The organism is Bacilliculturomica massiliensis, from assembly GCF_900605495.1.
GTDB classification, from domain to species: domain Bacteria; phylum Bacillota; class Clostridia; order Peptostreptococcales; family Anaerovoracaceae; genus Bacilliculturomica; species Bacilliculturomica massiliensis.
The window spans coordinates 57043-172385 of the sequence record NZ_LR027601.1; the positions used below are offsets into that span (position 1 = coordinate 57043).

The following is a 115343-nucleotide window of genomic DNA, read 5'->3' on the forward strand; positions in this document are numbered from 1 at the left end:
GTGGGTACGATTTCGGAGGAAGCGCAGAGGCTGATCACCGTTACGGAGGAGAGCTTCTTCGCAGGGCTGAAATTCTGCAGACCGGGATACCGTCTCACAGACGTGTCCCACGCCATTCAGGCTCACGCCGAGGCGGCAGGATTTTCTGTTGTACGGGACTTTGTCGGACACGGCATCGGGCGGAATATGCATGAGGACCCCCAGATACCCAATTACGGAAGACCGGGTAGAGGGCCGAAGCTGACGCCGGGCATGGTGCTCGCCATCGAACCCATGATCAATGCCGGAGGATACGACGTGGAGGTCATGCTGAACAACTGGACAGTAGAGACCGTTGACGGCTCCCTCTCGGCGCACTACGAAAACACCGTGGTGATTACAGAAGATGAACCGGAGCTGCTGACTCTGTGAGGCTGACGCGGACATCCGCGCCGGCTTTTGAGCGGCATAGCATCCGTCAGGCGGAAAACGATATTTGGAATTTTGAGGAGGTGCGCCATACATGGCAAAAAAAGATGTCATAGAAGTATTTGGTACCGTGCTGGAGGCACAGCCAAACGCCATGTTCAAGGTACAGCTTGAAAATGGATATGAAGTGCTCGCGCACATTTCCGGTAAGATAAGAATGAACTTCATACGGATTCTTCCCGGCGACAGAGTAAAGGTAGAGCTTTCTCCCTACGACCTGTCCAGAGGCAGAATCACTTGGAGAGATAAATAAGGCGCGCCTGTCCCGATTTGCGCGGCAAACGGATACAGGTGTCCCCGTCAGGACTGCCCGGGAGAGCTGGCCGGCGACGGCGCCCGACCCACAGGCAGGCTACGACGTACAGCGAGGAGGTTTTATGTCATGAAAGTTAGAGCATCAGTAAAACCCATCTGCGAAAAGTGCAAGGTCATTAAGAGAAACGGAAAAGTAATGGTTATCTGTGAAAATCCGAAGCACAAGCAGACACAGGGCTAAAACGCATGAAAAGGACCGGAGGGGAGCGGCTGGTTTTTCCCATGTCTCACTCAGGAAAAACTTCCTGAAGGTTATCTTATCATCATAAACAAAAAAGACAATCCAGGTAAAAAAGGAGGTAGAAGTATGGCTCGTATAGCCGGTGTCGATTTACCCAGAGACAAAAGAGCAGAAATTGGACTCACCTATATATACGGTATCGGAAAGCCGACCGCGGCCAAGATCTTGGCCCAGGCCGGAGTCAACCCGGACACGAGGATCAAGGATCTGACTGAGGATGAAGTTGGTGCCATCAGAAAGATCATTGATTCGGAATACGATGTGGAGGGAGATCTCAGAAGAGAAGTTTCCCTGAACATCAAGAGACTGATGGAAATCGGCTGCTACAGAGGAATCAGACATAGAAGAGGACTGCCCGTCAGAGGTCAGAAGACCAAGACGAACGCCAGAACCCGGAAGGGTCCGAAGAAGACTGTAGGAAGAAAGAAAAAGAAGTAAGGAGGTAGGTTAAAATGGCAAAAGCTGTAAAGAAAACAGTCCGCAAAAAGAGAAGAGAACGCAAAAATATTGAACGCGGTCAGGCTCATATTCAATCGACCTTCAACAATACTCTTGTTACTCTTACAGATCTGAACGGAAACGCTCTGTCCTGGTCCAGTGCCGGTTCTCTGGGATTCAAGGGTTCCAGAAAATCCACTCCCTTCGCTGCTCAGATGGCCGCTGAGGAAGCTGCCAAGGGCGCGATGGAGCACGGACTGAAGACCGTGGAAGTATACGTAAAGGGACCCGGGTCCGGCCGTGAGGCGGCGATCAGAGCGCTGCAGACCGCCGGTCTTGAGATCAACATGATCAAAGACATCACCCCGATCCCTCACAACGGCTGCAGACCGCCGAAGAGAAGAAGAGTATAGTGAGAGGGAGGTGTAGTTAATATGGCAAGATATACAGGTCCTTCCTGCAGACTGTGCAGGAGAGAAGGCCAGAAAATGTTCCTGAAGGGCGAGAGATGCTATAGCAGCAAATGCGCTGTGGAGAAGAGAAACTACGCTCCGGGACAGCATGGACAGGGCAGAAAGAAGGTATCCGACTACGGACTTCAGCTGAGAGAAAAGCAGAAGGCGAAGCGGTTCTACGGCCTGCTGGAGACCCAGTTCAAAAACTACTTTGTGAAGGCTGAGAAGAGAAAAGGCCAGACTGGTGAAAATCTGCTGATCATGCTGGAGACCAGACTGGACAACGTCGTGTTCAGAATGGGCTTCGCTTCCTCCAGAAAGGAAGCCAGACAGCTGGTACGCCACGGCCACTTCACGCTGAACGGCAAAAAAGTAGACATTCCGTCTCTGGAAGTCAAAGCAGGGGACGTCATTAAAGTAAAAGAAAAGAGCACATCTTCTCCGAAGTTCAAGGAAGTAAGAGAAATGTCCATCAGCACCCCGTCCTGGATCACCGTTGATCCCGACAAGCTGGAAGGCAAAGTTCTCGCGCTCCCGACCAGAGGAGACATCGATACACCGGTTGCAGAACATTTGATCGTCGAGTTGTACTCGAAGTAGGGAGACCTATCCCGATTTGCGGAGCAAATCGTCGGAAGGTCCCCCGTCAGGCCTGCCCATACGAAGGAGCCGAAGGCGACGTTCGGATGGCAGCAGGCTACGACGCAGGATCTGGCGGCGAACATGGAGCTTTGCAGAGAGCGGAGCAAATCGTCGGAAGGTCCCCCGTCAGGCCTGCCCATACGAAGGAGCCGAAGGCGATGTTCGGATGGCAAGCAGGCTACGACGCAGGATCTGGCGGCGAGCGTGGAGCTTTGCAGAGAGCAGAACTCTGCAGAGAGCGGTATGTCCGGGACTTCGGGGCACCCAGGCTTTGCCTGCGGCGCCGCGCCGCTTTTCCGGACAGCCGTGTGATCCGCAGATCGGCAGGACCCCTGCATTACCCCTTAACATATTTTTAAAAGGAGGGATTTTGAGTGATCGAAATTGAAAAACCTACAATCGAGTGTATCTACTCTGATGAGGACAAGAACTACGGCAAATTTGTGGTGGAGCCCCTGGAAAGAGGCTATGGCACCACATTGGGAAACAGCCTGAGAAGGATCCTTCTCTCGTCGCTCCCCGGCGCCGCAGTTACCTCCGTCAAGATCGATGGCATTCTTCACGAGTTTTCCACCATTCCAGGTGTGAAAGAGGACGTTACGGAGATCATCCTGAATCTCAAGAAGCTCGCCGTACGCCTGAATAATGAGAACACGAAGCGCGTCATCATCAACGCCGTGGGCCCGAAAGAGGTCACTGCCGCGGACATCATCGCGGACAGCGAACTGGAGATATTCAATCCGGAGCTGCACATTGCAACCCTGGAAGAGAACTCCACTCTCGTGATGGAAATCAACATCGCCAGGGGCAGAGGCTACGTGTCTGCGGATCAGAACAAGACAGAGAATACTCCGATCGCAGTGATTCCTGTAGACTCCATCTATACACCTGTCAGAAAGGTGAACTTTACGGTGGAGAATACGAGAGTCGGACAGGTAACGGACTACGACAGGCTGATCCTGGAGATCTGGACTGACGGAAGCATCAAGCCCGACGAGGGCGTTTCCATCGGCGCAAAGATCATGCAGGAACATCTGAAGCTGTTCATAGATCTGACCGACAGCATGGATTCCGTTGAGATCATGGTGGAAAAGGAAGAAGATCAGAAGGAGAAGGCTCTTGAGATGACCATCGAGGAGCTGGAGCTCTCTGTTCGTTCCTTCAACTGTCTGAAGCGCGCTGCGATCAATACAGTTGAAGAACTGACCCACCGGACCGAGGACGATATGATGAAGGTGCGGAACCTGGGCAAGAAATCTCTGGATGAAGTTAAGCATAAACTGGAAGAATTAGGTCTTGGACTGAAGCCAAGCGACGAATAGACGGGAAGGAGGAGAAACATGCCAGGCTATAGAAAATTAGGCAGACCCACAGCTCACAGAAAGCTGATGCTGAGAAATCTCGTAACCGACCTCCTGAGAGAGGGTCGTATCACTACCACCGATACGAGAGCGAAGGAAACGAGAAGAGAAGCGGAAAAGATGATCACATTGGCAAAGCGCGGCGATTTGCACGCAAGAAGACAGGCGTTGGCCTACATCTTCGATGAGGACGTTGTGACAAAGCTGTTCGACGAGATCGCGCCCAAGTACGCCGACAGAAACGGCGGCTATACCAGGATCCTGAAGCTGGGACCCCGCAGAGGGGACTGCGCCGAGATGGTATTCCTCGAATTGGTGTAGATAAAAAATATGATCCGCAGCGGATGGGCGCGTCCCGCCGCCGCGGGCAAAAAGAACGAAGAGAAGACCCGGGCAATGGGATTGCCGGGGTCTTTTTAACATAGTAAATACCGTCCGTTGATATTTCCGCATGTTTCAAAAAAGTTTATTTTGTGAAAGTGAGCCCGCAGGGCGAATAAGCATCTGCAGGCAGGGGGGAGCAATTTGCTTTGTGGATGGGTCCGCTCATTTATGCGTATATTTGAGCAATTATGCCCGCATTCCATTTTTTGTTTTCCCTTTTTGACATACTTTATGATATGCTTAGTATTAACTGGCATTCGACCTTCTCCCGGAGAAGATCAGACTCCGAAAACAGCGGGCGCACCGGCCGGGGGGAAGACCTCTGGGGTCAGACCGCAAAACGGAGCGGAGAGGGACGAGGCGTGGGAAGGCGCGGCCCGCGACGGGCGTACGCCGGAATGGAGGGGATGTATCATGAAGATGCTGAATCGTTATGTAGAGCAGACACTGAAGATCTTCAGCAACGCGGACAGCATCATGATTGTAGACGAGAATGCGATCATTCGTTATTATTATACGAAATATCCTGATGTAAGCGCTTTGAAGGGAACCGATGTGCTGGGCAAAAAACTGCTGGACGCCTATCCCTATCTGACGGAGGAAAGCAGCTACATCATGCAGTGTCTGAGGACAGGAAAGTCCTTCATGAACTGCGAGCAGACCTTCACTTCCTTTCTGGGAACCACGATCCACACGATCAGTTCTGAAATTCCCATACACGACGGCGGAAAGATGGTAGGGGTGGCGGATATCGCCATCTATCTCGACAAGCCCATCGAGAAGAAGAATCTGAGCATCGAGTTTAACACGGATCAATATCTGAATCAAAACAACGGCTACGATCTGGAGGATATCATCACCCAGGATCCCAATTTGAATGATATAAAGGAAAAGATCCGTCTCAGCAGCGACAGCGACGCGCCGGTGCTGGTCTACGGAAAGACGGGGACGGGAAAAGAGCTGATCGTGAACGCTGTCCACAAATGCAGTTCAAGGCACGACGGCCCTCTGATCGTGCAGAATTGCGCGGCCATACCGGCCACGCTGCTTGAAAGCATACTCTTTGGAACGGTGCGGGGCAGCTTTACCGGAGCCAGCGACACCATGGGTCTGTTTGAGATGGCGGACAACGGAACCCTCTTTCTTGACGAGATCAACTCCATGGAGCTGGAAGCCCAGGCGAAGATCCTGCGGGCCATTGAAGAACAGAAAATACGCAGGATCGGCGATAAGAGAGTGCGCGATGTAAACGTGCGGATCATCGCAGCCATGAATGAAGACCCTCTGGAGTGCGTGAAGCAGCGGAAGATACGGGAAGACCTGTACTACAGGCTCAGCGTCATACGCTATGATCTGCCGGAGCTGAAAGAAAGGCGGCAGGATATTCCGCTTCTCATGGAGTATTTCCGAAAAGAGCTGAATCAGAAACTGAATAAAAACATCATCGAGTATTCTGATCAGGTCAAACGGGTCTTTATGAACTACGACTGGCCCGGAAACGTCCGGGAGCTGAAAAACGTCATCGAAGGCGCTTACCATCTGAATTACGGCGCGACCATCGACGTTGAAAATATACCGAAGTATATGCTCGACAACATTGATATAGGGAAGATCGTTATAGAAGATACTTCGGATAAGTCGCTGGAGGAACTGGTGTCGGAATTTGAGAAGAAGCTCATCGAAACAAAGTACGTGGAGAATGACAGAAGATTATCAAGGACAGCCAAGGCGCTGCAGATATCCAAGCAGGGGCTCTGGTACAAGATCCGCAAATATAATATCGATCAGAAATATTAAAAGCTATCAATATTAAAAACAATCTTTCAGGAACCGTCAATCGCACAGGCGATTGGCGGTATTATATTATGTGGATCGAATCATCCGTTGATCGAAAACACGAAAGGACCTGTTTTTTCTTTTTGCCTGCTATCAACACTCAAAAAAGAAAAAAACAGAGGACGCAGCAGGAACTTGAACGGTTTGCCTTGTCGATCTATGTCGCTTTTTTCTTTTTGTAAGCAATTCTGTGTTTAAAACGAAAAATATTTTCCATATTTTTAATATTAGATATGTATTATCCATTTTATTTTCGTTTTTGGAGCTTTTGTGAGGGCAAAAAGAAAAAATCAAGAAAAGGACCCGCATTTTCCTTGGCTGGCCGGCTTTCGGTATTCAGGAACTGTTCCACCAGGCATCTGAAGGGTTCCCGGCATTGATCCCGGAGCTTTTGGGTACAGGAAGGAGGCACGAGACTTCATAATCTGCCCCCTCAGCGGGGAGACAGCGATACAGGCAGATGAGGAAAGTGTAAAGAGGAGGAGCGGAAAGGCTCCTCTTTTTATGCGGTCAGAGATCCCGCCCCCCTCTTTTTATAACATAGGAAAAACTTTTTCACAGCAGGGAGACGAAGCTGAGGAAAGGAAGGAGATGGGGAATGGCGGGGCGAAATTTGTCGAAATAGAAGGAATTAAGTGGAAAACGTCAAAACATTTTTACGTTAATTGACGCTTTTTTAACGAGATTTTGAAAGGATAAAAGAAATTAAGGTGAAAAATGTAAGAGAAACAAGGGTAAAACGTAAAAAAATTTAGACGGAAAAGAAGAAAAGATCAAAATAGTAAAAAAACTTTGACAAGCCGATCCTTATTATTGAAAAAGAGAGATAAAATCCACAGAAAAATGCGATATGATAGGGGAAATCGACGCAAATATGCTGTTTTTTTAAATTGGCACACTATTTGCAATTATATATAGATATCCTAGGATGAAATAGTTACAGAAAGAGGTGGCTGTCTGAAAATTGTCGATGTAAGGTACGGCGGGTGGAAGTTCTTCTGAAGAAATCCTTTCCATCCTGCTGGAACTCGGGGAATCCCGAAAGGAACGTTTCGTTACTATTGCGGAAGTTATCACCGATGAGGGTATCCACGGCTATGGAGCCGTCTGTGATTCAAGCCGGCTGTCCGCCGGCGTGTGGGATTCGCAGATGGGCCCGCCGCTGATCGGGAAAGAGATCGAACAGCTGGAGGATATATTCACCAGCCTGGTCAACACATCCTTGTACGCATATGGTCCGTGGTGTGTTGAGGTCTTCCTGTGGGATGCTCTTGGAAAAGATGCGAATCGATCCGCCGCGCTGGGAAAACACGTGGGGAACATCATGACACGTGGGGAATATCATGCTGACCGGGTCTCTGGCGGTGGAATAAGACGGATACATAGACATACCGCAGAAGTCGGAGCTTAGCGCAGAGCTGTATCACGAACTGATGAATAAGTATACTGTCCTGAGAAGATAACAGGGAAGTAGCATTTACAGATTCGCTTTTATCAAAATGAATTATTTTATAACTTCAGTTAGACCGCATAAGCGGCAGAAAATGAAACAGGAGGAATAACATGGAGACTGTAGGTGTATTAAGTTTATTGCCCCCTATACTCGCTATTGTTTTAGCTATTTTAACGAAACAGGTACTGATCTCACTGTTTGCAGGAATTTGGATCGGAGCAACGCTTCTCTGCGGCTTTAATCCTATCGACGGATTGATGGCTACCTTTGGAGATTATATCTTCCCGTCCATGGGAGATCCCTCCAACGCGGCCGTTATCTTCATGGCCATGTTCTGCGGGTCCTTCGCCCTCCTTCTCGAAAAGGGCGGCGGCGCTCACGCATTTGCTGAGAGACTTACAAAGAAAGTAAAGACCAGCAAGCAGGCTCAGGTACTGGCGGCTGCCGGCGGAACCGCGATCTTCTTCAGCGACTCTTCCAACCCGGTACTCGTAGGACCGATCTTCAAGCCTATCACGGACGCTCTGAAGGTGTCCAGAGAAAAGCTGGCTTACATCTGCGACGCTACCACGGCGACCATGCCCAGCATGTTCCCCTTTACCGCCTGGGGCGCCTATATCATTTCGATCATCGCCCAGCAGTTTGAGCAGAACAATGTACAGGCCAACCCCATGGGCGAGTTTGTAAAGGCTGTTCCCTTCAGCTTCTACACCATCGGCGCCGTCATCATGGTATACATGATCGCGATCTCCGGATTCGACTTCGGACCCATGAAGAAAGCGGAAGACAGAGCCAGACTGACAGGCAAGCTGGTAGACGACGGCGACGCGTCCCCGGCCCTGATCCGTCAGGTGATCCTGCCTGAGGGATCGAAGCCGACAATGTCCAGCATGATCGTACCTCTGCTGGTACTGGTAGGCGTGATCTTTGCAGGATTCCTGTGGACCGGCGATTTCCCCAACGTGGGAGTTATGACGGCTCTGGCCAACGCCAGCACCACAAAGTGCCTGGTGGTCGGATTCTTCGTAGCCAGCATCGTAGCCGCAGTCTACACCGTAAGAAACAAAGTAATGACCCCGAAGGAAGCGGTAGATACCTTCTTCGAAGGAATCAGAATGATGATGGACGCCGTACTGATCCTGACTCTGTCCTGGGCTATCGGTTCTGTGTGTAAGGCAGTGGGAACCACCGCGTTTGTTATCGCACACACCGAGAATTTCCTGACGCCCACCGTCATGTACATCGCTGTTTTCGTGATCGCCGCGTTCACCGCGTTTACCACAGGAACCTCCTGGGGTACCTTCGCGATCTTCCTGCCCATTTCCATTCCGCTGGCCTTGGCCATCAACGCTCCTCTGGGAGCCGCCATCGGTACTGTAATCTCCGGCGGGATCTTCGGCGACCACTGCTCGCCGATCTCCGATACCACCGTACTGTCCTCCATGGGAGCAAGCTGTAATCACATCGCTCACGTGAAGACGCAGCTGCCATACGCCCTGTGCGTGGCGGCGGCCGCAGCCGTGGCTTATCTGGCTACGGGCCTGATGTACAATACGCTGGGAGCTACGGGAAGCGCCATTCTGGGAATCGCTATCACCGTGGGACTTTCCTTCGTGATCGCAGTTACGCTCTGCAAGATGGAAGGTGGAAGGATCAAAGACCAAAAGGCATCGGCTTAACGGAGGATGCCGGCACTTCAAGGCGTCAAACGTTATTTCAATGAATAAATAAAATATTTCAATTCAATCATTCATGGAGGGATTATCATCATGGAAGACAGAAAATTCGTCATCGACAATGCCAAAGGACCGGAATTAAAGGAAATGAGACTTCGCTATAAGACCAACTGCGAAAACAACCATTATTCCGATTATATGCTGTCCGGCCCTCAGATTCTGCAGTATGCTATCGACGCGCTGACAGACTTCACAGTAAGACGCGATGACGGAGACGGTTCTCTGCTGGCCAATGTTAACGCCAACTTCCGCGCCGGACTGTTCGGCGGCGACACCATCGAAGTCATCATCTGGCTTGAAAGTGAAGGCAGCCGTTCCAGAACTTACGGCTATAGAATCTACAAGATCATCGAGAACCACAGAGAGCAGGATGTGTTCGAAGTACTCGACGAGCCTCAGCTGATCCTCGACGGCACAGGAGTTGCCGTGGTCAAGAAGCCGAGAGCATAAACAAGCGTACAAGTGCCCTTAATGCGATGAGGGTGAATTCCGTAATAGTCCAATTCCACAAGGGTGAACCCGTTTTCGGGTTCACTCTTGTGGCAATAGGGAAAGGATAGGATGAATACAGCATGAAGCCACTGGAAGGAATCAAAGTGTTGGATTTTTCACAGCTGCACGGGGCGGCCTACGCCACCATGCTGCTGGCTGACTTCGGAGCGGAGATCGTCAAGATCGAAAATGTAAAGGGAGGAGACAAACTCCGTGAGCTGGCGCCGAAGAACGGGAACTACAGTGTTTACCACGGATATCTCAACAGAGGGAAAAAAAGCGTGGCCGTGGATCTGAAGACGGACGAAGGGAAAGCCATTGTAAAAGAACTGGTCAAAGACGCCGACGTGGTGTGCGAGAATTTCAAGTACGGCGCCATGGAAAAGCTGGGACTGGGATACGAGGAACTGCGCAGGATCAATCCGAAGCTGGTGTACGCTTCGTTGACCGGGTACGGACGCAAGGGAGAAAATAAAAGCAAAGCCTGCTTTGACAATACAGCTCAGGCATACAGCGGCATGCTGGATATGTCGGGATATTTTAACGGTCCGCCCATCACCATGGGGGCTCAGTTGGGCAATCTCTACGGAGGGATGCACCTGGCGCTGGGGATCGTGCTGGCGGTGATCCATGTGAGAAAAGGCGGAGAAGGGCAGTTCGTGGACGTAGCGGCATCAGACTCTCTGTTCGCGGTGCTGGAGGACGGCATGGTGGACTGTTCTGTTCTGGGGCACAAGCATACCAGAAACGGCAACATGTCTCAGGCCATCGCGCCCTACGATACATACGAGACACTGGACGGATTTGTGTCCATCGGCGTATCCAGCGATTTTCAGTGGGAAAAATTCTGCCGTGTGATGGGTATGGAGGATCTGCTGGAGGATCCCAGATTTTCAAGCAACGCCAAGCGGGGCGAACATTATCTGGACGGCGGTCTCCGAGACCGGATCGAGAGTATCACAAGTACCATGAAGAAGTTCGAGATAGAGGCCATGCTGGAAAAGGAAAACATCCCCTGCGGGTCGGTGTGCACTGTTCTGGAGGCCATGCAGAGCGAACAGATCAGCCACAGGGAAATGGTCCTTACGGTGGAAGATCCGCAGGTGGGATCTGTCAGCATGCCGGGTATACCGGCAAAATTGGGAAAGACGCCGGGAAGCGTGGACCGGGGCGCGCCGCTGCTGGGAGAAGATACCGGCCGGTACCTGAAGAAGCTGGGATACGAAGATGAGGAGATCCGTCGGCTGACCGCACAGGGGATCGTGACAGACGGGGAGCCGAAACAGCGTTGTGAAGAGGAGGCGAGAGGATGAAACCACTTTCGGGCGTGACAGTCCTGGATTTTACACAGGCATTCAGCGGGCCCTACTGCACCTTGAACCTGGCCGACTACGGCGCGCGGGTCATCAAGGTAGAACGGACGGGGACGGGCGACCAGACCCGTGAATGGATGCCCCTGGCGGAAAACGGCGGCAGCGCCTATTTCGCTCTGTACAATAGAAATAAAGAAGGGATCGCTGTAGACCTGTCGAAGGAGGAGGGCAAGGAGCTGATCCGGCGGCTGGTGAAGAAGGCGGATATTGTGGTGAACAACTTCAAGGTGGGCACCATGGATAAGCTGGGAATCGGCTATGAGGAACTGAAAAAGATCAAGCCGGACCTGGTGTTTGCTTCCGTCACGGGCTACGGTCAGACCGGCCCGCTGGCGAAACTGGCGGCTTACGACAATATTATCGAGGCGACCTGCGGGCTCATGGGGCAGTCAGGGTTTCCCGACCGTCAGCCGGTCCGTTCAGGCTGTTCCATCGGGGACAGCTACACTGGACTGATGGCGGCCTTCGGGATCGCGGCGGCCTATTATCACAAACTGATGACCGGCGAGGGTCAGACGGTGGATGTGGCTATGCAGGACTCTCTGTTTGCCAGCATTGAAGACGCGATCCTGGAATACGGCGTCAGCGGGACTGTCATGGAGCGCAGCGGCAACAGCCGCAGCCACATGGTGGCGCCATACGATGTGATCCAGTGCAAAGACGGGTGGTATACGGTGGCCGCTGTCACGGAAAAAGGCTGGGCCGAATTCTGCCGGGAGGCGGATATGCCGGAGCTTTTGGAAGACCCCCGGTTTCAGGACAACGAGCTGCGGTGCAGGCACAACGCTGAGCTGATCGGCGCCATGGAGCCCTTTTTCAGAGACAAGACCATGGAAGAGCTGAAGGCCATATTCAGCTGTGAGAATTTTGCGGCGGCTCCGGTCATCGACGCGGGGCAGACCATGCGGGAGCCGCACATGCTGCAGAGGGATATGGTGGTGGAGATCGACGATCCCAACGTAGGCAAATACAAGGCCGTGGGAATCCCCATCAAATTTGAAAAGACGCCGGCGGAGGTGGTGAAAGCATCGCCCCTGCTGGGAGAAGATACGATGGGTATTCTCATGGAGATCGGCTATACGGAAGAAGAGGTGAGAACGCTTGCGGCTGCAGGCGTAGTGGAACTGGCAGAGGGGGGCGACTGTGGAAGATAGAGAGCGCGAAAAGAAAGAAAACGTTTACGCAGGATTTGACCGGCAGATCGACCGGCGGGAGACCGGAGCGTACAAGTGGAGCGGCGGCAGATACGGGCTGGAAGAAGACCGGATCATTCCCATGTGGGTGGCGGATATGGACTTCGCCTGTCCGGAGCCGGTGGCAACGGCGGTAAAGGAGAGAGCGGCGCATCCGCTGTACGGCTATACCGTCAGGGATCAGGGCTACGAAGCAGTCATCGCCGGCTGGATGAAACGCAGGTACGGTTTTGAGCCCAGGGAGGAATGGCTGGCTTTCGCCCCTCCGGGCGTGCTTTACGCGATCTATACCATGCTGCGCATATTGACGGAAAAGGGCGACGGGGTAATTGTGCTGATGCCCAACTACGATCCCCTGCACGAGGTAGTCACAAAGAGCGGGCGCAGACTGGCGGAATCTCAGCTTTTGATCAAAGACGGGAAGATCGAAATTGATTTTGACGATCTGGAATCAAAACTGGCCGGGGACGTAAAAGTCATGATCATTTCCAACCCCCACAATCCTTCCGGACGGGTGTGGCGGCGGGAAGAACTGCAGCGGGCGGCGGAGCTCTGCAGAAGATACGGCGTCTTTGTGATCTCCGACGAGATCCACGCTGATTTTGTGTCTCAAAAGTATGGCCACACAGCCTTTCCCTCCCTGGGAGAGGAGGAGGCGTTAAACTGCATGGCCTGTTATTCCGCAAACAAAGGGTTCAATCTGGGCGGTCTGCAGACCTCGACTCTGGTCATCGCCGATCCGGAAAAGCGCCGTGCCTTCGATGAAGAAATGGGCATCGGCCAGACCAGACTGGACAATATCTTCGGCATTACCGCCACCAGGGCCGCTTACAGCGATCCCCTGTGCGAGAAGTGGCTGGACGAAGCCATCGAGTATGTGGACGGAAACAAGGAGCTGGTGTACGACTATCTGAGACGGTATGTGCCGGAGATCAGGGCGGTCCGGTCTGAGGGGACCTATCTGATGTGGCTGGACTGCAGCGCTCTGGGGATGGACGGAAAAGAGCTGGAGCAATTTTTCCTGGAGTCCGCCAGGGTACAGCCCTGCATGGGCTACGAGTTCGGCGGCCAGGGAGGGTCCGGCGATCGATTTGTGCGGCTCAACGCGGCCTGTCCGCGGACCATCGTCATGGCTGCGCTTGACCGGATCAAAAACGCGGTGTCCGGTCTGCGGGGCGGCAGGTAAACGCGGTCGGTGTACGAGAATAAAATATCGGTGCACGAGAGTGAGGAAAAGGAGGAGCTAAAATGCTGAGACTGAAGAAATTGCTTGTTCTGGGCGGAGGCGGCCTGATCGGTTCGGAGGTGGTGAAAGATCTGTCGGCCACCAGCGAGTTCGACAGCGTCACGGTGGCGGACGGGAATCTGGAAAAGATCACGAAACTGGTGGAGTCCCTTTCAGATCCCAGGTTTTCAGCGGTACAGATCGAGATCGAGAACATGGACGAGGTAGTTGAACTGATGAAGCCCTTTGATCTGGTGTGCAACTGTCTGCCGTTTCAGTACGATACTTACATCAACCGCTGCTGCGTGGAAGCCGGCGTGACGGGAACGGATCTGGGGGCCACCAAGGATCAGCTGGCCATGAACGATCTGCTGGAGGAAAAAGGCCTGCTGTTCGTGGTCTGCGACGGTATCTCGCCCGGGACCTCCAACATGATCGCCTCTTTCGCCAACAGGAAGCTGGACCGACTGGACGAAGTACATATCGCCTTCGCTTCCTTCCGGGCTATCCAGACGGCGCCGGGGCTGGTGCGCACCACCCTGTGGGAGCTGGACCCCAACGAGACCATGCGCAGCTATTATGCCGACGGGGAGCAGCACTATGTGGGGCCCTTTACCGGCGAGAAGATCGTGAACTTCCCCGAGCCCTTCGGCCCTCAGCCGGCGTACTATGTGCCCCACAATGAGGTCTACACCATACCGGCCACTATGCCCACGGTGAAGACCTGTACCATCCGCGGAGCGTGGACGCCGAGACAGCACCGGTTCTTGAAGTTCATGAATGATTACGGGTTCTTTACCACGCCCCCCGTCAAGGTGGGCGACACGGAGATCGCTCCCATCGAATTTATAGAGAAATTCATCTTCGCGAATCCTGATCTGGCCAAGGAAGATGTGTGGGGATTCTGCCTGACCGTCGACTGCAAAGGCATTCTCGACGGCGAGGAGGTAGAACTGTCATTCTACACCACCACGCCCGGTCAGGACGAGTGGGGGATCCCCGCCTGTTACGCCAAGAGCACCGCCTGCTCCATGTCTGTGGGCGTCCAGCTGCTGGCCAGGGGCATCGACCAGGTGGGCATCCGCACTCCGGATCAGGTCTATGATCCGGAAGAATATCTGGAAGAATTGCGCAAGAGGAAAGTGATCCTTCACGAACGCAGCGGACGGTTTGGGCTGCCACAATAATCGATCTCTTCTCATAAAAACCATATAACGCGAAAACAGCCGGAGAAACTCTCTCCGGCTGTTTTTGCAGGGATCGGTCTAGGCAGGACTGAGGGACGGCTGAACCAGCATGGGGCTGCGGGCCTGAGCTTGCGGGTCTGTGAGCTTGCGGGTTTGTGAGCTTGCGGGTTTGTGAGCTTGCGGGCGGGTCTGCAGAGGGAGCCTGCGCAGCCGCGGCCGCCGTCTAAGCAGCTTCTTCCACAAGCCCCTTTGATCTCCATTTTCCGCTCTGGATGCGGAAGAAGGAGAAGAGGGAGCCGATCCCCCAGCCGATGGGTATGGACCACCAGATGGCGCTGGCGCCAATGAAATAGGCCAGAACGTAGGCGATGACTACCCGGCAGATCAGGTTGGAGAAGGAGCTGAGCATGAAAGCGCCCATATCGCCGGCGCCCCGCAGAAGACCGTTGCCCACGAACATGAAGCCCATGAGCACGTAGAAGAGGGAGACGGTCTTCATGTATTTCAGTCCATAGTTCATGGCGTGGCTGCCGGAACCGTTGTTCAGGAACCAGCCCAGCAGATGGGGCCCGAAGAGGTAGATGATCAGCGTGATGAGGGCGGAAAAGATAAGCACCATGAGAAGGCTGGCCCGGTATCCTTCTTTTACGCGATCGGCTTTTTTAGCCCCGATGTTCTGCGCCGTGTAGCTGGACATGGCGTTGGAGAAATTCATATTGGGCATCATGGCCAGCGTGTCGATCTTCGTGGCGGCCGTGTATCCGGCGACGAATACTTTTCCGTAGGAGTTGACCAGTCCCTGCATGAACATCATGCTCAGGGAAACGATGGATTGCTGAAGCATGGAAGGAACGCCCACTTTTGCAATGCGCCGGGCGGCCCGAAATTCGAAATAGCGGAACCGCTGGGAGGCGTCGGAGGGATCGAAGCCTTCCTCGTTAGGCATTTTTCTAAGACGCCTGATCAGCACGTAAAAGGAGATCACGGCGCACAGGCCCTGAGCTGCCAGGGTGGCCCAGGCCACGCCTGCCACGCCCATGTGGAAGTGGATCACGAAGAGCAGGTCCAGAACGATATTGGTCAGGGCCGATATCATTAAAAATTTCAGAGGAGTCTTGCTGTCTCCCAGGGCGTTGTAGATGCCGTTCAGGGAATTGTAAAGGAACAGGAAGATGGCTCCGCCGAAATAGATCCGCAGATAAGAAAGAGCGTCCAGTATGATGTCGGGGTCGGTTCCCAGCAGCCGAAGGAGGGGCAGGGCGGCCACCTCGCCCAGGGCCATGATCACCAGGCCCACCACGCCCAGAGCGACCAGAGCGGTGGACACGGTCACCTTCATCTCACGGATGTGGCCGGCGCCAAAGAGCTGTGAGATGACTACGGTGCAGCCCATGGACAGGCCGGCGGCGATGGCGATAGAGAGGAAGACCACGGGGAAGGAAGAACCCACGGCCGCCAGCGCGTCCTCGCCCACAAACTGGCCGACGACCACAGAATCCACCATATTATAGAGCTGTTGAAATAAGTTTCCCACCACCATGGGCAGTGCGAAAAAGAAGAGCAATCGCAGAGGATTTCCCTCTGTCAGATTTTTAATCATGTTTTACCTCCGTTTCAGCCGGCTGGGAAGTACTTGAACCTCCGCAGGGGCCGGTGTATTTTTCCGCGTGACTGCGTCTGTATTCCACGGCGTTTTCCGCAATCCTGCTCAGAAATTCCTGATGCAGCCGTTTTTCTTCTTCTGTAAAACCAGAATAGCAGATATCGTCCCAGTCTTTGTAAACTTTACTGATCTGGGTGAGCATTTCCCGGCCTTTGTCTGAGAGAGAGACGAATTTCTGCCGCTTGTCTCTGGCGTTGGTCTCGCGCTGGATCAGTCCTTTATCTTCCAGCAGGGAGACGGATCTGGCGATGCGTCCCTTATCCAGATTCATCTGACAGCCCAGTTCATCCTGATGATACCGTTTCTCTTTCAGCAGCATGAGCAGCTTGCTCTCCAGCGGGGAGAGACCGTACTTCTCCATTTTTGTGCGGATATAAAATGCTTCACAGCGGCGGAATATCCCGATATTGGGGTTCATGGTCAGGCTCCTTTTTCTCTTCATCATAGATCCCGGAAATACACCGATATAGTTGCACAGATCAACGGTTGGACAAAACAACTGTTGAATTTCACAACTAATATCATATGACGGAGGAGTACCGTTTGTCAACTGTTATTTCCGTATGTTATTAAAAAGCCGGGGGCCGGATATTTAAATCCGGCCCCCGGCCAGTGGTTCATGCCGCGACTATCGGAGGCGCTGTGCAGCGCTATACTGTCCGCAGCATAGGCAGGTCGTTGTTGACGCCCTTGGACATCAGGATCTGGTGCAGATCGATGATACCGTTTTTAAAGGTGGCTGCGCAGGCTGCCAGGTAGAGATCCCACATGCGTACAAACTCTTCGCCTCTGGCGGCGCGGATCTCGTCCACATGCTCCGTGAAGTTTTTCCGCCAGCACAGAAGGGTCCTGCTGTAGTGGCGGCGAAGGCTCTCCACGTCGAGAGTGTAGAAGTTATAGTCCGCCATGAGGGCGATGATCTCCCGCAGGCTGGGGATGGTGCCGCCGGGGAAGATGTATTTTTTCATCCACGCGTCGCCGGGGTGTTCCTTCAGAGCGCTGATATAGTGGAGGAGGAACAGACCGCCGGGGGCGAGGACGGAATTTACGCAGTCCAGAAATTCGCCGTAGTTTCCGCGCCCCACGTGCTCCAGCATACCTACGCTGACGGCCCGGTCGAAGGCGAGTCCCGTCTTTTTCAGATCTCGGTAATCCATGATCTCACAGGTAAGCCGGCCGCCCAGGCCTGCCGCCGCGATATCGGCGGCAAATTTATCGTGCTGTTCTTTGCTGAGCGTGATGCCAAAACCCTTCACACCTCTGGTCTCTGCGGCGCGGCGAAGGAGAAATCCCCAGCCGCAGCCGATGTCCAGCAGGGTCATCCCGGCCTTCAGCTGCAGTTTGTCCAGAATGTGATCCACCTTGTCGATCTGCGCCTGATCCAGGCTTTCGCCCTCTTCCTTAAAATAGGCGCAGGAGTAGCTCATGCTCTTGTCAAGCCACAGCGAATAAAAATCGTTGCCGATGTCGTAGTGGGAGGAGACCTCCACTTTTTGATTCTTCTTTGACAGAGATGAATGGATCAGCTTTTTCAGGGCGTTTTCGTCTGTAGTGAATTTGCCCATGTTCCCCAGAAAGAGATCCAGTACTTCATACAGATCTCTGTCCACTTGGATGTGGCCGCGCATGTAAGCCTCGCCCAGGGCGAGGGATGTGCTGGTCATCAGTTCTTTTTTGTCCAGATCTCCTTTCAGCGTGACCGTGAATTCCGGATGGCCGGAACCGATCTGCCGCTGGCCGTTTTCTGTTTTGATCAGAAAAGGTACGTCGATGATCTTTGAAAGGTAATCTGCCAGAAAATTGTTCATGTTGTTTCATCTCCTTTCCGCGGATTCAGGTCAGGACAGGCACAATGCGGCAGGATCAGAATGAAGAGTGAAACGAAAAAGAAAAAGGCAGTTGATTTGACAGAATCAGTCAATCAACTGCGTTGCCGGGCGTACTCATATTGGGTGCGTACTCGACTTCCGTGGCGTTCTCCATCACTGACAGCCAGCCGGTCTGCGGCGAGCCGTATGCCTGGCGCCGAACATCCGCCGATGGGGGGATCTGGGGGCGCCGCGGACTGCAAAAGGCTGGGGCAGCGGTCGTTGTGACACTGAATTCTACGCGTTATGAATCATTTCTATAGTATACCTGTCGTTCTTTCTTAATAGAATATTCTTTTTGCGACAAATGTCAATAAGAAAGATTCCCTTTTCGACAAAATTCGAGGTGGGGGAAGGAAACGCCGGCGCGGGAGGAGATCTGGAAGAATGCCTTTCGCCCGTTGATTTTCCTTGCCTGCAGAGGAATTCTTACTTATAATGAAGGTACAGAGATAAAAACACAGTCCGGTTGGTAGTCCGGACGCAGTCCACTGCAGAACCTGGACTGTCAGTAACCTGCCTCCTTTGGTTGTCCGTTCTCTGGGAATCATGAAAAGGAGGAACGGATATGGAAAAAGTGGTTTCGAGTTTTACCGTATTTTTTGAAGATCCCTTCTGGGTGGGCGTGTATGAGAGGGAGTGCGGCGGGAAGATCACCGCCTGCAAGATCACCTTCGGCCCGGAGCCGAAGGATTACACGGTCAGCGAGTATTTTCAGAAACACGGTGACGAACTGCGGTTCAGCCCCGCTGTGGATGCGCGCGGAGGCGGGAGACCGAGGGGAACCGCCGTCAATCCGAAGCGGCTGCAAAGACAGATACGCAGGCAGCTTCAAGCATCGGGGACCGGTACGAAAGCTCAGCAGGCGCTTGCTCTCCAGCGGGAAGAAGGAAAGCTGGAGGGGAAGAAGACCGCCCGGAAGAATCGGGAACAGGAGCAGGAGCGGCGGTTTCAGATGAAGCAGGAGAAGAAGAAGCAGAAACACAAGGGAAGGTAAAAGGCGAGAGGAGGGAGCATGCTGTGAAAAAGAAATTGGCGCTGCTGCTGGCGGCACTGCTGCTGACGGGAACGCTGGCCGGCTGCACATCGGCCGAGTTGGGTTATCTGGAGCTGGCCCGCAGAGCTAATGGGGTGAGCGAAGGTGAAATTTCGGGTACGGCCCAGGTGGAGATCGACATGACCGCGCTGACAGGGTTGTTTTCCGGAGAGGAAGACCTGGCTGCCGCACCGCCGGATGGAGGCTGGAAAAAGAAATTGTCCGTCTCCTGGCAGGGATCCTATTCCACAGTGAACGGACTCTGGGAAGAATTGAGTATTCAATGCGGCGCGGACGGAAAAGAGTGGGACCTGGGCACTGTGTTTTTTGACGGGATCTCCGGGGAAGTGACCATTTCCAGACAGACGCTGCTGGGGGCTATGGAGCTGATGCAGGCGCTGGATCCCGACCTGTCGCAGTGCTACGCCTATACGGAGGAGTACCGGAGAGATCTGAGCCTGGCTCTTGGGGACGCCGGCTATCTGTCGGTCAGCCTTTACGAAGATGAGCATACCGGAGCCCTCATGAGACAGTTCATGAAGGGGATGGCCGGATCAGACGGGGCCCAGGCCCGGATCCTGGACGCCGCGTTGACATTTCTCAGAGACGCTCACGCCGGATATGAGACGGGATTGGTAAAAAAGATCAGCGGGTCCTATCAGATGAAGATCACCCTGGCCCAGATACCACGTCTGCTGCGCGGGTACCTGACCTATATCGAGACGAATCCGGAGGAATACAGAGAAGCGCTGAACGTTTATCTGCGCGCCTGTGCGGATGAGTCCGGAGCCCTGCTGGGAGGCATGTTGGCGGATGAAGAGGAAAGCGGCGGCTCCGGGGCGGGTCTGGGAACGGATCTGTTTTCTGATGCCGTCCAGATCGGCGAAGAAGATATGTCTGCCGTCACCGGTTGGTTTGACACGGCCAGATCTTTCATCGATCAGGCGGAAAAGAGCGAACCTTTCCGTGCGCTGAAGGATTCCTATTATGCGGTGGAGCTGTCTCAGCCGTCTGCAGGCGTCTTTGAGTATAAGGTGCGCATGGGACTGACAGCGGACGGCGCGGATCTGGCCGCGGTCACCGCCGAGGTGCGGACCAGAGAGACCGCGGCGTCGTTTGCTGCTCCCCAGGCTGCCATGACAGAGGAGCAGCTGGATGATACGCTTCTGGAACTGGCGAAGAAATACAATTCCGTCAGCACGGTATCCCTGCACTGGTACGATCCTGACGGCAGCGACGATTTGAGTTCCGACTGGGATCTCGGACTGAGACGGCGGGCCATGTCTTACTCCGAAACGGAGCTGCGGGAACCTCTGTGGGCGCAGCTGGGCGGCTACGGACGAGTGGAGTTCGAGATGCGCGGCGGCAGACTCTTTGTGAAACTTGAGGACATCTGTTCCGCCCTGGGACTTTCGCCCCAGTGGAACAGCAACGTTCAGAGAGCGTACGTGCCGTGGGAGGGGACCTTTGTCTACCTGGACGGATACCAGAAGGATCAGCGCACCTGGATCCCAGTGCGGGAGCTGGAAAAGCTGGGATACGTGGTCTTCTACGAGGGGGACGAGTGGAGAGGCAATACGGTGACCATTCACCTAATATAGAGGAAAAGCGGGATAGGGCGCGGCCCCTCTGACAGCCTTGGCGGCTGCAGAGGGGCCGCGTTCTGCGTAAATACCTCGGTGACGCCGGTCGTAATCTGTCAAAAAAAATGAATTGACAAACCACAGACACAGCCATATAATTAGTTAGACAATCTAACTAAAGTTTGGCGCGGGATTTTCAGTACCGGCGCCATGGGGGTACAGAATGGATCGCTTTGCAGAGGAATTGAATGAACTGATAGTTGAGACGTTCCGCTCTATCAACAAGATGGAGGAACAGACGATCCGCAGATTTACGAAGATCAATCTTTCGATCAGCGAGCTGCATCTCATCGAGGCGGTGGCCAGAGGAGGAGAGCGGGGACGGACCATCAGCGACCTGGCCGTGGATCAGGAGATCACGCTGCCTTCTGTGACGGTGGCGATCAACAAGCTGGTGCGGAAAGGTTACGTGGAAAAGGTGCGGTCGGAGTCCGATGGACGGGTGGTTTATGTCAAACTGACCCGACAGGGCAGGAAAGTGAATTCAGGGCACCAGTATTTTCACAAGAATCTGGCCCGCGGAGTGGCGTCGGAGCTCTCAGACGAAGAGAAGCAGATCCTGATCAAGGGAGTGACGAAGATCAACGGGTACTTCGTGGACAGAAACGAAGCATTGGAAAAGAAGCTGGAGGAAAAAGGAATTCGATGAGTTTTACTATATTGGGAACAGGAAGCGCGGAGCCCTCTCTGTGCAAAACGAACGACGATCTGGCAAAAGTCATGGACACCAGTGACGAGTGGATCAGAAGCAGGACCGGCATCGAAAAGCGCCGGCTCTGCGGGGAGGAAACGGTGACGGATCTGGCCTGTGAAGCGGCGGAGCACGCAATGGAAGACGCAGGCGTTACGGCCAGAGATCTGGATCTGATCCTCTGCGCCACGGTGACGGGAGATTATATCACGCCGTCCATGGCCTGCCTGGTGCAGGAGCGGCTGGGAGCCAGCTGTCCGGCCTTCGATGTGAACGCGGCCTGCGCCGGATTTCTCTACGCGCTGGACGTGGCCGACGGCTACTTCGCAAGAGACCGCGTCAAACGGGTGCTGGTGATCGGCGCGGAGGCCATCTCCAAGATCGCGGACTGGGAAGACAGGAGTACGGCGGTCATTTTCGCCGACGGAGCGGGGGCCGTGGTCCTCGGCGAGGGGGGGGACCTTCTCGCAGCCAGATTGACTACCAGAGGCAATCACGGCGCTCTCTACGCCGAGAATGTGAAGGGGAACTGCCCGTTCCGTTCCAACGGCACAAAGGCGGAGAACGTTTCGGAAACTTCGGACAGCGATGGCAGAGAGATAAAAAAGGCGAGGGAAAATTATCTCTACATGGATGGGCAGGAGGTATTCCGCTTTGCGGTGGCTTCCATGATCCGGGATCTGAAGCAGATCATGAAAGAAGCGGGACTGAGCTGCGGGGATGTGACCTACGTCATGCCTCATCAGGCCAACCGCAGGATCATCGACTTCGCCGCCAGCAAGCTGGACATCGCCGATGAAAAGTTTCTGGTAAACATCGATCAGCGGGGCAATACATCGGCGGCAGCGATTCCGATCCTGCTGGACGAGACCAGGAGAAAGGGAATGCTGAAAAAAGGCGACGTTCTGCTGTTCACGTCCTTCGGGGCAGGGCTGACCACGGCGGCCTGCGCAGTGCGCTGGGGCCGGGAATGATCAGGTTTAAAAATGAGGGCGGAGGATCTCATCAGAAGAAGACCGCCGCGTTCATTTCAAATAATATAAATAAAATCTAAGAAAAAGAGAGTCCGCGTGATCCGTGAGGAAACGCGGGAAATGGAGGAAACGAAAATGAGCACATTTGAGAAAGTGGTAGAGTTACTGGTAGAGGCGAAAGACTGCGAGGCCGACAAGATCAAGATGGAGAGCACCTGGGCGGATCTGGAGCTGGATTCTCTGGACACCGTTGAGCTGGTGATGAACCTGGAGGACGAGTTCGGGATCCAGATGGAGATGAATGAGAGCCTGAAGACCGTGGGCGACGTGGTAAACGCCATCGACGAGAAGCTGGCTGCAAAATAGAAACGGACCGGAACGAACGGAACGCAGGCGCGCCGGAAGACGGGGCCGAAGGCGGTCCGGCAGCAGATCTGAAGGTGTGCAGATATAACAGTGCAGTAACATACACGACAACCGCGCTGTAAAAGAGGGCGGCGGAGACGCCGCCCGCAATCATATTTATATTTTATCCCGCAGGAAATATTGCCAATATGTTTCCAAAGGAGACTTTTTAATTGCAGCGTGAGATGCAGGGGGTTAGTGAGAAAATGATAAAGACACCGATATGTGAACTTTTAGGGATCGAATATCCGATTTTTCAGGGAGGCATGGCGTGGATCGCGGATGCGAATCTGGCGGCGGCTGTGTCAAACGGCGGCGGCCTGGGGATCATTTCCGCCATGAACGCCGACGGAGAGTGGCTGAGAGCTGAGATCAAGAAGGCAAAGTCCATGACCGACAAGCCGTTCGGCGTGAATATCATGCTTATGAGCCCTCACGTAGAAGAAGTAGCAAAGATCGTGGCGGAGGAAAAGGTAGCGGTGGTCGCCACCGGAGCCGGCAATCCCACGAAATATATGAAGGACTGGATCGCCGCGGGGATCAAGGTGGTCCCGGTGGTGGCCTCAACGGCCATGGCCAAATTGGTGGCGAGAAACGGCGCTGCCGCGGTGATCGCCGAGGGCGGCGAGTCCGGCGGTCACGTAGGCGAGGTCACGACGATGGCTCTGGTGCCGCAGGTGTGCGACGCGGTGCAGATCCCGGTGATCGGAGCGGGAGGGATCGCAGACGGCAGAGGCGTGGCTGCGGTGTTCATGCTGGGAGCCTGCGGCGTTCAGCTGGGCACCCGGTTTCTGGTGGCGGAGGAATGCGGCGTGAGCCGTACCTATAAGGACAAGATCCTCAAGGCAAAGGATATCGATACCATGACCACGGGAAAGCGTCTGGGACACCCCGTGAGAACACTGAAGACTCCTTTCGCCAAGGAATTTCTGAAAAAAGAATTTGACAGCAGCGTCAGCGACGAGGAGCTGGAAGCCTTCGGGGCCGGTTCCCTGTATGCCGCGGCGGTGCTTGGAGACGAAAAGAAGGGCAGCTTCATGTCCGGTCAGATCGCGGCTATGGTCAAGAAAGAGCAGCCGGCGGCGGACATTATCAGAGAGATATTTGAAGAGGCGGAGCAGGTGCTCGCCGGAGGGATGAAATGGGTAAAATAGCGTTTGTCTTCGCCGGCCAGGGAGCGCAGTACTCCGGAATGGGAAAAGATCTGTGCGGGGCCAGTCCGGCCGCGAAAGCTGTCTTTGAGGCGGCGGATGCGGTCAGGCCCAATACGTCGGAGCAGTGCTTCGGCGCGTCTAAAGAAGAACTTTCTATCACGGTGAACACGCAGCCCTGCCTGTTCGCGGCGGATCTGGCCGCGGCCTGCGCGCTGGCGGAGAAGCTGGCGGAAAAGGGTCTGCGCCCTGAGGGCGTGGCGGGCTTTTCGCTGGGAGAGATCCCGGCGCTGACTTTCGCAGGGGCATTCGACGGAACCTCCGGGGACGGCCCGGCGGACAGAAAAGCAGGGCAGGAAGCGGGTTTTCGTCTGGTAGTCAAGCGGGGCGAGGCGATGAATCAGGCGGCCGAAGAACATCAGGGCGGCATGGTGGCGGTGGTTAAGCTGCCGCCGGAAAAAGTGGAGGAGCTCTGTGCGGGACAGGAAGGCGTCTGGCCCGTAAACTACAACAGCCCGGCCCAGACAGTGGTCGCCGGAGAGAAGGACGTTTTGCCTGAGTTTTCGAAAAAAGTGAAGGAGGCCCGGGGGCTGGCTATGCCTCTGGCGGTGAGCGGGGCGTTTCACAGCCCGCATATGGCCGGGGCTTCAGAGGCGCTGACAGAAGCGCTGAACCATGTAAACTACAGAAAACCGGACATTGATGTGTACGCCAACATCAGCGCGGCGCCCTATCCCGAGGATGCGGCGGAAGGAAAGGCGCTGATCGCCGCACAGGTAAAGACCCCTGTGCAGTGGCAGAAGACCGTGGAGCGCATGACGGCGGACGGCTTCGACACCTTTGTGGAGGTGGGACCCGGAAAAACCCTTTCCGGACTCATTAAGAAGATCGCGCCCCAGGCGGCGGTCTACAATGTAGACAATGCGGAGGATCTGCAGAAGACTGCGGAGGCTCTTTTAAAATAGAATCCCCCGCCGGCGCTGCGGGCGGAATGGGGCCGACAGGATGCATGTGAAATGCCGACGGACAGACCGGCATAGGGTCCGAACAACGCAGCGAAGGTATTTGCCGTCTGAAACGCGGCGGAATAATATGCGAGGATAGAAAAATGAACGAGATGCTGAAAAATAAAACTGCGCTGATCACCGGCGGGTCCAGAGGGATCGGCAAAGCCATCGCTTTGGCCATGGCGGCGCAGGGCGCGGATATCGCGCTGCTGTACGCCGGAAATACCGCGGCGGCGGAGGAGACCTGTTCCGAGATCAGGGCGCTGGGCGTGAAGGCGGAAAGCCGCCGCTGCGACATCGCGGATCCCGCAGATGCGGAAGCGGCGGTAAAGGAGATACTGGCCGCTTTCGGATCGGTGGATATTCTTGTAAACAATGCGGGTATCACCAGAGACGGCCTTCTCATGGCCATGAAAGAAGAAGATTTTACACAGGTCCTCAACACCAATCTGACAGGAGCCTTCCACATGATAAAGCTTCTGTGCAGATCCTTTATGAAGCAGAAAAGCGGAACGATCATCAATATCACCTCCGTGTCCGGCATGATGGGAAATCCCGGGCAGGCCAACTATTCTGCGGCCAAAGCCGGACTCATCGGGCTGACCAAAACGGTGGCAAAAGAACTGGCTCCCAGAGGGATCACCTGCAATGCCATCGCGCCGGGCTTCGTGGCCACGGCGATGACCGATCAGTTGCCCGAAGGGGCAAGGGAGGCCGCCGTTTCGGCGATCCCGCTGAAGCGGATGGGACGTCCGGAGGATATTGCCAACGCAGCGGTGTTTCTGGCCAGCGATATGGCAGCGTACATCACCGGTGAGATCATAAAGGTAGACGGGGGCCTGTATATTTAGATATTGTGACAATGAATGGCCGGGGAGACGAGGCCGCAGTTCATCTGTTGTCACGAAGGAGGAACAAAAAGTATGTTTGACTGGCATGGAAAAGGTCTGAAATTGGGAGATTTGAAGTTGCCGACGCCCATTGTACAGGGCGGCATGGGGATCGGAGTTTCCGGAAAAAGACTGGCCGCTGCGGTGGCCGATCAGGGAGGGATCGGCGTGATCTCAGCTGTTGGACTGGGCTTCATGGGAACCCCTCTCACTGATACGGATGTGATCGCACAGGCGGAGAAAAACGGAGAGACCAGAAATATTTCCGTTCTGCGCCAGGAGATCCGCAAGGCGAAGCAGATGACGACAGGTGTGCTGGGCGTGAATATCATGGTGGCCATCTCCGAATTTGCCCAGACGGCGAAAGCCGCTGTGGAAGAGGGGATCGACGTCATTTTCGCGGGAGCGGGGCTTCCGCTGGATCTGCCGGAATGCCTGAAAGAGGGCGGGCGGACGAAGCTGGTGCCCATCATCTCGTCGGCTAAAGGGGCCAAACTCATCGCAAAGCGATGGATCAGCCGCCACAACTACGTGCCTGACGCCTTCGTGGTAGAGGGACCTATGGCGGGCGGCCATCTGGGCTTTTCCAAAGAACAGATCGAGGATCCGGCATACCGGCTGGAGGCGCTGGTGCCCCAGGTGGTGGAGGAGGTCGGAAAGATCGAAGAGCAGACGGGGAAAACCATTCCGGTCATAGCCGGCGGCGGCGTTTACACCGGAGCGGATATTTACAGGATCCTGAGTCTGGGCGCCTCGGGCGTTCAGATGGCCACCCGGTTTGTGGCCACGGAAGAGTGCGACGCGGATATCGCCTTCAAGCAGGCTTATGTGAACTGTACGAAGGAGGATATTGGAATCATCGAAAGCCCCGTGGGGCTTCCGGGGCGGGCGCTGATGAACGGTTTTCTCAGCGAAGCGAAACAGGGGCTGAGACATCCCAAGGTCTGCCCGCGCCACTGCATCATCACCTGCGGGGAAGAAAATGCGCCCTACTGCATTTCCTCGGCGCTGATCAGCGCATATTACGGGAAGCTGGATAACGGTTTCGCGTTTATCGGGGCAAACGGTTACAGGATAAAGGAGATCACCACCGTGGAGAAGCTGTTTTCAGAGCTTGCGGCGGAGTTTGACGAGGAATTTGCACAGAACGAACGAGTGAGGTAAAAAGCCATGAAAAGAGTAGTAGTAACGGGCCTTGGAGCGGTCTCGCCGGTGGGGAACAGCGTCCCCGCCTTCTGGGACAGCCTTCTGGCAGGGAAAAACGGCATCGGGTTTATCACTAAATTTGACACCACAGATTATAAAGTAAAGATCGCAGCGGAGGTAAAGGATTTTAATCCGCTGGATTTCATGGATAAGGGCGAGTCCCGGCGGGAGGACGCATTCTCTCAGTACGCCATCGCCGCGGCGCTGGAAGCCGTGGCCGACAGCGGGATCTCCGCTTCCGGTGAAACGCCCAACGTGGATCCGGAACGGCTGGGCGTTTACGTGGGTTCCGGCACGGGCGGCATGACCACTTTTATGGACGAGGCGAAAAAGATCATCGCCTCCGGACCGAGAAAGACTTCGCCTTTCTTCATTCCCATGATGATCGGCAACATGGCGGCGGGAAACATCGCCATCCGGTTCAACGCCCAGGGGCCGTCCCTGCCGGTGGTCACAGCCTGCGCCACTTCGACCAACGCCGTGGGAGAGGCCTTCCGGGCTATCCGCTACGGATTTGCCGACGCGATTATCGCCGGAGGCAGCGAGGCCACAGTAGTGGAGCTGGCTGTAGCCGGTTTTACAAACTGCATGGCGCTGACCACAAGAAACGAGCCCGAGGCGTGTTCGGTGCCCTTCGACAAGAGAAGGGACGGATTTGTCATGGGAGAGGGCGCTGGGATCCTTGTTCTGGAAGAATATGAGCACGCCGTAAAGCGCGGCGCAAAGATCTACGCGGAGGTCACCGGGTATGGAAATACTTGCGACGCTCACCACGTGACCGCTCCGCGGCCCGACGCGCTGGGAGGCGCCCGGGCCATCTGTCAGGCTATGGCGGAATCCGGTTTTGCCGCCGCCAGACCGGCGGAAGCTCCCTTTAACGAAAACGCGCTGACGGAGATCGACGGAAGTTCGATCTACCTGAACGCTCACGGCACCAGCACCCCGATGAACGATAAGACGGAAACGCTGGCGATCAAGACGGCTCTTGGCGAGGAGAAGGCGCGGAAGATCCATATGAGCTCCACCAAGTCCATGACGGGCCATATGCTGGGAGCGGCCGGCGCAATTGAAGCCATCGCAACGGTCCTGGCTCTGCGGGATGGGAAGATCCCGCCGACGATCGGCTATGCCGAGCCGGATCCCGAATGCGATCTGGACTGCACGCCCAACAAGAGCGTGGACGCAGACGTAAAACTGGGACTTTCCGTGTCGCTGGGTTTTGGCGGCCACAACGGATGTCTGGCTTTTAAAAAGTATGAAGGCTGATAAATTCACTTTCGGCCGCGGTTTTTCGAAGCCGCGGCCGCAGGTATGGAGGCGAAGATGAAAATAGATGAAATCAGAGAGCTGGTCTCTCTCCTGGAACAGTCGCTGTCTCTTATACACATAACAGTGCAGTAACATACACGACAACCGCGCTGTAAAAGAGGGCGGCGGAGACGCCGCCCGCAATCATATTTATATTTTATCCCGCAGGAAATATTGCCAATATGTTTCCAAAGGAGACTTTTTACGGGGGCTGAAGGCGCTGGAGCCACATGCGGCGCAGAGCCTGCGGGCAAGGCTGTGAGATCGCCTATGGTGGGCGTGTTTTACGGCAGACCCAGCCCTGGGGAGGAACCGTTTATCTCTGTGGGCAGCCGGGTGGAAAAGGGCGACGTGGTCTGCATTGTGGAAGCCATGAAGCTGATGAATGAGATCACGGCGGAAGTCGGCGGTGTGGTGACGGAGATCTGCGCAGCCGACGGCGACGTGGTAGAATACGGACAGCCGCTGTTTTATTTAAAATAAAGCTGGACCGCAAAAGGATGCCGGGACCGCGCGGCGGCACGGCCGCGTCGCGGCCTTTGGGTCGGCAAGCAGCCTTTGGGTCGGCAAGCAGCCTTTGGGCCGGCAAGCGGCCTCTGGGCCTGAAAGCGGAACTGACGGCGGACGAAGGAGAGCGAAGGATATGAATAAAGAGGAGATCAAGAAGATCCTGCCCCACAGGGAACCCATGCTTCTGGTGGAAGAGGCGGAGCTGGCGGACATTCCCGAGGCGGAGGGCCAGGGGAAAAAAGCCGTGGGCAGATATACGGTCAAAGGGGACGAGTGGTTCCTGCAGGGCCACTTTCCGGGAAACCCTGTGGTCCCCGGCGTAATACTGTGCGAGATGATGGCGCAGACCTGCTGCGTGCTGCTGTCGGAGAGCCCCATGGGGGACGGCGCAGACAGCGCGGCTCTGCCCATGTTTACGGGACTGACCAACGTAAAATTCAAGCGGCCCGTAAAGCCGGGAGACGTTCTGACGCTGGAATGCACCATCGAGCGGGTGAAAGAGCCTTTTTACTTTGCGAAGGGAAAAGGAAGCGTGGACGGAAAGCTCTGTGTCAGCGGAGAGTTCTCTTTCGCGCTGGTGAAATAAGACCGGAGAGCGGAGGCGCAGCCGGCTCGTCAGGTATTTACTGTAAACTTAGGGTAAGAAAGACCGGGGTAACGTAATGTTTTCAAAAATATTGATCGCGAACAGGGGAGAGATCGCCGTGCGGATCATCCGGGCCTGTAAGGAGATGGGGATCGCAACGGTCGCCGTCTTTTCCGAGGCCGACAGGGACGCGCTGCACGTGAGTCTGGCGGACGAGAGCGTCTGCATCGGAGGACCTTCTCCCAAGGACAGCTATCTGAATATGAACGCGGTTCTGTCCGCGGCGGTGGTGACGGGAGCGGAAGCGATCCATCCCGGCTACGGTCTGCTGTCGGAAAATCCGAAGTTTGCCAGGCTATGCGAGGAATGCAGGATCGCGTTTATCGGGCCAAAGTCGGAAGTCATCGAACTGCTGGGCGATAAGGATCAGGCCAGAAAGACCATGCAGAAGGCCGGGGTAACGGTAATTCCCGGCTGCGACGTGGTAGCCAGCCTGGAGGAGGCAAAGCGTGAGGCGGAACGCATCGGCTTTCCGCTGCTGGTGAAAGCCAGAGCCGGCGGCGGCGGACGGGGGATCCGTCTGGTCAGGGAGGCGTCCGAACTGGAGATGGCCTATCAGACCGCCACGGCGGAGGCCCAGGGCGCTTTTGGAGACGGAGCCGTCTACATGGAGCGTTTTCTGTCGCCTTCCAAGCACATCGAAATGCAGATCCTGTGCGACAGGGCGGGAAATGTAGTCTGCCTGGGAGAACGGGAGTGTTCCATCCAGCGGAAGAATCAGAAGCTGCTGGAGGAGAGTCCTTCCCCTTCTATGGACGAGGAGACGCGGAGAAAGATGATGGATCAGGCGGTGAGAGCCGCTAAGGCTTCTCATTATGAGAATGCGGGGACCATCGAGTTTCTCATGGACGAGGACCGCAATTTTTATTTTATGGAGATGAATACCCGACTGCAGGTGGAACACACGGTCACGGAGATGGTGACCGGCGTGGACCTGGTGAAATGGCAGATCCGCGTGGCCTCCGGGCTGGAGCTGGATTTCACCCAGGAGGATGTACAGATCTCGGGGAGCGCCATCGAGTGCCGGATCAACGCGGAGGATCCCCGACAGGATTTCCGCCCTCAGGCAGGCCGCATCACGCTGCTCCACGTGCCGGGAGGACCCTGGGTACGCTTCGATACCGCCATCTATCAGGACTATACGGTGCCGCCCTTCTACGATTCCATGATCGGGAAGCTGGTGGTCTACGCCAAGACCAGGGAAGAAGCGATCAGAAAGATGAAGGCGGCCCTCTGCGAACTGGTCATCGAAGGGATCACCGTGAACAGCGAACTGCAGCTGGCGATCTTGTCCGACGAGCGGTTCGAAGTGGGAAATTACAATACGGATTTTATCAAAAGTCTGGATATGAATTTTTAGAGACGGGACGCAGGCAGCGGCTGCACCAGAGGGCCGGGCCGTACCGCCGGCCTGCATACAGACAAGGCGGCGGTCAAATGAAGTTTGCAAGAGGTTATTGATATGTTAAAAAAAGGGTTGTTTCGGAAACCGAAAAATCAGCTGGAGGATTACGGAAAGACGTCAGTCAGAGAGATGCGCGAGCAGCATCCGGAGGTCCCCGACGATATGTTCCTCAGCTGTCCCGCCTGCAAGGGCACAATGCTTGCGGAGGATGTGAATCAGAACTGCGGAGTATGTCCCAAGTGCGGGCACCATTTTAAGATCAAGGTCAGAGAGCGTATGGAGATCCTGTTGGATCCGGGCTCCTTTGCCGAACTGGACGCGGAAATGACCTCGCGCAATCTCATCGAATTTCCGGGGTATGACAAAAAGCTGCAGAGCGCCAGAAATGTCAGCGGCGAGAAAGAAGGCGTGGTCTGCGGCACCGCTGCCATAGGCGGATTTCCCTGCGCCGTATTTTTCATGAACGGAGATTTCATGATGGGGAGCATGGGGACCGTGGTAGGCGAAAAGATCGCGCGTATCTTTGAATACGCGGCGGAGCGCCAACTTCCTGTGATCGGCTGGACCGTGTCCGGCGGCGCGCGGATGCAGGAGGGGATCCTCTCCCTGATGCAGATGGCAAAGACCAGCGGAGCCGTCAAACGGCACAGCGACAGAGGACTGCTGTACGTTACGGTGCTCACCGATCCCACTACCGGGGGCGTGACCGCCAGCTTCGCCATGGAGGGGGACGTGATCCTGGCGGAACCGGGAGCCCTCATCGGCTTTGCGGGACCGCGGGTCATAGAGCAGACTATAAGGCAGAAGCTGCCGGAGGGCTTTCAGAGAGCGGAGTTCCTGCTGGAAAAGGGCTTTGTGGACGCCATCGTAAAGCGGCAGGACCAGCGGGAATATCTCAGGTCTCTGCTGGCTCTTCACAGTAAGGAGGTGCTGGTCTGATGGAATTGATCAAAAATCTGCCGGAGATGGACGAGGGGGACGATGCGCGCAGAATGGACGCGTATAAGCGGGTGGCGGCATCCAGAGCCAAGGGCCGTCCCACGGGCATGGATTTTATTGAAAATCTGATCATCGATTTTATGGAATTTCACGGGGACCGGCGCTACGGAGACGATCCGGCGTTGGTGGCCGGCGTGGGAAAGCTGAAGAACATGCCGGTGACGGTCATCGCTATGGAAAAAGGCCATTCCACCAAGGAGAAAGTGAAGCGCAATTTCGGCTCCATGCATCCGGAGGGCTATCGAAAAGCGCTGAGGCAGATGAAGCTGGCGGAGAAATTCGGCCGGCCGGTCATCTGCATCGTGGACACTTCGGGAGCTTACTGCGGGATCCAGGCAGAGGAGAGGGGACAGGGCCAGGCCATCGCTGAAAACCTGATGGAGATGATGACGCTGCGCACGCCGATCATCACGCTGTTTATCGGAGAAGGCGGCAGCGGCGGCGCGCTGGGCATGGCTGTGGCGGATCAGGTCTGGATGCTGGAAAACTCCTTTTATTCCGTGATCTCTCCGGAGGGCTGCGCCAGCATTCTGTGGAAGGACGCTTCTAAAATGAAAGAGGCTGCGGAGAGTCTGCGGCTGACAGCCCGGGATCTGAAAGAACTGGGCGTGGCCGAAAAGGTCATCCGCGAGCCGGAGATGGAAAAAGATTTTAAGAAGGTCTACTATCTTCTCGAAGATCTGCTGTACGACGCCTTTCAGAAGAGCAAAAAGCTTCCGGTGGAGGAACTGCTGGAACAGCGGTATGAGAAGTTCAGAAAAATCGGCAGACAGCAGGCAGACGGGCGGTAAAGAGCCGGTGTGAGACGGGAAAAAGAGAGATATGCTTCCTGTGAAGAATAACAATAGATGGAGCGCCGCGGCGGGGAACGCTGGGGGCGCTCCTTTTTTACGTCTTTGACGCCGTCTGCAGTTTTTTTGGAATCCGGGAATTCCGTCAGGATCTCGGGGCGGACCGAAGGTCTCATCCTGGAGCTATGGGCGGCCGGAAATTTCGCTGTGCCGGGCGGGCCGACGGCGCTTTCGGAAGCTGTCTGCCCCGCTGGCGCGTCACCCTGCGGGGAGGGGGCGGTGGCGGGTCCGTCGGATTTTGATGTTTGGAATGGGCGAGGGGACTGAGTACGGCCTGGATTATTTAATATTGACAATATTTTGCGGCGGGACTACAATTAAATTATAAATAATCGGAATATTTTATTCCGCAATGTGGAATCGAGGTAGATCGAAAAAGATCTTTGGCTGGCGCGGAAACGCTGCGGGCGGAGCAGGTAACGGAGGAGGAATGACTTTGTTTAAGAAATTAGTAGCCATCGAGCCGGTGAATATCACCCCCGAATGCAAGAGCGAACTGGCAGATTATGCGGAAGAACTGACATTTTACGACGATATGCCCAAGGACAACGGGGAGATCATCCGGCGCATCGGCGATGCGGATGCGGTGCTGGTGAGCTACACCAGCCGCATTGACGGGGAAGTCCTGAAGGCCTGTCCCGGCGTTCGCTATGTGGGCATGTGCTGCAGCCTTTACGCCCCGGAGGCCGCTAATGTGGACATACGCACGGCGGACAGTCTGGGGATCGTGGTGAAGGGCGTCAGGGACTACGGCGACGAGGGCGTGCCGGAGTATGTGGTCAGCGAACTGGTACGGCTGCTCCACGGATTCGGCGGCGTCATGTGGAAAGACGCGCCCATGGAACTGACCGGCGTCAATATCGGCGTGATGGGGCTGGGGACCAGCGGGACCTTCGTGGCCAGAGCGCTGCGGTTCTTCGGCGCCAACGTCTATTATTATACGCGGACGAGAAAGGAAGATCTGGAGAAGGAGCTGGGGCTGGTCTACCTGTCTAAGGAAGAGCTGCTGAAGAAGGTGGATATTCTCTGCACCTGTCTCAACAAGAACGTGATCCTGCTGGACGAGGAGGCGTTCAAAACGTTCGGAGACGGAAAGATCCTCGTAAACACGTCCATCGCTCCGTCCCACGAGATCGGCGCGCTGAAGAAGTGGCTGAAGAACCCGGGCAATTTCGCGCTCTGCGATACGGTGGGCGGTCTGGGGGATCCGGAACTGGCTTCCTTCCCCAACGTCTTCTGCGGCGGCGGTCCGGCGGCGGGCACCACCTCGCTGGCCAAAGTACGGCTCAGCCGGAAGGTGATCGACAATATAAAGAACTTCCTGGAAAACAGATAGCCCCCGGCTGTAACATGCGGATCATAAAAAAACCCCTGCCAACTCATTGGATGGCAGGGGTTTTATCTTTACGCTTATTCTGTGGTCCACGTCACGGAGCTCGTGGGGATGGTGTGCTCGCCGGATCTGGTCCGGAAGCGTTTGTTCCTCACCGTGATGGTGTATTTGGTATCGGAGGACAGTCTCTCCGTGGGCTTGAGAGTGATCTCGTAGTTGCTGGTGTCGTAGTACGCTTTGAATTCCACATCGTCGCCGTCCTCGTCCTCGAAGGTGATGCAGTCTTCGACGTCGCGGTTTCTCCCGCTGGAGATGGAGTCGCCGTTATAGAATTCCACCCGCTGGGAGAAGGTGATGACCGGTTCTTCATAGCGGTCTACATTCTTCTTTCCATCCCGGGGATAGAAGCTTACGTAATCGCTGGATTCCTTCTTGTCGCCGGTGGTCCAGGTGACGGACACGCCGGGGACCTTGTCGCCTTTTTTCGCTGTGCGGATCGACTTGGAGGCGATGCCCAGATAGTACACGGTCTCCTCCTTCAGATCGTCTTCCGGAGTGACGGTGATGACCTTTTTGGCGCTGTCGATGGAGGCGCTGAAGTCCACGTCCTTGCCGCTGGAGCTTTTCAGGCGCAGGATGACGATATCCTGCAGGTCCTTGTTAGTGATCTCGGAACCGTCGTAGCATTCCATCTTCTCGGAGAATGTGATCTGCGGCTGGATATCCAGCGCGATGCTCTTCTTGTTGTTCTTCGGCGAGAAGGAGACGTAATCGCTGGCGTCTACATCGTCGTCGCCGTTGCCGGTGGTCCAGGTGACGGAGGCCGCCGGGACCACGGTGCCCTTGGAGGCGGTCTTCAGAGCTTTGGAATCCACTGCCAGATAATACTTGGTGTCCTCATCCAGCTTTTCGTCGGGCACGATGGTGACGGTCTCTTTATCGCTGCTGATGGTGGCCTCAAATTTTACGTTGGCGCCGCCGGAGCTGCCTTCCCGGAAGATGATGATGTCCTCCAGGTCCCGGTCTTTGACCGAGGTGCCGTCATAGCACAGCATGGCTTCGGTGAACTCGATCTTCGGTTCCACGCTGGTGGAAACGTTTTTCGCCCCGTCCTTGGGGGTGAAGATCATATAATCGCTGACGCTGCTGCTTCCGCCGCTGGCGTCGCCGGTGGTGAACCAGGAAGTAAACGCGTTGTTGGCGTTGCCGTTTGCGTCGGCCAGTTCCGCCTTGTCGATGGAGATATAGTATTTGGTATCGTCGTCCAATTCTTCATCCGGCGTGATGGTGATGACTTTCTTGTCGGAATCGATGGTACCGGTAAATTCCACTTTGCCGCCGTTGGAACTGTTTTTGCGCAGCTCTACAAAATCCTGAATGTCGGACCGGGAAATGGTGCTGCCGCTGTACAGCTTCATGGGGCTGCTGAAAGTGAGCGTAATGATCGCGTCCACTTTTACTTCCGTCTTGCCGTTGGTGGGGCTCACCTTGATGGTAGTGCGGGCGTCGGACTTCGTGGGAGCCGTTACATTAGCGCCCAGCGTGATGGTGCCGGGTTTTGTCTCGTAGGTAATGCCGCTGGCGTTGGCCGTCAGCTTGGAGATCTTGCCGGTTCCGTAGAAGGAGACTGCCGAGGCCGCTGTGGCCTGAGAGACCGTGGTCCCGCTTTCCGCAGTGAAGGCGGAGCCGGCCGCGCTGCTCCCCGCCGTCAGCGCTGTCACAGTGCCGGAAGCCAGGGTGACGTCGGAGGAGGACCCGTCAAGGGAGACCTTGGGGAAGGTTCCGTTCAAAGTCACCTGCGCATTTTTGACGATGCTCACATTGGCGAAGCCGGAGCCGTAGGTGGCGTCTCCTGAAAGCGAGGAGGTCTGCAGCGCCGTTGTGTTGGCAACGGAAGCGTTTTTCACGTACGTTTCTCCCTTGGCTACCACGGATACGTTCTCGTCGTTGTTTTGTATGGTGGCCTGAGAGACGCGGCTGTTGGTCAGGGTGATGGTGTCGCCGCCGTTTACGGACAGCGTGCCCAGGACCACGCATTTATTGAGCTCCAGTTTTCCTGAACCGGAGGATTTGGTCACTGTGACCCCGTTGGAATAGATCGTGTTGGAGAGAGAACTGCCGTTGGCCAGGGAATTGGTGGGCGATTTTACGATGTTCTCCTTTTCCAGCAGATTTACAATGACGGTGGCCGCCTGGGCCCGTGTCATATTGTCCTTCGGGTGAAGTTTCTTATCGTTGGTATACACGTTGATATAGCCTTTGCTCACCATGCGGCTCATGGCCGATCTGGCCCAGGTGGATATATTGTTGTAATCCGGATAGCCGGTGAGCGTGGCGCTGTTGCCGTAGGTGGGCACTACCAGAGAAAGCATGATGGCCGCTTCCTGGCGGGTGATCTTCCGGTTGGGCCCGAAGGTTCCGTCGTCATAGCCGTTGGTGTAGCCTGCAGCAACCGCTTTGGATACGTCGCTGTAATACCAGCCGTCCTTGGCCACGTCTTTGAAGCTCACCGAAGCGGTGGCGGTATTGCCCAGAGCCTCGTTGAGCATGTGGCAGAACTCTGCTCTGGTAACGGGATTTTCGGGGCGAAACTCCCCGTTGGAATAGCCGTTTACAATGCCGGCTGCGATGGCTTTTTCTATGTACTTCTGAGCCCAGTGGCCCTTCACGTCTTTTGGCGTGTCCGCCGCGTAAGACGCGGAACTCGGCGGCAGCGCCGCGGCAAACACCATAACTGCAGCCAGCAGCCCGGTGCACGCTCTTCTGATAAACTGTTTCCTCATATCTGTCCGTCCCCCTTGCAATGAAAGTCTGAGTCAACTTAACAGGTTTTCACTTTTATTTGACATCTCAAACCATACGTCAGCGCCCGCGTCCGTAGTCAGAGGACGCAGGATATCATCAAACGTATTATTTTTTACTATATCATTTAGGTGGTGCAAATACAACGAATGTAATGGGAATGTAATGTTACAATTGTTGGACAGGATTCGACGAAAAAACTGTGGGAAGCGAGGAAAAAGCGAGGAAAAAAGGGCGGAAAAAACGGCGGAAGATCCGGCCGCCGCGCCGCATTTCCGCCGTCTTTGTTTTGTTTATTTCTGTCTTTCGATCCGGTGCCGCTGCCGCCCGCCCGGGGAAGGGTCTTCGGACCTCAGGCCCGCCGGACCGCCCGCATCCAGAACCGGGATCATACCATAGAAGGATCGATGGCGCCGCCGGATGGAACGCCGGGATCGGGCACATCGGGATCGGTCACGCCGGGATCCGGCGGAGTCTCCGCTTTGGTAATTTTAAGGGTATAGGTCTTCGAGTCGCCGTTTGAGGTGACCGTGAAGGGAATGTCGCCGGCCTGAGTGATCTTGAGCGGCAGGGAACCGCTTCCGTGGAGCGGTCCGGCCGCCAGATCGGCGCTTGGATCCACAGATTCGATGTAGACGTCCACATCTCCCGCGTCGGCGGGTATCTCGTAGCTGTAGCTGGAACTGCCCTTGAGGATCGTTCCGCCGGCGACCACGGATTTCAGATCCGTGTTGCCCGCGACTTTGATCGTCAGCTTGTAGGTGGTGTCCAGAGCGCCGCTTTTGCTGGAGACGATGGTGCAGGTAGTCTCCGATCTGCTAAGTCTGACGGTATTCTGAGCCGTGCCGTCGCTGAGAACGCCGTTTACCGTAGTGCGTCCGCCGGAGGTGGAGGCGGAGACCACCGCTTCCTCCGATCCGAAGGGTACGGTCAGAGTGTAGGAGGTATCGCCGGTCTTGAGAGGCACCGGATAGTTTTTGCCGCCGCTGAACACTGTCAGATCGGAAAGGGCGGAGGCCGGAGTGCCGGAGTTGGTGGAGGCGGTCTTCACTGCCACAGCCGAATTATTGTAGGCGGAGGAAGAAGGCGCCAAAACTGCGCATACCTTGTAAGACGTATTCACGCTGAGCCCCGTAAATCTGCCGATCTCCTTGGCGGTGTTGGCCGACACGGCGGCGCTGATCTTGCTGATGGCCGGATTGCCCGAGGAATCCTTGCCGCTGATGATCTGAGCCGCTGTGGGCGTGCCCGCGCCGGAGGAGAGGAGCACTGCGTGGATGGTGCCGGCTACGCTTCCGGAAGCCGACACGGTGATGCTGTTGTCTCCGCCGCTGGCCGTCAGGCTGATGGAAGGCGTGTTGGAGAGCGAAGCGGTGGTAAAGGTCACGGAGGAAGCAGGCACCGCCGTCTCGTTGCTGCCGGTCCGCAGCGACTTGGAATTCACCCCCAGGTAATACTTCGTGCCGGGATCCAGGTTAGAGGATGGATCGATAGTAATGACCTTCTTTGCGCTGTCGATGCTGCCGGAGAAGGCCACCTTCGTGCCGGAGCTGTTGTTTTTGCGCAGCGTGATAATGTCGGAGATGTCGCTGTTTTTGATGGTCGTCCGGTCGTAGGTGATCATCTTTTCGGAAAAACGGACGGTCAGATTGCTGCCGACGGCCACATTGGTAGCCCCGTTCTTGGGCGTGTAGCTGGCGTATCCCTCGTAACTGTCCCCGGTGGTGAAGTAGGTGGAAAACGCGTCGTTTCCGTCGCCGTCCTCATCCTTGAATTCATTTTTATCTATGACCACGTAGTACTTGGTGTCCGTGTCAAGATCGCTGTCCGGCGTTATGGTGATGACTTTTTTCGCCGAATTGATAGAGGCGGTAAAAGCTACGCTGGAGCCGGATTCCGTCTTCCTGCGCAGTTCAATGATGTTTTTTAGATCGCTGCTGCCGATGGCGCCGCCTTTATAGAGCTTCAGCGCGCTGTTGAAGGTGAGGGTGATCTTTTTGTCCACCGCTACTCCCGTAGCGCCTTTTTTGGGGTCGGGGGTGACGGAAAGGGTCTCGTCCGCCAGAGCCGGGGATCTGGTAACGCCGGAACTGACGGTGACAGAGCCCGGCTTCTTTTCGTAGGTGACGTCGTTGGCGCTGACATGCATTTTCGTTACGGCGCCGGAACCGTGGAAGCTGGACTGAGCGGCCACGTCGGCCAGGGCGATGGTCGCGCCGCTGTCCACCGTGATATCCGCCTCCCGGGCGGAGGAACTGACGGTGAGCGTGTCGATCCTGCCGGAGGCCAGACGCACGTCGCAGGAGGCGCCGTCCGCCGTGACGGAAGGAAAGCTGCCTTTCAGCGTAATATCGGCGTTCTTTACGACAGTGATATTCTGGAATCCAGCGCCGTAGGTCTCGTCGCCGGAAAGACTGGAAGTCTCCAGCGTAGCGCTGTTGGCGGCGGAGAGAGATTTGACCGAGGTGACGCCTTTGGCCAGAACGCGGACCGCTCCCGACGACTTCTGAACGACGGCCTGCGCCACGCGGCTGTCGGAAAGGGTGACGGTGCTCGTGCCGCCGCCTTCTACGTTGAGCGTGCCCAGCACCACGCAGCCGGAGAGGGACGCGTCGCCGTCGCCAACATTCCTGCTGATGGTCACCCCGTTGGAGTAGATCGCATTGGACAGTTTCGTTCCGCTTTTCGTCACGTCGGGGTCTTTGGTCACGATGTTCTCCTTATCAAGGATCTTTGCGATAAGGGTGGCCGCCATGGCGCGGGTCATGGTGTCCTGCGGATGGAGCGCGCCGTCGGAGTAAGTAGTGATATACCCCTTGCCCACGATGTACTCCATGGCGGATTTCGCCCAGCTGTCCACGGACTTGTAGTCCGGATAACCTGACAGAGATCTGTTGTAACCTGCCACGGGAACGACCAGAGAGAGCATGATGGCCGCCTCCTGTCTGGATATGCTCTTGTCCGGGCCGAAGGTGCCGTTGGAATAACCGGATACGTATCCGGCCGCCACAGCCCGGGTGATGTCCCCGTAGAACCAGTCGTTTCTGTTCACATCGCTGAAGGACACGGAGGCGGTGCCTGTATTTCCGAGAGCCTGATTGAGCATGTGGCTGAATTCTGCCCTGGTAACGGGATTGTCAGGACGGAATTCACCGTTTTCATAACCGCTGACGATGCCGGCGCCAATGGCCTTTTCTATGTAGGACTGGGCCCAGTGTCCCTTGACGTCCCGCGGTGTTCCGGCCGCAAAGACCGCGGAGCCTGAAAGTCCTGCCGCCCCCGCCGACAGAACCAGCGCCGCTGTCAGCAGAGCGCAGCACGAACTTCGGATTCGATTCCTCTTCATATGTGTTTTCCCCCTTCTTACACTGCACGGCCGGCGCCGTGCCTGTCTTAACCGTTATAGATCCACTTTATTTCTGATGCGTTTGCCGCATCCATTTCTCAGATCTGCACAGAATGTACGGTGCAGATCCCATCCCTGTTACCATCAATATAACATCGGCGGCAGGAGAATACAATCGCTGTAACCGGAATGTAATGTTGCAAAGAACGCTGTTTTTAATGTATAATGAGAAAGCAGGTCTGTTGCCGGTGCTGGGGCCTTGTCCCCACAGGGCCTGGACACGGCAGAGGACGGCGCCGGCGGAAAAGGGCCGGAGCCGGAGACAGGCGGGGAGAGACAGGTGAAGGCTGATGGGGCCGATCGACGGAACGAAACTGACTGTACAGTAACGACAGAATAAAATCGAGATAAACAGATAGGGAGGTCTGCGGATGGACAGTCTGAAAAAGACACTGCTGCTGGTGCTGGCGCTTCTCATCGCGGCGGGACTGTTTTATGGATGCGGGAAACGGCCGGAGGCCATTGAAGCTGAATTTGCGGAAATGATCGGCGCGGAAAAGGTAACGCCGGAGGGCATGAGCGAGGCCGCCGAATATATGGAGAAGTATCTGCATAAACTGGATCGGGAAAAGGCCGGTCACATGCTTGTGGCCTACGAAGAATTTGCCACCAGATATATCAACACGGACTCTGATCAGACGCAGGTGCAGTCGCTGCTGCCCTTTGCGGACGGGAAGACGGGACTGATCACCGTGGACAAGATCAAGAAGGACCAGAAAGCGAAGGCGTATTTCGACAGGCTCACCGACTCTTATGTGCGGGTCTGTTCGTACGAGGGGAAAATCGTGCTGCAGGTGGACTATGAGCGTCTGGGCGACGAGTTCGGCGGGGACGTTCTGCCGGCGGTGCGGGATCTTTACGGGATCAAAGCCGTGATCAACAAAAAACCTGCCACGGTCAACGCCACCCTGCAGATTACATACGAGGAACTGCTGCGGCGCGCGGCCGCCGTGGAGGCGCTCATCGTGGACAACAGGGAAGAGGAACTGATCGCGGAGGACGCCCGGTGGCTGTATTCCAGCTATCTGAACATGATATTGGCGGGAACCACCAATTCGCCGGTGTTCAGCTATGAGACGGGAGAATTTTCAGAGAAGGCGCGGACGGCATATTCCAATTTCGTAAAAGAGAATCCCGATCTGACGCTCACCTGGGCCATCAGCGAGTATTTCCGTTATTTAAATCAGATCGATTTTACGATGAATTATAAGGACAGCGAAATGAGCAAGGCGTTTTTCGACAACTGCGCGCGCATTGTGTCCGAAACAGAAAAGAGAGTATATCAAACAGATGGAACCGAAGCGGATGGAACCGATAATTAAGATAGAGGATCTGGTATTTGATTATCAGAGCGACGAGGACGGAGGAACGGTAACGGCGGTAGATCACGTGAGTCTGGATGTGGAGCGGGGAAGCTTCACGGCGGTGATCGGCCGGAACGGTTCGGGAAAGTCCACCCTGGCAAAGAACGTGAACGCGCTGCTGCTGCCCAGCGGCGGGGCGGTGTACGTGAACGGATACAGTACTGCTGATGAAGACAAGCTGTGGGAGATCCGCCGGACGGCGGGTATGGTTTTTCAAAACCCGGATAACCAGCTTGTCTCTTCCATTGTGGAGGACGATGTGGCTTTCGGGCCGGAAAACCTGGGAGTGGAGCCGGCGGAGATCCGTCTGCGGGTGGATGAGGCTCTGCGGGCGGTGAACATGTACCAGTACAGGAAAAAGGCGCCCCACCTTCTCTCAGGCGGACAGAAGCAGCGGGTAGCCATCGCCGGCGTGGCGGCCATGCGGCCGGAATGCATCATTCTGGACGAACCCACGGCCATGCTGGATCCTCTGGGGCGGAAGGAAGTGATGGATATCATCCGGAAGCTGCACGCCGAGGGGATCACGATCCTTCTGATCACGCATTTCATGGAAGAAGCCGCCCAGGCGGACCGGGTGGTCATCATGGACCGGGGAAGGCTGGCGCTTTCCGGCACGCCGGAAGAGGTCTTCTCTCATCGGGAAGAGATCCGGGATATGAGCCTGGACGTTCCGTTTGCCGTGGAGTTGGCGGATCGTCTGAGAAAGAAAGGCGCGGCGCTTCCGGAGGGGATCATCTGTGAGGAAGGGCTGGTAAACTGCTTATGCCGATTGTAATAGAAGTAAAAAATCTGACGCATATCTACGGGGCAGGCATGCCCTTTGAGACCGTGGCGCTGGACGATATCAGCTTTTCTATCGAAACGGGGGAGTTCGTGGCGCTGATCGGCCACACCGGTTCGGGGAAATCGACGCTGATCCAGCATCTGAACGGACTTTTGCCGCCTTCCTCGGGAAAGATCTTTGTGGAGGACAGGGATATTACGGAAAAGGGCGTCCGCATGTGGGATATCCGCAGAAAGATCGGCCTGGTGTTTCAGTATCCGGAGTATCAGCTTTTCGAGGAGACTGTGGCGAAAGACGTAATGTTCGGTCCGAAAAACCTGGGACTTTCGGAGGAAGAGGCGGAGGAACGGGCCCGGGCGGCCGTGGAGCTGGTGGGTCTGCCCTGGGACGAGATCAGGGAACGGTCTCCCTTCGCGCTGTCGGGTGGACAGCGGCGGCGGGTGGCCATCGCCGGCGTCATCGCCATGGAGCCGGCGGTGCTCATTCTGGATGAACCCACGGCGGGGCTGGACCCCAAGGCTCACAGCGATATTCTGCATATGGTGGAGACCATACGGGCGGAGCGGGGGATCACGATCATTCTGGTCTCACATAATATGGAAGATGTGGCCCGCCTGGCAGACAAGGTCCTGGTCATGGACAGCGGACGGCTGGCCATGTGCGGGACGCCTGCGGAGGTCTTCTCCCGGGCGGAAGAACTGTCGGAGCTGGGGCTCTCGCTGCCTGCGCCGGCGGAGTTCATGAACCGGCTGGCCGCGGCGGCGGCAGAACGGGGAATGGAGCCGCCCCAATGCGGCGCGCTCACCGCCGATCAGGCGGAGGAGGCCGTGCTGGCCTGGCTCAGAGAGACTGGCCGCCTGTGAGCAGACGGCGTGACCCATTCATACAGTTGCAACGATTCGTTATAAAGAATAGATTGGAAGTAACATGCTGAGAGATATTACGCTGGGCCAGTACTATCCGGGAGAATCCTGGATCCACAGGCTGGATCCAAGGGTGAAGATTTTAGGGACGTTCGTCTATCTCATCTCCCTGTTTCTGGTGAAAGATTTCTGGGGATTCCTGTTTTCGGTGATCTGTCTGGGAGTCTGTATCAAAGTTTCCCGGGTACCGCTGAAATTTATGCTCCGGGGACTGAAACCCATTTTTTTCATCATACTGTTTACCTTCGTCATCAACATGTTTATGACGCGGGGGACCACGCTGTGGGAACTGGGATTTCTGAAAATTACCAGGGAAGGGCTGTACAACGCCTTTTTCATGGCAGCCAGACTGATCCTGCTGATCATCGGCTCGTCCCTGCTGACGCTGACCACAAAGCCCATCAGTCTCACAGACGGAGTGGAAAAGCTGCTCTCGCCGCTGAGGCGTTTCGGCGTACCTGCCCATGAGCTGGCCATGATGATGACCATCGCGCTGCGGTTCATACCCACGCTGCTTGAAGAGACGGACAAGATCATGAAAGCGCAGATGGCCAGGGGAGCGGATTTTGAGAGCGGAAACCTGTTCCATCGGGCAAAGAGCCTGATCCCTCTGCTGGTGCCGCTGTTTATCAGCGCTTTTCGCATCGCCACCGATCTGGCCATGGCCATGGAGGCCCGGTGTTATCGGGGAGGAGATCAGCGCACGCGCATGCACGGCATGAGACTGGGAGGAAGGGACGCCGCGGCAGGGACGCTGCTGACTCTCTATCTTGCCGCGATCGTCTTTCAGGCGTACGCCTGGCCGCTGATCGCCCCTGTGGTCCGGCAGGCGGTCTGACAGACGGAGACGGCGGCGGCAGGAGCCGCCCTGCAAATTTAATATGAAGCAAACCGGAAAAGTAGAGGTGACATTATACTGATCCTGTTTGGAATAAAGAAAGGAGTGTACCTTAATGAAAGAAAAAGGGACAAATTTTTTAATCCAATCAGCAGTGATCGCCGCCCTCTACGCGGCGCTTACACTGGCGCTGGCGCCGTTCTCTTACGGCGTAATGCAGGTGAGAATATCGGAGGCGCTGACGGTGCTTCCGTTTTTTACACCGGCGGCGGTGCCGGGGCTGTTCGTGGGATGTCTGCTGGCCAATATCATCGGGCCTTACGGATTGGCCGATGTGATCGGGGGCAGCCTGACAACGCTGATCGCGGCGTTCCTGTCCTACAAGCTGCGCGGCAGACCGCTGCTGGTACCCCTGCCGCCCGTGGCCGCAAACGGTCTGATCATGGGCTGCATGCTGCATTATGTCTTCGGCGTTCCAGTGGCTCTGTGGGCCTGTATTCTGGGAGTTGCCCTGGGGGAACTGATCGCCTGCTACGGGATCGGCTATCCCCTTCTGAAATATTTGACCAGGTATCCGAATATATTTAGATAGCGCGCCGCAGACCCGCGGCACAGGACGTAAACGCGTCCGGGGCGCATGGATTTGGCCTGGACCGCCGGCCGGAGCGGCCGGCGGTCCGCGCCGGAAAATGGGGGAATCGAGTATGAAAAACAGGACGCTGTTGACGCTGGTTCTTTTTCTTACGGCAGTGATGCTGTTTTTTGTCATACTGCACGGGGGAAGGGACACTCTGCTTCAGCGGGAAAATGTGCTTACCGCTTCCGCCGGATTTCCCGCTACGGAGATGGGAGAGACGATCGCGGCGGTGGACGACGAGATCATGGACCCGAAGACTCCCATTCAGCTGAAATACAGCCGTTATCCCATCACTTACGTATATTTTGTCGTCGATGAAGAGTCGATCCCTGTCTATTCATCGCCAAATAACGATAAACGTGTCGTGCGGCAGGCCGCTCAAATGGAGAAACTTTCCTATGTAGAGACCGTCACGCTGGAGCAGGACGGCGGTCAGGAAGTCTGGTATCACGTGTTCTGGTATGAGAACGGAGGGGGAGAAGTTCTGCCGGACGGCAGCGCGGAGGCGGCGGAGAAGCGCTTTGGATTTATTCCTGAGGGGAGCGCGGAAAAGCGCCGGCTGCGGGTGGATCTGATGGCGGAATATGTGAAAAAGGCAGAGACCTTCGCCTCCGGGGGCGGGATCACGCACATCTCAAATTATAAAAACGGCCACGGCAGGCCGCCCCAGTACAGGGGCGGGGATCAGGACGCACTGGGAAATCAGCGCAGCCAGAGCGCGCCGGGGTACGCGGATCCCACGGACAAAAGCGAGTTTGTCTATCTGGCCGACGGCACTCTGGTCCGGGTGTTGGAACCGGCGGTGGGGGCGGATGGAAGGCCTGTTTCCGGAGGGGAAGATCCACAGTTTCGCAAGGTGCTCAGCGCCAACGACGGAAAAACGTATTATGTTCCTCTGGCGTATCTGCCGGATACGGAAGCTCTTACAGAGCTGAAGAAAGTGGTGGTCATCGACCGGAACAACCAGAACGAGGCCGCCTTTGAAAAAGTCGGCGGAGCGGGTCCGGCAGACGGGACCGGACTGGAGGGTGAAGCTGCGCCAATGGATGAGAACGGGCCGGCAGACGGGTGGGTCTGCGTGTCCCACACGCTGGCCACCACGGGAAAAAGCAGCCAGTACGCTGTTCCCACGCCGCTGGGCTTCTATATGATGATGGAGAAAAGGCCCCAATTTTACTACTACAAGGACGGCACCACACAGATCCAGGGCTACGCGCCCTATGTGCTGCGTTTCTGCGGCGGGGCCTACATACACGGCGTCCCCGTATCCTACGAATATAAAAACGGAAAGCGGATCACGCCGCCCATAAAGGAATTTTCACCTACCATGGGCACCGTGCCGCTTTCCCACAAGTGCGTGAGGAACTACACGTCTCACGCGGAATTTCTCAGCAGCTGGTATGAGCCGGGGAAGACCGCAGTGATCGTCATCGAATAGACGGCCGCCCGCCGCAGACGGGACGCGGGATCTACGTCTCGATGCTCTCGATCTCCGGTATATCTTCCAGAAGCCCCGTCATATCCGATGTGTCGAAGAGCTTGGGACATTTGACCAACAGCCGGACCTCCAGCACGCCGTCGCTCTGGCGGCTGATGCGCAGGCTGGTCACATCCACTCCGTGTACCGAGGATATTTTGGACACCAGGGCCTCCGCGTGTTTCGGGTCGGACGCGTGCAGCACCACCACGCCGGACACTGGTTCGCGCACCAGTCTGGTGTTTTTGTGCAGCAGGATCTGAAACAGCAGGATCAGCAGCGTGACGCCGATGCCGGTGAGGTACATGCCTGCGCCGATGGCCACGCCGATGCCCACCGTCGCCCAGAGTCCCGCGGCGGTGGTGATGCCGCTGACGCTCTGTTTATTGCGGATAAAGATAACGCCGGCGCCCAGAAAACCGATGGAAGTGACTACGCCCGCCGCGATACGGGAGGGGTCAAGACCCACGCCCGGCATGGACAGCATGTCGGCGAAACCGTATTTTGAGACGATCATCATCAGCGCGGCGCCGATGGCCACGATGAGATGGGTGCGGATCCCCGCCATCTTTAAGCGGTTTTCTCTTTCGTAACCGATGGCTGCACCGCAGATAGCCGCCAGAAACACGCGGCCGAAATATTCAAGCTGCAGCAGAACTGCCACATCGATCAGTTTCATGGTCTGCCTCCCCTCTATAAAGAATGGATTTATTTGAACAATCCGGAAAAATTTTCTCAAAGACGCGGGACAAAAAGCCGCGCCCTCCCGAGCCTTAAAAAATTTGTTGTTATATTATATACCCTAAAACCCCGATATGCAAACGCCGCGGGGAATTTGGGGACGGGCGCCGGGGCCTTAACAGGGGTGTTACGGAGAAATAAACTGTTGCGCAATGTCCCCCTTTCATATACTATATATAGGGAATGATGAAAAGGAAACAACGATAGAGAGTATGAGCGCAATGGATCAGAGGAGCTGGAAAATGAGTATTACAAAGGTTCAGAAACGGAACGGAGAGATCGTGGATTTTGATCTGGGCAAGATCAAAAATGCGATCTTTGCCGCGGCTAAAGCCGTGGGGGGACAGGATGAAGTGGAAGCCCGCAGGCTGGCGGGGCTGGTAGTATCGGTGATCGAGGAGAGTCACGGGGCCAGCATTCCTTCGGTGGAGGATATACAGGACATCGTGGAAAAGATCCTCATCGAAGAGGGACACGCAAAAACTGCGAAGGCGTACATATTGTACCGCCGCGAGCGGGAGGAGCTGCGCACATCCAACAATCTTTTCATGGACGCGGAGCAGATCATCGAGGAATATGTGTCGCTGGACGACTGGCGGGTCAATGAGAATTCCAACATGGGCTATTCGCTGCAGGGTCTGAACAACCATATCGTGGAAGGCATCACAAAGAAATACTGGCTCAATAAAATATACAGCAAAGAGCTGAGAGACGCGCATCTCCGCGGAGATCTGCACATTCACGATCTGGGCCTGCTGGCGCCCTACTGCTGCGGCTGGGATCTGGAAGCGTTTCTGCTGAAGGGATTCAAGGGAGCCAAGGGAAAGATCGAGTCTCTTCCGCCCAGGCATTTTGAATCCGCGCTGATGCAGCTGGTCAATCTGCTTTTCACCCTGCAGGGTGAGGCGGCCGGCGCGCAGGCTGTCTCCAGCATCGATACATACCTTGCGCCTTTCATTTATTATGACGAGCTGAATTACGAGCAGGTGAAGAAGGCCGTACAGCGGTTCGTCTACAATCTGAACGTGCCGACCAGGGTGGGATTCCAGACGCCCTTCACGAATATAACGCTGGATATCGCGCCCCATCCTCTGCTGAAAAACCAGGGAGCGATCATCGGCGGCAAGATGATGGATAAGACCTACGGAGAGTTCCAGAAGGAAATGGATATGTTCAACCGCGCTTACTGCGAGGTGATGATGGAGGGCGACGGAGCGGGCAGAGCGTTCAGCTTCCCCATTCCCACGGTCAACATCACCAAAGACTTCCCCTGGGATTCCCCGGCGGCTAACGCTATCATGGAGATGACGAGAAAATTCGGCACGCCGTATTTCGCCAATTTCCTGAATTCAGATCTGTCTCCGGAGGATATCCGGTCCATGTGCTGCCGGCTGCGGCTGGACAACAGAGAGCTGCGCCACAGGGGAGGCGGTCTGTTCGGAGCCAATCCGCTGACCGGTTCCATCAACGTGGTGACGCTGAACATGGCCCGTATCGGTTACACATCAAAAGATGTGTCTGAATTCAAAAAACAGGTGCGCAAGCTGATGGAATACGCCAGGGAGATCTGCGATCTGAAGCGGGCGGCGCTGGAACGGTATATGGAGATCGGACTTTATCCCTACTCGAAGTTCTATCTGTCCGGTGTGAAGGCCGCCACCGGGGAGTATTTCAAGAATCACTTTTCCACCATCGGACTGAACGGCATGAACGAAGCCTGTCTGAATCTGCTGGGCGTGGATCTGACCACGGAAGAGGGCAACGAGTTCGCCGTGGATATCATGAATTTCATGAACCGGGTCATTCAGCTGTTCCAGGAAGAATCGGGAAGCCTGTGGAACCTGGAAGCGTCCCCGGCGGAGGGGACCAGCTACCGTTTCGCCCGGCTGGATAAGAAGCTGTACCCCAACATTGTGACCCAGGGACATGACGAACCCTATTACACCAATTCGACCCAGCTTCCGGTGGGCGCTACGGACGACATTTTCGAGGCCATCGAGCTGCAGGAGGATCTGCAGACTGCCTATACGGGCGGAACTGTTCTGCACGGCTTCATCGGGGAGCAGATCGACGACGTGGAGACGTGCAAGACCTTTATCCGCAAGATCATGGAGAACACGGCCATCCCCTATGTGACGGTCACGCCAACCTTCTCCATCTGCCCGGATCACGGCTATATCGCCGGCGAGCATTTCGAATGCCCCGACTGCGGCAAAGAGGCTGAAGTCTGGACGCGGGTGGTGGGATTCCACCGTCCGGTACAGGCGTGGAACAAGGGCAAGAAAGAGGAATACAGGGACAGAAAGGAATTCTCCGTTTCCAGCAGCCTGCATTCCAAAACTCTGATGAACGGCAGGACGGCGGCCGCCGGATCTTCCGTCAAAGATCAGACCGAAGGCGAGGGGCTGAAGGTGGTAGGCGGCGTCTCTGCGCGGAACGCCTCCGGCGAAGGATCCGCGGAAAACGCTATGGGCGCCAAATAGCCCGGGACCAGTCCGGGCCGGCGTCGGATCAGGCGCGGTTTTCCGCCGGCTGCAGGACATGCAGCAAAGATAGAACGGGGTAAATAAAACGATGAAACGCAGTGAAAAGCAGGCTCGTTTGAGCGCTGGATTTGCTGCGTTTTCCATGTAAAGAGGGGAGGGGGCAGAACGCAAATGAAGATCGCCGGAATTATAAAATCGTCCTTTATCGACTATCCGGGCAGCGCCGCTGTGGTGATTTTTCTCGGCGGCTGCAATTTCAGCTGCGGCTACTGCCACAATCCGGAGATCGTGCGGGGAAGTGAAGCGGAAATTGAAGTGCCGGATTTTCTTGAATTTCTGAAGAAACGGCGGCGGTTCGTGGACGCGGTCTGCATTTCTGGGGGAGAGCCCACCCTCTATGGGGAAGAGCTTTATGAGCTGATCGCCCGGATCCGGGAACTGGGATATCGGATCAAACTGGATACTAACGGCACGGCCCCAGTGCTTCTTCGGCGGCTTCTGGAAGCGGGAATGGTGGAGCACGCGGCCATGGACGTGAAGGGCCCCTGGGAGAAATACGCGCAGATCGTCCGGGAGGGAGGCGCCATGGTATCCCGTGTACAGGAGAGTCTGGCCCTGCTCATGGAGCAGGCTGAAGCATCGGAGGGAGCCTTCACCTTTGAACTGCGCACTACCGTGTGCAGGGAACTGCTGGACGCGGCGGACATCGAAAACATGGCCCGGCAGCTTTCGGGAGCCTCCTGCTGGTATCTGCAGACTTTTAAGCGGCAGGGAGCGCTGCTTGACGAAGCAGGGGCATACAGCGCCTACAGCCCTGAGGAGATGGAAAGGCTGCGGGCCGCCGCGGAGGCGGCAGGCACAGTAAAATCGGTGAGGGTCCGGTAGCGGGCGGTAATAGAAAAGATGTGCGGAGGGAAAGATGCGGCAGCGCAGAATTAAAAATTTAGAGGAAAAGACGGCGGCTTTCGCCTCTTATATCGCGGAGTCTCCGGCTGAGGCCAAGGGCAGATGGGCGGAAGTGTTTGCAGAGCGGGCTGCGGAGCGCGGGGCTTCCGGCAGCGCCGGCGCCGGGGAGATATATCTGGAGATCGGCAGCGGCAAGGGCCGTTTCATCACCACGCTGGCGGAGCGGTATCCGGACAGGCTGTTCATCGGCGTGGAGGGGGCGGAGAGCGTGGTTCTGCGGGCTCTGGAGAAGGCGGCGGAAAAAGAACTGCAGAACGTGCTGTTCATCACCGATTATATCCACAGCCTGTCGGAGTTTTTTGAGAGAGGAGAGCTGAATGGGCTCTATCTGAATTTCAGCGATCCCTGGCCCAAGGACCGGCACGCAAAGCGGAGGCTGACCCACAGAAGATATCTGGAAAGCTATAAGGAGGTCCTGCCGCCGGGCAGCTTTATCGAATTCAAGACGGACAACGACGGACTGTTTGCTTTCTCGCTGCCGGAGTTCGAGGCCTGCGGCCTGACGGTGGAACAGAAGACCGACGATCTGCACAGATCGGAGTACTCATCCAGGGAGATCGAGACAGAATATGAGCACAAGTTTCGTCTGCTGGGAAATAAGATCCACTACTGCAGAGTGCGGATCTGATCATAAAAGGACTGCGGGATCGGGAAGCCGCCGAAAGGCGGCTGCGATGCGCAGTCCTTTTTCTGTCTGTTCTTATGCCGCTTACTTAGCCTGATCTACCGCGTTCATAGCGGCCACCATCTTCTCCGGTATCATCCGGCACTTTTCCTCCGAGATGGCGCAGATGGCAATTCGGATACCTCCGCCGATGGGAACGGCAAAGATGTCGTACTTCTGCAGCTCCACGCTCACGGCGTCTGCGTCCCGGCAGGGGATGGTGACGAAGAATCCGGAATCATAGGGGCACATGGAAAGGCCGGCTGATCTGGCGGCGTCCATGAACGCGGTCCCCCGGCGGATGAGCACATCCAGATAGTGCTCCCTCTCCCGCGTGACTTTATCGAGAAGCTCCTTGTCGTTGAAGATGCGCGCGATGGTCTCCATGGCGGCGCGGTTTCCGTTGGACCAGGAGGCCCGGCTGGCCACGGAAGACGCCGCCTTGAACTCGTCTGCGATCTCCGGCGTGGGAGCGAGACAGAGCAAAGCGCCGCAGCGCATGCCGTACATGGTAAAGCCTTTGGAGGCGCTGAACGCGATCAGAGGCAGTATATTCTCCGGCAGCCCCGACAGCTTCGGAAGGAAGGCGCGGTACTCCTCCGCGTCGCCGGAGAAATCCAGATAGGCGATGTCCGCCAGAAGGACGATCTTCTTCGTATCTCCTGCAGCCTCCTTCAGGGACGTAATGACCTGATCCCAGTCGGAGAGCGTGAAGGTATATCCGGTGGGGTTGTGGGCCGGAGTGTTGATGATGACTACGGTCTCGTCCTGCCGGCTGAGTATGCTCTTCAGCTTTTCATCAAAGCTTCCGGCGTTGAATCGGTGGTTCTCATCAAAGAGCGTGTAAGTTTCCAGACTGCGGCCCTGCTCGGTCATGATCGTCCGGTAAGGGCTCCAGTGCCAGTCGGATGTGAGGACCGCGTCGCCGGGCCTGGTGTAGCAGGAGACGGCGTTGCGGATGGCTCCGGTCCCGCCCGGTGTAAAGCAGGCCTCCACATAGCCCTGCGGAATATTCTTTCCGAACACGGCGGTCTTCACCGCCTCCAGATAGGAGGGGATGCCCGCGATGGGAGCGTACTCCGCGTAATCGACGGGACTTAGATTTTTCAGAACGTCCACCACAGAAGAAAGGACGATGAGCTCGCCGTCGTCGTCCAGAAGGGCGCCGATGGTGGAATTGACCACGTTCTCCCTGCCGATCTGGGCGATGCGGGCTTTTGCCAGATTGCTCACTCCGAATATTTTATCGGGACCGCCGATGGTCCTGCCGTTTGCCTGTGCCATGATTAATTGTGCCATAATTACATATCACCTCATTTATTCTGCTTCCATATTGTATGCCGCCGCGGCGACGACGTTCCTTTGCCGCATTTCATGCCATTCATTATAGTAGGAAAAAGCGGCGGATGCAAGGAAATTGTTGCGTCTGTACCGGAAGAGGGGCCTGGAAGTCTGTCCCGGCGCGATTTCCCCATTCGTCCTCGATATGCGTGCCGAGCCGTAGACAAAACGGCGGAAACGGCGTATACTTAATAGATCATGGACGGGGCTGTCCGGAAGGATGGACTGTGTGGGGGAGGTCCGATATTGAAGAAAAATATCTTGTTTCGCACGAATGCGCTCATATGCCTGATCATCATAGCGGGTTTTCTGGTCACGGCGGTGCTCAGCTATCGTGCGAATTACAGCGCTTCGCTGGAAAATATCGAGCAGGTATCGGTGCTGACCTCGGAGGGGATCTATCATCAGATGGCGTCTGTCTTTACAAAGCCGGTGAATGTGTCGCTGACCATGGCCAACGACAGCCTGCTGAAGGAGTACCTGATGGAGGAACCGGATCATCTGGAAGATCAGTCCTATACGGATACCATCAGCGGGTATCTGATGGCATACAAGGTGAAATACGGCTATGATTCCGTATTCCTGGTATCCACAGGGTCCCACAGGTATTACAATTTTAACGGCGTGGATCGGATCATCGCCAGGGAGGGCGGCGTAGACGACAACTGGTACTACAATATGCTGGCCGCAGAGGAAGAGTATTTGCTGAATGTGGATACGGACAAGGTGGCCGGAGTAAATAATGAGATCACAGTGTTCGTGGACTGCAAGATCCGGGGGGACGACGGCGCAGTCCTGGGCATTGTGGGCGTGGGTCTTCAGATCGATCATCTGCAGGCGCTGCTCAAAGAATATGTGGATAAGTTTGGCGTAAACGCTTTCCTTGTGGATGAAAGCGGAGATATACAGATCTCGTCGGATCATACCGGATATGAAAAGGAGAATTTCTTTGCGCTCTGTCAGTTTGACGACGAGGTAAAGAACGCGGTCCTTGACTGGAAAGAGGAAGAGAGGACCTTGAATCTGTGGGTGGCCGGGGGATCCATCGCGGCGAAAAAAGATTATGAGGATTACGTGGTGACCCGCTTTATTCCGGAGCTTTCCTGGCACCTGATCGTGGAGCGGGATACGAAAGCGCTGGTGGGTCAGCTCCAAAAACAGCTCTATGAGACCGTGGCGGTGATATTCGGCATCATTGTTCTCATTCTCATCGTCATCACGCACATGATAAAAGGCTTCAACCGCCAGATCACCAGACTGACGGAAGAACAGCAGGAGAGCTTCCGCAGGGTGACCGAGCAGATGTACGACAATATCTATGAGCTGAATATCACGGAAAACCGCGCCGCAGGCCCCAGCACGGAGCGGTATTTTGAGAGCATGGGCGCGCCGAAAGACATGCCCTTTGATCAGGCTCTGAAAGTGATCGCGGAAAAGCAGATACGGGAAGATTTCCGAGAGGGCTATATATCTACCTTCACTCCCGAAAATGTAATGCGGGAATATCAGAACGGAAACAACCATCTCAGCTATGACTTCGTGATGACGGAGAACGGCTCCGACTATTACTGGCTGCGGATCGACGCCTATATCTATTATCTGGAAAGAGACCATTCGGTGCGGATGTTCGTCTACCGCAAAAATGTCGATGCGGAGAAGCGTCAGGAGATCCTGATGAACCAGCGGCTGCAGATCGACGAGATGACGGGAATGTACAACAAGATGGCCACCGAAAGACACATGATGGAAAAGCTGCAGAAAGAAGAGGGCGCCGTTTTCGCCTTTTACATTCTGGACATCGACAGCTTTAAACAGGCCAACGATCTGAACGGCCATGCCTTCGGGGATCAGGTCATCGTATCGTTTACAGAGACCGTCCGGGGACATTTTGGCGCCGGGGACGTTCTGGGCCGCATCGGCGGGGATGAGTTCGCCGTTTTAGCGGAAGTGAGGGACAGGGACGAGGCGGTGAAAAAGGCCGGCGGTCTGTGCCGGGCGCTGGATCAGGACTTTGTCTCTGGAAAGATGAGCTGGCACATGACCGCCAGCATCGGCGTGGCCCTGTATCCGGATGACGCGGAGGATTTTGAACAGCTTTACAGACGGGCGGACGAAGCGCTGTACCAGACGAAGAAGAAGGGAAAGAACGGCTTTACGGTGTACGGTCAGGCTGCCGGCGGGCGGCGATGATAAATCGATCATCGAATGAAACGCAGCAAATGAAAAAACAGACGCGCGCCTGAAGGCGGTCCGTTATGATCGGATCAGCCCCGGGCGCGTTTTTTTTTGTGCGGCAAAGACTCCGGATCCGCGCCTGCGCCGGGCATCTTCTTTAAAGATCTGTGCATAAAGGCGGCGGATCGGGACCATACTAGACGTAAAAGCAGCCTGTACGGGCGCCGTGTGCCGCATACCGCACGGAATCGGCAGAACGGAAGTGTTTCCCATTCGGATCACGGACGAAGGCGGAGGCGCGAAGCAGGATGAGAGAGTATGGAGGAATGGATATGCGTTCAGAAAGATATGAACAGGAACAGACGAAAAAACAGAATTTCCGCTACACAATGATCGCAGTTTTCTGTGCCCTGGTGGTGCTGGCCGGCGCGGTGTATACCGTGAGAGCCAATCCGCAGTGGATCGCCAAATGGGATGGCAGAACACTGGACATCAATAACGAAAATGAAAATCGCCGGACGGAAGATCTGCAGACCACGCCCATCAAGACGCAGGACGTGTCTAAACCGGTGCCCACCGTGGACAGCAAGGACGACAAAGGCACGGGAACTGCCCGGCAGAATACGGCCGGCGGGGCCGTCATGGTCCAGCCGGTAAAAGGGGAGATCAGTAAAAAGTTTTCCCCGGAAGCGCCGGTCTATTCCGCCACGCTGGATCAGTACACCGTTCACAACGGCGTGGACATCGACGCGGAGCTGTCGGCGCAGGTGTGCGCCGCGGCGGAAGGAACCGTTACAAAAGTTTATAACGACGACAAGCTGGGACTCACCATCGAGATCACGCACGCCGACGGCCTGATCACAAAATACAGCAATCTGAGCACCGATAAGATGGTAGGTGAGGGCGATGTGGTGACAAAAGGCCAGGTGATCAGCGGGATCGGCGACACAGCGCTCTTTGAGAGCATCGAACCCACCCATCTCCACTTTGAAGTGTGGAAGGACGGAGCGCCGGTGGATCCGGAAAAGTACTTTAAATAGAAAAGCGAGGGCGAAAAGAATATTCTTGCACTCAACAGGGAGAACGGTGATCAAGCCGTTCTCTTTTTTACGTTGACAGAATAGAAAAAGCCCGCGTATGCATCCGTTTTACATAGAAAACATCAATTGGACAGTCCTGGGATCGATACATTAACATAAAAATATACGTCATTGGTACAGGAAGGAAATTGAGAGGACGATGAAGGATAGGGTGAAAAGCGCCTGCGACTGTTTGAAGGCGGCTCTCGGGCTGGAAAGAAGTCCGGTGGGCGTGAAATTTTTATACACACAGGAAGAATATCTGGCGGCCGGCGCGCCGGTTCTGAAAGCGCGGACGCCATACTGCGTAATGGTTCGTCAGGCTTCCGGGGGTAGGGCTTTTAAGACGGACCTCAGTCATTCAAAGTGCGGCGGAGGGACCAGAGCGCTGGGACTGACAGTTCCCGGAGAACGCTTTCTGACGGGAGAAGAGTTTGACGGCTTCGGATTGTACCGGGACCGGGAGGTATCCCGAGGGGTCGCCGGCGATCTGACATTCTGCAGCAGACCGGCCTGGGGCGTCATGACCAGACCTCTGGAGCAATATGATGAGATGCCGGATGTGGTCATACTCATCGTGAGACCCTATGAGGCCATGCGGATCTTACAAGGCTATACCTACCAGTACGGTGTCTGCGGCAGCTTTAAGCTGGCGGGGAACCAGGCTGTCTGTGCGGAGTGCACAGCCTATCCCTTTGAGACGAAGGGAATCAATTTGTCGCTGTTCTGTTCGGGGACCCGGTATCTGGTGGGGTGGAAAGAAGAGGAGATGGCCGTGGGAATATGCGGGGAACGCTTTGCGGCGGCAGCCGAAGGCGTGTACCGCACTGTCAACGGGGCGGAGACCAACGGGGCAAAGGATATGATACTGGCACGGGCTGCGGAGCTTGGGCTGGAGGATCCAGGAATCAAACGGGACGACGCTTATTTTATGAAGGAATAGGACATGAGAGAAAAGACAGAATTCAGTCTGCTGCTCGTACGGGCCGCGTTGATCGCCGCTGCTCTGGCCTTCTGGCAGTACGCTGCCGTCAGCGGTATGGTCAGCGCGTATTACACAAGTTATCCCACTGAGATCCTGCTGGATCTGATAGACTTCGCACAGAGCGGAGCTCTGTGGAAACACGCTTCCGTGACGCTGTCGGAAGCTCTGATGGGATTGTTCTACGGGACTGTCACAGGAATTTTCACAGGCGTGCTGTTTGGGCAGTTCAAACGTCTTGGAAAGGTGTTCCTCCCTATTGTGACCGCCATTCACGGCGTACCGCAGCTGACGCTGGCTCCCGTTTATATCCTTTGGTTTGGTCTTGGATTTACGTCCAAGGTCTTTCTGGCGTCGTTAATGGTATTTTTTAATGTGTTCTTTGCCACCTTCGGAGCGGTGAACAGCATGGAAAAGAAGCTGGTAGAGTCGGCGACCCTTCTGGGAGCGGGTAAGGTACAGACGCTTTGGCACGTGGTTCTGCCCAGTTGTTCTCCCTGGATCCTGACAGGGATCAGGAACGGGCTGGGATCCAGTCTGGTGGGAGCCATTATCGGGGAATACATGGGAGCTGCGGCCGGCTTTGGCTGGATGATCGCCTACGCTACCAGTTATTTTAATATCAAGCGCGTTATGTCCTGCATCGTCATACTTTTGCTGGTGGGAGTGATCATGAATTTCAGTCTTGACAAGGCGGAGCAGCGGCTTTTCATCTGGAGACCCAAAGGTGCGCTTGACATAGGACCAAAGTCAAATTCGTAGCAATGAAAAAGGAGAAAACAATGAGGAAAGTATGGAGTATTCTATTGATCACCGCAATGATCGCAGGAGTGGCACTGCTGTCCGCCTGCAGCGGGCAGAACGACGGCGACGGCGGAGACGGCGTGTCAGGCGCGGAACTGACTGAGATAACCGTGTCAGAGATCAGGGGGATCAGCTGGGCGTCTGCCTACGTGGCCCAATCCCTCGGTTACTTTGAGGACGAGGGCCTGGACGTGGAGTTCGTGATCTACAAAGACGGACCTGTAGCGTTTCAGGGAATGCATGCGGGAGATTCCCAATTCTGCATGCTTTCCGCAGAGCCGGTCATGAGAGCGTACGACGAGGGAATGGAATCCTATATGATCATGACCAACAGCAACAATCGAATCTACGCATTCGCCGCCCGGCCGGAGATCAAAAGTGCGGCGGATCTGAAGGGCAAGACGGTATTTGCAGGAATGCCGGGGTCGGCGCCTTATTCTTTCGTGTTATCGCTGCTCAGCGAGGCGGGTCTCTCTGAGAATGATGTGAACTTCCTGAACATGGAATACGGAGCGGCCGTCGTGAGTCTGTCGGAAGGCGTAGTGGACGGCACTTTCTTTGACATTTACAATAAGTCTGAACTGCTGGCGGCAGTCCCGGAGGCGAATATCCTGGTGGACACCACGGACCCGGCCACCCACGAAAAGCTGTATGGGTCTCAGTTCTGCGATACCACCATCGTCACCTGCACGAAGAAGTTCGCCGACGAAAATCCGGAGACAGTTCAGGCCTTTGTCAACGCTTCGGTGAAGGGGCTTAAGTGGATCGGGGAGCATTCTTCGGCGGAGATCGCCGAGCTTTTGATACCGATGTTCGAGGGCATGACGGAGCAGCAGCTGGCCGACAAGCTGGAGACGATCAAGAGCTCCTTCTCAGCCACGGGCGCGATCACAGAGGAAGGCTATCAGACCGTAGAAAATTTCTGCCTGGAGCAGGGTCTCATTCAGAAGCCCATCGGCTATGAAAATATCATTCCGGCTCAATTCGTGGAAAACGCTCTGAAATAGATATGACGATGGCATATATTGAATTCAGGGAGATCGATAAATATTACGGGAGTCAGCACGTCCTGAAAAAACTGAGTCTCTCTGTGGAGAAGGGACAGCTGGCAACGCTGCTGGGCGCCTCAGGATGCGGCAAAAGTACGCTGCTTCGGTGCCTGGCCGGCTTTGAGGGAATGCAGAGCGGACGTATTTTTCTGGATGGGGAGGATATCTCGCAGAAAGATCCCCGTGAGAGATGCATCGGAATGATCTTTCAGCAGTACAGCCTGTTTCCCACCATGACTGTGGGGGCCAATGTGGAGTTTGGCCTGAGAATGCGGCGGACCCCGCGGGAGGAACGAAAAAAGCTGACCGGAGAAGCGCTGCGCATGGTAGACCTTCATGGGATGGAGAACAAATATCCTTCCCAGCTTTCCGGGGGCGAACAGCAGAGGGTGGCGCTGGCCCGCAGCCTGGTCACAAAGCCGAAGGTACTGCTGCTGGACGAGCCCTTCAGCGCCATCGACGCCAAGCTGCGCAAAGAATTGCAGTCCAGGGTCAAATCAATTCAGAGAGAGACCGGCGCCACCTGCATATTTGTCACGCACGATCAGGACGAGGCCATGCGCATGTCCGACGTGATCCATCTGATGAAAGACGGTGTGATCGAACAATCGGGAAGGCCGGAGGAATTGTACGCCTCGCCCAGAACCGTTTACGCCGCGGGATTTATCGGCAATTATAACCTGCTGTCTCCGGAGGACTGCGCCAGGCTGGGTCTGTCTCATTCCGAAGGAGCCTGGGCGGCCATACGGCCGGAGACCATTAAGCTTTGCGGCGTCCGGGAGGGAGATGTGACGGGCAAGATCAGGGAAGTACTGCCCCAGGGAAATATCGTTCGTTACTTTGTGGACTGCGGCGGCGTGATACTGGAGGCGGATACCCTGTTTGACAGCGCCGTGGAACTTAGAAAGGGAGATCTGGCGGGGCTTCTGCTGGATCAGTCTCAGATCGTGCACCCGGCATGGGAGTAACAGGAAACAGGAGCGGAAAAGCAAGAGAGCCGGCGCTTCTGCCGGCGCGCCGCTGCGTTCAGAGCGGCGCCTGGCGGAAGCGCTGTTTTTTATGGGCGTACAGCGGCATTCTCTGATCTCTCTGATCGGAAAAAATATAAAAGTTACGGGCGGCGGGTTGATTTTCTCCTGAATATGTGCTACTATAACTTCATTGCTTTATTGCGTTAAAACAATATAGTGAGAAAGCGCGTGACAGCGGCAGGAATTGGGATTATACTAGTAACAGTTAGGATCGCAGCCGGCCGGCGCGGTCCGGAGGATGGAATCTCCTGTACGGAATGAATGGAATGAGTGCTGAAATTGGAAAGAGGAAAAGTATGAAACTGCAGATCAAGACGTTGAGGCCGGAGGAACAGGCAACCTTGCAGCTGCGAGGGCTTTACGAGCAATACGGCTATAAGAAGTACCGCATGGGGCGGTTTGAAGAATACAGTCTATACGCGGCGAACAAACGATTTCTGCCCAGTGAAAACGTGATCACCTTCACGGATCTGGACGGAAAGCTGCTGGCGCTGAAACCTGATGTGACCCTGGGGATCGTGAAAAATACCAAGGCCACCAGAGAGAGCACAGAAAAGCTCTATTACACGGAAAACGTCTATCGCGAGAGCAAGGAGAGCCACACTTACAGAGAGATCAGCCAGATGGGACTGGAATGTATCGGAACGGTGGACCTGTACGCCGTGATCGAGGTCCTGTCCCTGGCGGAACACAGTTTATCGGTGTTCGGTCCTGATTTCGTGCTGGTCGTATCCCATATGGGGCTGGTCGTGGGGCTGCTTGAGAGCCTGGGCGTGGACGAGGACATGGAAAAGCGCATGCTGGCCTGCATCCGAAGCAAAAATGCAGGAGAGCTGAAGCTGGTGGCCGAGGAGGCGAAGCTGTCGCGGATCCAGGTGGAAACGCTGTGCCAGCTGCCCACGCTGTACGGAGATTTTCCGGCCACGATCAAGAAGGCGAGAAAAATCGCCATCAACAAGACCATGGAGGAGGCGGCGGATCAGCTGGAAGCGGTCTACCGCTCCATGCGGGCCGTGGGACTGGCAAAGAAGATGAGGCTGGATTTTTCCATGATCAACGACATCGAGTATTATAATGGAATCATTTTTCAGGGTTACCTGGAGGGCCTGCCCCGCAATGTGCTCTCGGGAGGGCAGTACGACGGCATGATGGCCAAGATGGGCAAGGATCTTGAGGCCATCGGGTTTGCCCTGTATATCAGCGAGCTGCGCCGTCTCCCCGGAACCGGCCCGGCCTGTGATGTGGAAGCGCTGGTGCTCTACGACGGCGGCGCGGATTACGGAAAGCTGGCGGCGGCGGTGAAAAAGCTGGTAAAAGACGGTATGCGGGTGCGCACGGAACGCGCCGTCCCCGCGGGACTGCGCTTTGAGCGTCTCTACCGATTTGAGGACGGAAGCCTGCGGGAAGAGCAGGCGGGATCCCCGGGACGCTGGGCCGGAGAGAAGGAGGCGAAGGGACAATGCTGAATATCGCGCTGCCGAAGGGCAGACTGGGGGATCAGGTCTACGAGCTGCTGGCCTCCATCGGGTACGACTGTAAAAGTATATATGAGGAAAACAGGAAGCTGGTATTTGAAAACCAGGAGAACGGAGTGCGTTATCTTCTGGTCAAGCCCAGCGACGTGGCTATCTATGTGGAACACCACGCGGCGGACGTGGGCATCGTGGGAAAGGACATTCTTCTGGAAAGCAGACCTGACGTTTATGAACTGCTGGACCTGAAGCTGGGCAAATGCCGCATGGCGGTGGCCGCCTGCGAGGATTTTGCCGAAGATACGGACCGTCCTCTCCGGGTAGCTACCAAGTTTGTCAATATCGCCAAGGATTATTATACCGGGCTCAACAGGGAGATCGAGATCATCAAGCTGAACGGCAGCATCGAGCTGGCTCCCATTCTGGGACTTTCCGACGTTATCGTGGACATTGTGGAGTCGGGAAATACGATCCGGGAGAATCACCTGCGGGTGGTGGAGGAATTCCGGCAGATCAGCGCCCGTTTTATAGCCAATAAGAGCAGCTTTGAATTTAAGAACGACGTCATCGGCGAGATGGTCCGGAAGCTGTCCGCGGCAGTGGCGCAGAAGGAACTGGCTGTCTCCGGCGGAAAATAGAAAAGAGCCGGCGTGAAGAGAGGAGAAAAGATGATAAAGATATACGATATGAAGGAGATCACACTGGCGGAGATCCTGGATCGGGAGGAACAGCTGCAGACGGACGTGTCGGAGACGGTGGAAGAGATCATAGCCGCGGTAAAGAGAGACGGCGACCGGGCGCTCCTGCGCTATGAAGAGAAATTTGATCAGGCGAAACTGACGTCGCTGGAGGTGACGGAAGCGGAGGTCCAGGAAGCTCTGGACGAGACGGACCCGGACTTTCTCAGGACGCTGGAAATGGCCAGAGACAACATCGCGGCCTTTCACGAGAAGCAGGTGAGAAAAGACTTCGTCATCACGGAGAAGGAGGGAGTGATCCTGGGACAGAAGATCACCCCCATCGAGAGGGCGGGGATCTACGTGCCCGGAGGTACGGCCAGCTATCCCAGCAGCGTGCTCATGAACGCCATTCCGGCCAGGCTGGCGGGGGTGAAGGAGATCGTCATGGTGACGCCTCCGGACAGAGACGGACGGATCAGCAGCGTGATCCTGGCGGCGGCGAGGACGGCGGGCGTGACGCGGATCTTCAAGATCGGCGGCGCTCAGGCGGTGGCGGCTCTGGCATACGGAACAGAGAGCGTGCCCCGGGTAGATAAGATCACGGGGCCGGGCAACGTTTACGTGGCCACAGCCAAGAGCAAGGTGTACGGCATGGTGGATATCGATATGATCGCCGGTCCCAGCGAGATCCTGGTGCTGGCGGACGGCACCTGCGATCCCCGGTATGTGGCGGCGGATATGCTCTCTCAGGCGGAACACGACCGGCTGGCCAGTCCGGTGCTGGTCACAGACAGCAGAGACCTGGCTCTGGCGGTGCAGAAGGAGCTGGAAGTACAGCTTCCCCAGCTGCCCAGAGAGGAGATCGCCCGGGCCAGCGTGGATGACCGGGGCAAGATCATACTGGCCGAGAGCATGAAGCAGGCGGTGGAAGCAGCCAACGCCATCGCGCCGGAACATCTGGAGGTGTGTGTGGACGATCCCTTCGCCCTTCTGGCGGAGATCAGGAACGCAGGGTCCATCTTCCTGGGCAAAAATACGCCGGAGGCCATGGGAGATTATTTCGCGGGACCCAATCACGTGCTGCCCACCGGCGGCACGGCGCGGTTTTCCAGCCCGCTGTCCGTGGACGACTTCATCAAGAAATCCAGCTTTATCTACTACACGAAGGAAGCGCTGGGCCAGGTGAAGGACAGAGTGGCGGATTTTGCCCGGCGCGAGGGCCTGCACGGCCACGGCAAGAGCGTGACCATCCGTTTTGAATAGGCGGGCGTTTGCTGGTCCGCGCAGGAGACCATTGAAAGGAAGGAAGACAGGATGAGCCGATTTTTGTCCGGAAAGTTCGCGGCCATCGAGCCGTATACGCCTGGGGAGCAGCCTCAGGACCGGAGCTATATTAAACTGAATACCAATGAAAACCCGTATCCGCCCAGCCCGAAGGTATTCGAGGCTATCTTCGGCGGAAACGGCGGGGGGGAAAAGCGCCTGGCGGAGCCTGGGGCGGAGATCGATAAACTGCGTCTCTATTCTGATCCTGAGGTCCGGGAACTGAGCGAGGCCATCGCCGGTTTTTATCATATCAGTCCGGAGCAGGTGCTGGTGGGAAACGGATCCGACGAGATCCTGGCCTTTGCGTTTCTGGCCTTTGGAGACGACACGAAGCCGGTGCGGTTTCCAGCTGTGAGCTACGGCTTTTATCCGGTATTCGCCCGGCTCTTTGGCATATCGGCGGAGCCGGCGGCGCTGAGGGAGGATTTCACCATTGATCCGGCCGATTACATAGGCTGCGGCAGGAACGTGGTCATCGCAAATCCCAACGCGCCCACGGGGATCGCGCTGGAGCCTGCGCAGATCGAGGCCATCGTGAAGAGCAATCCGGATCATCTGGTGATCATCGACGAGGCGTATGTGGATTTCGGCGGAGAGTCGGTCATCCCGCTGATCGACCGGTACGATAATCTCATGGTGGTGCAGACATTTTCCAAGTCCAGAAGTCTGGCGGGCGCGCGGCTGGGGTTTGCCGCCGCCTGCAGAGAAATTATCAGCGACATGAATAAAATGAAGTTCAGCTTCAATCCCTATAATGTGAACCGGCTCTCCATTCTGGCAGGGACCGCCGCCATGAAGGACCGACCGTATTTTGAGCGCTGCACAGCGGCCATACGGGAGACCAGAGAGGAAACGGCGGCGGAACTTCGGCGCATGGGGTTTACGGTGCTGCCGTCCAAGGCCAATTTCCTCTTCGCCAAAAGCGACCGCATCGGAGGGGGAGAATACTTTCGGCAGCTGAAGGAGCGGGGCATTCTGGTGAGACACTGGGACAAACCGGAGATCAGGGATTACGTGCGGATTACCGTGGGTACGCCTCAGGATATGAAGACGCTGTGCCGGGTCACGGAAGAATTGCTGGCGGAACGGATATGAGCGGAGGGTAAAATGAGAAATATTGAGATCACAAGGAATACGGCGGAGACGCAGATCGGGCTGGCGCTGAATCTGGACGGATCGGGCAAATATCAAAACGACACGGGCTGCGGATTTCTCGATCACATGCTGGATCTGTTCAGCCGCCACGGCCGTTTCGATCTGGCCGTCACCTGCAAGGGCGACACGGAGGTGGACTTCCACCACACGGCGGAGGACATCGGCATCGTTTTGGGAGACGCTTTCGCCAGAGCCCTGGGAGATAAAAAGGGGATCAACCGCTACGGCAGCTTTCTGCTTCCCATGGACGAGGCGCTGGTACTGTGCGCCGTGGATATCAGCGGCAGAGCGTGTCTGTCCTATGAGGCTTCCATACCTTCCCAGAAGGTGGGCGATTTTGATACGGAACTGGTGAAGGAATTTTTCCTGGCGTTCACCCGCAGCCTGGGTCTGACGCTTCACATCCGACAGCTGGCGGGAGAGAACAGCCACCACATCATCGAGGCCATGTTCAAGGGGCTGGGTCGGGCCATGGCGCAGGCTGCGGCCATCGATCCGCGCTACGCCGACGAGATACCGTCCACGAAGGGCGTGCTGTAATGCGCGAACGTTAGAAAACAGCGGAATCTGACACAGAGCGTGAAACGGTTCCGCCCAGTCAATTGACTGCAGAGGGAGGACGCCAATGATAGCGATAATTGATTACGGAGTGGGAAATCTCTTTTCCCTCAGCTCATCGCTGAGATATCTGGGATTGGAGAACAAGCTTACCAATAAAAGAGAAGATATTCAGGCCGCGGACCGGATCATTCTGCCCGGGGTGGGCGCGTTCGCCGACGCCGCAGAGAAGCTGAGACAGACCGGTCTTGTGGATACCATAAAGGAGGAGACGGCGGCAGGAAAACCCCTTCTGGGTATCTGCCTGGGCATGCAGCTGCTCTTTGAGAAAAGTCTGGAATACGGCGAGCACCAGGGGCTGGGGCTGATCCCCGGAGAGATCTGCCCCATACAGCCGGATCTGAGACAGCCGCTGAAGGTACCGCATATCGGCTGGAACAGCCTGCGGTTTACGGAAAAAGCATACGATGAAGGCAAAAGGGTCCATCCGCTGCTGAAATACAGCCGGAATGGGGATTACGTCTACTATGTGCACAGCTTCTACGCGAAAAACTGCGGAGAGAATACGCTGGCTGTCTCGGAATACGACGTGGAGATACCTGGCGCGGTGGCAAACGGCAGCGTTTTGGGCACGCAGTTTCATCCGGAGAAAAGCGGTTCCGCAGGTCTGGCTATGCTGAAAGCTTTTTCAGAATTGTAGGCGGCAGGAAAGAAAGCATGGGAAAAGGGAAGAGAGAAAGAATAACAGTCAGAACAACAGACGGAACAACAGACGGAACAACAGACAGAAGCAGGAATGAGCAGGATTGAGAAGGAATGAGCGAGCAGGATTGAAAAGGAATGAGCGAGCAGGAGGAAACAGCGAGATGAAAATATTTCCCGCCATTGATCTGAGAGACGGAAAGGCCGTGCGGCTGTTCCAGGGCGATTATGATCAGATGACAGTTTACAATGACGATCCCGCGTCGGTGGCCCGGGAGTTTCGCGCAAAAGGCGCGGAATATCTGCACGTGGTGGATCTGGACGGCGCCAAAGACGGAAAGCTGGTCAATTTCGCCACGATCCGAACGATCGTGGAGGAAGGCGGCATGTTCGTGGAGGTAGGCGGAGGGATCCGGGACGAAGAGAGGATCCGGCAGTATCTGGATCTGGGGGTAGGCCGGGTGATACTGGGAACGGCTGCCGTCACCAACCTGCCTTTTCTGCAGGATATGGTGGATAAGTACGGAGAAAAGATCGCGGTGGGCGTGGATGCAAAGGACGGTCTGGTGGCCATCAACGGGTGGAAGGAGATCACGCAGACACGGGGTCTGGACTTCTGCGCGCAGCTGCGGGGCATGGGAGTGAACACGGTGATCTACACGGATATTTCCAGAGACGGCGGGCTGCAGGGCACCAATATGGAAGTGTACGAAGAACTGTCCGGGATCGAGGGACTGAATATCGTGGCCTCAGGGGGCATCAGCTTTCTCAGCGAGATCCAGGCGCTGCGGGGCAAGGTGGACGCGGCGATCCTGGGCAAGGCGATCTATACGGGAGCGCTGGATCTGGCGGAAGCTATAAGACTGGCGCGATAGATGTTGGGCGCAGCGGGGCGGAGACGGTTGGTTGAACAGGCTAGGCGCTGCGGGGCGGAGACGGTTGGTTGAACAGGCCGGGCGCAGCGGGGCGGAGGCAGCTGGATGAACAGGCCGGGGCTGGCGGGGCAAAGGTAGCTGGCTGAACAGGCCGGACACAGCGGGGCAGAGACAGCTGGCAGGAATAGGGCGGCGGCCGCCGGCCGGAACTGGTCAAGTCAGGTATGCCGCCGGCGCGGCGGGAAAACAGGAGGTAGTCTATGATAACAAAGAGGATCATTCCCTGTCTGGACGTGAGGAACGGCCGGGTAGTCAAGGGAGTGAATTTTGAAGGGATACAGGACGTGGCCAGTCCGGTGGAGATGGCGCGGTTCTACAACGAGAGCGGCGCGGATGAACTGGTCTTTTACGATATTACCGCCAGCGTGGAAGAACGGAAGCTGTTCACGGATATTCTGACCGAGGTGGCGCAGGAGATATTTATCCCGCTCACAGTGGGAGGAGGGATCAACACGCTGGAGGATTTTGACCGCGTGCTGAAATGCGGTGCGGATAAGGTCAGCGTAAACAGCGGTGCGATCCGCGATCAGGGACTGATCCCGGCGGCGGCGAAAAAATACGGCGATCAGTGCGTGGTGCTCTCCATGGATGTGAAGCGCGTAGACGGACGCTTTATGCTGTTTGCCAGGGGAGGCCGGGAAAACACAGGCATCGACGCGCTGGAATGGGCGGAGAGAGGCGTAAAAAACGGCGCCGGCGAGCTGGTGGTGAACAGCATCGATACCGACGGCGTAAAGAAGGGGTTTGACATCGAGATGCTTAAGGCCGTGGCGGACCGGGTGAACGTGCCGATCATCGCTTCCGGCGGCGCAGGCTGCATGGAGGATTTCAGAGAGCTGTTCCAGGATCCCCGGATCGACGCCGGACTGGCAGCCAGCATATTCCATTTTAAGGAGATCCAGATCGGAGATCTGAAGCGGTATCTCAGAGAAAATGGGATAGAGATGCGGATTTGAGTTGCAGGAAATTTGGAATGGTGTTATAATGAGGGCACAAACAAATATAAAATAGTTTGTTGTGTGCGAACAATAAAGGGAGCCGCTGAGGAATAAAACGCCGGCTGCCGGCGACAGAAGCCGGGAGGACGGCGCGGATCTGTCTCAGCCAAAGCGAGGAGAGAGAAAGATGGAACAACCGACCCTGAAGTTCGACGAAAAAGGTCTGATTCCCGCCATCGTGCAGGACTATTATACAAAACAGGTGCTGACCCTGGCCTACATGAACCGGGAGAGTCTGGAGATCAGCATCCGCGAGCGCAAGACGTGTTTCTTCAGCCGCAGCCGTCAGGAACTGTGGAGAAAGGGAGAGACCAGCGGCAACAGGCAGCACATAGCGAGCATCTATGCGGACTGCGACGGGGATGCGCTGGTGGTGGAGGTCGTCAAGGACGGTCCTGCCTGCCACACGGGCAGCGAGAGCTGTTTTTTCCAGCCGCTGTACATAAGCGAGGAGATCACACCTTTTTCTTATGACGGGTTATACGAGCTGATCAGAGGCAGAAAGACAGAGCCGAAGGAAGGCAGCTACACCACTTACCTCTTTGAGAAGGGTCTTGACAAGATCCTGAAAAAGGTAGGAGAAGAATGTACCGAGGTCATTATCGGAGGCGCAAAGCGGGATAAGGAAGAAACGGTCTACGAGATCGCTGATCTGGCTTATCACGTTATGGTGCTCATGGTAGAGGCCGGGATCGGTATGAAAGACGTCACCGCGGAGCTGGCCAGGCGCCACGTGGTGGATCACAAGGTAAAACAGGAGCGAATGAAATAATGACGATCTTATCGAATGCACATACCCATACAACGTACTGCGACGGCAAAAACAGCGCGGAGGAAATGGTTGAGGCGGCCATTGCCAGGGGGTTTCAGTGCCTGGGCTTCAGCTGCCACGGCTACACTCCCTTTGACGAGAGCTATTGCCTGACTCCCGGGGCTACCGGCCGCTATATCCGGGAGATCCGGGCGCTGCAGGAAAAGTATCGCGGTACCATCGACATCGTTCTGGGAACGGAATGGGATTATTATGGGCAGATCGACAGAGAGGATTACGACTATATTATCGGAAGCGTGCATTACATCCAGAGTCCGCTGACGGGGAAATTCTATACAGTGGACAGCACGCCGGAGGAGCTGGACGAGTGCCTGGAAGTAGGCTTTCACGGAAATGTGATGGCCATGCTCACCACTTACTATAACGCGGTGGCGGATATGGCGGTCAACGGCAGGCCCGACATTCTGGGACATTTTGATCTGATCCGCAAACTCAACAGCGACGGCAGATTCTTTGATGAGGAGTCGCCGGCTTACCTGCACATCGCCGTGACGGCGCTGGAAAAAGCAGTAAAGTCAGGCGTGGTGATCGAAGTCAATACGGGAGGCGTCTACAGGGGCTACAGATCTACGCCCTATCCGGCGGACACGCTGCTGCGGACGATCCGGCGTCTGGGCGGCAGGGTGATCGTTTCCTCCGACGCCCACGACACGGAGAGTCTGGGCTTTCAGTTCGATGAGACGGAAGAACGGCTGCGGCGCATAGGGTTCACGGAGGTCCAGGTCATGACAAAGGACGGTCTGCGGGCGCAGAAGTTGTAGAGTCGGCGGTGACAGCCGGTGCGGCAGCTGGTGCGGTCTGACAGTTGAGACGGCTGTCGGAGAAATTTGACAGTCGGGACGGCAGCTGGGGCGGCTGTCGGGATAGCAGGGAGATCGCCGGACAGACAGAATGGGCAACAGGCCGGAGGGCGACCTGCCGATCGGACAGGCTGGCCGACCGGACAGGCTGGCTGGCTGAGAACCCGGGAGAATTGGATTTTCTTAATATTCATTATAAAAGGCGTAAGTTTTATTTGCATAAGTTTACTATTCATGAAGGGCACTGCCGGCGATCTCGGCGGCGCCTTCTTTTTATGTCATAACATGAAACAGCGGTTGATCGAATACATGAGGAGATGCATTTTTTCTTTTTGCCCTCTATCAACACCCAGAAAAGAAAAAAACAGAGGGTATAACAGGCAATTTGATTGCAAGTCTTGTCGTTTTATGTCGCTTTTTTCTTTTTGAAAGCATATTTACATTAAAAACGAAAAATATTTACCATATTTTTTAAAATGGATATATATTATCCATTTTATTTTCGTTTTTGAGGATTTTTTACCGGCAAAAAGAAAAAATCCAGAAAAACGTCCTCACATTTCCCTTTTTCCACTGGCCGCGGTCACTTGCCGGATTATTTCAGATTTCGGGAGCGTCCGACGATGCAGCCGAGCTGTTTCTGGCAGTGATATCAGTGTTTGCGTTGCAGGGGATCGAAATCAAGTGTGGCGGAACTCCACATGATGGTCCGCCATTGTCAGGATCCGTGGGGGCCTGTGCCGTGAGACTTCACAATATCGATTTTGGGATGCTGATCCATGCACTTGTAATAAGGAGTCGAGCCTCTCTGTCTCATAAAATATAGGGACCGCATAGGGGCGGCGATTCTTGTCCTGTGGAGGACGTTTCGGCTGCAGATATTGTCGAAAAAAATACGCGTTTCGGTTACACGATTCGACAAAAGGTTTGCCTGCAAAGTAGTATCGTATCATCTATTATAAAGCGGATCGACACAGGGCTTGACCAATGCAGGGCCGACCGATACAGGATCGACCGACACAGGATCGACCGGACAGGATCGACCGGACAGGATCGACTGGCGCAGGATCGACTGGTGCAGGGTCGACCGGCGCAAGGCCGACCAATGCAAGGCCGACCGGCGCAGGTCCGATCGACATAGGGCTTGACTAATGCAGGACCGACACAGGATCGACCGACGCAGGGCCCACCGACGCAAGCCACCGCCCGCCTATGCCGGGACTCGTCGACGCAGCGCCGGCCCATGCTGATCCGGCCAGCGGCTAAGGAAGGCCGGGATGCAGGACGGGATGCGGGCTGGGATCCGAAACCGCGGAGAGGTAAGGCCGGGATCCGCAGATCTGCTCCGTGAATGAGGAAATAAAAAGACGGCAATCATCTTTGATAGCCGGATATTCGGCCGGCGGAAGAGGAGCTTCAGCCGGCTTTACGCACGTAAAGAACAGAGAAAGAGGGATTGTGATGGATTATGTGAAAAAACTGGCGCCGGGGAGATTGATCGCCCTGGGCTTTGCGTCGGTCATTGCACTGGGAACCGTGCTTCTCAGCCTGCCGGTCTCGGCCCGCGAAGGGGTGAGGGTACCGCTTCTGGACGCGCTGTTCACATCCACCAGCGCCGTGTGCGTCACGGGACTGGTGGCGGTGGATACGGCGGATACGTTCTCCGTGTTCGGCAGGACTGTGGTCGCTCTGCTGATCCAGATCGGCGGTCTGGGCGTCACATGCGTAGGCGTGGGATTTATTTTGCTGGCGGGTAAACGGATCAGTTTCAAGAGCAGGCTGATGGTGAAGGAAGCCTGGAATGTTTCCACCCTTCAGGGACTGGTCCGCCTGGTACGGGCCGTGCTGATCATGACGCTGATCATCGAGGGCGCGGGAGTGCTGCTCTCCCTTCCGGTGTTTCTGCGGGATCACGCTCCGGCGGACGCTCTAGGGATCAGCGTGTTTCACTCCGTTGCCGCGTTCAATAACGCCGGTTTCGATATTTTGGGAGGCATGCGGAGCCTGATACCGTACCGGGACGACGTGCTGCTGAACCTGACAACCTGCGCGCTGATCATTCTTGGAGGCATCGGATTTCTCGTCATACTGGATGTGCTGGAAAAGCGGCGTTTCAAGACGCTCAGACTTCACTCGAAGGTGGTGATCCTACTGTCTGTGATCCTCATAGGAGCGGGGACGTTGGTCCTGAGGATGACGGACGATCTCACCTGGCTGCAGGCATTTTTTCAGAGCGTATCCACGAGAACGGCGGGCTTCGCCACCTGTTCTATCGGAGATCTGAGCAACGCCGGGCTGCTGGCGATGACGCTGCTCATGTTCGTGGGAGCGTCGCCCGGGTCGACAGGGGGCGGCATCAAGACCACTACGCTGTTCGCTATGTTTCAGGCTATCCGGAGCGTTGCAACCAATCAGGCCCCGGCGGCTTTCCACCGTACGATCCCTCAGGTGGTGATCGTTAAGGCCTTTCACATCATGCTGCTGTCCACACTGTTCGTCTACACGGGAACATTTCTGCTCTGTATTCTGGAACCGGAGTACTCTCTGATCCAGTGCCTTGTGGAGGTGACGTCCGCTTTTGCTACAGTGGGCCTGTCCACGGGGATCACGCCGGAACTTGGCACCGCCGGAAAACTGCTGATCATATTGGTCATGTACGTCGGCCGTCTGGGCCCGCTGACCATCGCGTCGCTCTGGGCTTTCCGGCCAGAGGCGCAGATCCATTATTCGGAAGAGAATATTACCATTGGGTGAGTTGGGTGCGAGAAGGAGGCATAAAAAATGAACAATAATAAAACGCCGGAATCCTACGGGATCATCGGGCTTGGCCGATTCGGCATGTCGCTGGCTCAGGAGCTGGCTCAGGCGGGAAAAGATGTGCTGGTCATCGACGAGGATGAAAGCAAAGTAAAAGAGATGCGGGAGTATACGGAGCAGGCCTTCGTGTGCGGAAAGCTGACGAAGGAGGCGCTGGAGGAGGCGGGGATCCAAAACTGCGATGTAGTGGTGGTCTGTATCGGAGAACGGCTGGACACCAGCATCCTGACCACGCTCAATGTAGTGTCGCTGGGCGTTTCCAAGGTCATCGCCAAAGCTACCAGCACAGAGCAGGGGATCATACTGGAAAAGCTGGGGGCGAAGGTGGTCTACCCGGAGAGGGACATGGCTGTGAGACTGGCGAAGAAACTGCTGTCCAGCAGTCTTTTGGACTATATCTCCCTGAACAATGACATCGATGTGTCGGAGATACAGATCACCGATAAGCTGGTGGGGAAAAGCATCGACGCGGTGAACTTCCGAAAGTCTTTCGGGCTGACGATCATCGCGGTGGAGCAGGGTCAGGAGACGAGGACAGATGTGGATCCCGACTATATCTTCAAGAAGGACGATATCGTGGTGGTGATCGGCGGCAGCCAACAGATCCGCGATTTTGAGAAGCACATGGCAAAGCGTTAGAACGTGCTGCCCCAGACCCGCCGCGGCCAGGGATTATCGGAGACGCGGATTCCAGCCGCCCTCATGAAATGAGCCCCGAAGGCGAATCTCATTTCAGAAGATAACTTTTTTATATGAATTCACGCCGGAGTGACGTATAATAAAAGCAGAGGATGTTGACGCAGCGATATCAAATGAGAATAGGGGTGTGGCAAATGGATGAACTGAAGAGTGGAAAGCTGATAATGGCTGTCATGCAGAAGGATGATTATGAAAATGCGGTGGAGGAGCTGAACCGGCGCAGCATTTTTGTGACGAAGCTGAGTTCCAGCGGCGGTTTTCTGAAGAAGGAAAACATCACGATCCTCATCGGCGTGCCTGATGATAAGCTGGAGGACACGCTGAACGTGCTGAAAACCAGCGCGGGCCGCCGGAAGACCACGGTCTACACCCAGGCCGCCTCGGCGCCAGGGGTATTCGGCTCCGGGGTGAGCACCACCATACCCGTGGAAATGGAGACTGGAGGAGTGACGGTCTTTATTATGAATATGCAGGAATTCCATAAGTTCTAAAGTTCTGACGTCCTGTCGAAAGGCGGATGTCCCGAACAGCCGGCGCGCTGAGGGACATCCGCCTTTTTAACATAGAAAATATCGTCCGTTTATATTTCCGTATGCTTCAAAACAGTCACCTTGCAGACTAAGCCGCAGGGCGAATCCTGTTTTTTAAGGAAACAATTTTATGGCTCAAAAAGAGCCGGGCTGCCCATTGGCGGGAAAGAAGGCGCCAGCTGGAAAAGGAAAAAAGAAAAAGGTGAGAAGCAGGTTGACAAATATGAGATGAATGATATTATATTGATAATATCAAATAGATAATAACATAAAGACGGCAATACCAGATCGACGACCCGTCCGAACGGCCGAACGGCCGGACGGCGGGAATGGCGATGGGATTAAAGGGATTGGAATAAAGGGATTGGAAGGGATCGGCATGTAAGATGCTCATCAGCGGCGCGCCGGGAGACGAGACAGGACCATTCGGCAAATTGAAAAAAATGCCGGCCTTTCCATTGCGGAGAGGGCGAACGTACAGCAAGATTTTTATGCAGCAGAAAAGAGGGTAAAAAATGGGGGAATTACTGAGGAGCGAACTGCGGGGATGGAAGGTCTGGGAGGTCCTGTGGCTGATCACGGCGGCTACTGTGATCACGGCGCTGTCGGTGTATTGGAAAGACGATCTGATGGGTATCATCTGCGCGGCCACCGGCGTTATATGCGTAGTGTGTACGGGGAAGGGCAAGCTGTCCGCCTATCTCTTCGGGGCCGTGAACACGCTGCTCTACGCCATCATCGCCTGGAACGCCCGTTTTTACGGGGAGGTAATGCTGAATGCGCTGTACTATTTTCCGCTCCAGTTTTACGGTTTTTACGTGTGGTCGAAACACATCGACCCGGATACCGGCGAAGTGGAAAAGAAACGCATGACCGCCCGCTGCAGAGGCGCGTTGTTTGCCGGTCTGCTGGCCGCCGCTGCGGCCTACGGTCTGCTCCTGGAACGGCTGGGCGGCAGCCTGCCCTATGTGGACGCCCTGAGCACAACAGCCTCTGTGGCGGCTATGATGATCTCGGTGAAGATGTATGCAGAACAGTGGATCCTCTGGATCGCGGTGGATATTGTGACCGTGTTCATGTGGGCCTTCGCCTTTGCAGGCGGAAACGACAGCATCGCCACGCTGCTGATGTGGATCGTGTATCTGGGCAACGCAGTGATCATGTACGTGAAGTGGAACAGGGAGGCGAAACGGGGATGAGATACAAGACAGGAATGTACGGCGGGTCCTTCGATCCGCTTCACATCGGACATATTCACGATATGATACGGGCAGCATCCGTGTGCGAAGAACTGTACGTCGTTCTCAGCTGGTGCGAGGGACGGGAATCCACGCCGAAGGAGCTGCGTTATCGCTGGATATACAGCAGTGTCAGCCACCTGTCCAATGTGAAGATCCTGCTCATCGAGGATAAGGCCGTTACCAAGGAAGAGTACGATTTCGATTTTTATTGGGAAAAGGGGGCTGCCGATATCAAAGCCGCGGTGGGAAAAACCATCGAAGCAGTATTCTGCGGATCGGATTACCTGGGGACGGAACGCTTTGAAAGGCTGTACGGAGCGGAGAGCGACGTGGTCTACTTCGACAGAAAAGAAGTGCCGATCTCGTCCACGGAACTGAGGAACGGCATCTTTCGCCACTGGGCGTACATACCGCCGGCCTGCAGACCTTATTATGTAAAGAAGGTTCTGATCGTCGGAAGTGAGAGCGCGGGAAAATCCACACTGGCGCAAAATCTTTCTCTGGCGTATAATACCAACTTTGTCAGCGAGGTGGGCCGCGAGACATGTCAGGCAGCCGGAGGAGAGGAGTACATGACGAAGGATGATCTGATAGAAAATCTGGTGCGTCAGAAAGCGGATGAGATCCGCGCGTCGGAACACAGCAACCGCCTGCTTTTTATCGACACCGACGCGGTGACCACCGAATTTTACGCCCGCTTTCTGCTCTCCGATGAGAAAGAGATTCTGGATTGCTGCAGACTGGCGGACGCCATCTGCCAGGTGAACCGTTTTGATCTGATTTTGTTTTTGGAACCGACTGTGGATTTTATACAGGACGGTACCAGAAATGAGACCATCGCTGCTGACCGGGTCAAATACAGCCGGCAGATCAAAGAACTTTTTGACAGCCGGGGTCTGGAGTATGAGACGCTGGACGGAGACTATCTGTACCGCTTTGACCGGGCAAAACAGCTGATCAGCGAACGCTTCGGGATCGAGACCGTGTAGGGGGGCAGGGATGGGCGGCCGGAACAGACAGGGGGGGACGGAAGCCGTGTGCGGCGCAGGCGTACGTAAGCAACAGTTACAGCGGAATCAATGTAACCTTGAAAGATCAGTCCTGTTCAGATAAACTGAAGGCAGTCGATATAAGGGAAGAAACCGGATCGGAGGAAATACAGTGAGCGAGGGCAAAGGGCCGGGAAGATACGGCAGAACAGAGGGCAGGGAGGAAGAGTATTTTCTGTCTGAGTATGAACAGGAGAAATATGAGCGGCCCTCCGTGGCTGCCGATATCGTGACGATCACCATCCGCAAGGGTAAAAGCGCTAACTTCCGGAGAGCGCCAAAGCGGTATCTGTCGCTGCTGCTGGTCAAAAGAGGGCAGCATCCTTTCCGCGGCTGCTGGGCGCTGCCGGGAGGGTTTCTGAGAAAAGGAGAGAGCATCGAGGAATGCGCGCTGCGGGAGCTGCGGGAAGAAACCGGCGTGGACCGCGTTACACTGCTGCCCCTTGAATGTTTCAGCGATCCGGGGCGCGATCCGCGGGGCTGGATCATATCAAACGCCTTTATTTCTGCGGCAAGCCACGAGCAGTACCAGCTGACGCCGAAAGCGGACGCAAAATGGTTTGACGTCAGATACCGTCCAGTCCGCAAGGGCGGGGAAGCCGGAGATGCAGAGGACGCAACTCTTCTGTGGGGGGATGCGGCAGCGGAGACCGACCACCTGCTGACGCTGACTGACGGGGAACTGACGATCCGCGCTCTCCTGCGGGAACGACGCTGCAAGTTCGGGAAAATAGAATTTGAGATACTGGAGTCGGAGGGAATCGCCTTCGATCACGCAAAGATCATTGCCGCGGCGATCCACAAGCTGAGAAAAGAGATCCACGACAACGAGATCGGCTTCGAGTTCGTTCAGGAGCTTTTTACACTGGCAGAGCTGCAGCAGGTCTATGAGGTCATACTGGACGAGTCTCTGCTGACGCCCAATTTCAGAAGGAAACTATCGGAATACGTGGAAGCTACTGAGGAAGTGACGACAGGAGCGGGCCACCGCCCGGCCAAACTGTTTCGAAGAAAGGAAGGGGCTCCCAGGCGTGAAGAACACTGAACTGGGGCCTGCAGGGGAGCCGAAAGGATACCCGATGACACAGGGAGAAGAGACACACATGGATAAAGATGATTTTGCAGAGTTTTCCCGTCTGATCGTCACGCAGATCAGAGAGAATGAGGAACACCCGCTGCACAGGTTTTGCGCCTGCGGCTATTACCCGGATTTCTTTTCGATGTTTGAGACGCTTTACAAAAGAGGATATCTGAATACGCACAAGAGGAAGAAAGCGTTCCTGAACCGTTTACAGCTTCGCGGCAGCTATGATGAAATGAAATTTTGCCAGGGAGTCTCCGAGCTTTTATTTCTCTACTATGCTGTGGATCGTCATCTGGATTTTTCCGCGGATCAAAAACTTCTGACGGACGCCAATACCGACGTGGATCTGCAGATCAAAGAAGGAGATTTTCGATACAACATAGAGATTAAATGTCCGGCCTTTGAGATGGACCATTGGAACGTGCTGAAAATAGACCCGTCTTTCCGGGCGCTGCCAGATCGGGAATCGCATCTGCGCGAAATGTGTAAACTTGAGAGCGAGATCGCGCAGCCGGCCGTGGAAAAGAGCGGGGGAAGATTTACGCATTATGAAGTCAAGAAAATAGCGGATGAGAAGCTGAGAGATTTTTTGAGATCGGGGCAGTCAAAATTTCCCGAAAGCGACGACCGGTCCATTAATATTCTGGCGGTATCGGTTCCAATCAACAATTTTGAAAACTATTGGTCTTTTCTCTTCAATCAATTTTCCGGACTCTTTGTGAGAGAGCAGAACGGCATCTGCCCTCCCGCCGAATACGATAAAGTCGATATTGTCTATTTGACCTCTCTGGTAACGGGACATCTGCGGCCGAGGGATGGTTATAACTCGTGGGATCTCTCCTCCTGCTGCAATTTACTGTGCAGAAATCCATTCAGCCGCAAATACCGGCGGCAGTCCTATCGAGGCTATGAAGAGGCGACGCGTATTCTTCCAAACTCTACCGAGCGCTTTGACGCGTTTTACGCTGAGTTCAAAGTCTATGCGGAAGAGAGACAGCTGCCCTTGCAGGGACTGATGTTTTCCGCTTTTCTCGCAGAGCATTTTCCTCATCTGTGGAATCAATAGATGGTAATTTCCAACGCAGACCTGTGCCGCCCAGTTCAGAGATGGGGCCGAGCATCCATGTATTCGTGTTGATTTCTTGCGGGATAATAGTTGAAATCTCAGAAACCAGTATATTTATATTATTTTATAAAATGGAAGCCTTGATATTAAGCCCGTTTCATTATATATTAAATCTGTCCGAACATTTAAACTTTTTGCGCGGAAGAATGGAGGGGCAAGATGAAAATCACGATTCTGAGCCGTAAGGAGCTGGAGAGGGTCCTGGAAATGCCAAGAGTCGTCCATGGCGTCAAGGCAGTGTACAAATTAAAGTCGCAGGGCGATACGGTGGTCTGGCCGCTGGTGGAGCATCAGTTTTCAGGGAGTGAAGCCGTCATGGATATCCGGTCCGGAGGCGTTTTCGGCGATATCAATCTGCACGGACTGAAAATGCTGAACAATTTTCCGGAAAACGCAGCCGTTGGGCTGCCGGTATTCACGGGAATGCTGATGGTGTTTGACTCTGATAACGGTCTTCCCCTGGGGGTAATGGACGCCGCATATATTACATGTATGCGGACCGGAGCGGCAGGCGCCATCGGGGTGCAGACGCTGGCCAGACCCGAATCTGAGGTGCTGTTTATGCTGGGCGCCGGCAAGCAGTCCATCTTTCAGATCGCAGCCACGCTGACCTGCATGCCCGGGATCAGGAAGGTGTATATTGCAGACGCTTTAAGCCAGGAGAATGCGGGGGATTTTGCCGAGAGCTGCCGCAACCGGCTGAAGGAAGGGTTTGGCATAGACAGGCCGGACGTGGATTTTACAGCATCCACAGATATGGCGCGGGACATCGGAGAAAGCGATATCGTGATCACCATTACACCGGCCCGCTCGCCCGTCATTAAAAAGGAGTGGATCAGACCGGGCACGCATTTCAGCTGCATCGGCGCGGATATGGCGGGAAAGGAAGAGATCGACGCGGAACTGTTCCGGGGAGCACGGGTCTATGCCGACGATATCAATCAGTGCGCGAGAGTGGGAGAAATGGAAATTCCCATCAAGACCGGCGTCATTGCAAAGGATGATGTGATCGGGGAAATCGGCCAGGTGCTGGCCGGAAGGATAGAGGGAAGAAAAACAGCGGAGGATATTACGATCTTCGACGCTACAGGCCTGGCGCTGCTCGATCTGGTCACGGCGAAAAGCGCGATCGAACTGGCCGCCGAAAAAAATCTGGGCACGGTTGTGGAGATATAGAGGGGAGACGACGGATGAAGATTGATAATTTTGTATTGGAAAACTGGTTGAATCCTGCCTGCGAGAGCGAAAAGAATAAAGTCTATCTGGGAGGCAGCTGCGTACTGCCGCTGACCGTGGAAGAATTATTCGAGCTGACAGGGGAGAGCCTGGAAGACTTCCTGGAAGAAGTGAAGCATATGAATCTGGGATACGCAAATTTTGCAGGCACGCCGAGACTTCGCAGAGCGGTGGCAAAACTTTACAGAGAGGTGCGGCCGGAAGACGTGGTCCTGGTACACGGCGGAACCGGCGCGAATAACACGGTGGTCATGACGCTGATCGAGCCTTCGGACAATATCATATCCATTATGCCGAATTACCAGCAGTTCGATTCGATCCCCAAATCCATCGGCACGGAGGTGCGGCAGGTGGATCTGAAGCCGGAGGCGGGCTACCGCCTGGATCTGAACGAGGTGAGACAGGCGGTGGACAGCAATACGAAAGCCATTTTGTTTACGAATCCCAATAATCCCACGGGCGCCCTGCTGAGCCTTGAAGAAATGGAGGAGATCGCTGAAATTGCCAGATCGGTGGACGCCTGGGTCGTCTGTGACGAGATGTACAGGGGGCTCAAAGATGAATACATGCCTTCCTTCGCGGATCTCTATGATAAGGCCATCGTGACCTGCAGTTCCTCTAAAATCTATTCGATGGCAGGCACACGGGTGGGCTGGATCATATGCAGGGATGAAGAACTCAGAAGGGAGCTGTTCAACCGCAGATCCTATGATTCCATCTGCGGCGGGGTATTTGACGAGTGGATCTTCGCCATTGCCCTGGAGCACGCGGACAAAATTTTCGCCCGCAGCAGAAGCATCGTCAGGAAGAACAAAGCCATCGTGGACCAGTGGCTGAAGGGACACAAATACGTACATCAATATGCGGAATCCTACGGCACCACCTATCTGATCCACTATGATCTGGATGTGGACGCAGAAAAATTCTGCGACGGTCTGTTGGACAAAAAAGGCGTGCTGGTCTGTCACGGAGATTGCTTCTATATGCCGCACACCTTCCGGCTGTCCCTGTCCCATGCAGAAAAACTGGAAGAGGGACTGCGGCTTATCGACGAATATATCGGCGAGTTGGCCGCGGCGGGCAAAGGGATGAAATAATTACATTGCAATTCTGCGCCGGTTGGCCTCACAGGCCGGAGAAAGGAGGCGAAGGCATGAAGGAAAGAGAAATAAGAGCGTTGACGCCGGACGATCTGACGGATTATACAGGGCTGTATCTGAACGCGTATCCCTCGGGGAAGGATCTGTCTGAAGCGTGCTTCGACAAGTATTTTAAACGCAGCCTGCAGGCCATGGGAGAATACCCTCACGTGCATTTCTTCGGACTTTTTGAAGAAGGAACGCTGATCGCGACCATGAAGCTGATCGATTTTGATATCAATCTCTTTGGCCAGATGAGAAAGGCTACGGGACTCATGTCCCTGGGCGTACATACGCTGCACAAGAAAAAAGGCGCCGCCAGAGATATGGTCCGTTTTTTTGAAAAATATACGGTGGAATCAGGAACAGCCGTTTCCGTGCTTCTCCCGTTTCGGATCGATTTTTACAGAAAGCTGGGCTATGGATGCGGTACCAGGCTGGACGAATACCACATTCAAATGGAATATCTGCCGGAAAACAGGAACTTGTCCCGGTTGCGGATGCTGAGCAAGAGCGATATGGGAAAGATCGTGGACTGTCACCGTGAATTTGTCAGGAGAAATCACGGCGCGCTGGATAAATTCGAAGAAGAGATCCGCGATATGGAAAGCGACGACGAGATCCGGCGCATAGGGTATTTTGAAGAGGGACGGCTGAAGGGCTACGCGGCGTTCACGTATGCCGGAACCTCTGACCACAACTATACGCTCAACATGATGGATGTAAAAGAATTGATCTACCACGACCAGGAAACGCTGAGCGCGCTCTTAGGCGGTCTCAGGCTCCAGAACGATCTGGCGCAGACTGTTAAAATACGCAGCGGCGAGCCGGATTTTTTCCATCTGCTCCGGAGCCCTCAGGACGTCAGCGGAAACTATATCGATTTTGGGTTTCTCCAGACAAATGTTTCCGCAGTGGGCACGATGTACAAGATTCCGGAAATACGCAGGTTCATCGAAGACACCAGCCACAGGGAATTCCCGCCGGAAGATCTGACCGTCGGGTTTTGCGTGCGGGACGAAAACGGTGAAGCGGAGCAGCGGTTTGCAGTCGGATTTGCCGCAGACGACAGCCGGAGCCGCTGGTCCTATGCCGGATCGGAAAAAGCATTTTCTGAGGCGGAGGTCCACGTGGCCTGCAGGCTCTCCGACCTGAGTTCCCTTTTTATGGGGAGCGCGGAGTTTGGGGGACTGGAAAGACTGGGCGTCATGAAAACGGACGATCCGTCGTACGTGGGGAGACTGGATCTGTTGTTCCATGCACGGCAGAAGCCCTTTAGCAATACTGATTTTTAACTGAGCGGAGGTCCCTTCTGCGGTCTCGTCCATAGAAGGGAAAGACAGGAGCGTAGAGTGTTTCAATATCATGAAATTCTAAATCGGGGTGAGGAGATCCAGATGCGTCTGAGAGAGCTGGGGGCGGTCTCCAAAACAGAAGGAGTGCCGGGAATTTGGCGGGCAGTCCACACCGATTCGGACTGCCGGGGCAAAGGGCTGATCGCGCAGTGGATGAAAGAAGCCGGGCTGCAGGTCCGGGAAGACTGTTTCGGAAATATTTACGGCCGCTTGGAAGGAGAAGTACCGGAGACTATATTGACCGGGTCTCATGTGGATACGGTGAAAAACGGGGGACTTTATGATGGGGCGTGCGGTGTAGCCACAGCTGTCAGCGCGGTGGGCGCTCTGGTCAAAGCCGGCTGGAAGCCCTATTACTCTGTGGAAATAATCGGAATAGAAGAAGAGGAAGGAAGCCGTTTTGATCTGCTCTATCCGGGAAGCCGCGCCATCGTGGGCCATCTTCTCACAGAAGAACTCGATAGCCGGGATGAAAACGGAATCGTACTGAAAGAACTGATGGAAGAAAAGGGCTATGACTGGAAGCGCATTTCTGAGGCAGACCGGCGTGGGGACGTGAAAGAGTTCATAGAACTTCATATTGAGCAGGGGGCCGTTCTCGAAAAGGAGGGGCTGTCCATCGGCCTGGTGGAACACATCACCGGGATGATGAAAGCAGATGTGGCGATCTACGGCGAGCAGAATCACGCCGGGACGACGCCGATGTATCTGCGGAAGGACCCTGTGGTGAAAACAGCGGAACTGATCCTGAACATGACAGAGCGCGTAAAGGAAATCTCGCGTTCAGCCGTTATTACCATAGGCGAACTGGACCTGCAGCCAAACGTGTCAAATGTGATACCGGGGCGGGTTCATTTTGTGATCGATATGAGAGACGGAGACGGCGCGGCGCTGCTGGACGCAAAAAAAGCGGTGGAGCGTATCATTCACAGTGCTGAGGACGACGGCTTCCGTACGGAACTGAAAATATACAGTTATAAAGAGCCGGTGTCCTTAGACGCCGGCCTGGTGGACTGCTTGGAAGAGGCGGCGCGGGAAGCCGGAGCCGCCTATAAAAGAATGAACAGCGGCGCGGGACACGATTCCATGGCTATCGCAGGAGAGATCCCGACCTGCATGATATTCATTCCCAGCGTAGATGGGATCAGCCATTCGCCCCAAGAGTACACCAGACCGGAAGATCTGGGCTGGGGCTGCGAAGTTTTGGGAAGACTGTTGGTGAAACGGGCGAAAGGCAGGAAATGAAGCAAACGCGCCCCAGGCAGACATCCGTCTGCCGTGTCCCCGGACGTGCATGCAAAAATCAGGGCCGGGGAGCCGGATCGATCTGACGTTGCGGTTCCCCGCCTGCAGAATGCAGGATCCATTGATATGGGCTGAAATGCTCGGGCGACTTGACCTTACACCAGCGATCCGATATCGTAAAATTGAGTGGCGGATAATGAAGAAATACCTGTGATCGATCAATTACAACGGATTTTTACAAGGTGATGATAAGGGAACGGAAGGAAAAAATCATTGATTACAGCAGGGATCGGCTAATTGAAGCTGGAACCTAGTCTTTCACATCAGCAGCGGGTTATCGCTACTGATGATCCAATATATTTTTGTGGCTTTTAGATGTCTGCATCACAAAACGGTTACTTTATGTTGGATCGTCTGTACAGATTCTGTTGTAAGCTAAGATTTAGAGAGCTGTCTTGACTTGGAATAGGTGTTCCGATATAGTTAAGTCAGGCGATGAATGGGGCTTGATAAGAGTGGATCATAGTTTCAATGATTGGGAATCCTGAAAAGGCAGAACGGCAAACAAGGATCATCAGCGCCAAGTGACGGATCGTTTCAAAATGAACAAAAGGTAATAGCGGTGCGAATGTGAAGCGAACATAAAATCTCTGGGAGATTCGCACCTAAAAAATTTGTATGCGATGGGATGAGGACCGTAGGAATTTGGGTGGTATTGCCCGCGGGGAAACGGTTTTCTTGTGTTTTGCTGTCAGGCTCTGTGCGGGCCTGTGGATTGAAATTGCAGCACAATCCCGCTGCCTCCACGACCTGCGTATGGTCAGGCTCTGTGAGAGCCTGTGGATTGAAATTGCGATATGACAGCCGTTTTGTATTTTATGATAGTCAGGCTCTGTGAGGACCTGATGATTTCATTGTAATGATCAGGAACACGGTGGCGTTGTGTTTTAATCCGATATAACGAAAGAGCGTGATGAATAATGACATTTATGGAATTAATAGAAAAGAAAGGTCATTCTCGATACAGTTTATCCAGATTAAGCGGTGTTCCCTGGTCTACGCTTTCAGATATATGTTCCGGAAAGACAAGCCTGTCCAGCAGCAGCGCACAGACGCTTTCTAAGCTGTCTGAGGCGCTGGAGATATCGATAGAAGAAATGCTGCGCTTAGAGACAGTGCATGATGATAGAGAATCGGCAGGAAAGCCGGAGGATAAGGAATATTTAGAAACAAATCTATCTCCGCATCTAAGGAATGCAATAGAAGAGTACAAACGGGGAGAAAAGGAAAGTGTCTCTTATCTGGACTGCTTATGGGGAGAGCTGTATGGTTCGATCAATGCCGACTTTTGGTCAGGCTGCATCTCAGAAGAACAGGCGGAGTATCTGAGAGAGAAATATCTATATAGAGAAGAGTGCGAAGGAAATGATGATTGATTTTACCACCTGTGCTGTAAATAAATACAAAGCTTATGGGGGAGCGAATGGGAATAAAATTAATATTTCCTATGAAAACGCGAGTTATATGTTGAAGTTTCCACCGGTACCGAGCAAAAATAAGGCGATGAGTTATAGCAACAGCTGTATTAGTGAGTATCTTGCCTGCCATATCTTTCAGTTACTGGGGATACCCACACAGGAAACAATACTTGGCACTTATACTGATAAGCGTGGGAAAGAAAAGATCGTGGTCGCGTGCAGGGATTTTACAACCGATGGTAAAAAGCTCATGGAATTTGCTCACCTAAAAAACACCTGCATAGACAGCGAACAGAACGGATATGGAACAGAGTTAACTTCGATCCTGAAAGCGATAGAGGAGCAAACACTTATATCACCACAATACCTGCGGACATTTTTCTGGGAGCAGTTTATAGCAGATGCGCTGTTGGGCAATTTTGATCGTCATAATGGAAATTGGGGACTCTTAATTGATGAACAGCGAAAAAAAGCTGAAATAGCCCCTGTCTATGACTGTGGATCTTGTCTGTATCCACAGCTGGATGTCGAGGGTATGGAGAAAGTTTTAAACAGCGAATCAGAAATCAACCAGCGAATTTTTGTTTTTCCAACAGCAGCGATCATGAATAATGGCAAAAAAATATCCTACTTTGATTTTATTTCATCCTTACAAGATCCGGAGTGTAACGAAGCGTTAAAGAAAATAGCGGCGCGGATCGATCTTAGCAAGATCAATAATCTAATTGAAGAAATACCTGTGATCGATCAATTACAAAAGGATTTTTACAAGGTGATGATACGGGAACGGAAAGAAAAAATCATTGATTACAGCAGGAATCGGCTAATGAAGTTGGAATCTAGCCTTTCACATCAGTAGAGGTTTATCACTACTGATGATCAAATATATTTTTGTGGCTTTTAGATGTCTGCATTACAAAACGGTTACTTTATGTTGTATCGTCTGTACAGATTCTGTTGTAAGCTAAGATTTGGGGAGCTGTCTTGACTTGGGATAGGTGTTCCGATATAGTTAAGTCAGGTGATGAATGGGGCTTCATAAGAATGGATCATAGTTACAATGATTGGGAATGCAGAAAAGACGGAAAGGCAACAAGGATCATCAGAGCTAAGTGGTGGATCGTTTCAAAATGAACTAAAGGTATTAGCGGTGCGAACGTGAAGCAAACATAAAATCGCTGGGAGATTCGCACCTAAAAAATTTTATTTTTATGTAAGATATTGGTTTGAGGCTGGTATGCGATGAGATGAGGACCGTAGGAATTTTGGTGGTATTGCCCGCGGGGAAACGGTTTTCTTGCGTTTTGCTGTCAGGCTCCGTGAGAGCCTGTGGATTGAAATACGTTTTGGGTCAAATGCTCTGAGTCGGGCAAAACGTCAGGCTCCGTGAGAGCCTGTGGATTGAAATTGGGTGAAGACAGCAGAGACGGGAAAGACTCTTTCGTCAGACTCCGTGAGAGCCTGTGGATTGAAATAATTACAGATCTTAATTTTCCATTTTTCAAAAGGTCAGGCTCCGTGAGAGCCTGTGGATTGAAATTGTGCGACGGCGACGATCTGACCGGCTACCGTCTCGTCAGGCTCCGTGAGAGCCTGTGGATTGAAATTTGCTTCATCCTCTGTCCATGTTTGGTTATAATTGTCAGGCTCCGTGAGAGCCTGTGGATTGAAATTGACAGAACGGCGTCTCTCAAACTCTCCATACTGCCGTCAGGCTCCGTGAGAGCCTGTAGATTAAAATTCCCTGCGGCCCCGCCGGGCCGGTCTGCCTTCATTTGCAGGCTCCAGAAGAGCCTGTAAATGAAATTCCTCAGTGTTTGCTGCAATTTTTGTCATTATCTGATTCGCAATCGCATTCTCAGGCATATTCCTACTAAAAATTTAAGGGTTTATGGAAACTTTTGTGGTATAAAGCAAAAGAATGCTATATAATGTATCTAAGGTCCTAATGCGTCCCATTTATGGTAAAGGAAGCGATTCCCCCGTGGGGCTGAAGGCGGTCTACATAAAGCTGACCGCGGGAATACCTTAAGGGACCGAACAGCCATGATGGTCTGTCATGGGTCTGTTCTTCAAATACGACCTCCAATTTTTTCCTATATCGTTGACTGACAAACGGATGTACATTTGGAATTGCAAATACCAATTCTATTTTAAGTGATCATAGGGAGCAGACTCTTAATATTTCCGTTTTGCTGGCAGATTCCAATGGTTCATTGGGAAAAAGGGCAGTGCTGACTGGTTTTTTGCGCCCCCCGCGGGCCATCAGCCGGCCTTCGCCCTGTAAAATTTGTCTTTGAAACTGTGCGGCCCTTTGTCAGCGGAGTATGAACGTGGAGCTCCAATAAAGTGAAATACAACAGGGAGAGATGGCATGTTTGAATTTATGAAGATATTAACGTTGCGCGCGAGATATGAATGTCTGCAAAACGGATCGCTGCCCAGCTATCTGGGCTCTACGATACGCGGGATTCTGGGACACTGTATACACGATTTTTACTGTCACAGTCATAAAAACAAAAAATGTTTTTTATGCGAGGAACGGGAACGCTGTCTTTATGTCCAGTGCTTCAGCAATACAGGGGGAGAGGCGGGAGCCGTGAATCCATATACCATATATGTACATGGACAAGCGAAGGAAAAGTGGGAGAAAGGGGAGCGCTGTGTTTTCGACATTACCTTATTTGGGAAAGGAACCGAACAGGCAGGAGTCTATCTGGATGCCCTGATGGCGGCGGAGCAGAAAGGCTGGGGCGCAGAACGGCTGATGTTCAGACTGGAACAGGTCGTAGAACCGGATTCCGGGACAATCATTTATGCCGGTGGGAAAAGTTTTATTCGAAATCTTGAGGCCAAACCGCTTTCCATAAGAGAGAGAAACGCCGGTTATGCCTGTCTTGTATTCGATACCCCTCTCAGAGTGGTATCAGGGGGAAAACTGTTTTCAAAACTGCCTTTTCCTATGCTGATCCAATTTCTTACACGGAGGATCTCGCTGTTGACAACGAAGTACACGGATGTACGTCTGGAGTGGGACATTGAGGAAATGCGTTCTCTGGCCGCGTCGGTCAAGACGGTTGATGAGGACTGGAGGGAAGTGCCTTTTTCCAGATACTCGATGAACAGGCGGGATGGAAAGCTGGAACTTGCGGCTAAAACAGGGTGGATCCTGTACGGGGGAGAGTTGTCCCGGTTTGTGCCGATCCTGGAGATGGGGAAATACCTTCGGGTGGGAAAAGGCGCGACGATCGGGTTTGGGCACTATGAGGTTTTCTACGACAAATAAGCCAAAGGAGGAAATGAAAATGGGAGATGCTGCTACTTACGAGGACGTCATACTGAATATTGCCGAAAATTATAAAGGGCTTGAGAGCTCGATTGCAAATCAGCTACTGCTGAATGTTTCGAATCATCATTCGACGGAGGGCTCATACAGAGAGGCCGTATGGCAGTCCTTATTTGAGATGATCATTCCGAGAAAGTATTGCATTGAACAGGGTGTGTTTATCATCGACTCCTACGGTCATAAGTCGAAGGAAGTGGATCTGGCCATTTTCGACGAGCTTTACACCCCTTACATATTCAATTACGGCAAGATCAAATTCATTCCCATTGAGGCTGTGGCTGCGGTTGCACAATGCAAGAGCCAGGAACTGACACGAAAAAAAATTGAAGAATGGGTGGATGCGATTGACGCTTTAATCCCATCGCTGGACTCCGTGGTCAGAATGGTAAACAAAATGGTCGATAACATGGAAGACAATCCGGATATATCAAACAAGCATCTAGAAGTAACGCAAACGGCCACCAGGCCTGTGAAATTGTTGTGCACACTGGCTGGGAAAAGGGCCATAAAGAACTACGAAAACAAATTTGACATTCTCTTAGGAGTGGATGCAAAGAAGCGGAAATTGATCAAACTCATACCGAAGGAGGAGCAGAGTCTGGAAGCCTGGAACAAATCGCTGAATCATGCGTACGACAGGATCGAGGATCCGGATGATAAACAGGAAAGAAAGAATAAAGAAAAAAATTTAAAAACACAAAGGCAGCATCTTCTTTTGGATATGAAAGTACCCCGAAACGATATAGAGGAAGAGGAGAACGTGATTTTATCCCTGATTTTTCAATTAAATCAGCTTCTCATGGTTATCAACAATCCCATGCTGTTTCCGCACAGAGCATATGCGAAGCGGATCAGCGATATTCTGGAGAAATCGAGCCAAAGCAAAGGAGAAAAAATCGAGCCCAAAGCAAAGGAGAAAAAAGGATGACTAGCAGGAAAAGTAATTATATCCTGGCCAAATACGACGTCAGCGGGATTCAGGATTACATTTTTGCCACAAACCGCCTGCGGGAAAACGCAGGCGCGTCCTACCAGGTGACCAGAATACTGGAAGAGTTTCTAATCGAAGCCTTTCGAGAAGCGGCGGAGCAGGAGAACGCAGCGATTATTTTAGATTGGAAACACGAAGAAAAACTGCGCCTGCCGGAAGACGAAACGATCAAGGCTGAGATCATATATATCGGAGGCGGAAATGCGGTGGCCCTTTTCCGGGGAATGGACCTGTTTCAGAGAATTGGGGAAATATTGGCAGTGAAAGCGGCTGTAAATTGTCAGGGACTGAACCTGGCGGTTGCCTATATTGAAACAGAGCTGCAAAATTTTTCGGAGGACAGAAGCAGGCTGGATCGGGCAATGGAAGAAGGGAAGCGCAGGACGGGCCGTCAGCCCCTGTATGCGCCCTTTCCTGTAGTTGACCGGGATAATGAAAGTTATCTGCCGATCACTAGCCGTATCTGTTACGGGAAGAATGGGGAGAATGTGACCGGGATTCAGCTTCAGAAAAGAAACGCATATAAAAACATCAGAAGCTGCCGGAGTCTGTTCCCTTCGATCGGGAATGAAGCAGACTATGGATATCCCGAAGAAATGGAACAACTGTGCAGAGATCATGGAGAGGACAGCAGGATCGCGGTCGTTCATATTGACGGCAACGGGATGGGCGACCGTATGAACAGGCGGCTGCAGGGACACGGGGGATACGCGGAAGGGGTTTCCGCTACCCGCAGGGAATCGAGGGAAATCGCAGAGCTGTTTCAGGACACCTATGCGGAAATACTGAAAGATCTGTGGGATGCGAAGATGTTCGTAAACCGTGAGGGACAAGATAGTGAAAAAGATGAGGAAAAAATATTTCCCCTACGCCCTGTCATATTGGACGGCGACGATTTCACCTTCCTGTGCAGAGCAGAACTGGCCGTCCCTGCTGCAGCCGGGTTTATAAGGAAGCTGATGCAGAAGCAGGAGGGAGAGGAACAAAAGATCACAGCCTGCGGAGGGATCGCGTTTGTTCACAGCCATTTTCCGTTCCGCGTGGCGTATTCCATTGCCGAGGAATCCTGTTCCCGAGCCAAGGAAAGATGGTATTTAAAAAAAGGGGAAATGGGAGGCGGTCCAGCGCTCGGTTATCTGGACTTTCAGGTAATAATGGAAAGCGAGGCGGAACTGTCGGATAAAAATATAAAATGGCACAAACGCCCATACGCCATTGGCACGGAAGACGAAGAGACGGGTGGGAATTCGCTGAAAATGTTGTTCGATACCTTGATAAAGATGGAGAATTGGCCTTCCGGAAGACTGCATAAAATTTACCGCGCGATCCAGGAAGGCAGTGACGCAGTGGAATTATTAAAGCGTGAGTTTTCGTCGCGGGGGTATGAGATTGACGATCTGATCGGCGGGCAATGGCAGGATTCTGCGCTGTTTGACGCGTTGGAGCTTCAGGGAATGTGCCGGACGGATCTGCTTGAGAAGTTTTTAGATATACAGTGAGGACAAGCTGATGAAGAGATGGAATTTACAGATCGAATTGAAAAGTGATTTCTGTACGACGACCGGGGAAGCAATACCGGGCATGCTCAACAGTAAGACCGCGCTGGAATATGGGATCCCGTATATACCGGCAAAACGTATAAAAGGTTGTCTGCTGGTAGCTGGGCGGGAGATGGCGGACAACGGCGTCATTTCGCAGGAGGCGCTCTTCCGGATCTTTGGCCGCCCGGGTTTGGAGCGTGCAGAAGGGATCCGGGTCGAGGACGGCCGTCTGAGCGCAGTACCGGGATATCTGTTTGGCCGTGAGAACGGGGAAGTGGTGGCGGCAGGGGAGTATGAGAGACTGCTGAAGACCGCAAAAGAGCGTACGGATATAGATGAGCAGCTGCTGGAGGATATTTTTACGGGAAAGAGGACCAGGACTGCCTTGGACAAGAAGAGGGGAACGGCGAAGAATCATTCTCTTCGCACCGTGCAGGTGGTTCCCGCAGGGATCCTCTTTACCAGCCGGATTGAGGGAGAATTGGGCGAGGAGGAAGAAAAGATCCTGCATTCCTGTGTCAAAGGACTTCGGCACATGGGGATCGGGATAACGCGGGGTATGGGAGAAGTTCGCTGCACCCTGAAGAAGATAGAATATGGGAACGAAGAAGTGAAGGAGTCTCTTTCTATTCTGAAAGAATTCCCGAAGGAGACGGAAATCAGTTTATCCTATGAAATCGAGCTGGAACAGCCTGTGGTCATGGCAGGCGGACAGGAGGACGGGCTGAACCAGATTCAGGCAAGCGCCGTATCAGGGGCCCTTGCAGGCATGTACATAAAAATGAACTCATTGGGCGACAGCGCTCATGAAGATGAGAGTTTTCGCAGGATCTTTCTGCGTGACGGCGTACAGTTTGGGAACGCTTTTCTCAAAAGAGACGGCATCCAATATGTGCCCGCACCCAAAGCCTTTGCTGTTCCCAAAGAAGACAGGAAAGCCTGGTTTAACAGCATGGCAGGCGGACAAGCTGTGAGAAAGAAACAAATTTCCAGCCAGATCTGTCTCGACACAAACGGGCTGTATCTGGCAGAGCCTCATAAGGAAATACATTTTCATCACGCCCGTCCGGCTGACAGGGGTATAGGCCATGCATTGAATGACCGGGCCGAAGATACCAGCGTCCCTACAGGACAGTTTTTCCACTACATTGCCCTGTCCAAGGGACAGACATTTGCAGGGAGCTGGAGAGGGAAGGCAGAGGATATTCTGGCTCTGACTAAATGTCTGGAAGCGTACCAGTATCGTTTGAGACTGGGGACATCAAAGACAGCGGAGTATGGAAACTGCAGGTTCCGGATCCTGGAAGCCGTTCCGGTCAGGCGGGAGCATAGAGAGCCTGCTGCCGGACAGCAGGATGAAGATCTGGCAAGGGGAAGGGAATGGCTTGTCTGGCTGCTAAGCCCGCTGGTGTATCGGAGCCCGTCAGATGGATCATACGCCACAGGATCCGATCCGCTGATCGCACAGATGAGCAAAGAACTGAACAGTAAAATAGAACAGATCGATTCCGTCTGCAGCAGCACGGTAATCAATGGATATAACAGCAAATGGAGACTCCCGGCGGCAGCCTGCCCCGCCGTTTCTGCAGGCAGTTCTTTTCATATCAGAACAGCCGGCGATGTGGAGGCCTGGGAAATAGAAGACATGCGCTGGGGAATGCTGACAGGGAGAGGCTGCGGGCAGGTGAAAGCAGTTCCCTGGGAGGACTGCGCCGGGGGAAAGATCATGGATGACGCTCCGGCAGAGCTGGGAAATGTGCGGGAAGACAAAGGGCCGTCTGTGGAAACGGATCGTTTTTTCAACGCGGTCTCTGAATACCGGGAAAAACGTCTGCAGCAGGAAGAAGCGGCCAGAAACGCTTTGGAGTGGCTGGATAAACAGGACAAGAACGCCATTCCTTCCGCATCTGAGATTTCCCTTCTCATCCAGATGCTGAAAGGTCGGGACGGAAGACCAAGAGATTATGAAGCGATAAGAAAAGAAGCGGAACGTATTTCCGGAGACGGAAAGCGGGCCCGTATCCTGAATTTCATGAAACCGTGCGGCGGCAAGTCCGCCGAATTTATGAAACAATACCTGGAAGCTGCGAAATGGAAGGCCAGAAAGAGGGAGGGAGAAGATGAGTGAGTCTGCTACAAACAACAATAAAATATGCGGCCGGCTATGCATTGAAATGACAGGCCGTCTGGCTTCTCCCCTGTCTGTTGGATCGGGAGAACAGGAACATACGGACGCGGATGTGATCGTTAACGCTCAGGGAACGCCATACATACCGGGAAGCACCCTGGCAGGGGCGCTGCGGGAATATGCAAATGCGGTAAAGGGAGACGCCGAGACAAACCGGCTGTTTGGAGCCTCTGAGAGCGCCGTGCCCGGAAGCGGGGACGACAGACAGAGCAGGATCTTTATTTATGACGCGGCAATCGAGCAGGCGGAAACCGGCGTTCGTGACGGAGTGAAGCTGAATGAACGAAAGACGGCCAGCCATATGGGAAAATATGAGCTGCAGTTTGTAGAACAGGATGCAGCCGTAACCTTTCGGATAGAGATTCTTCAGAGAGCAGAGCGCTTGGAAGGAACAGAGAAGATCAAGGCAATATGGGAACAAGATGAACAGTGGATCAAGTTATGGGTGCGGGGATTTAACGAGGGAGAACTGAGGCTGGGGGCGAAAAGCCGCAGGGGATACGGAAAAATCCAAATAGAGCGTGTTCGGGTGAAAAAATTCGATATGACGGATAAAGACGCCTATATGAAGTGGCTGGATTGGGGCTGGGATCAGGGAGATACATTTGAGACTTTAGAATGGGAGGAGGAGCAAAAGGAAGATTCGTATGCAAACGATGTTGGCCGGATCGAGTCTTGCCTGGAGATCCCTCTCCAGATCGCAGGAACACTGCTGGTGCGTACCTACAACACTGCCTTTGCCAGAACGGCGGACATTCCTGATTATGGGCAGATGACGGTGGGTGGAAAAGGAGAAAAAGCGACCATACCGGGCAGCAGCTGGGCGGGCGCCTTCCGAAGCCATATTGCGAAATTGGTGAAAGAAATTGGAGAGCTGGAAAACTGGGAAGAGGCGCAGCAGACACTGGAGCCGGTGTTTGGGACATGGATCGAGGCCCAAAAGCCGGATACAAAGAAGCCTGGCACAGGGAAAAACGCTCCGGAGCTATGTGCATCGCGGGTAGTATTTGAAGAAACTGTGATTGAGGGCGGACATGCACTGCCGACGGCCAGAATTGCGGTGGACCGGTTTACCGGCGGCACGGTGCAGGGGGCCTTATACGAGGAGACGCTCTGGACAGGCGGGACGATTCGGCTTCGGGTACGCTGGAAAAAGGACAGCGGAGAGCCGACGGACCAGGCGGTATGCGGCATGCTTCTCTGGGCAATTAAGGACTTGCAGTCAGGACTTCTGACGGTGGGCGGGGAAACCGCAGTGGGCCGGGGAATCTGCCGGCCGCAAGAAGGGGACGCCGGCATTCTACTGGATGGAGAACCGCTGGAGGAAGCGCGGCAGGAAGCGTGTATGCAGGCTGCGGCTTCATGGGTACAGACGGAAAAGAAGCGGAAAGAGAAGGCGCGGATTGAGCAGGATCAGAAAGAGAAGGAGCAGAATAGGAGGGGACAAAAGGATGAAACCATATGAACCGATCGGAACCATATCCGAGGAGGTAGCGATAGCGAGGATCGATAAATGGTTTCCGCAGCAGGCGAATCTGTATGCTGTTTTGGACTTTGCAGTCTGCTTTGGAATCTATGACAATGGCAGCTTTCTCGTGGGTCTGGAAGGAGAAAAGGCGCCGACGCCGTTAGAATGGAAGTTTTTGCGGGAGCTCCGTATTTTCGATGAGGAAAAGGAATTATTTCTGGTTCCGTCAGACTGTGGCTGGACGGGAAGAATACGAAGAGATACAGAGAGCTGCAAAATGGGAAATCAAACAGGGGAATATATCATTGATGAGCGGCAAAAGCTCTGGGGAAGGGTCGGAAAGGAACAGAAAGAAGGATTCGCGGGATGGACGCTTCTGGTATCCGAACGCGGAACAAGGATATGGATACCGGTAGAGCTTAGCGGCCAGGAAGAAGCCGCGATTCATGTGCGCAGGTATATGCGTGTACCCGATGTGAAAAAAGGAGAAGCGCTGGTATTTCAAAATGATATACGCATGGCAGCGTTTTGCCCCTGGGAAGGAGACTGTGAAGATGGCGAAAAAGAAGAAAGCAACGTTCAGTAAGGATCCTGATAAACGATTTGTCAATCCGTACAATTTTATCCCGCTGATGGGGAAATGTGAACGTGTGATTCCTGAGATAGAGCCTGATGATAACTATACGGGATATTTTGACTGCAGCATAAAGCTTCTGACCCCGTTGTTTATCCCGAATACTTCCTCCTCCTCAAGGCTGTTGACAGCAGAAGAAAAGAAGCAAATTGCGGGCGGGAAGGGCTATGATTTTTTCTCCTATGACGACTGGTCCAGTGAGAACGGACAAGATAACCAATTGCCGTTGCAAAAAGATTCTGACACTTCTGATTGCAAGCTGCCGCCGCCTGTGGAACCTGTGATCCCGGGCAGCGAGCTTCGTGGCGTGGTGCGCAGCGTGTATGAAGCGGCGTTCAAGGGGTGCATGTCTTCCGTGTCGCTGGACCGGCCGCTCTCGCGAAGGACCAATGAAGCAAAGCGTCCCGGCATTTTGAAAGAGGAAGATGGGAAATGGGTCATCCACCCGTGCCAGAAAGCCATGCTAAATGTACATACTGATGATGACCGTATGGGCAAGCTTGTTCCAGTGGAAATATATAACCAGTGGAAAGAGGGGCAGGAGATATGGATCAAGCTGAATGGAGAATATAAAAAGGAAATAAAGGGAAAAAATGTATTTATCGGGAAGCTGATAGGGGATTATAGAATCATTGAAAACAGCTACTTGGCGAACTGCAATGAGAAGATGCAGTCCCTGAGAGAAGACCTGAAGAAACAGAAGTATGTACAGGGCTGGCTTCACAAAGGAGAGACGTTTTCCAGAAAACATCATGAATCTGTCTTTTACAGCTGCGATTCTTCTGGGCAAGGTATTCTGACAGCTTGTCAGTCGGATATCGATCGTCTGAAAGAAATACTGGCGGAGTACCGTGACCCAAAGAAAAATCGGGCAGACAGTTTCAATAACGCGGGTTGGTATTTCGGCTATGAGGTATCTTCCGACGGAACCCCTGTTTATTTTAGCGAAATAAAAGACAGTCATGGCGATAGTCATGTCTATCTGTCGCCGGCCTGTATTGGCCGTGAAGCTTATGCAAAGACCATCGGGGAGCTGCTGAAAAACAATGGTGGATACGAACCCTGTACAGGTGAAGAATTGTGTCCCGCATGCCAGATCTTCGGGATGGTCGGAACGCCTGGAAAGAACGGGGCCTACGCCTGCGGATCGAAGATCAGAGTGACGGATGCAAGGCTGATCCGCCCGGTGGAAGACAGCAAGGAATTGTTTGAAAAGCCCATCATCCTGCCTGAGCTGGGAGAGCCAAAGCCCGGAGCGGTGGAGTTTTATACAAAGCCGCCCTATGATGGTGACGCAGCGAAGCCCCAGAAGGGGGAGGGGTTTTGGACCTATGATTATATGCACGAATTTCAGAACGGTAAGGTCACGAAACAGCTTTTGAGCAAGAAGCAACCGCAGCTGCGCGGGAGGAAGTATTACTGGCACGGCGAAGTGAATTTGGGAAAATACAAAGAAACGCATGCGAATAAAGTGAGCGCTATGAAGCAGAGAATACGTCCGATGAAAGCCGGAGAGCCGAATGACGAGCCGCGCTTTCACTTCCGTCTTTATTTTGAACAGCTGAGCAAACAGCAGCTGACGGAGCTGAAATGGGCCCTTGATTTCGGAAACGCAGCCTGCGCTCATAAAATAGGCCGGGCGAAGCCTCTGGGCTTTGGCAGCGTCCGGATCGCAGTCGACTCGCTGCACCTGCGTGAAATTGATCCTGAAACCGGAAGCTGGGCCATAAAAAGTCCTGGCCTGGAGGAGTTTTTCACAGATTCGCTTAAAGAGAACGAGGCCATGGAAATTGTACAAAAAATGGCCAATTGGGAGAAGAAGCCGCGGAATGTCAGGTATCCATCCGTGGAAGACAGAACCGTGGGGAATGGAAACAGGCAAAATGCCACCGCTTCCCATCAGTGGTTTACGAAAAATAAGGGGACAGTTTCAAGCCCTAATTTTTTCAAGGTGCTTCCTGAGGCGAAAGACGACGCTGAGGAAGATCTGAGACCAGAGACAGCTTTGTATACGTTGATTATAGAATAGTGAAAGCATGGCTCAAATCGTCTTCCGGCTGCAGTTGCAGGTAAGAATTTTCGGCCTGTGTGCTTATTTCAATCATACCTAATTTTACAACAACACAAAAAGAAACGGCTGAACCCAAAGCGGATATCAGTCGTTCCTTTTTGTATCGCGGTGTTCGTCTTGATGAGCGGGCGGACTTATTCCGCAGCTTCCTCATGTGTACCTTTATATTTCATCTGGGTGGCAAGGCCGCCGCGAATGTGGCGCTCTGCTTTGTTGCTGTCTAAAACGGTTTTGACTTCGTGGGCCAGGGCCGGGTTGATCTCCAGCAGACGTTCGGTCACGTCTTTGTGTACGGTGGATTTGCTGACCCGGAATTTTTTCGCCGCCCCGCGGACCGTCGAATTTGTCTCTATGATGTACCTTGCAAGTTCCAGAACACGCTCTTCTATGTAATCTTTCATATTTCCTTAACACCCCTTTATTTCTTGGTTTGTTGCGCAAAGTCTGCCTGCATTTTCCTTTTCCCGTTATCACATTTATATGTAGATGGTGTGAAAAGTATTACGCATAAGTTTTCCATAGGGGGAGAGGCGCAGAAAGGAGAAGAGTTGGGGGGAGCGGGGCCCGAAAGGGCTCCTGACCAGAGGGCCTGCGGGGCCGAACGGGCAAAATAAAAAGTCTCCGCGCTGCAGAAGCAGAACGCGGAGACTTTTTATGATATAGGAAAACAGACTGTTGATATTTCCTGTGTTTCCCAAAAGTTCACCTTGTGAAAGTGAGCCCGCAGGGCCAATATGTTTCCGACAGAAACTGTTTTATCTCAGAAGCCCGGTACGCTTAATAGAGGTTCAGATCCGCCAGGGCGATGGCCATGTGACCCATCATGGAGTTGAAGTCGAAGACGGGGAGTTTTACGGCTTCTCTGATCTTTGCGGCATAGGGGGGCAGATCCGTGCATTCCAGCACGATGGCGCCGATCTCGGGATGGTCGGCTACGCCTTTCTTTGCCACTCCGATGATCTCTTCGGTCACTGCATCCATATCGAATTTTTCATCCGGCTTGTCGAAGATCTTGCTCCACTCCTTTGCATCTTCGAGACCCATCACCTCCACGTTCATGTCGTCGGTGATGCCGCAGGCGTGAAAATGTTCTTTTGTGAGAGAACCTTTGTTGGCGGTGATGACGCCGACGGTCTTGTTCTTCCCGATCAGATTCTGGGCGAAGGGCACCTGCAGGAGCGCGGAAGTGAATACGGGCACGTCCAGCGCTTCCGCCAGCTCCTTCTGGAATATGGCGTTGAAGCCGCAGCTGGTGGTGATGGCCTGAATGCCTTCTTCCTCCACTAATTGCTTCGAAATGCGGATCATATTGGCGAGCAGTTCCTTGCTGGGATGGGTGATCACCGTTTCCACATTGGCGCCTTCCACGTAGATCAATCTCACGGGAAAGGGATACGATTCTCTGTTGGTGCTGTTTCCGGGCATGGTCTCAAGCTGCAGCAGGCCTTCGGGAACGTGTCCTTCTTCCCATCTCAATACCGCGATCTTTGGATTTCTGTCCATTTTGTTCCTCCGTTAAAATACAGTTAGTTGGATGATCCGGAAAAGAATTGCCGGTCCCGGGCTGTAGGGGCCGATCCTTTCCGAAATAATTCTCTTGATATTACTTAGTATATCTGCCCATTTTCAAAAGTCAATCGTTGACGGATGACGGATTTTCGCCTGTTTTAGAGACAGATTTCTGTCATTGACTTTCCGGATATGGAATGATAGGCTTTAGGAAGATAAAGAAAATCGGAGATCGCAGAAGATATAACGGGAAGCGTTTGCGGAGGGAGCGGCGTGGAGCAGGTACAGCAGGACAGATTGGATGCGGAAGCAAGGAAATCACTATACAGGCGGGTCATCTTTTTAGCATGGCCCGCTATTTTTGAGAATATTATGCTCTCCATGGTGGAGTACATCGACACAGCTATGGTGGGCAGCCTGGGGGCCTATGCCACAGCGTCTGTGGCGATCAACAATCCCGTCATGTGGATGATGAATGCGTCGATGTCGGCCATTGCAGTGGGCGGTACCGTTCTGGTGGCCCATCACATCGGGGCGCAGGAGGGGGATGAGGCCAGGCGGGTGAGCCAGCAGGCGTTTGTGATGGTTGCAGGCTTTGCGGCCGTGCTGTCCGTGCTTGTGTTCGCCCTCGGCGGCAGGCTGCCGGTATGGATGGGCGGAGAACCGGAGATCCAGGGGTACGCCACTTCCTACATACGTATTCTGTCACTGTGTTTTCTGCCGCATTTCACGGGTATCGTGCTGTCCGGCATCATGAGGGGAGCGGGCGATACGAGAACGCCCATGTACATCAATCTGATGACGAACCTCATCAACATCGTCGGAAACTTTCTGCTGATCTTTCCGGAACGGGATATGGTCCTGTTCGGCCAGAAGATCCACATGTGGGGCGCAGGTATGGGCGTGGCGGGCGCGGCGGCCGCGTCGGCGGTGGCTATGGGGGCCGGAGGCGCCACCATTTTTCTGCTGCTGGTTTTCCGCAGGAGCAGGGTCCAGCTGCAGTTTGCCGGTCTGAAGGTGGATCGGAGCATAATGAGCCGGATGCTTTCCGTGGGGGTTCCCGCCGCCCTGGAGCGGCTGGCCACCACGGTGGGACAGCTGTTTTTCATTCGCACGGTGGCCAGTCTGGGAACCGTAACACTGGCGGCCCATCAACTGGCAGTTACGTCGGAATCCATCTCTTACATGCCGGGCTTCGGATTTCAGGTAGCGGCCACCACTTTGGTGGGACAGGCGCTGGGGGCAAGGGATCCCAAAGACGCCAGACGCTGCGGCAACGTGGCTTTTTACATGTGCACGGCCTGTATGCTCTGCATGTCTCTGTGCCTGTACCTCTTCTCCGAACAGCTGATCAGTCTGTTTTCCCAAGTGCCGGAGGTGATCGAGCAGGGAAGCCAGGCGCTGCGGATCGTGGCTGTGGGCGAGACCTTTTTCGGGGCGGCGCTGGTCCTTACAGGCGCCCTGAGAGGCGCCGGAGACACGAAGGTGCCGTTTTACGTCTGCCTGCTGACCATGTGGGGGATCCGGCTGCCTGTGGCGTTTCTGTTCGTAAAGGTGCTGGATCTGGGACTTGCCGGCGCCTGGTACGCCATGGTCCTGGATCTGATGGTCAGAGGGGTCCTCATGTATCTGCGCTTCCGAAGCGACAAGTGGGAGCGGATACAGGTATGACAAGTCCGCCTGCTTCTCAAAAATAAAAGCTGGCCGGCGTCCCGGGAAAACAACCCGGACGCCGGCCATTTCTTTATCTGCAGGCAATATGGATGGCCTGACAGAGCCGGATCTGAATTCTGGCAGGGCCGAAACGGCGCCGACGCCGGGTGCGATCACAGGCCGACGCCTGATGCGATCACCGGCTGACGTCCGTCCGGTCATTCCAGAGGGATCAGCGTGCCGTCCACGGAGATGCCTGCCATGGTGTCCATCAGCTCCTGGTCGATGAACCGGCGCTCTTGGTCCTGGCCGTCCTGATTCTCCCAAATGTATCGATGTCTGAAGTATCCGCCTGTGGCATCTGTCACCAGGGATTGGTTCCATGTCAGCTCAATTTCAGAGCCGTCCTTGAGAACAGCCTTGACCTCCGGACGATACGGGGGATATCCTCGGTAAGGGGCGTCGCCTTCTGCGTGTTCCAGCCATTGGCCATAGAGGTTGACGCCCATCACGGAGATCCTGGCGTCGGTGATCTGAACCGTGCCTTCCTCCATCGATTCTACGATGTCTGTCTTCAGGTTTTTGGTCAGGCTTTCGTCGAAGGTGTACGACAGTGACCAATGCCCCCGGGAGATCAGCTCTTTGTCCTCGTAGGTGATGACCGGAATCAGATAGGCCAGGTCTTCCTCCGTATACGTTTTCCGTTCGAAGGAAGAGAAGACTGTATGCAGACCATCGGCGCTGCTGGTGCGCTGGCGGCTCCAGAGCGCTGTCTCCTGTGTACGCGTGTCCAGAAGACCTGAGACGGAAGCCTTGTTCTGCAGGGCGTTCTGCTCACGGATGGAAAGACCGGCTGTATCTAATTTTTCTTCGGGAAGAGATACGCTGAGATACAGATTGCCGCCTCCAATGGCCACTCCGGGGAAGCGGACCGCAGGATACGCGTCGCTCAGCTGTATATCGGCTATCGCTGTGGAAGCGGTCTGCAGCTTCATCTGTTCCCCCAGTTCCGAATACCACCGGCGGGATCCTTCCCTGTCTCCAGTGGCCTCTGCTCCGGTCAGACGCTCCATGTCCGCCTCGCTGAGATGGATGGGGCGGGCGTCGTATCCATCCTGCAGGCACAATCCCGAGTTTTCTAAATGGATCTCCTGTTCGTCAATGCTGTAAAGGGTGCCGGCCTCCACCGTGAGGGTCTTTCCCTTGATGGGGATCTCCCTTCCGTCCAGCTCGATGCAGTACAGGAGCTGTTTTTTGTCGTCGCTGAGCTGTTTGCCTTCCATTCCGCCCGCGGTTTTTCCATCCAGGAGAACGTTAAACTCGGCCAGTTCAACATTCTCGGGAAAGGAAGAACCGTCGGTGCGCTCAAAGGCTACGGTGAGCACACCGTCCGTCTCTCCGGGGATCACCTCCGCCAGTGTCATCCGTATTCCGTCAGAGGTCTGGCTGGAGTTGACGCGGAGGATCTGGCTGTCGGACAGTGGATCGATGCCGAAAAAAGTCTCGAAATATCCTTTCTGCACGGCGAAGACTGCGCAGCCCAGGCACAGGATCAGGACCGCTGCGGCTGCCAGGCGGCGCACCTGCCGGTTCAGACGTCTGCAGGCGCCTGGGGAAGGCGCGCCGCCGGCTGACTGTGCGCCGCCGGCTGACTGTGCGGAGCCGGCTGACTGTGCGGAGCCTGCGGCCGGCGTGGTCTCTTCTCCCGGTACGGCCTCTTCACGCTGGATCCGCAGAGCGGTGGACTCCCAGATCCTGCCCAGATCCACCTGTCTGGTGAGCTCGGCCGCCTCTGTATCGGATAGATCCAGATCAGCTGTCAGTGATGGATCCCAGCCGTCTCTGTTGTTTCCCATGTTTTTGTTGTCCTTTTTATCCCCTTTGTCTCTTTTGTCTTCGATCATCCGTTTCATTTCTATCCCCCCAATTTCTTCATGATCAGAGCAACCTGCTTCCGGGCCTTCAAAATCCGTGTGCTGGCCGTCTTTACGTTCATGCCCTTATCCTCTGCGATATCGGTCACCCGCTCCTGGTACAGATATCTGCGGACGAAAAGCTCCCTGTCTGATGCCTTCACGTCTGCGATGGCCTGTGAAAGTGTTCCGCGTTTTTCCTGCTGCAGATAACGGTCTTCGGCGGAAGGCTCCGCCGCGGCGGTCTCGCAGAGCTGGCTGTCAACGTGAGCCCTGTTGTTTCGCAGCGCGTTCAGAGCCCGGTTTCTGGCCAGGGTCCCGATGTACGGTTTCAGTGTGCCGCCGGTCAGGGTGATGGAAGCCCGCTTTTGCCAGAGTGTGAAGAACACGTCCGAACAGATCTCTTCCACATCCCAAACGGTCAGACGGGAGCCGCCCACCCGGGCGGCCACCGCCGCCGCATAGCGGGCGTATCGTTCAAAGAGAGTCTGAAAGGCGTCCTGATCGTCGGATCTCATGCGTTTCAGAAGTTTACCGTCATCCATTTGTTCACCATCCTTTCACCTATAACAACACAGGCGGGAGTTAAGATTCTGCGATATCTTTGAAAAAAATTTATTTCTGCCTGGGCTGGAGAGCTGAGAGGGAGCAGGAGGGCTTTTTCTATTGAATACCAGTCTGATTTGGGGTATACTTTTTAAGGTATCCGGTCTGACGCAAAAGAGGCCGGAGGATACGAAACGAGTAAAGGGGTTATGGAATGGATTGGATTGAACTGTTAAAAGCGGCCTTCCTGGGGGTTGTGGAAGGCATTACGGAGTGGCTGCCCATCAGCAGCACGGGACACATGATCCTGGTGGACGAGTTTATGAAGCTGAATGTCAGCGAGAACTTCTGGAATATGTTTCTCGTAGTGATCCAGCTGGGGGCGATCATGGCCGTCGTGGTCATTTACTGGAAACAGATCTTCCCGTTTTCTTTTAAAAAGAACGAGCCGCTCATAAAGAAAGATATTTTTGTCATGTGGTTCAAGGTGCTGGTCGCCATCATACCCACGATGATCATCGCCCTTCCGTTCGACGATCTGATCGAGGCCACATTCAACAATTACGTGGTGGTGGCCGTTGCGCTGATCGTCTACGGCGTGATCTTCATCGTCATGGAGAATCACAACAAGCACAGGAAGTTTACCATAAACGATATCTCGCAGATCACTTATAAAACCGCGCTGTTTATCGGTATATTCCAGGTGCTGGCCGTGATCCCGGGCACTTCCCGGTCCGGCTCCACCATCATCGGCGCCATGCTCATGGGCACATCCCGCACGGTGGCGGCGGAGTTTACCTTTTATCTGGCTATCCCCGTGATGTTCGGGGCCAGCCTGCTGAAGCTGGTAAAGTTTGGGTTTGTATTTACCCAGATGGAGATCGCCATCATGGTGGTGGGTATGGCAGTGGCCTTTCTGGTGTCCTGCGCTGCCATCAAGTTCCTCATGAGCTATATTAAGAAGTACGATTTCAAGGCCTTCGGTTACTACCGGATCGTATTGGGCATTCTGGTGCTGGGATATTTCTGGCTGTTCGCGTAGAAGGGCTTTATGGAAATAGACCGGGATCCCGCCAGGCGGACGCGGTCTCCGCGAACACAGACGGTCATAAAAACAGGCGGTCATAAAAACGGACGGTCATAAAAAACAGGCGGCTGTAAAAAGGTGAAAACTGTGCACGAACAGTTTTCACCTTTTTTGTTGCGTTTGCGGCAGGGTACGCCGGCCGTATGGTATGTTTTGAAAAGTCAGGCCTTGTAATAGAGGGCGGTATATTCCCGCCGGGCTACAGTGCGCCGTAGATCAGGCGGGCGTCGGTAATATTGAACTGCTCCGTATAATTGTTTCCGGGAGCGCCGGTGGTGATCAGGATATATTCCTGGCTGCCCTTGCGCGCCAGACTGGCCAGACAGAGACCGGCTTCGCCGGTGTAGCCTGTTTTTCCGCCCAGTACCAGCGTGCGGTTGACCTTCAGATCTTGCATCTTATAAGCCAGAGTGCTGTGGACCGTAAAGCCCTCGGGATGGAAGTTGGTGGGAGCGATCTCGTGTTTTTTCGCCGTGAGGACACTGCGGTAGATCGGATTTTTCAGGGCGTGCTCCATCAGGATGGCAAGATCCTGCGCCGTCGTATAGTGCTGCGGGTCGTGAAGGCCTGTGACATTGGTGAAATGCGTGTTTTTCATGCCCAGTTCCTGAGCCTTCTGGTTCATCAGATCCACAAAGCCCTGCTCAGATCCGGCGATAGAATAGGCCAGTCCCATGGAGCCGTCCGCACCGGAGGGCAGATGGCAGGCGTAGACCAGATCCAGAAGCGATACGGTCTCGCCGGGCTGAAAACCGGCCATGGAAGCGTGCCGTTTCGCCAGGATGGGAAAGATCTCGCTGGGAAGCGTATAGTTTTCCGACTGAAGGCGTTCCAGCAGCTTTTGGGGATCTGGGGTCTCCTGGGGATCCGTCGGATCCTCCGTTTCCGGCGTCTGGGGATCCGCCAGCGTGCCCTGAGACGCGTAAGTCTCAAGAAAGGTCAGCACAGTCATCATCTTGGTCAGGGAAGCGGGATACGTCTGCACATCGCTGTTCTTTTCATAGAGTACGGCGTGGTCGGACAGACGGATCAGCAGAGCGCAGGAACTGTAGAGGTCGTCCGCGTTCAGCTCCAGCGGCTTGGGCTGGATCAGGCTGAAGGCGGGTCTGGCTATGGAACCGCCGACGGAGCAGTCGCCGCCCAGCCCCAGACGTCCCGCAATACGGGGGATGATCAGACAGGCCGCCGCGACGAGCAGGGCAAGAAGGAAAAGGCTGGGGCGAACGCCGTTCCGACCGCGCTGTCTGCGGCGCCTGCGGCTGGTTGGCTTGACGGATTGCATAAAAAAGTCTCCTTTGGATCAGAAATGATAGAATGTCGGAAAAAGTGATCAGAGCTCTCTGGCGCTGCGGACGCCGTTTTGCGGAAGCTCCACAGTAAATCGGGTCACTCCACCTTCGCTCTCCGCGTAGATTCTGCCGTCGTGGGCGTTTACGATCTCGCGGGCGATGGCCAGACCAAGGCCGGCGCCTCCGGTTCCGGAGGAACGGGCGCTGTCCAGCCGGTAAAATTTTTCAAATATGCTGTCCAGCTTCTTGGCCGGAATGGTTTTTCCGTGATTGGTAATAGTCACGCGCACGATGTCTCGGGACAGTGCGCTGCTTCGGGAAGCGGGGCCCCCTGACCGCAGGGGGGCAGGGCCGCCTGGGGGGATCCGGGAAGCGGTGGACGGGGAATCGGCGGAGACCGCTTTGGGTCCGTGGCCCGAACCGGATCCTTTCTGGGGATCGGGGACGGGGTCCGGACCGATGGCGGTACCGGCGGCCAGACGTTCCGCGGAAAAGGGAGCCACCCGGGCGTCGATACGGATGATGCTGTTTTCATCGCTGTATGCGGCGGCGTTTTTCAGTATGTTGTTGAAGACCCGGGCCAGTTTGTCCGCGTCGCCGAAGACGGTCAGGCCTTCCGGGGCGGTGACCTCCGTTTTCTTTCCCTGAGGGGTCAGAATGGGGTAGAACTCATCGGCGATCTGCATGAGCATATAAGTGAGATTGACCGTATCTCTGTCCAGCACGATGGTCTGCAGGTTGAACCGGGTGATCTCAAAGAATTCGTTGATGAGCTGTTCCAGCCGGTAGGCCTTCTCCAGCGTGATATCCGTGTATTTCGACCGCTGCTCCGCGGGCATGTCGGGAGCTTCGGCCAACAGATTCAGATACCCGATGACAGAGGTCAGCGGCGTTTTGATGTCGTGGGCCAGATAGACGACCAGGTCATTTTTTCTCTGTTCCGCCTCTCTGGCGTCCCGCACCTGTTTCTGCAGCGCGTAGTTTACCGCATTCAGTCTCTGCTGTACAAAATCCAGTTCCGGAGAAAGTTCGATGGTGTCCTCCGTGCCTTCCGCCAGTTTGTCTACGCCCCGGGTGATCTCGGAAAAGTACCGCGTGAAGCGGCTCATGCTGATGTAGAAAGACAAGAGCAGCAGGAATACAAAGCCGATCAGAAGCCAGAAGGCTTTGTTTTCCCGAAACAGCGCGCTGTAAATGTAGATCGCGTCGTCGCGGGAGACCCGGAACACGGCGCGGCAGAAGGTGAGAAACCCTTCGGCGAAGCTGTCCTGAAAAATCCCGTCGATAAAAGCGAACTGGATAAAGAGACCGAGACCTACGGCGACGATCACCACGATGCAGACTTGGGACACGATCTTCAGTTTCAGACGTGTAAAATCATTTTTCAATTTTATATCCCACTCCCCATACGGTCTTAATATACTTAGGCTTTTCTGCGGAATCATTCATCTTTTCCCGCAGATGCCGGATATGCACCATGACGGTGTTGCTGTTGTTGGAATAGTATTTCTCCCCCCAGACCTCGTAAAACAGGTCTTCGGAGCTCACGACCTTGCCCCGGTTCTTGCAGAGGACCCACAGGATGGAAAATTCCAGAGGGGTCAGCGAGAGGGGTTTCTCGTTCAGCGTGCACTCGTGGGTGGCCGGATTCAGGACCAGACCGGAAAACGCGATGATGTCGTCTTCCTTTTCTCCGGAAGGCGTCTCCGGGCTGGTATTGTATTTTGTAAAACGACGGAGCTGGGCCTTTACCCGGGCGATGAGCTCCAGGGGGCGGAAGGGCTTGGTAATGTAATCGTCGGCTCCCAGCGTGAGTCCGGTGATTTTATCCAGCTCGTCGTCCTTGGCCGTCAGCATGATGATCGGGTAGTTGTGCTTCTCGCGGATCTTCTGGCAGATGCCGAAACCGTCCACTCCCGGCAGCATTACGTCCAGGATGGCCATGTCCAGCTTGGTGGTTTCCACGCAGGCCAGGGCTTCCGCCGAGGTGTAAAATTTGTGAACATTGTAATTTTCGTTCTTCAGATATAATTCGATCAGATCGGCGATCTCCTGTTCGTCGTCGACGATCAATATCTCTGCGCTCATGATGTGGCTTCCTTTCCAATATGGTATAAAAAACTGTGTGATTCGGATGCGGCGCGTTCGGCCGCGTCCCACACACGTGGGCTGCGTATGTCGAACACAGTCTTATTTTATATGAAAACAGTATGCTTGTCTCACATTTTTGATTAGGAATCTATTAAAAGTTGCTTAAGATAGAAAAAAAGCAGAGCATTTCGCGTCCGGCAGGCCGGGCTAAGGCGGCGCAGAAAAGGGATCGCGGGCCGCCGGCAAAAACGGCTGATATACCGCATAATATTCTGATTAGAATTTTATTTTAGAATATTTAGAAAAATTATTGACTTTCTACATATATTCTGGCATATTATTGTTTAATGAATACAAGAAATGAAAGAAAAAGAGAAGAGAGGTATGGATTTATGCATCTGAAGAACAGTTACTTGTCAGAAGTTTATTCGATCGCAAAGCAGAAAGACCCTAACAAACCGGAATTTTTACAGTCTGTACTGGAAATGCTGACTGCGCTGGAGCCTGTCATAGAAAAGCATCCAGGGCTCTGTAAAAAGGGTGTTCTCGAACGCCTCATCGAACCGGAACGATTTGTGCAGTTCCGCGTGGCCTGGGTGGACAGAAACGGAGACGTCCAGGTCAACCGCGGCTACCGGATACAGTTCAACTCTGCCCTGGGACCATATAAAGGCGGTCTGCGGTTTCACCGGACGGTCACGCCCTCGGTGATCAAATTCCTCGGTTTCGAGCAGACCTTCAAGAACAGTCTGACCGGCCTGCCGCTGGGAGGCGCAAAGGGCGGTTCTGATTTCGATCCCCACGGAAAAACGGAAACGGAGGTCATGCTTTTCTGCCAGAGTTTTATGAGCGAGCTGTTCCGGCACATCGGCGCCAGTACCGACGTGCCCGCGGGGGACATCGGCGTGGGAAACAGGGAGATCGGTTTTCTGTTCGGACAGTACTGCCGGCTACGCAATATCTCCGAGGGTGCGATGACGGGAAAGGGTATCTTCGCAGGCGGGTCGCTGCTGCGGACGGAAGCCACCGGCTACGGACTCTGCTATATGGCGGAGGAAACGCTGCAGCAGCTCTGCGGACAGTCTCTGGCGGGGAAAACGCTGGTGATCTCCGGTTCCGGCAACGTGGCGGTCTATGCGATCAAGAAAGCTCAGGAATTCGGCGCGCGGGTGGTGGCCGCCTCCGATTCCGACGGCTACATCTTCGACGAGGAAGGCATCGATCTGGAGCTTCTGCGGCAGATCAAGGAAACAGAGCGGGCAAGGATCAGCGAATACGCCGTGCGAAAACCGTCGGCGGTCTATACGGAGGGCAGCGAAGGGATCTGGAGCATTCCCTGTCATGTGGCCATGCCCTGTGCCACGCAGAATGAGATCACCCTGGAAGCGGCGGAAATGCTGGTGCGCAACGGCGTCACAGCTCTGTTTGAAGGCTCCAACATGTCGTGCACACTGAACGCCGTGCGATATCTGCAGCAGGAGGGGATCACCTACGTTCCCGCAAAGGCGGCAAACGCCGGAGGCGTGGCGGTCAGCGGCCTGGAAATGTCTCAGAACGCCGGTCACTCGTCCTGGAGCTATGAAAAGGTAGACCGGATCCTGAAGACGATCATGAAGAACATCTTCGCCCAGTCCTACGAGATGTCCGCTCAGTATGGAAGTCCGGGAAATCTGCTGATGGGGGCCAACGTGGCCGGATTCGTGAAGGTGTCCAACGCCATGCGCTGGCAGGGTGTGGTTTAGAAAGAAACATCCCTGACTTCGTAAAAAACAGGCTGAAATTTCAGCTGTTCATCGGAAGATGTATCACAGCAGAACGCTGTATGCCGGATAAGGCGGTCCGTCCGGGACCGGCGCTTATCCGGCTTTTTATAACATAGGAAATATCCCCTGTTCCAGGGGCCCGGCGGGGCAGGATCAAATGTAAGAAATATGGCGGAACCCCTTGAATTTTTCTTTCCGCTCAAGTAAACTAACCACAAAAGCAGACCGTGCCGGCTGACGGCAGGGAAACGGACTCGGGAGGGGATAACAACATGAATGTAGTCAGAAAGTATGGAAAGAACAGCATAAACAGCGCGGAAAAAATGAAGGCTGTGGCAGAACATCTGGCTGCGGCCCGAAAACCCGGGGACGGCATGGTGGTGGTGCTCAGCGCTTCCTGTTATGCGGCGGATGGAAAGAACGCGGCGGAGACGCTGGCGGCCGGACTGCGGGAAGCGGGGGTGCAGACCAGTGTATTCGCGGGGTTTGATCCGGAACGGTTTCCAGTGCTTGAACTGGAGGAGGTCTGCGCCGCCGGGGCTGCCGCGGTGGTGGAGGGACCTGCCGCCGCTGGAAATGAAAACGATCCGGTCCGGTGCGGCGCGGAGACGCTGGCGGTGATCATCGCCGCTGAGCTGGGCTGCGACTGTGAGATCTATTCGGACGTCAGCTGCGTGTACTCCGTAGATCCGGAGCTCTATCCCGCCGCCAGAAGGCTGCCTATCGTCACCTACGAGGATATGATGGAACTGGCGGCGCTGGGAACGGGGCCGCTGGAGGCGAGAAGCGTGGAGCTGGCGAGGAAATACGATGTTCGGCTGTTTGTTACGGAAGCGCTCAGTGAAGATCACAGCAGGGGGACTTATGTTATGAATGATTCAAATTATATGAAGGATATGGCGGTAACGGGAATATCCACCGCCGACAATTATACCATCGCTACGGTGGGGAACATGGAGGACGACGGCGCCGCGGCGGCGGAACTCTTTGAAGTGCTGGGGCAGCTTTCCGTGAATGTGGATATGATCTCAAAACAGATCCAGGCCGACGGCAGGTGCGCGATCTCCTTCAGCTGTCCGGGGCAGGACGGCCCCAGGCTGAAAAAGCAGCTGGAGACGGACTCTCGTTTCGCGGGAACGGAAGTCAGGCTGAAAGAAAATCTGGCCATGATCTCCCTTGTGGGAGTGGGGATGGCGATCCGGTCCGGCGTGGCGGGAAAGGTGTTCGCCGTGCTGCGCAAGGCGGCGATCCCCTGCTACCATATAACGACTTCGGAGATCTCCATTTCGCTGGCAGTGGATATGGAGAACAAGGAGAAGGCGGTGACCGCCTTCGGAAGGGCCTTTGAGCTGTAGTGAAAAAGCGCCTGCGGGGCGCGGAAAGGAGAATCGGGGGGAGCATGGAGAAGTCGCATTCTAATTTACAGTTGATCCGAAGATTTGCGCCCTATTTTAAAAAATATAAAGGAGTATTGCTTCTCGATCTTTTCTGCGCGTCTCTCACCACGCTCTGCGAGCTGGTGCTGCCGCTGATCGTGCGGTATATTACCAACATGGGTATGAACGATCTGGAGGGGCTGACGGTTCAGATCATTCTGAGCCTGGGGGCGGTCTATATGGCGCTGCGCGTGGTGGATGTGCTGGCCAATTATTACATGGCCAATATCGGACACATGATGGGGGCGCGTATCGAGACGGATATGAGAAAGGATCTATTCGCCCATCTGCAGGATCTTTCCTATTCGTTTTACGATAATACCAAGATCGGTCAGATCATGGCCCGGATCACCAGCGATCTGTTCGACGTGACGGAGTTCGCTCACCACTGTCCGGAGGAATATTTCATCGCAGCGCTGAAAATAGCGGTCTCCTTCGCCATACTGGCTCAGACCGATCTGCTCCTGACGCTGATCATCTTCGCCATTTTGCCGGTGATGATCGTCTGTTCCATGATGTTCAACACCAGAATGCGCCGGGCCTTTAAAAAATCCAGAAACCAGATCGGCGAGCTGAACGCGCAGGTGGAGGACAGTCTTCTGGGCGTCCGCGTAGTAAAATCCTTTGCCAATGAGGAAGTGGAGGAAAAGAAGTTCGAGGAGGGAAACAGCGGCTTCCTGAACATTAAGAAAGAAATGTACCGCTATATGGCAGGCTTTCAGAGCACTACCCGTCTATTTGACGGGATCATGTACATCACCGTGGTAGTGGTGGGCGCGCTGTTCATGATACGCGGCAAGATCACGCCGGCGGATCTGGTGGCCTACCTTCTGTATGTGACCATGCTTTTGACGGCTATCCGGAGGATCGTGGAGTTTACGGAGCAGTTTCAGCGGGGAATGACCGGGATCGAGCGGTTTATCGAGATCATGGACGTCCCGGTGGAGGTGGACGACGCGCCGGACGCAGAGGTGCTGCCGCCGGTGAAGGGCGACATTTATTTTGAAAATGTAAGTTTCGAGTACGAGGAGGGAAAAGGCCGCGTGCTCTCCAATATTTCGCTGCACGTGGAGCCCGGGGAAAATGTGGCGCTGGTAGGCCCCTCGGGAAGCGGAAAAACCACGATCTGCAATCTGATCCCGCGGTTTTACGATGTGTCCGCCGGGCGCATCCTCATAGACGGCTGGGATATCAAGGATGTGACAATACAGTCTCTGCGCTCCCAGATCGGAATGGTGCAGCAGGATGTCTATCTGTTTTCCGGCACGGTATACGAGAATATCGAGTACGGCCGCCCGGGAGCCGGGAAAGAGGAGATCGTGGAGGCGGCCAGAATGGCGGGAGCCCACGACTTCATCGTCGGTCTGGAGAATGGATACGATACTTATGTGGGAGAGCGGGGCGTGAAGCTGTCAGGCGGCCAGAAGCAGCGGATCAGCATTGCCCGGGTCTTCCTGAAAAATCCGCCGATCCTGATACTGGATGAAGCCACCTCGGCGCTGGACACAGAGAGCGAGCGGCTGGTGCAGGCGTCTCTGGAAAAGTTGGCGAAGGGCAGGACAACATTCACCATCGCTCATCGTTTATCGACAATCCGCAACGCGTCCGTCATTTTGGTGCTCACGTCGGAGGGCATTGTGGAGCAGGGCACCCACGGGGAGCTGATGGAGAAAAAGGGAGTTTATTACGAGCTGAACAAATGAGTCCGGCCCGGTGCGCCGGGAAACAACACGGGATCTCAAATCGCGACGCAAATCGACAATATACGATTTGCGTCGTTTTGCAGTATGTTTCACATGATCGTATTCAGTTGGAGGTGGTAAGATGATACAGGAGCGGCAGATGTCGGAGACCTACCGCATCGGGGTGATCCTGGCCATGGTGGGCGGGTATCTGGACGCCTACACTTATCTGTGCAGAGGCCGGGTATTTGCCAACGCTCAGACCGGCAATATCGTACTGCTGGGAATCAACCTGGCGGAGGGGCAGTGGCGGACGGCCTCCTATTATCTGCTGCCCATACTGGCCTTCGTCGCCGGGATCTTTGTGGCCGAAGGGATCAGAAGCAGGAGGGGACGCGGCGAAGCGCTGCACTGGCGTCAGATCGTGGTGGCCGTCCAGCTGGCCGCGCTGCTGGGAGCCGCCTTTCTGCCTGCGGGGAAATGGGATCCTCTGGTAAACATAATCGTATCTTTTGTCTGCTCGATGCAGGTGGAGACCTTCCGCAAGGTCAACGGGATAACCTGCGCCACAACGATGTGCACGGGCAATCTGCGCAGCGGAACAGAGCTTCTCTTCCGCTTTCGGCGGAGCGGCGATATGCAGGCGCGAAAGGATGCCTTGCAGTACTACGGCATCATTCTGTTCTTTATCGTAGGCGCGGCGGCGGGAACACTGATCAACGGCATGGCCGGAGAAAGATCCGTGCTTGTCTGCTGCGCCGCCCTGCTGTTGGTATTCCTTCTCATGCACAGGTGGAAGCGGGACGGCGTGTAAAAGAAGGCCTGCAGAACAACTGCCGCCGGGACCGATAGAGACCCTCCGGTATTTTTCCGACATTTTCCCCTATTTGTGGGGCGCGTTTTATGCTGATCTGTGTTATACTGTGAATACCTTCTGCTGACAAGAGCGCGCGGTTCGTGTGCCCTTGCAGGCGGAGGGGCCGATCATTCATACAACAGACCGGAAACCGCCGTCGATGGAGCGGGCGCGGCGTAAAGGGGCGGCGCAGGGAATGCGGCAGTCGGCACCGGGCGGAGGTCTGTGGGCAGAGGCGCGTCAGAAGAACGGAGGAATCTATGAAAATAGAATTTTGCGGAGCAGCTACCTCGGTCACGGGGTCCTGCCATTTGATTACAACAGAAAAGCACAAAGTCCTGCTGGACTGCGGGCAGTTTCAGGGCGGAAAAGCTATGGACGCCCTGAATTACGAGGAGTTTCCCTTCAACCCGGCGGATATCGACTACGTGGTGCTCAGCCATGCGCACGTGGACCACTGCGGACGGCTTCCGCTGCTGGTAAAGCGGGGATTCAGAGGAAGGATCTACTGTACGGACGCCACGGCGGATCTGCTGTCCGTCATGCTGAAGGACTGCGGATACATACACGAAAAAGAAGCGGAGTGGAAAAACCGCAAGGCGGAGCGGGCGGGAAAAGCAAAGACGGAACCGCTCTACACAGTCAACGACGCGGTGGAGACTTTAAATTATGTCACCCCGGTGCTCTACGACCAGTTGGTGGAGCTGAATGAGGAGATGAGGATCGTCTTCAACGACGCGGGTCATATTCTGGGCTCGGCCATTATCGAACTGTGGGTGGAGGAAGAGGACAATGTATCCAAGATCGTCTTCTCCGGCGACCTGGGCATGATGGACCGGCCGATCCTGCGCAATCCTACGCTGATCAAAAAAGCGGATTATGTCATCATGGAGACCACCTATGGAAATCGTCTCCACGAGAAGAATTCCACCAGTATCAATCAGCTTATCGACATCGTGCTCAAGACCACAAGAAGGGGAGGTACAGTAGTCATTCCTTCCTTTGCGGTAGGCAGAACGCAGGAGCTGATCTATCAGTTCAACCGGTTTTACGAGGACAATTCCGAATACAAGGCGGAGTTGGATAAATTGTTCGTATATATCGACAGCCCCATGGCGACTACGGCCACGGAGGTGTTTAAGCGAAACGCCCAGGTGTTTGACGAGGAGACAAAGGCCTACATCATGAAGGGCGACAATCCCCTGGACTTCAAGAACCTGAAATTCACAAGGACCAGCGAGGAATCCCGGATGCTGAATCTGGATCCGTCGCCGAAGATCATTATTTCCGCCAGCGGCATGTGCGAGGCGGGACGCATCCGGCATCATCTGAAGCACAATCTCTGGAATCCCAAGTCCAGCATTGTCTTCGTGGGATATCAGGCGGAGGGAACGCTGGGCCGCCTTATCGTAGAGGGCGCTAAGGACGTGATGCTCTTCGGCGAGGAAGTCCACGTAAACGCGGAGATCTACAATCTGGAAGGATTCTCCGGACATGCAGACAGAGACGGGCTGCTTCAGTGGCTCAGAGGATTCCAGAATAAGCCTCACGATATTTTCCTGGTCCACGGCGAGCCGGATTCCAAGCACGATTTCGCGGATACGGTGAAAAAAGAACTTGGCTGGGATTGCACGGTGATCGAGGGGATCTCGGAATTCGAACTGGCGAAAGAGACCGTCATGACGATGCAGGAAGTGGCGGCGGATGTGGCCAGCAAGGAACAGATCCTCAGCGTGCGGGACCGGATCGCGGATATCCACGACGATCTGGAAAAGATCCTCTACAACGCGCAGCTGGCGGTGGGAGACCGCATCTCGCCGGAACGCATGGTGGAGATCAACAATATCGTGCTGGAGCTGGAAAAGAGCGCTCTGAATCTGGGTTCTGCGGTCACGGAAGAAGACCGTTCCGGAGAGACGGCGGTATAACCGGAAAAAAGTGCGGATAGATCTGTTGTTTCTGTTCAAGGAGAAAAAGAGCGATACCCGGTCAAATAACCAGGTATCGCTCTTTTTTCGTTTTTGCCGATCCCCACTGACGGATGGATCCTTTCCTGCCCGGATCAGTCGTCGTAATCCGCTTCCCACTTGAGGAAGTCGCCGGTGACCGCGTCGATCTCGAATTCATATTCCGTGCGGTCCTTTTTCAGTTCGCCTTCATAGATCGCCCGCCCGTCGTCATGATCCAATTCGATTGAGGTCAGCACCGCTCCGTTGGGAGCTTTTTTCAGCGCCAGAGATTTTGCTTTTTCCAGGCTGATGTAGTTTTTGCTGTCAGTTCCGCCGGGGATGGAGTAGCCGTCAGCCTCATGGTCCCAGCTGCGGATCTCGCCGGTGAGGGCGTCAATGTCGTAATCGTACTCGGTGCTGCCGCTGTAAAACTCGATCTCATATTCGGCGCGGCCGTCGTCCCAGTCCAGCTTCGCTTTGAAGAATGTGGCGTCGGAAGCCTTGACTCCGGCGTGCTTCAGAGCGATGGATTTCGCTTTCTCTACCCCGATATAGTCGGAAGCGTCGTGATCGGGCGGAGTCACCGCGCCGGAGGAGCCGGTATTGCCGGTGAGAGTCACCGTCTTAGTCTTTCCGTTCCAGTCCACGTCCATATCCAAAGCCCGCGCCACGGCTCTCACCGGCAGGTAGGTGGTGCCGTCGATGGTAAAGGGTTCGACTACATTGCCCTTGCCGTCCCTGGGGGTCACAGTCTCCCCGTTGATCACCAGCTTGATGTTGTCGTAGACGAGCTTCGCTGTCTGGCTGCCCTGGGCGGCCATGACCGGGACTGCCAGCCCCATGACGAGGACGGCTGCCAGCCCTCCTGCAAGCATATCTCTGATCCGACTCATTTTCCTCTTCATAATTCTTTCCCTCCTGATTTTTTAATCATCA

At 54.7% G+C, this 115343-nt stretch carries 99 protein-coding genes (1 of these 99 running past the window's edge); 84 read left to right on the top strand and 15 right to left on the bottom strand.

All coding sequences use genetic code 11. The features are described 5' to 3' along the window. The 16 genes from map to E0E37_RS05395 form a co-directional block, all read left to right on the top strand. A protein-coding gene (gene map / locus E0E37_RS05320) for a type I methionyl aminopeptidase (protein WP_130861954.1) crosses the window boundary here: on the top strand, positions 1 to 411 show its 3' portion. It extends 336 nt beyond the left edge of the window; the window shows 411 of its 747 coding nt (coding positions 337-747); the start codon falls outside the window, past its left edge; its stop codon occupies positions 409 to 411. 91 nt (positions 412 to 502) lie between these two features. After that, positions 503 to 721, top strand: a complete 219-nt coding sequence (infA, locus tag E0E37_RS05325) for a translation initiation factor IF-1 (RefSeq protein WP_130861955.1) — start codon at positions 503 to 505, stop codon at positions 719 to 721. Between the two features lie 129 nt (positions 722 to 850). Further along, complete coding sequence (gene rpmJ / locus E0E37_RS05330; protein WP_130861956.1) at positions 851 to 964, top strand: 50S ribosomal protein L36; 114 nt, start codon at positions 851 to 853, stop codon at positions 962 to 964. A 126-nt stretch (positions 965 to 1090) separates the two neighbouring features. Continuing rightward, positions 1091 to 1462 carry a 30S ribosomal protein S13 gene (rpsM, locus tag E0E37_RS05335; RefSeq protein WP_130861957.1) on the top strand — a complete coding sequence of 124 codons (372 nt, stop codon included), beginning with the start codon at positions 1091 to 1093 and terminating at the stop codon, positions 1460 to 1462. Between the two features lie 14 nt (positions 1463 to 1476). After that, positions 1477 to 1875: a 30S ribosomal protein S11 gene (gene rpsK, locus E0E37_RS05340; RefSeq protein WP_130861958.1), complete on the top strand. Its 399-nt coding sequence runs from the start codon at positions 1477 to 1479 to the stop codon at positions 1873 to 1875. 21 nt (positions 1876 to 1896) lie between these two features. Next, complete coding sequence (rpsD, locus tag E0E37_RS05345; protein WP_130861959.1) at positions 1897 to 2517, top strand: 30S ribosomal protein S4; 621 nt, start codon at positions 1897 to 1899, stop codon at positions 2515 to 2517. A gap of 416 nt (positions 2518 to 2933) precedes the next feature. Next, on the top strand, positions 2934 to 3881 hold the full coding sequence (locus E0E37_RS05350; protein ID WP_130861960.1) for a DNA-directed RNA polymerase subunit alpha: 948 nt from the start codon (positions 2934 to 2936) through the stop codon (positions 3879 to 3881). A gap of 18 nt (positions 3882 to 3899) precedes the next feature. Continuing rightward, entirely contained in the window at positions 3900 to 4241 is a 342-nt protein-coding gene (gene rplQ / locus E0E37_RS05355; RefSeq protein ID WP_130861961.1) for a 50S ribosomal protein L17, read from the top strand. Positions 4242 to 4718: 477 nt separating this feature from the next. Beyond that, positions 4719 to 6101 (top strand): sigma-54 interaction domain-containing protein, encoded by a 1383-nt coding sequence (locus E0E37_RS05360; protein ID WP_154939790.1) that lies wholly within the window; start codon positions 4719 to 4721, stop codon positions 6099 to 6101. A 1060-nt stretch (positions 6102 to 7161) separates the two neighbouring features. After that, positions 7162 to 7551 carry a hypothetical protein gene (locus E0E37_RS19225; RefSeq protein WP_408608642.1) on the top strand — a complete coding sequence of 130 codons (390 nt, stop codon included), beginning with the start codon at positions 7162 to 7164 and terminating at the stop codon, positions 7549 to 7551. Between the two features lie 152 nt (positions 7552 to 7703). Next, complete coding sequence (locus E0E37_RS05370) at positions 7704 to 9272, top strand: Na+/H+ antiporter NhaC family protein (protein WP_130861963.1); 1569 nt, start codon at positions 7704 to 7706, stop codon at positions 9270 to 9272. Between the two features lie 90 nt (positions 9273 to 9362). Then, positions 9363 to 9779, top strand: a complete 417-nt coding sequence (locus E0E37_RS05375) for a hotdog fold domain-containing protein (protein ID WP_130861964.1) — start codon at positions 9363 to 9365, stop codon at positions 9777 to 9779. Positions 9780 to 9901: 122 nt separating this feature from the next. Continuing rightward, positions 9902 to 11134 carry a CaiB/BaiF CoA transferase family protein gene (locus E0E37_RS05380; RefSeq protein WP_130861965.1) on the top strand — a complete coding sequence of 411 codons (1233 nt, stop codon included), beginning with the start codon at positions 9902 to 9904 and terminating at the stop codon, positions 11132 to 11134. Further along, positions 11131 to 12348: a CaiB/BaiF CoA transferase family protein gene (locus E0E37_RS05385; RefSeq protein ID WP_130861966.1), complete on the top strand. Its 1218-nt coding sequence runs from the start codon at positions 11131 to 11133 to the stop codon at positions 12346 to 12348. Before E0E37_RS05380 ends, E0E37_RS05385 begins: the two co-directional genes overlap by 4 nt. Beyond that, on the top strand, positions 12338 to 13573 hold the full coding sequence (locus tag E0E37_RS05390; RefSeq protein ID WP_130861967.1) for a MalY/PatB family protein: 1236 nt from the start codon (positions 12338 to 12340) through the stop codon (positions 13571 to 13573). The genes E0E37_RS05385 and E0E37_RS05390 overlap by 11 nt, the downstream gene beginning before the upstream one ends. Positions 13574 to 13635: 62 nt before the next feature. Beyond that, positions 13636 to 14799: a saccharopine dehydrogenase family protein gene (locus tag E0E37_RS05395; RefSeq protein ID WP_130861968.1), complete on the top strand. Its 1164-nt coding sequence runs from the start codon at positions 13636 to 13638 to the stop codon at positions 14797 to 14799. Between the two features lie 223 nt (positions 14800 to 15022). Here the strand turns inward: E0E37_RS05395 and E0E37_RS05400 are convergent, their stop codons facing one another. The 3 genes from E0E37_RS05400 to E0E37_RS05410 all read right to left on the bottom strand — a co-directional run bounded on the left by E0E37_RS05400 (position 15023) and on the right by E0E37_RS05410 (position 18270). Next, the gene (locus E0E37_RS05400; RefSeq protein WP_130861969.1) at positions 15023 to 16399 is read right to left on the bottom strand and encodes an MATE family efflux transporter; all 1377 of its coding nucleotides are present in this window, start codon (positions 16397 to 16399) and stop codon (positions 15023 to 15025) included. Beyond that, positions 16392 to 16880 (bottom strand): MarR family winged helix-turn-helix transcriptional regulator, encoded by a 489-nt coding sequence (locus E0E37_RS05405; protein ID WP_130861970.1) that lies wholly within the window; start codon positions 16878 to 16880, stop codon positions 16392 to 16394. The genes E0E37_RS05400 and E0E37_RS05405 overlap by 8 nt, the downstream gene beginning before the upstream one ends. A 232-nt stretch (positions 16881 to 17112) precedes the next feature. After that, positions 17113 to 18270, bottom strand: coding sequence for an SAM-dependent methyltransferase (locus E0E37_RS05410; RefSeq protein ID WP_130861971.1), 1158 nt, complete (start codon positions 18268 to 18270; stop codon positions 17113 to 17115). A gap of 628 nt (positions 18271 to 18898) precedes the next feature. Between E0E37_RS05410 and E0E37_RS05415 the strand changes: the two genes are divergently transcribed. The 16 genes from E0E37_RS05415 (at position 18899) to E0E37_RS05490 (ending at position 34388) form a co-directional block, all read left to right on the top strand. Continuing rightward, positions 18899 to 19327, top strand: a complete 429-nt coding sequence (locus E0E37_RS05415) for a YjdF family protein (protein ID WP_130861972.1) — start codon at positions 18899 to 18901, stop codon at positions 19325 to 19327. A gap of 23 nt (positions 19328 to 19350) precedes the next feature. Beyond that, the gene (locus tag E0E37_RS05420) at positions 19351 to 20967 is read left to right on the top strand and encodes a hypothetical protein (protein ID WP_130861973.1); all 1617 of its coding nucleotides are present in this window, start codon (positions 19351 to 19353) and stop codon (positions 20965 to 20967) included. Between the two features lie 205 nt (positions 20968 to 21172). Further along, positions 21173 to 21658, top strand: coding sequence for a MarR family winged helix-turn-helix transcriptional regulator (locus tag E0E37_RS05425; RefSeq protein ID WP_130861974.1), 486 nt, complete (start codon positions 21173 to 21175; stop codon positions 21656 to 21658). Next, a complete protein-coding gene (locus tag E0E37_RS05430; RefSeq protein ID WP_130861975.1) occupies positions 21655 to 22674 on the top strand; it encodes a beta-ketoacyl-ACP synthase III in 1020 nt (339 codons plus the stop codon). The genes E0E37_RS05425 and E0E37_RS05430 overlap by 4 nt, the downstream gene beginning before the upstream one ends. Before the next feature lie 135 nt (positions 22675 to 22809). Then, positions 22810 to 23040 (top strand): acyl carrier protein, encoded by a 231-nt coding sequence (locus E0E37_RS05435; protein ID WP_130861976.1) that lies wholly within the window; start codon positions 22810 to 22812, stop codon positions 23038 to 23040. 245 nt (positions 23041 to 23285) lie between these two features. Next, positions 23286 to 24233, top strand: coding sequence for a nitronate monooxygenase (locus tag E0E37_RS05440; RefSeq protein WP_130861977.1), 948 nt, complete (start codon positions 23286 to 23288; stop codon positions 24231 to 24233). Next, positions 24221 to 25195, top strand: coding sequence for an ACP S-malonyltransferase (locus E0E37_RS05445; protein WP_130861978.1), 975 nt, complete (start codon positions 24221 to 24223; stop codon positions 25193 to 25195). The genes E0E37_RS05440 and E0E37_RS05445 overlap by 13 nt, the downstream gene beginning before the upstream one ends. Before the next feature lie 143 nt (positions 25196 to 25338). Continuing rightward, on the top strand, positions 25339 to 26088 hold the full coding sequence (fabG, locus tag E0E37_RS05450) for a 3-oxoacyl-[acyl-carrier-protein] reductase (protein WP_330548543.1): 750 nt from the start codon (positions 25339 to 25341) through the stop codon (positions 26086 to 26088). A gap of 72 nt (positions 26089 to 26160) precedes the next feature. After that, entirely contained in the window at positions 26161 to 27291 is a 1131-nt protein-coding gene (locus E0E37_RS05455; RefSeq protein WP_130861979.1) for an NAD(P)H-dependent flavin oxidoreductase, read from the top strand. 6 nt (positions 27292 to 27297) lie between these two features. Further along, entirely contained in the window at positions 27298 to 28599 is a 1302-nt protein-coding gene (gene fabF, locus E0E37_RS05460) for a beta-ketoacyl-ACP synthase II (RefSeq protein WP_130861980.1), read from the top strand. 216 nt (positions 28600 to 28815) lie between these two features. Beyond that, complete coding sequence (gene accB / locus E0E37_RS05465; RefSeq protein WP_281275514.1) at positions 28816 to 29124, top strand: acetyl-CoA carboxylase biotin carboxyl carrier protein; 309 nt, start codon at positions 28816 to 28818, stop codon at positions 29122 to 29124. A 160-nt stretch (positions 29125 to 29284) separates the two neighbouring features. Next, positions 29285 to 29737 (top strand): 3-hydroxyacyl-ACP dehydratase FabZ, encoded by a 453-nt coding sequence (fabZ, locus tag E0E37_RS05470; protein WP_130861982.1) that lies wholly within the window; start codon positions 29285 to 29287, stop codon positions 29735 to 29737. 76 nt (positions 29738 to 29813) lie between these two features. Next, the gene (gene accC / locus E0E37_RS05475; RefSeq protein ID WP_130861983.1) at positions 29814 to 31157 is read left to right on the top strand and encodes an acetyl-CoA carboxylase biotin carboxylase subunit; all 1344 of its coding nucleotides are present in this window, start codon (positions 29814 to 29816) and stop codon (positions 31155 to 31157) included. Between the two features lie 102 nt (positions 31158 to 31259). Then, entirely contained in the window at positions 31260 to 32141 is an 882-nt protein-coding gene (gene accD, locus E0E37_RS05480) for an acetyl-CoA carboxylase, carboxyltransferase subunit beta (RefSeq protein WP_130861984.1), read from the top strand. After that, a complete protein-coding gene (locus E0E37_RS05485; RefSeq protein ID WP_130861985.1) occupies positions 32141 to 32992 on the top strand; it encodes an acetyl-CoA carboxylase carboxyltransferase subunit alpha in 852 nt (283 codons plus the stop codon). The genes accD and E0E37_RS05485 overlap by 1 nt, the downstream gene beginning before the upstream one ends. 496 nt (positions 32993 to 33488) lie before the next feature. Continuing rightward, entirely contained in the window at positions 33489 to 34388 is a 900-nt protein-coding gene (locus E0E37_RS05490) for an NAD(P)-dependent oxidoreductase (RefSeq protein WP_207302927.1), read from the top strand. Positions 34389 to 34462: 74 nt separating this feature from the next. On the opposite strand, the gene E0E37_RS05495 is transcribed toward E0E37_RS05490, so the two are convergent. Continuing rightward, complete coding sequence (locus tag E0E37_RS05495; protein ID WP_130861987.1) at positions 34463 to 37168, bottom strand: S-layer homology domain-containing protein; 2706 nt, start codon at positions 37166 to 37168, stop codon at positions 34463 to 34465. 407 nt (positions 37169 to 37575) lie between these two features. After that, on the bottom strand, positions 37576 to 40533 hold the full coding sequence (locus tag E0E37_RS05500) for an S-layer homology domain-containing protein (RefSeq protein ID WP_130861988.1): 2958 nt from the start codon (positions 40531 to 40533) through the stop codon (positions 37576 to 37578). 431 nt (positions 40534 to 40964) lie between these two features. On the opposite strand from E0E37_RS05500, the gene E0E37_RS05505 reads away from it, so the two are divergent. The 6 genes from E0E37_RS05505 (at position 40965) to E0E37_RS05530 (ending at position 46580) form a co-directional block, all read left to right on the top strand. After that, entirely contained in the window at positions 40965 to 41915 is a 951-nt protein-coding gene (locus E0E37_RS05505; protein ID WP_130861989.1) for a hypothetical protein, read from the top strand. Beyond that, the gene (locus E0E37_RS05510) at positions 41899 to 42735 is read left to right on the top strand and encodes an energy-coupling factor transporter ATPase (RefSeq protein WP_130861990.1); all 837 of its coding nucleotides are present in this window, start codon (positions 41899 to 41901) and stop codon (positions 42733 to 42735) included. Before E0E37_RS05505 ends, E0E37_RS05510 begins: the two co-directional genes overlap by 17 nt. Beyond that, entirely contained in the window at positions 42729 to 43607 is an 879-nt protein-coding gene (locus E0E37_RS05515) for an energy-coupling factor transporter ATPase (protein ID WP_130862267.1), read from the top strand. Before E0E37_RS05510 ends, E0E37_RS05515 begins: the two co-directional genes overlap by 7 nt. A 64-nt stretch (positions 43608 to 43671) precedes the next feature. Beyond that, the gene (locus E0E37_RS05520; protein ID WP_130861991.1) at positions 43672 to 44505 is read left to right on the top strand and encodes an energy-coupling factor transporter transmembrane component T family protein; all 834 of its coding nucleotides are present in this window, start codon (positions 43672 to 43674) and stop codon (positions 44503 to 44505) included. Between the two features lie 115 nt (positions 44506 to 44620). Next, on the top strand, positions 44621 to 45097 hold the full coding sequence (locus E0E37_RS05525; RefSeq protein ID WP_130861992.1) for a QueT transporter family protein: 477 nt from the start codon (positions 44621 to 44623) through the stop codon (positions 45095 to 45097). Positions 45098 to 45209: 112 nt separating this feature from the next. Then, complete coding sequence (locus E0E37_RS05530) at positions 45210 to 46580, top strand: L,D-transpeptidase (protein WP_165445218.1); 1371 nt, start codon at positions 45210 to 45212, stop codon at positions 46578 to 46580. Between the two features lie 31 nt (positions 46581 to 46611). Here E0E37_RS05530 and E0E37_RS05535 read toward each other — a convergent pair whose 3' ends face one another. Beyond that, complete coding sequence (locus E0E37_RS05535; RefSeq protein ID WP_130861994.1) at positions 46612 to 47298, bottom strand: MgtC/SapB family protein; 687 nt, start codon at positions 47296 to 47298, stop codon at positions 46612 to 46614. 304 nt (positions 47299 to 47602) lie between these two features. Here E0E37_RS05535 and E0E37_RS05540 point away from each other — a divergent pair, with 304 nt between their 5' ends. The 3 genes from E0E37_RS05540 to trmB all read left to right on the top strand — a co-directional run bounded on the left by E0E37_RS05540 (position 47603) and on the right by trmB (position 51440). Further along, positions 47603 to 49843, top strand: a complete 2241-nt coding sequence (locus tag E0E37_RS05540) for a ribonucleoside triphosphate reductase (protein WP_130861995.1) — start codon at positions 47603 to 47605, stop codon at positions 49841 to 49843. Positions 49844 to 50017: 174 nt separating this feature from the next. Beyond that, entirely contained in the window at positions 50018 to 50731 is a 714-nt protein-coding gene (locus E0E37_RS05545) for an anaerobic ribonucleoside-triphosphate reductase activating protein (protein ID WP_130861996.1), read from the top strand. Positions 50732 to 50765: 34 nt separating this feature from the next. Beyond that, on the top strand, positions 50766 to 51440 hold the full coding sequence (gene trmB, locus E0E37_RS05550; RefSeq protein WP_130861997.1) for a tRNA (guanosine(46)-N7)-methyltransferase TrmB: 675 nt from the start codon (positions 50766 to 50768) through the stop codon (positions 51438 to 51440). Between the two features lie 81 nt (positions 51441 to 51521). On the opposite strand, the gene E0E37_RS05555 is transcribed toward trmB, so the two are convergent. Next, positions 51522 to 52775, bottom strand: coding sequence for a pyridoxal phosphate-dependent aminotransferase (locus E0E37_RS05555; protein ID WP_130861998.1), 1254 nt, complete (start codon positions 52773 to 52775; stop codon positions 51522 to 51524). Between the two features lie 288 nt (positions 52776 to 53063). On the opposite strand from E0E37_RS05555, the gene E0E37_RS05560 reads away from it, so the two are divergent. The 36 genes from E0E37_RS05560 to E0E37_RS05735 all read left to right on the top strand — a co-directional run bounded on the left by E0E37_RS05560 (position 53064) and on the right by E0E37_RS05735 (position 96591). Further along, on the top strand, positions 53064 to 55007 hold the full coding sequence (locus E0E37_RS05560) for a sensor domain-containing diguanylate cyclase (RefSeq protein WP_130861999.1): 1944 nt from the start codon (positions 53064 to 53066) through the stop codon (positions 55005 to 55007). Positions 55008 to 55324: 317 nt separating this feature from the next. Next, positions 55325 to 56032, top strand: coding sequence for a M23 family metallopeptidase (locus tag E0E37_RS05565; RefSeq protein WP_165445219.1), 708 nt, complete (start codon positions 55325 to 55327; stop codon positions 56030 to 56032). Positions 56033 to 56231: 199 nt separating this feature from the next. Next, entirely contained in the window at positions 56232 to 57014 is a 783-nt protein-coding gene (locus tag E0E37_RS05570) for a DUF169 domain-containing protein (protein ID WP_130862001.1), read from the top strand. A gap of 3 nt (positions 57015 to 57017) precedes the next feature. After that, positions 57018 to 57815, top strand: coding sequence for an ABC transporter permease (locus E0E37_RS05575; protein ID WP_130862002.1), 798 nt, complete (start codon positions 57018 to 57020; stop codon positions 57813 to 57815). Positions 57816 to 57835: 20 nt separating this feature from the next. Beyond that, complete coding sequence (locus E0E37_RS05580; RefSeq protein ID WP_165445220.1) at positions 57836 to 58864, top strand: ABC transporter substrate-binding protein; 1029 nt, start codon at positions 57836 to 57838, stop codon at positions 58862 to 58864. A gap of 8 nt (positions 58865 to 58872) precedes the next feature. Then, on the top strand, positions 58873 to 59874 hold the full coding sequence (locus tag E0E37_RS05585; RefSeq protein WP_130862004.1) for an ABC transporter ATP-binding protein: 1002 nt from the start codon (positions 58873 to 58875) through the stop codon (positions 59872 to 59874). A gap of 359 nt (positions 59875 to 60233) precedes the next feature. Then, a complete protein-coding gene (locus E0E37_RS05590) occupies positions 60234 to 61403 on the top strand; it encodes an ATP phosphoribosyltransferase regulatory subunit (protein ID WP_130862005.1) in 1170 nt (389 codons plus the stop codon). Further along, positions 61397 to 62047, top strand: a complete 651-nt coding sequence (hisG, locus tag E0E37_RS05595) for an ATP phosphoribosyltransferase (RefSeq protein ID WP_130862006.1) — start codon at positions 61397 to 61399, stop codon at positions 62045 to 62047. Before E0E37_RS05590 ends, hisG begins: the two co-directional genes overlap by 7 nt. 30 nt (positions 62048 to 62077) lie before the next feature. Continuing rightward, on the top strand, positions 62078 to 63352 hold the full coding sequence (gene hisD / locus E0E37_RS05600; protein WP_130862007.1) for a histidinol dehydrogenase: 1275 nt from the start codon (positions 62078 to 62080) through the stop codon (positions 63350 to 63352). Between the two features lie 51 nt (positions 63353 to 63403). After that, entirely contained in the window at positions 63404 to 64510 is a 1107-nt protein-coding gene (gene hisC, locus E0E37_RS05605) for a histidinol-phosphate transaminase (RefSeq protein WP_130862008.1), read from the top strand. Between the two features lie 12 nt (positions 64511 to 64522). Continuing rightward, complete coding sequence (gene hisB, locus E0E37_RS05610; protein WP_130862009.1) at positions 64523 to 65110, top strand: imidazoleglycerol-phosphate dehydratase HisB; 588 nt, start codon at positions 64523 to 64525, stop codon at positions 65108 to 65110. Between the two features lie 85 nt (positions 65111 to 65195). Further along, entirely contained in the window at positions 65196 to 65828 is a 633-nt protein-coding gene (hisH, locus tag E0E37_RS05615; RefSeq protein WP_130862010.1) for an imidazole glycerol phosphate synthase subunit HisH, read from the top strand. A 166-nt stretch (positions 65829 to 65994) separates the two neighbouring features. Next, positions 65995 to 66705: a 1-(5-phosphoribosyl)-5-[(5-phosphoribosylamino)methylideneamino]imidazole-4-carboxamide isomerase gene (gene hisA, locus E0E37_RS05620; protein ID WP_130862011.1), complete on the top strand. Its 711-nt coding sequence runs from the start codon at positions 65995 to 65997 to the stop codon at positions 66703 to 66705. 260 nt (positions 66706 to 66965) lie between these two features. Further along, entirely contained in the window at positions 66966 to 67721 is a 756-nt protein-coding gene (hisF, locus tag E0E37_RS05625; protein WP_130862012.1) for an imidazole glycerol phosphate synthase subunit HisF, read from the top strand. Between the two features lie 169 nt (positions 67722 to 67890). Continuing rightward, positions 67891 to 68535: a bifunctional phosphoribosyl-AMP cyclohydrolase/phosphoribosyl-ATP diphosphatase HisIE gene (gene hisIE / locus E0E37_RS05630; RefSeq protein WP_130862013.1), complete on the top strand. Its 645-nt coding sequence runs from the start codon at positions 67891 to 67893 to the stop codon at positions 68533 to 68535. Next, complete coding sequence (locus tag E0E37_RS05635; protein ID WP_130862014.1) at positions 68535 to 69356, top strand: histidinol-phosphatase; 822 nt, start codon at positions 68535 to 68537, stop codon at positions 69354 to 69356. Before hisIE ends, E0E37_RS05635 begins: the two co-directional genes overlap by 1 nt. A 1500-nt stretch (positions 69357 to 70856) precedes the next feature. Further along, a complete protein-coding gene (locus E0E37_RS05640; RefSeq protein ID WP_130862015.1) occupies positions 70857 to 72149 on the top strand; it encodes a TrkH family potassium uptake protein in 1293 nt (430 codons plus the stop codon). 27 nt (positions 72150 to 72176) lie between these two features. Beyond that, a complete protein-coding gene (locus tag E0E37_RS05645) occupies positions 72177 to 72851 on the top strand; it encodes a potassium channel family protein (RefSeq protein ID WP_130862016.1) in 675 nt (224 codons plus the stop codon). A 194-nt stretch (positions 72852 to 73045) separates the two neighbouring features. Continuing rightward, on the top strand, positions 73046 to 73402 hold the full coding sequence (locus tag E0E37_RS05650; RefSeq protein WP_165445221.1) for a cyclic-di-AMP receptor: 357 nt from the start codon (positions 73046 to 73048) through the stop codon (positions 73400 to 73402). A 554-nt stretch (positions 73403 to 73956) separates the two neighbouring features. Next, positions 73957 to 74640, top strand: coding sequence for a nicotinamide riboside transporter PnuC (pnuC, locus tag E0E37_RS05655; RefSeq protein WP_130862018.1), 684 nt, complete (start codon positions 73957 to 73959; stop codon positions 74638 to 74640). Then, the gene (locus tag E0E37_RS05660; protein ID WP_130862019.1) at positions 74637 to 75671 is read left to right on the top strand and encodes an AAA family ATPase; all 1035 of its coding nucleotides are present in this window, start codon (positions 74637 to 74639) and stop codon (positions 75669 to 75671) included. The genes pnuC and E0E37_RS05660 overlap by 4 nt, the downstream gene beginning before the upstream one ends. A gap of 172 nt (positions 75672 to 75843) precedes the next feature. Continuing rightward, positions 75844 to 76776 (top strand): NUDIX hydrolase, encoded by a 933-nt coding sequence (locus E0E37_RS05665; protein WP_165445222.1) that lies wholly within the window; start codon positions 75844 to 75846, stop codon positions 76774 to 76776. Between the two features lie 58 nt (positions 76777 to 76834). Beyond that, entirely contained in the window at positions 76835 to 77881 is a 1047-nt protein-coding gene (locus tag E0E37_RS05670) for a hypothetical protein (protein WP_130862021.1), read from the top strand. Between the two features lie 219 nt (positions 77882 to 78100). After that, positions 78101 to 79117, top strand: a complete 1017-nt coding sequence (locus E0E37_RS05675) for an ornithine cyclodeaminase family protein (RefSeq protein WP_130862022.1) — start codon at positions 78101 to 78103, stop codon at positions 79115 to 79117. A 14-nt stretch (positions 79118 to 79131) separates the two neighbouring features. Next, on the top strand, positions 79132 to 80274 hold the full coding sequence (locus E0E37_RS05680; protein ID WP_130862023.1) for an aminotransferase class I/II-fold pyridoxal phosphate-dependent enzyme: 1143 nt from the start codon (positions 79132 to 79134) through the stop codon (positions 80272 to 80274). A gap of 56 nt (positions 80275 to 80330) precedes the next feature. Next, positions 80331 to 81611, top strand: a complete 1281-nt coding sequence (locus tag E0E37_RS05685; protein WP_130862024.1) for a GNAT family N-acetyltransferase — start codon at positions 80331 to 80333, stop codon at positions 81609 to 81611. Positions 81612 to 81713: 102 nt separating this feature from the next. Beyond that, positions 81714 to 82916: a M20 family metallo-hydrolase gene (locus tag E0E37_RS05690; RefSeq protein ID WP_130862025.1), complete on the top strand. Its 1203-nt coding sequence runs from the start codon at positions 81714 to 81716 to the stop codon at positions 82914 to 82916. 980 nt (positions 82917 to 83896) lie between these two features. Further along, positions 83897 to 84352 (top strand): helix-turn-helix domain-containing protein, encoded by a 456-nt coding sequence (locus E0E37_RS05695; RefSeq protein ID WP_130862026.1) that lies wholly within the window; start codon positions 83897 to 83899, stop codon positions 84350 to 84352. After that, positions 84342 to 85253 carry a HipA domain-containing protein gene (locus tag E0E37_RS05700; RefSeq protein WP_330548545.1) on the top strand — a complete coding sequence of 304 codons (912 nt, stop codon included), beginning with the start codon at positions 84342 to 84344 and terminating at the stop codon, positions 85251 to 85253. Before E0E37_RS05695 ends, E0E37_RS05700 begins: the two co-directional genes overlap by 11 nt. A 1740-nt stretch (positions 85254 to 86993) precedes the next feature. Next, positions 86994 to 87680, top strand: coding sequence for a CRISPR system precrRNA processing endoribonuclease RAMP protein Cas6 (cas6, locus tag E0E37_RS05705; RefSeq protein ID WP_246019640.1), 687 nt, complete (start codon positions 86994 to 86996; stop codon positions 87678 to 87680). A 19-nt stretch (positions 87681 to 87699) separates the two neighbouring features. After that, positions 87700 to 88668: a DUF6602 domain-containing protein gene (locus E0E37_RS05710; RefSeq protein WP_130862028.1), complete on the top strand. Its 969-nt coding sequence runs from the start codon at positions 87700 to 87702 to the stop codon at positions 88666 to 88668. After that, positions 88665 to 90230 (top strand): Cas10/Cmr2 second palm domain-containing protein, encoded by a 1566-nt coding sequence (locus tag E0E37_RS05715; RefSeq protein ID WP_130862029.1) that lies wholly within the window; start codon positions 88665 to 88667, stop codon positions 90228 to 90230. The genes E0E37_RS05710 and E0E37_RS05715 overlap by 4 nt, the downstream gene beginning before the upstream one ends. 10 nt (positions 90231 to 90240) lie before the next feature. Next, positions 90241 to 92400: an RAMP superfamily CRISPR-associated protein gene (locus tag E0E37_RS05720; RefSeq protein ID WP_130862030.1), complete on the top strand. Its 2160-nt coding sequence runs from the start codon at positions 90241 to 90243 to the stop codon at positions 92398 to 92400. Further along, positions 92393 to 93925: an RAMP superfamily CRISPR-associated protein gene (locus tag E0E37_RS05725; protein ID WP_130862031.1), complete on the top strand. Its 1533-nt coding sequence runs from the start codon at positions 92393 to 92395 to the stop codon at positions 93923 to 93925. The genes E0E37_RS05720 and E0E37_RS05725 overlap by 8 nt, the downstream gene beginning before the upstream one ends. Further along, positions 93912 to 94514 carry a type III-D CRISPR-associated protein Csx19 gene (csx19, locus tag E0E37_RS05730; RefSeq protein WP_130862032.1) on the top strand — a complete coding sequence of 201 codons (603 nt, stop codon included), beginning with the start codon at positions 93912 to 93914 and terminating at the stop codon, positions 94512 to 94514. Before E0E37_RS05725 ends, csx19 begins: the two co-directional genes overlap by 14 nt. Continuing rightward, entirely contained in the window at positions 94483 to 96591 is a 2109-nt protein-coding gene (locus tag E0E37_RS05735) for a TIGR03986 family type III CRISPR-associated RAMP protein (protein WP_130862033.1), read from the top strand. The genes csx19 and E0E37_RS05735 overlap by 32 nt, the downstream gene beginning before the upstream one ends. Positions 96592 to 96767: 176 nt before the next feature. Here the strand turns inward: E0E37_RS05735 and spoIIID are convergent, their stop codons facing one another. Both spoIIID and E0E37_RS05745 read right to left on the bottom strand, forming a co-directional pair. Continuing rightward, positions 96768 to 97034 carry a sporulation transcriptional regulator SpoIIID gene (spoIIID, locus tag E0E37_RS05740; RefSeq protein ID WP_130862034.1) on the bottom strand — a complete coding sequence of 89 codons (267 nt, stop codon included), beginning with the start codon at positions 97032 to 97034 and terminating at the stop codon, positions 96768 to 96770. A gap of 376 nt (positions 97035 to 97410) precedes the next feature. Continuing rightward, the gene (locus E0E37_RS05745; RefSeq protein ID WP_130862035.1) at positions 97411 to 98136 is read right to left on the bottom strand and encodes an aspartate/glutamate racemase family protein; all 726 of its coding nucleotides are present in this window, start codon (positions 98134 to 98136) and stop codon (positions 97411 to 97413) included. A gap of 279 nt (positions 98137 to 98415) precedes the next feature. Here E0E37_RS05745 and E0E37_RS05750 point away from each other — a divergent pair, with 279 nt between their 5' ends. Next, positions 98416 to 99813: an MATE family efflux transporter gene (locus tag E0E37_RS05750; RefSeq protein WP_130862036.1), complete on the top strand. Its 1398-nt coding sequence runs from the start codon at positions 98416 to 98418 to the stop codon at positions 99811 to 99813. A gap of 200 nt (positions 99814 to 100013) precedes the next feature. On the opposite strand, the gene E0E37_RS05755 is transcribed toward E0E37_RS05750, so the two are convergent. Next, positions 100014 to 101708 (bottom strand): DUF4179 domain-containing protein, encoded by a 1695-nt coding sequence (locus E0E37_RS05755; protein ID WP_130862037.1) that lies wholly within the window; start codon positions 101706 to 101708, stop codon positions 100014 to 100016. 2 nt (positions 101709 to 101710) lie between these two features. Beyond that, positions 101711 to 102253, bottom strand: coding sequence for an RNA polymerase sigma factor (locus E0E37_RS05760; RefSeq protein WP_130862038.1), 543 nt, complete (start codon positions 102251 to 102253; stop codon positions 101711 to 101713). Positions 102254 to 102468: 215 nt separating this feature from the next. Here E0E37_RS05760 and E0E37_RS05765 point away from each other — a divergent pair, with 215 nt between their 5' ends. Continuing rightward, positions 102469 to 103296: an undecaprenyl-diphosphate phosphatase gene (locus tag E0E37_RS05765; RefSeq protein WP_130862039.1), complete on the top strand. Its 828-nt coding sequence runs from the start codon at positions 102469 to 102471 to the stop codon at positions 103294 to 103296. Between the two features lie 244 nt (positions 103297 to 103540). On the opposite strand, the gene E0E37_RS05770 is transcribed toward E0E37_RS05765, so the two are convergent. The 3 genes from E0E37_RS05770 to vanR are packed head-to-tail and all read right to left on the bottom strand — an operon-like array spanning position 103541 to position 106718. Continuing rightward, positions 103541 to 104623, bottom strand: coding sequence for a D-alanyl-D-alanine carboxypeptidase family protein (locus E0E37_RS05770; protein ID WP_130862040.1), 1083 nt, complete (start codon positions 104621 to 104623; stop codon positions 103541 to 103543). 48 nt (positions 104624 to 104671) lie between these two features. Continuing rightward, positions 104672 to 106075 carry a sensor histidine kinase gene (locus tag E0E37_RS19275; protein ID WP_130862041.1) on the bottom strand — a complete coding sequence of 468 codons (1404 nt, stop codon included), beginning with the start codon at positions 106073 to 106075 and terminating at the stop codon, positions 104672 to 104674. Beyond that, a complete protein-coding gene (vanR, locus tag E0E37_RS05780; protein ID WP_130862042.1) occupies positions 106008 to 106718 on the bottom strand; it encodes a VanR-ABDEGLN family response regulator transcription factor in 711 nt (236 codons plus the stop codon). Before vanR ends, E0E37_RS19275 begins: the two co-directional genes overlap by 68 nt. A gap of 395 nt (positions 106719 to 107113) precedes the next feature. Between vanR and gdhA the strand changes: the two genes are divergently transcribed. The 5 genes from gdhA (at position 107114) to E0E37_RS05805 (ending at position 114386) form a co-directional block, all read left to right on the top strand. Further along, the gene (gdhA, locus tag E0E37_RS05785; protein WP_130862043.1) at positions 107114 to 108463 is read left to right on the top strand and encodes an NADP-specific glutamate dehydrogenase; all 1350 of its coding nucleotides are present in this window, start codon (positions 107114 to 107116) and stop codon (positions 108461 to 108463) included. Positions 108464 to 108756: 293 nt separating this feature from the next. Next, on the top strand, positions 108757 to 109839 hold the full coding sequence (locus E0E37_RS05790) for an amino acid kinase family protein (protein ID WP_130862044.1): 1083 nt from the start codon (positions 108757 to 108759) through the stop codon (positions 109837 to 109839). A gap of 44 nt (positions 109840 to 109883) precedes the next feature. After that, the gene (locus E0E37_RS05795; protein WP_130862045.1) at positions 109884 to 111623 is read left to right on the top strand and encodes an ABC transporter ATP-binding protein; all 1740 of its coding nucleotides are present in this window, start codon (positions 109884 to 109886) and stop codon (positions 111621 to 111623) included. A 121-nt stretch (positions 111624 to 111744) separates the two neighbouring features. Further along, positions 111745 to 112416 carry a YoaK family protein gene (locus E0E37_RS05800; protein WP_130862046.1) on the top strand — a complete coding sequence of 224 codons (672 nt, stop codon included), beginning with the start codon at positions 111745 to 111747 and terminating at the stop codon, positions 112414 to 112416. Between the two features lie 302 nt (positions 112417 to 112718). After that, the gene (locus E0E37_RS05805) at positions 112719 to 114386 is read left to right on the top strand and encodes an MBL fold metallo-hydrolase RNA specificity domain-containing protein (RefSeq protein ID WP_130862047.1); all 1668 of its coding nucleotides are present in this window, start codon (positions 112719 to 112721) and stop codon (positions 114384 to 114386) included. Between the two features lie 134 nt (positions 114387 to 114520). On the opposite strand, the gene E0E37_RS05810 is transcribed toward E0E37_RS05805, so the two are convergent. Next, positions 114521 to 115312 (bottom strand): PepSY domain-containing protein, encoded by a 792-nt coding sequence (locus E0E37_RS05810; RefSeq protein WP_246019641.1) that lies wholly within the window; start codon positions 115310 to 115312, stop codon positions 114521 to 114523. Positions 115313 to 115343 lie beyond the last annotated feature (31 nt).

Bases quoted from the DNA above. Each gene is read 5' to 3' on its own strand.
- accC (WP_130861983.1), top strand. From the start codon at position 29,814: ATGTTTTCAAAAATATTGATCGCGAACAGGGGAGAGATCGCCGTGCGG.
- E0E37_RS05635 (WP_130862014.1), top strand. From the start codon at position 68,535: ATGACGATCTTATCGAATGCACATACCCATACAACGTACTGCGACGGC.
- E0E37_RS05795 (WP_130862045.1), top strand. From the start codon at position 109,884: ATGGAGAAGTCGCATTCTAATTTACAGTTGATCCGAAGATTTGCGCCC.
- E0E37_RS05545 (WP_130861996.1), top strand. From the start codon at position 50,018: ATGAAGATCGCCGGAATTATAAAATCGTCCTTTATCGACTATCCGGGC.
- E0E37_RS05725 (WP_130862031.1), top strand. From the start codon at position 92,393: ATGAGTGAGTCTGCTACAAACAACAATAAAATATGCGGCCGGCTATGC.
- E0E37_RS05505 (WP_130861989.1), top strand. From the start codon at position 40,965: ATGGACAGTCTGAAAAAGACACTGCTGCTGGTGCTGGCGCTTCTCATC.
- E0E37_RS05380 (WP_130861965.1), top strand. From the start codon at position 9,902: ATGAAGCCACTGGAAGGAATCAAAGTGTTGGATTTTTCACAGCTGCAC.
- fabZ (WP_130861982.1), top strand. From the start codon at position 29,285: ATGAATAAAGAGGAGATCAAGAAGATCCTGCCCCACAGGGAACCCATG.
- E0E37_RS05805 (WP_130862047.1), top strand. From the start codon at position 112,719: ATGAAAATAGAATTTTGCGGAGCAGCTACCTCGGTCACGGGGTCCTGC.
- hisIE (WP_130862013.1), top strand. From the start codon at position 67,891: ATGGAACAACCGACCCTGAAGTTCGACGAAAAAGGTCTGATTCCCGCC.
- E0E37_RS05570 (WP_130862001.1), top strand. From the start codon at position 56,232: ATGAAGGATAGGGTGAAAAGCGCCTGCGACTGTTTGAAGGCGGCTCTC.
- E0E37_RS05485 (WP_130861985.1), top strand. From the start codon at position 32,141: ATGGAATTGATCAAAAATCTGCCGGAGATGGACGAGGGGGACGATGCG.
- E0E37_RS05700 (WP_330548545.1), top strand. From the start codon at position 84,342: ATGATGATTGATTTTACCACCTGTGCTGTAAATAAATACAAAGCTTAT.
- E0E37_RS05790 (WP_130862044.1), top strand. From the start codon at position 108,757: ATGAATGTAGTCAGAAAGTATGGAAAGAACAGCATAAACAGCGCGGAA.
- E0E37_RS05440 (WP_130861977.1), top strand. From the start codon at position 23,286: ATGATAAAGACACCGATATGTGAACTTTTAGGGATCGAATATCCGATT.
- fabF (WP_130861980.1), top strand. From the start codon at position 27,298: ATGAAAAGAGTAGTAGTAACGGGCCTTGGAGCGGTCTCGCCGGTGGGG.
- E0E37_RS05430 (WP_130861975.1), top strand. From the start codon at position 21,655: ATGAGTTTTACTATATTGGGAACAGGAAGCGCGGAGCCCTCTCTGTGC.
- E0E37_RS05670 (WP_130862021.1), top strand. From the start codon at position 76,835: ATGGATAAAGATGATTTTGCAGAGTTTTCCCGTCTGATCGTCACGCAG.
- hisB (WP_130862009.1), top strand. From the start codon at position 64,523: ATGAGAAATATTGAGATCACAAGGAATACGGCGGAGACGCAGATCGGG.
- E0E37_RS05590 (WP_130862005.1), top strand. From the start codon at position 60,234: ATGAAACTGCAGATCAAGACGTTGAGGCCGGAGGAACAGGCAACCTTG.
- E0E37_RS05410 (WP_130861971.1), bottom strand. From the start codon at position 18,270: ATGAACAATTTTCTGGCAGATTACCTTTCAAAGATCATCGACGTACCT.
- E0E37_RS05375 (WP_130861964.1), top strand. From the start codon at position 9,363: ATGGAAGACAGAAAATTCGTCATCGACAATGCCAAAGGACCGGAATTA.
- E0E37_RS05555 (WP_130861998.1), bottom strand. From the start codon at position 52,775: ATGGCACAATTAATCATGGCACAGGCAAACGGCAGGACCATCGGCGGT.
- E0E37_RS05640 (WP_130862015.1), top strand. From the start codon at position 70,857: ATGGATTATGTGAAAAAACTGGCGCCGGGGAGATTGATCGCCCTGGGC.
- trmB (WP_130861997.1), top strand. From the start codon at position 50,766: ATGCGGCAGCGCAGAATTAAAAATTTAGAGGAAAAGACGGCGGCTTTC.
- E0E37_RS05575 (WP_130862002.1), top strand. From the start codon at position 57,018: ATGAGAGAAAAGACAGAATTCAGTCTGCTGCTCGTACGGGCCGCGTTG.
- E0E37_RS05650 (WP_165445221.1), top strand. From the start codon at position 73,046: ATGGATGAACTGAAGAGTGGAAAGCTGATAATGGCTGTCATGCAGAAG.
- E0E37_RS05495 (WP_130861987.1), bottom strand. From the start codon at position 37,168: ATGAGGAAACAGTTTATCAGAAGAGCGTGCACCGGGCTGCTGGCTGCA.
- rpsM (WP_130861957.1), top strand. From the start codon at position 1,091: ATGGCTCGTATAGCCGGTGTCGATTTACCCAGAGACAAAAGAGCAGAA.
- hisA (WP_130862011.1), top strand. From the start codon at position 65,995: ATGAAAATATTTCCCGCCATTGATCTGAGAGACGGAAAGGCCGTGCGG.
- E0E37_RS05800 (WP_130862046.1), top strand. From the start codon at position 111,745: ATGATACAGGAGCGGCAGATGTCGGAGACCTACCGCATCGGGGTGATC.
- E0E37_RS05585 (WP_130862004.1), top strand. From the start codon at position 58,873: ATGGCATATATTGAATTCAGGGAGATCGATAAATATTACGGGAGTCAG.
- E0E37_RS19275 (WP_130862041.1), bottom strand. From the start codon at position 106,075: ATGATTCCGCAGAAAAGCCTAAGTATATTAAGACCGTATGGGGAGTGG.
- E0E37_RS05760 (WP_130862038.1), bottom strand. From the start codon at position 102,253: ATGGATGACGGTAAACTTCTGAAACGCATGAGATCCGACGATCAGGAC.
- rpmJ (WP_130861956.1), top strand. From the start codon at position 851: ATGAAAGTTAGAGCATCAGTAAAACCCATCTGCGAAAAGTGCAAGGTC.
- pnuC (WP_130862018.1), top strand. From the start codon at position 73,957: ATGGGGGAATTACTGAGGAGCGAACTGCGGGGATGGAAGGTCTGGGAG.
- vanR (WP_130862042.1), bottom strand. From the start codon at position 106,718: ATGAGCGCAGAGATATTGATCGTCGACGACGAACAGGAGATCGCCGAT.
- rpsD (WP_130861959.1), top strand. From the start codon at position 1,897: ATGGCAAGATATACAGGTCCTTCCTGCAGACTGTGCAGGAGAGAAGGC.
- fabG (WP_330548543.1), top strand. From the start codon at position 25,339: ATGAACGAGATGCTGAAAAATAAAACTGCGCTGATCACCGGCGGGTCC.
- E0E37_RS05445 (WP_130861978.1), top strand. From the start codon at position 24,221: ATGGGTAAAATAGCGTTTGTCTTCGCCGGCCAGGGAGCGCAGTACTCC.
- hisH (WP_130862010.1), top strand. From the start codon at position 65,196: ATGATAGCGATAATTGATTACGGAGTGGGAAATCTCTTTTCCCTCAGC.
- E0E37_RS05540 (WP_130861995.1), top strand. From the start codon at position 47,603: ATGAGTATTACAAAGGTTCAGAAACGGAACGGAGAGATCGTGGATTTT.
- hisC (WP_130862008.1), top strand. From the start codon at position 63,404: ATGAGCCGATTTTTGTCCGGAAAGTTCGCGGCCATCGAGCCGTATACG.
- E0E37_RS05755 (WP_130862037.1), bottom strand. From the start codon at position 101,708: ATGAAACGGATGATCGAAGACAAAAGAGACAAAGGGGATAAAAAGGAC.
- E0E37_RS05660 (WP_130862019.1), top strand. From the start codon at position 74,637: ATGAGATACAAGACAGGAATGTACGGCGGGTCCTTCGATCCGCTTCAC.
- hisD (WP_130862007.1), top strand. From the start codon at position 62,078: ATGATAAAGATATACGATATGAAGGAGATCACACTGGCGGAGATCCTG.
- E0E37_RS05385 (WP_130861966.1), top strand. From the start codon at position 11,131: ATGAAACCACTTTCGGGCGTGACAGTCCTGGATTTTACACAGGCATTC.
- E0E37_RS05520 (WP_130861991.1), top strand. From the start codon at position 43,672: ATGCTGAGAGATATTACGCTGGGCCAGTACTATCCGGGAGAATCCTGG.
- rpsK (WP_130861958.1), top strand. From the start codon at position 1,477: ATGGCAAAAGCTGTAAAGAAAACAGTCCGCAAAAAGAGAAGAGAACGC.
- E0E37_RS05395 (WP_130861968.1), top strand. From the start codon at position 13,636: ATGCTGAGACTGAAGAAATTGCTTGTTCTGGGCGGAGGCGGCCTGATC.
- E0E37_RS05810 (WP_246019641.1), bottom strand. From the start codon at position 115,312: ATGAAGAGGAAAATGAGTCGGATCAGAGATATGCTTGCAGGAGGGCTG.
- E0E37_RS05360 (WP_154939790.1), top strand. From the start codon at position 4,719: ATGAAGATGCTGAATCGTTATGTAGAGCAGACACTGAAGATCTTCAGC.
- E0E37_RS05645 (WP_130862016.1), top strand. From the start codon at position 72,177: ATGAACAATAATAAAACGCCGGAATCCTACGGGATCATCGGGCTTGGC.
- E0E37_RS05690 (WP_130862025.1), top strand. From the start codon at position 81,714: ATGCGTCTGAGAGAGCTGGGGGCGGTCTCCAAAACAGAAGGAGTGCCG.
- gdhA (WP_130862043.1), top strand. From the start codon at position 107,114: ATGCATCTGAAGAACAGTTACTTGTCAGAAGTTTATTCGATCGCAAAG.
- E0E37_RS05765 (WP_130862039.1), top strand. From the start codon at position 102,469: ATGGATTGGATTGAACTGTTAAAAGCGGCCTTCCTGGGGGTTGTGGAA.
- E0E37_RS05685 (WP_130862024.1), top strand. From the start codon at position 80,331: ATGAAGGAAAGAGAAATAAGAGCGTTGACGCCGGACGATCTGACGGAT.
- E0E37_RS05745 (WP_130862035.1), bottom strand. From the start codon at position 98,136: ATGGACAGAAATCCAAAGATCGCGGTATTGAGATGGGAAGAAGGACAC.
- E0E37_RS05415 (WP_130861972.1), top strand. From the start codon at position 18,899: ATGGAAAAAGTGGTTTCGAGTTTTACCGTATTTTTTGAAGATCCCTTC.
- E0E37_RS05770 (WP_130862040.1), bottom strand. From the start codon at position 104,623: ATGCAATCCGTCAAGCCAACCAGCCGCAGGCGCCGCAGACAGCGCGGT.
- E0E37_RS05720 (WP_130862030.1), top strand. From the start codon at position 90,241: ATGAAGAGATGGAATTTACAGATCGAATTGAAAAGTGATTTCTGTACG.
- hisF (WP_130862012.1), top strand. From the start codon at position 66,966: ATGATAACAAAGAGGATCATTCCCTGTCTGGACGTGAGGAACGGCCGG.
- E0E37_RS05400 (WP_130861969.1), bottom strand. From the start codon at position 16,399: ATGATTAAAAATCTGACAGAGGGAAATCCTCTGCGATTGCTCTTCTTT.
- E0E37_RS05710 (WP_130862028.1), top strand. From the start codon at position 87,700: ATGGGAGATGCTGCTACTTACGAGGACGTCATACTGAATATTGCCGAA.
- spoIIID (WP_130862034.1), bottom strand. From the start codon at position 97,034: ATGAAAGATTACATAGAAGAGCGTGTTCTGGAACTTGCAAGGTACATC.
- E0E37_RS05525 (WP_130861992.1), top strand. From the start codon at position 44,621: ATGAAAGAAAAAGGGACAAATTTTTTAATCCAATCAGCAGTGATCGCC.
- E0E37_RS05370 (WP_130861963.1), top strand. From the start codon at position 7,704: ATGGAGACTGTAGGTGTATTAAGTTTATTGCCCCCTATACTCGCTATT.
- E0E37_RS05435 (WP_130861976.1), top strand. From the start codon at position 22,810: ATGAGCACATTTGAGAAAGTGGTAGAGTTACTGGTAGAGGCGAAAGAC.
- E0E37_RS05715 (WP_130862029.1), top strand. From the start codon at position 88,665: ATGACTAGCAGGAAAAGTAATTATATCCTGGCCAAATACGACGTCAGC.
- E0E37_RS05500 (WP_130861988.1), bottom strand. From the start codon at position 40,533: ATGAAGAGGAATCGAATCCGAAGTTCGTGCTGCGCTCTGCTGACAGCG.
- E0E37_RS05425 (WP_130861974.1), top strand. From the start codon at position 21,173: ATGGATCGCTTTGCAGAGGAATTGAATGAACTGATAGTTGAGACGTTC.
- E0E37_RS05735 (WP_130862033.1), top strand. From the start codon at position 94,483: ATGGCGAAAAAGAAGAAAGCAACGTTCAGTAAGGATCCTGATAAACGA.
- E0E37_RS05535 (WP_130861994.1), bottom strand. From the start codon at position 47,298: ATGAAACTGATCGATGTGGCAGTTCTGCTGCAGCTTGAATATTTCGGC.
- E0E37_RS05680 (WP_130862023.1), top strand. From the start codon at position 79,132: ATGAAGATTGATAATTTTGTATTGGAAAACTGGTTGAATCCTGCCTGC.
- E0E37_RS05675 (WP_130862022.1), top strand. From the start codon at position 78,101: ATGAAAATCACGATTCTGAGCCGTAAGGAGCTGGAGAGGGTCCTGGAA.
- E0E37_RS05405 (WP_130861970.1), bottom strand. From the start codon at position 16,880: ATGAACCCCAATATCGGGATATTCCGCCGCTGTGAAGCATTTTATATC.
- E0E37_RS05695 (WP_130862026.1), top strand. From the start codon at position 83,897: ATGACATTTATGGAATTAATAGAAAAGAAAGGTCATTCTCGATACAGT.
- rplQ (WP_130861961.1), top strand. From the start codon at position 3,900: ATGCCAGGCTATAGAAAATTAGGCAGACCCACAGCTCACAGAAAGCTG.
- hisG (WP_130862006.1), top strand. From the start codon at position 61,397: ATGCTGAATATCGCGCTGCCGAAGGGCAGACTGGGGGATCAGGTCTAC.
- E0E37_RS05580 (WP_165445220.1), top strand. From the start codon at position 57,836: ATGAGGAAAGTATGGAGTATTCTATTGATCACCGCAATGATCGCAGGA.
- infA (WP_130861955.1), top strand. From the start codon at position 503: ATGGCAAAAAAAGATGTCATAGAAGTATTTGGTACCGTGCTGGAGGCA.
- E0E37_RS05455 (WP_130861979.1), top strand. From the start codon at position 26,161: ATGTTTGACTGGCATGGAAAAGGTCTGAAATTGGGAGATTTGAAGTTG.
- accD (WP_130861984.1), top strand. From the start codon at position 31,260: ATGTTAAAAAAAGGGTTGTTTCGGAAACCGAAAAATCAGCTGGAGGAT.
- csx19 (WP_130862032.1), top strand. From the start codon at position 93,912: ATGAAACCATATGAACCGATCGGAACCATATCCGAGGAGGTAGCGATA.
- E0E37_RS05510 (WP_130861990.1), top strand. From the start codon at position 41,899: ATGGAACCGATAATTAAGATAGAGGATCTGGTATTTGATTATCAGAGC.
- E0E37_RS05565 (WP_165445219.1), top strand. From the start codon at position 55,325: ATGCGTTCAGAAAGATATGAACAGGAACAGACGAAAAAACAGAATTTC.
- E0E37_RS05530 (WP_165445218.1), top strand. From the start codon at position 45,210: ATGAAAAACAGGACGCTGTTGACGCTGGTTCTTTTTCTTACGGCAGTG.